The following is a 100,591-nucleotide window of genomic DNA, read 5'->3' as shown; positions in this document are numbered from 1 at the left end:
CCTCCCGCTCCACCCGCCGCGATGGCTGCCGCCCCGGCACCTGCCGCCGATACTTCCATCCCCTTCGCAGCGGATCCGCACGAAGGTTATTCGGCGCACGCTGCCGATGCCTACGCTCCCGCCGCCAGCGCGGGCGCAGCCGCCGCAAAACCGCAGGCCGAGGCGATGGCCGAGGCAAAAGCGGCACGTGCCGCTGCTTCGGCACGCCAGAAGGAAAGCGCCACGCTGGATCGCATCGAAGTAACCGGCTCGCGCATGAAGCGCACCGACCTGCAGGTGCCGGTTTCCGACGATGCCCAGTTGCCGGTCAACGAATGGCTGGAACGGGTGCGCACCCGCTACGGCCTGGGCGACGCCGGCGCAGCCAAGCAAAGCCTCCTGCTATTCGTCAAGGACCACCCCAAGGAACCCGTGCCGGGCGACCTGGAACCCTTGCTGGAAGAATGACCGACACCCTCGCCAAAGCGGCGACGCATCTGCTCGAGGTCAAGCACAGCCGGTTCATCGCCCACGCCGCACCGGCGACTTCCCCGCAAGCCGCGTTGGCATTCCTTGCCCAGGTGGCCGACCCCGACGCCACGCACAATTGCTGGGCCTACCGCATAGGTTCGGAGTACCGCTCCAGCGACGACGGCGAACCGGCCGGCACCGCGGGCCGCCCCATCCTGGCAGCTATCGAGGGCCAGGGCTGCGACCAGGTCATGGTGGTGGTCACCCGCTGGTATGGCGGGATCAAACTGGGTGCGGGCGGCCTGGTTCGCGCCTACGGCGGCGCGGCTGCCGAATGCCTGCGTACGGCCGAGCGCCGCCTGCTGGTGGAGATGCGCGAACTCAGGTTCGGCTGCGCCTTCGACGATCTGGGCAGCGTACATGCCGCCCTGTCGGGTTACGGCGCCGAAAAGCTGGACGAGGATTTCGACGAAACCGGCGCCGTTCTGCGCATCAGTTTGCCCGCAGACCGGGTTGACGCCTTGAAAACCCATCTGCGCGACGCCACCCGTAACCGTGTGCGTTTCGCCGAATCGGATCCCGAATGACCTCCCTCCCCGCTGCTTCCGCCGACACCGCTTCGGCAACGGCCGCTTCTGGTTCCACTTCTCCCAAGCCAAAACCGCGACTGGGCAGCCTGCGTGCCCTGTGGCCCTTCGTGCGCAGACACGGCGGGCTTTTCGGCGCATGGCTGGTCGCGCTGGCGGTGGCCTCGGCTGCGACTCTCAGCCTGCCGGTCGCGTTCCGGCAGATGATCGACAACGGATTCTCCAGCGGCAGCAATGTCGACCGCGCCTTCCTGTTCCTGTTCGTGGTCGCGGTGGTCCTGGCGCTGGCCAGCGCCGCGCGCTTCTATTTCGTCTCGCTATTGGGCGAACGCGTGGTGGCCGATCTGCGCAAGCAGCTTTACGGGCACCTGATCGGCCTGGGCGCGAGCTTCCACGACCGCACCCGCAGCGGCGAACTGGTGTCGCGCCTGTCGGCGGACAGCGAACTGTTGCGCAATGTGGTTGGCACCAGCATGTCGGTCGCCCTGCGCAGCACGGTTACCGTGATCGGCAGCCTGACCATGCTGTTCATCACCAGCCCGCGTCTGGCCGCCTTCGCACTGGTCGGCATACCGCTGGCGGTGCTGCCTATCGTGCTGGGCAGCCGTCGCCTGGAAAAAGCATCGCGCGCCAGCCAGGACCGCGTCGCCGACGCCAATACGCTGGCCAGCGAGACCCTGGGCGCGGTACGCACCGTGCAAGCCCATGCGCGCGAGCCTTATGAGCAGGGCCGCTTCGGTGCGGCGGTGGCGGTGGCGGTGGAAACCGCGCGCAAACGCATCCGCGCGCAGGCGTGGGTCACCGCTGCGGCCATCACCCTGGTGTTCGGCGCGATCGTATTGGTGCTGTGGTCGGGCGCGCACGATGTCATCGGCGGTCGCATGAGCGCCGGCACGCTGGCGCAGTTCGTGCTGTATGCGCTGGTCGGCGGAGGTTCGGTCGGCGCGCTGGCGGAGGTGTGGAACGATCTGCAACGCGCTTCCGGCGGCATGGGCCGGATTGCGGAACTGCTTCAGGAAACTTCCGAAATCATCGCCCCCGCCCATCCGCGCCGGCTGCCGACGCCGCTGCAGGGGGACATCCGCTTCGACAACGTGGTCTTCCACTACCCCTCGCGTCCTGACCTGCCTGCCCTGGACGGTTTCGACCTGGAGGTGCGTCCGGGTGAAACCGTGGCGCTGGTCGGACCCTCCGGCGCCGGCAAGAGCACCGTGTTCTCCATGCTGTTGCGCTTCCACGATGCGCAGTCGGGCGGTATCCGCATCGACGGCGTGGATCTGCGCGAACTGGACCCCTCCGATCTTCGCGAACACATCGCGCTGGTGCCGCAGCAGCCCACCATTTTCGCCGCCAGCGCCGCCGAGAACATCCGCTACGGCAAGCTCGATGCCACCGATGCGCAACTGCAGGCGGCCGCCGAATCGGCCGAGGCCGACGATTTCATCCGCGAGCTTCCGGAAGGTTTCGCCAGCGAACTGGGCGAGCGCGGCGCCCGCCTGTCGGGCGGCCAGCAACAGCGCATCGCCATCGCCCGCGCGCTGCTGAAGGACGCGCCCATCCTATTGCTCGACGAAGCCACCAGCGCGCTGGATGCGCAGAGCGAGCGCGCCGTACAAAGCGCGTTGGAGCGCCTGATGGAAGGCCGCACCACCCTGGTCATCGCGCACCGGCTGGCCACCGTGCTCAAGGCCGACCGCATCGTGGTCATGGACCGCGGCCGCATCGTCGCCCAGGGCACGCATGCCGAGCTCATCGCACAAGATGGCCTTTACGCCGAACTGGCGCGTCTGCAGTTCATCGACTGAGCAAGAGCTCGCGCCGGGACGGCGCTCCCACCGGTGGTTGTCTGTCGTGGGAGCGCCGTCCCGGCGCGAGCTCTTCATCGCAACCTCCAATACCTTTACTGCGTCCAACTCAGACTTCCCAGCAACACCACCAATAGGGATAATCGCGAAAATCCCTGACGAGCCCGCTGCGTACCGGATTCAATAGGCAGTACTCCACCTGCGCCCGAAGGGCCGATTCGTCGCGTATTCCACGATCATGGTAGCCGGCTTGCCAGATACCGCCGTCGGTCGTCGCAGCCTTTGCAATGGCGTGAGAGGTATAACTCTTGAACCGATGCATGATCTGAGACAGCGAAAAACTCTGCAGTCCAAGAACCAGATGCACGTGGTCCGGCATCACCACTACAGCCTTGAGATCGATTGCCTGGTGTTGATCCAGCCAACGTGCGCAGCTCAGAACGATCTGCGCCGAATCTGGATCGCTGAAAAAAGCGACGCGATTACGACAACAGCTGGTCAGCAGGTAGTAACCGCCTTTCTCGGAAGCACGGCCTGCTCTTAGCTTGCAGGAAGAAACAGACACCGGGGCGCTGCCTAGAACAATTCGACAGCCGAGATTCTCCCGTCATCGACTGCACTGGAGAATGGGATTATTGACTGCCTGCGGACAGGAAATCACTGACAACAGCGTAAGAGCTCGCGCCGGGACGGCGCTCCCGCCAGCTGCTGCTTTTTCGTGGGAGCGCCGTCCCGGCGCGAGCTTTTTGCCCAGATCGCTCAGCCGGTCTGGGTCTGCAACTCAGCCGATACGCGCGGCGGACGGCTGGGCCAGGCATGCCGCAGAATCCGCCAGATCACTTGCCCGAACTGCTTCGGCAGCGAACCGGTGTTGTAGTGCTGGCCGTAGCGGGCGCAGATGGCCTTCACTTCCGGCGCCATTTCCGCGTAGCGGTTGGCGGGAATGTCCGGATAGAAATGGTGCTCGATCTGGTGGCTCAGATTGCCCGACATCACATTGAGCAGTTTTCCGCCCGCCAGATTGGAGGAACCGCGCAACTGGCGCTGGTACCAGTGGCCGCGCGATTCGTTGCGGATCGATTCCTTGGGGAAGGTCTCCGCATCGGCGGTGAAGTGCCCGCAGAAGATGATAGTGAAGGTCCACAGGTTGCGCAGCAGGTTGGCGACCACATTGCCGGCCAGCACGGCCAGGAAGAACGGGCCGGCCAACAGCGGAAACACCACGTAGTCCTTCAATACCTGCCGCAACATCTTCTTGCCCACCGGCTTGAACGCCTTGCGCATCTGCGCATTGCTGGTCTTGCCGGCCCACCAACGGCCCAGCTTGAGATCCTGGATGGCCACGCCCCACTCGAACAGCAACGCGAACACCACCGCGATGAACGGCTGCAACAAATAGAACGGACGCCAGCGCTGCTCCGGAAAAATGCGCAGCAACCCGTAGCCGATATCGTCGTCCATGCCGCGCACGTTGGTGTAGGTGTGGTGCTGGAAGTTGTGCGTCTTGCGCCAGCTGGCGCTGGTGCCGGCGATGTCCCATTCGTAGGTCTTGCCGTTTAGTTGCGGATCGTTCATCCAGTCGTACTGGCCGTGGATGACGTTGTGGCCCAGCTCCATGTTCTCCAGGATCTTGGACAGCGCCAGCAGCAGTACGCCAGCGATCCACGTTGCCCAGAACAAACCGGCGAAGGCCATGGGCAACGAAGCGAACAACAGCACGCGGCCTGTGATTTCCGTGTAGCGCACCGCCTTTACGATGCCGCGGATGTAATCGGCGTCCCGCTGCCCCAGGGTGGCCACGGCGCGGGCGCGCACGGCATCCAGTTCGGCGGCGAAGCCGTCGAGTTCGGCCGCGCTCAGCGATCGGTTGCGGGAGTTCTGGTTCATGGTCTTCATCAAAGGTCGAGCACAAGGTCGGTGCTGGCGCTGCTGATGCAGAGCTTCAGCGCGGAAGCGGGTTCGTGGAAAAGTTCGCCGGTATGCAGGTGACGGGTGACGCCGGAAGACTTGCCGCAGGCGCAGGTATTGCAGATGCCCATGCGGCAGCCGGACGCCGGCTTGAAACCTTCGGCTTCCAGCGCGGTCAGCAACGACTGGCCGCGCGGCAGAGTGAGCGTGCGACCGCTGGCGGCCAGGGTGACCTGTACGCTGCCCGAGTCTTCGATCGTTCGCGGCGGCGGGGAAAAAGCTTCCGCATGGAAAGATTTCGCAGTCGACGAGAGCACCGCACGGGCGGTATCGACGAAACCGCCCGGACCGCAGGCGAATACCTGGCGCAATGAAAGGTCGTCCACGAACGTCTGAACCATCGTCTCGCTGAGGCGGCCGGTCGCTTCATCGTCAACGGCCGTTTCGCGGGTCGGCACGAACTGCACGGAGAAGTTCGCATGTTCCGCCGCGAACTTTTTCAGCTCATCGACGAAGCAGAACTCCTCCCGCGTGCGCGCCCAGTACACCAGGGTCAGCGGCACAGGCATGCCCTGCGCCGCCAGGGCGCGGGTCATGGACATCAGGGGCGTGATGCCGCTGCCGGCGGCCAGGAACAGCCAGCTGCCCTGTGGGGAAGCCGGCAATGTCATTTCACCGAATGCCTGGCCGATTTCGAGCACATCGCCGACGCGGGCCCGCTCGCACAGATGGCGGCTCAATTTTCCGCCCTCCACGCCTTTCACGGTGATGGCCAGGCGGCCGTCTGCGGTCGAGGCGTTGGTGAGGCTGTAGCTGCGGGTCACGCGCACGCCGTCGATCTGCGCGCTGACATTGAGGTGCTGGCCCGGCTGGAAACCCGCCCAATGGCGGTTCGGCCGCAGCCACAGGGTGACGGTATCGGCCGATTCGGCCTTCCGCTCCGCTATTCGCGCCATCGGACGATCCCAGGACCAGGTCCGATTCAACCGGGAAGCCCAGAAATCAAAGACTTGCGGGGCAATCAGCGGCTGGACCAGGCGTTTGAGCCGGTTCCGGGGACGCTGGACGGGGGGATGGACCAGAGCATTCATGGCGATCACTATACAGGCGCAGATACAATTGTGTATACAGCTGTATATTAACAAGACCGATATGATGCTTGCATGACACCGCCAAGGCCGCTCCCATCGTCGTGACCACCCCTGTTCAAGTACACCCCGACAGCGACCCGAACACAGGCCGCAAGGCCTCGATTTCACGCGAAGACCTGCTGGCCGCCGCGTTGAAGCTGATCGGCCCGCACCGCAGCGTGTCCACGCTGAGCTTGCGCGAAGTGGCGCGCGAAGCCGGCATCGCGCCCAACAGCTTCTATCGCCAGTTCCGCGACATGGACGAACTGGCCGTGGCCCTGATCGACCTGGCCGGGCGCTCGCTGCGCAAGGTCATCGGCGAAGCGCGCCAGCGCATCGGTTCGGACAAGAGCATCGTGCGCGGCTCGGTCTCGGCCTTCATGGAGCAGCTGCGCGCCGACGACAAACTGCTGCACGTGCTGTTGCGCGAAGGCACGGTGGGTTCGGACGCCTTCAAGCAGGCGGTGGATCGGGAGCTGGAATTCTTCGAGGACGAACTTCGCATCGACCTGATCCGCCTGGCCGCCGCCGACGGCGCCACCCTGCATGAACCCGCATTGGTGTCCAAGGCCATCACCCGCCTGGTGTTCGCCATGGGCGCCACTGCCATGGATCTTCCGCCGGAAAAAGACGCGGAACTGATCGAACAGCTCTCGCAGATGGTGCGCATGATCCTCACAGGCTCGCGCGCCATCGCCGAAGAATCGTAGGTCGGGGCTACGTCCCCCGACCCACGCATTGCGAGATCGCACGCACGTCGGGGACGTAGCCCCGACCTACGGGTTGATGCGGATCGGCGTGCCCACCGGCACCAGCCGCCATATCTCTTCTATCTGCGCGTTGGTGACGGCGATGCAGCCGTCGGTCCAATCGCGCGTGTATCCGGGCGGCGTGCTGCCGTGGATCATGATGTCGCCGCCCGGATCTACGCCGCGCTTCCTGGCTTGCTCGCGATCGGCCCGATTGGGGTAAGACACCCGCAGCGACAGATGGAAACGGCTTTGCGGGTTGCGGTAGGTGATGCGGTAGTCGCCTTCCGGGGTACGCTCGTCGCCCTGCTGACGCTTGGGGCCCACTGGTGTGTCGCCCAACGCGATGCGATAGGCGCGCAGCACTTTGCCAGCGCGCAACAGTTCCATCCTGCGCGTGGATTTGAATACGCGGATTGCATCGGCTTGCTCGTTTTTGGGCGCAAGATCCGGCGCTGCCGATGCATCGCGGGGAAGGAGGATTGCCAGCCAGAAAATGGCGAGCAGCCACGTCCGCATCAGGGCAATGCCCGGACGATCAGTTCGGCGATGTCGCTGCTGGCCGGCAAGGTGCCGAAGGCCAGACCATGCCTGCCCTGCAGGCGACTGGCTACGAACAGGCTTGCCGCAGGGCTGCCGGATCTCAGCAATACGGCCGCCTGCAACGCCAGCGCCAGGCGTTCGACGAGCATGCGGGCGCCGAATTCGTCGGCCGATTGCGATGCGAGCTGCGTGCGCAGTTCCGCGACAGCCCGATCGAATCCGGCATCGAGGCCCTCAGCGGCTTCAAGCTCGGCCAGCAGCGCGGCGCCGGTCTCCGGTTCCCGCGACAACGCACGCAGCACGTCCAGGCACTGGATGTTGCCGCTGCCTTCCCAGATGGAATTGAGCGGCGCCTGCCGGTACAGCCGCGGCAGGATAGATTCTTCCACGTAACCGGCGCCGCCCAGACACTCCTGCGCCTCGTTGACCAGCGCCGGCGCGCGTTTGCACAGCCAGTACTTGCCGATGGCGGTGGAGATCCGGGCGAAAGCGGCTTCGGCAGCGTCCTGCGGCGCCGCATCGACCGCACGCGCCACGCGCAACGAGAACGCCAGCGCCGCTTCGGATTCCAGCGCCAGATCGGCCAGCACGTTGCGCATCAACGCATGCTGCACCAGCGGTTTCCCGAAACTGGTCCGATGGCGCGCATGGTGGACCGCCTGCGCCAGCGCCATGCGCATTTCCGCGGCGGCACCCAGCATGCAGTCTAGGCGGGTGAACATCACCATCTCGATAATGGTCGCCACGCCACGGCCTTCCCCGCCGACGCGCCGTGCCCACGCGCCGCAAAACTCGACCTCGGACGAAGCATTGGACCAGTCGCCCAGCTTGTCCTTCAAACGCATCAGCCGGAAAGCGTTCCTGTCGCCGTTGTCCAACCGGCGCGGCAACAGGAAACAGGTCAGCCCGCCGGGCGCCTGCGCCAGCACCAGGAATCCATCGGACATCGGCGCCGAGAAGAACCATTTGTGCCCCACAAGCGCATATTCGCCTTCGCCCGCCAGCGGCGTAGCGACGGTGGCGTTGCTGCGCACGTCCGAGCCGCCCTGCTTTTCGGTCATGCCCATGCCCAGGGTGACGCCGGCTTTCTGCCCGATGGGAAGCTCGCGCGGATCGTAGGAAGGCGCAGCGGCCTTGTCGGCCCATTCGCGCAACGCCGGTTCGCGGCGCAGTACCGGAACCGCCGCATGGGTCATGGTCAACGGACAACTGGTGCCGGCCTCCACCTGATGATGAAGATAGCTGAGCACGGCACGGGCGACATGCGCGCCGGGTTGCGGCTCATGCCAGGAAAGACCGGCGACGCCATGGCTTTTCGCAGCCTCCATCAACCGGTGGTAGGCCGGATGGAATTCCACCGCATCGATGCGGTGGCCGAAGCGGTCGTGGGTCTTCAAACGCGGCTTGTCGCGGTTGGCGTCGAAACCGATGCGGTAGAGCTCATCGCCCGCGAGCCGCGCGTATTCCGAGAGCCGTTGCGCGAAGGCGGCCGCGCCTTCGCGCGCCACCGCTTCGCGCAACACCGCGTCGTCCGCCCACAGGTCGCGCGGTTCGAAGGCCGGCGGCTGGTTGTCGACGCGATGGGTTTCGAAGGGCGGCAGCTTGTCCATGGGCCGATTCTAGCGGCAGGAAGCTTGCAGAAACGCGTAGGAGCGAGTGGGAGCGCGTAGGAGCGACGTAAGTCGCGAAGGCCCGGCTCTTTGTGTGTCTGGGCTTCGCGACTTACGTCGCTCCTACCCCCAATGCATCGATGAAATCCGGCTGCAGCGCGTATTTTCCCAGCCAACCCTGCTGCGTGCCGCTGAGGATGCGCAGCATATGGCCGCGGCCGCCGGGCAGTTTTCCCAGCGGCAGGAAACTGGCGTCGCGGACACGCGCCACCATGTCGTAGTCCGACTGGAACAGCGGGGTCAGCCAGTGGCTCCAGAAGTGGTAGATGGAAACGTGTTTGCGGCGCACGCGCTGGTACCGCGCCAACGCGCCGTCCAGACCGGCTTCCTCGCGCAGTGCGTCCCGCAGCGCCATCGCGTCCATCAGCGCCATGTTGACGCCCTGCCCCAGTTGCGGACTCATCGCATGCGCCGCATCGCCGGCTAATACCAGACGCCCGCGATGCCAGTCTTTCTGTATCGCATCGCGATAGCTGGCGCGGGCCAGTTGGGAAGGTTCGGTGACGCCCTGCAGGCGCGTGCCGGCATGCGGCCAGATATCGGCTACCTCCCGCAGCCACGCCGTCATTCCCCGCGACTGCCAGGCATCGAAATCCGACCTGGGCAGACTCCAGAAAAAGCTCAAGCGCGGCACGTCGTCGCCGGGCCGGGTGCCGACCGGCAGCAGACCGATCATCTTGCGCGCAGCCACGTAGCGCTGGCGCAGCTCGTCGGGCCACGGCCAATCGCCGCGTTCGACCAGGCACCACAGCGCGCCCCAGGGGTACACCCGGTCCATGCGGCTAGGCGATACCTGCCGGCGCAACTGCGAAGCCGAACCGTCCGCCGCGACGACCAGATCGAAAGGGCCATGTTTGCGGCCATGTTCGTCCAGCAGCCTGCCGGTATCGTGATCGACCTGGGTCACGCCGGTGCCGCGATGCATGCCGGCGACGCCTTCCCATGCATCGGCCAGCAGCGTGAACAAGGCGCCGCGTTGCATGCCCAGGCCGTACATGCGGGCATCGAGGCCTTCGTAGCGCATGTCCATGACTCCGCGTCCGCATGGCGTTTCGCCATACAGCCGCCTGACCGGCGCCCCATGCTCCAGCGCGGCAGCAAGCAGTCCCATCTGCCACAGCACTTGCAGCCCGGTCGGTTGCAGCAGGAAGCCGGCGCCGACCGGACCCGGTTCCGGTGCACGTTCGAACACCTCGACCTTGTGCCCGTCCCGCGAAAGCAGAATCGCCAAAGCCTGGCCCGCGGTTCCGTAGCCGACGATGGCGACGTTCAAAGGTGGGGGCATGGCACTCCTATTGCCGGTGGTGGGAATTCGATGGGTTCATTATAGAAATTGCGGCGCTGTCGTCGCCGATAGAACGCGAACCTTCTTAATCCTAACCATCGTCATCCCAGCGAAAGCTGGAAGCGCTTTTTAACAGCCGAATGGCTGGTCATCCATTTTGACTTTGCTCTGGGTTGGTCGTGCCCCCATAGGAAGATCAAGATGGATCCCAGCTTTCGCTGGGATGACGATCGAAGTTGATGAGTCCGCCTGCAGTCCATAAAAAACCCCGCCAAGGCGGGGTTCAAGAAAAACGGGAAGCAAATGGGGATCAGGCTGCCGGCTCGATGTTCGATGCCTGTGCGCCCTTCGGGCCCTGAGTCAGCTCGTAGCTGACGCGCTGGCCTTCCTGCAGGCTACGGAAGCCCTTGCTGTTGATCGCGGAGTGGTGGGCAAAGACATCGGCGCTGCCATCTTCCGGCGCGATGAATCCGAAGCCCTTGGCGTCATTGAACCATTTCACGGTACCGTACGGCATAGCTCTGGTATTTCCTTGTTGGATGCGGGTGGTGTGGTCTGTGCGCAACGCGCACCGGCGGAGTATGCAAATACCTGACCGCGTTGACAATCACCCACGGGCCAATTCGGCCACCAGTTCCGGTAAGCCGTTGGATGCGGCTTGCACGTTCGCCAGCACTTCGGCCATGGTGATCTCCTCGCCGGTACCGCATCCTGCGGCCCAGTTGGCGACGATGGCCAAGCATGCGTAGTCCAGTCCCAGCTCGCGCGCCAGCGCCGCTTCGGGCATGCCGGTCATGCCCACCAGATCGCAGCCATCGCGTTTCATGCGCGCGATTTCGGCCTTGGTTTCCAGACGCGGCCCCTGGGTCGCACCGTAGCAACCATGGCCCACCAGTGAGACGCCGGTCACACGCGCGGCTGCGATGATCTTGTGCCGCAGCAGGGTCGTGTAGGGATCGCCGAAATCGATGTGCAGCGCATCGCCGCCGTGGCCCCCATCAGCGGCTCCTTCCCAGATCGTCGAGACGCGGCCCCACGTGTAGTCGATCAGCTGGTCCGGACAGGCCAACACCCGCGGCCCGAAGTCGTTGCCGATGCCGCCGACCGTATTGAGCGCCAGCACGCGCGCGGCGCCGATCTGTTTCAACGCCGCCAGGTTGGCGCGGTAGTTGACCAGGTGCGGCGGCACCGAATGGCCTTCGCCGTGGCGCGCCAGGAACGCGACCCGCTGACCGAGCAGCATGCCGATGCGCACGGGCCCCGACGGCTTGCCGTAAACGGTGTCTATTTCACGCGTATCCACATCCTGCAGGTCGGCGAGCTTGTACACGCCGGTTCCACCGATCACTGCCAACGAAATGTCCGTCATCGCTCAATCCTTCAACGCGTAGATGCCCGGCAGGTTGCGGCCCTGCTCGTGGTAGTCCATGCCGAAACCGAACACGTAGCGGTCGGGAACTTCCAGGCCCACGTAATCGGCGCTGATGCCGGCGATCGCACGGGTATGGCGTTTGGTGGCCAGCGCGGCGATGCGCACGTCGGTCGCGCCCTGCTGCATGCACCATTCGCGGACCGCGGCCAGGGTGTAGCCCTCGTCCAGGATGTCGTCGACCAGCAGCACGCGGCGGCCGTACAGCGCAGTGGCCGGGCGGTGCTTCCATACCAGCTCGCCGCCGCTGGTCTGGCCGCGGTAGCGGGTGGCATGCAGGTAGTCGAATTCCAGGTCCAGTCCCAATGCGCCCAGTTCGAGCGACAACTGCCCGGCGAACGGCAGCGCGCCATGCATCACGGTCAGGTAGACCGGCACTTCCCCCGCATAGTCGCGCGCGATCGGTGCGGCCATCGCCGCGATGGCGGTATCCAGTGCGGCGCGATCGACGATGAGTTCCGCATTGGCCAGCGCGGCGGAGAGCGGAGGCGACGCCATCAGGCGACGTTCCCCGTGATGGCCGGAAGACGGGACTGCGCGTCGCCGTAACGGGCGTCGGCGAGCAGCCCAGCCCAGCCCAATCCGCCGCGGCCGATCAGCCCCAGCAAGGAGGCGGTGTTGGAAGTGCGCCCTTCCATCGCGCGCAGGGATTCCTCGACCAGTTTGGGCGCGCAAACCAGCACCACATCGCAACCGGCATTCAAGTGATCGTCGATGCGCGCCTTCACCCCGCCCGCGGAAAATGCGGCGGCCATGCCGATATCGTCGGAGAACACCACGCCGCGGAAGCCCATCTCTTCGCGCAGGATTCCGTTGATCCACCGCGGAGAATAGCCGGCCGCTTCCGGCGCCACGGCCGGATAGGTCACGTGCGCCAGCATCACCGCGTCGGCGCCGGCTTCGATGCCGGCCACGAACGGAACCAGATCTTCCTTGCGCAGCTCATCCAGCGAACGCGGATCGACCGCATCGTCGAAATGCGTGTCCTCCAGCACCGTGCCGTGGCCCGGGAAATGTTTGAGCGTGGCGGCCATGCCGACGCTGTGCATGCCGCGCACATAAGCCCTGGTGAAGGCGGCGACGACCTGCGGGTCCGCGCTGAAGGCGCGATCGCCGATGGCGCGGTTGCCGCGCGCCAGGTCGACCACCGGCGCGAAGCTCAGGTCGACGCCGCTGGCGCGCACTTCGCTGGCCATCAGCCAGGCGTGCTCCTCGGCAAGCTTCAAGGCGGCCTCCGGATCCCGTGCATACAGCGCGCCGAAACCTTCCAGCGACGGCAAGGCACTGTAGCCGGCACGGAAGCGCTGCACGCGTCCGCCTTCCTGATCCACGCAGATCAGCTGGGGGCGCGGTGCGGCGGCGCGGATCGCCGCACACAACTCGACCACCTGCTCACGCGAAGCGAAGTTGCGGGTGAACAGGATCACCCCGGCTACGGCATCGTTCTGCAGCCAGTCGCGCTCCTGCGCGGTGAGTTCGGTGCCGGAAATTCCTATGACGAGCATGCTTCGAATACCTCAGGACATATCATTTTTGACAGCGGGAGCGTTGACCTTGGAAGGGATGTCGCTGGCGGCGCGTTCGCCGTCCGTCCACCGCGAATACGGATACGACGCCAGGGCCAGATTGTAATAGCGCAGCGAGTCGGTCACCTGCTTGCCGGCCCATTCCGGCAGTGCGAAGGCTTCGTCGGCATGCTGCAGCTCGATTTCGGCGACCACCAGGCCGGCGTTCTCGCCCAGGAATTCGTCCACTTCCCACAGATGGCCCTCATGGCGCACGTAGTGGCGGCGCTTGTCGATCAGCCCCCCGACGCACAGCGCCAGCAACGCCCGCGCCTCGTCCACGGGGATCGCATAGTTGAATTCCTGCCGGGTGTGGCCACGTTCGCGCGATTTCAGGTTCAGGTAGGCGTCGTCGCCTTCGATACGCACGCGCACCGAGGCCTTCTGCGCGCCCCCTTCGACCATGGCCAGGTCGTTCAGGTAGCCCTGCGCCATCGGCGCGACCTTGTGCGCGGCGGCGCGCCAGGCATCGCTGGTGACCAGGAACTTGCGCTCTATCTCTATGCCCACGTTTGCCTCTCTGAGTTTTGTAGAGCCGGGCTTGCTCGGCTGCTTTCGATTCTGCGCCAGAACAGCCGAGCAAGCCCGGCTCTACAAAGCGGGATCATTTCGTCTCGAATAAAGCGATGCTTTCCACATGGCCGGTGTGGGGAAACATGTCCATCACGCCGGCCGCCTTGAGCTTGTAACCGCGCTCCTTGACCAGGAACCCGGCATCGCGCGCCAGCGAAGCCGGGTGGCAGCTGACATAGACGATGCGGTCGATATTCTTGAGCGGCAACTGTTTCAATACTTCGTCGGCGCCCGAGCGCGGCGGGTCCAGCAGCAGTTTATTGAAGCCCTGCCGCATCCAGGGCGTGCCGCGCTGGTCTTCGGTCAGGTCCGCGGCGTGGAAATGCGCATTGGCCAGGCCGTTGCGTTCGGCATTCTCGCGCGCACGGGCGACAAGCCCGGCTTCGCCTTCCACGCCCACCACTTCGCCGGCCAGCCGGGCCATGGGCAAGGTGAAATTGCCCAGTCCGCAGAACAGATCCAGGATGCGGTCCTGCGGTTGCGGATCCAGCAGTTCGAAGGTCCGCGCGATCATCTTCTGGTTGAGCGTGGCGTTGACCTGGATGAAGTCCAGCGGGCGGAAAGCCAGTTCCACGTTCCATTGCGGCAGCGCGAAGGCCAGTTTCGGCGCATCGGGCCACAGCGGCACGACCGTATCGATGCCGCCGGACTGCAGATAGAAGGCGAAATCGTGCTGCATGGCGAAGGCGACGAGTTTGGTGCGGTCGGTGTCGTTCAAGGGATTCAGGTGACGGAACACCATGGCGACAGTTTCGTCGCCAGCGATAAATTCGATCTGCGGGATGTCTTCGCGCGCATCCAGGCTTTCCACCAGCAGCGCCAGCGCTTCGATGCGTTCGCCGATCTGCGGGATGACGGTGTGGCACGTCCGCAGGTCGGCCACGAAACGCGGATCGGTCTCGCGGAAACCGACCAGTGTCTTGCCCTTCTTGTTGACCCGGCGCACCGAGAAACGCCCCTTGCGGCGATATCCCCAGCTGTCGCCGGTCAATGGCGGCAGTACGGTTTGCGGCGCGACATGGCCGATGCGTTCCAGGTTCTCAAGCAGAACCCGTTGCTTGAGCAGAATCTGCTTGTCTTCCGCCAGGTGCTGCAGCACGCAGCCACTGCACACGCCGAAATGTTCGCAGCGCGGCGCAACGCGGTCCGGCGAAGCCTGCAGCACTTCGACCGTGCGGCCTTCATCGAAGTGCCGGTTCTTGGCGGTCTGCTCGACCATCACCCGTTCGCCCGGCAGCGCGTCGGACACGAACATGGTCTTGCCGTCCCGGCGGGCCCCGCCGCGGCCGTCGTGGCGGTGGTCGACGATCTGGACTTCGAACGGGGTTTTATCGATGCGGGGGCTGCGGGGTCTTGCCACGTGGCGGGGGCTGCGTGCGATTGCGGGAGCGTATTGTCGCAGAAGCGGTGCGCAGGCCGGAAAGCAAGCGACGGCGCTTTGCCTCCCCCTTTGAAAAAGGGGGATTGAGGGGGATTTGCTTTTGCTTTTGCTTTTGCTTTTGCTTTTGCTTTTTGCTCCTGCCCAAGATCAAGAGCAAATCCCCCGTAGCCCCCTTTTCCAAAGGGGGCAAAAGCAAGGGGCCTGTCGCCCCTTGCCGTTTCTCACTTCTGCTTCCAGCTCCCGCCCGCGTCCTGGTACCACCAGCCGCCATGGGCGCTGGCGATCCATTGCTGGGCGAAGATGCCGCGGATCTGGCTTTCCCATTCGGGATGGCCGTTGGCCACCGCCACTTCGCGGTACACCGCCTTGCGGTCGCGGTTGTCGTCGGCCACGGCCTGGGTGATGGCTACCCGGTCCTTCAGGGCCAGCTTGGAGGCGTCGCGCACCTCGACCATGCCATCGCGCGTCAGTCCCAGGGCGCCGGCGTCGAAACCTGCCGCCAGCTGGGTCTGGAAACGCGTGGCCATGCGGTTCTGGATGGCCTGGATGGCCGGGGTCTTGATGCTGATGTCCGCGCTTTCCTGCGCATAGGCGGTGCCGATGCCGACCACGGCCAGCCAGTCGAACGAGCGAGGCGAGCGCAGGGAAGCGCTGCCGCCCTGCCCGCCCGGGTTTGGCGGCACGGGCTTGGCTTCGTTGGCGGGCGCGTCGTCGCCGATCACCTTGTCCACGAATTCCTTGGCCGCTTCCTTGGCTTCGGCAGCCGGGAAATAGACGTTGATGGTGACGCAGGCGGTGAGCAGCAGCGCTGCGGCGAATGAGGTTCCCAACCAACGTTGCATGTCGCTTCTCCTGGATTATTCGATGACCGGCTTGCTGTCGCCCTGCGTGACCGCCACCAGTCGTTCGACCAGCGTGGGCCAATCGACGCGATGGTTGAAACCCACCACGGTCAGGCGCGGCAGGCCCGATCCTTCCACGATAATAAAGCCGTTGCCGGCTGAACGAAGGCCGTCCATGTCGCAGACCTCTTCGGCGAGCCGGCAGCGAATGCCGATCCGGCGGTAGCCGAAGTCGTCGAACAGCTTCAACGCCTGCGCCTGCAGACTGTCGCCCAGCCCGCCCGCGCCGCCTACGCTGGAAAGGTCCTGCACCGCGCGCTGGCTGATGCGGCGCTTGCCTTTCCAGCTCGGGTCGGTGTGCAGATCGGCGTCGAACGCTTCCGCCTTCCAGTCCACCAGGCGCAGGTTGCGGATGCTGCCATCCAATGCGCCGGTGATCTCGCCGAACCCGAAAACCCCGGTCAGCGCTTGCAGGTTCATGTCGTCCATGCTGATGTCGGCCGACAAAGTGGGCGCGGTGCCGAACGGGCGCTCCATCGCCAATCCCGACACCTGCACGGTGCCGTCGAACATATGGGTGACCAGATTGCCTTCGAAATCCAGCCGGTCGTCGGCGTAGCGCGCTTTGGGGATACGCCCGTCGAGCCGCCCCTGGAAGGCGGGCCAGTCCAGCGCCTTGGCCAGCAGGCCCACATCCAGCCCTTCGACGGTCAGGCCAAAATCGAATTCCAGCCCACGTTCGCCCGCTGGCGGCCGCAGATTGATGTCTTCGAACCTCAAGCCGCCGCCCAGCATCGGCACGGTGACCTGCTGGCGCAGGCCGATGCCGCCTTCGGCGCTGTCCAGCGGCAGTTCCGCGGCGCCAAACGCCAGACCGTGGATTTCGCCGCCGCGCCAGCGAAGCGCGCTGTCGACAGGCGCACCGGCGGAAAAAACCGGATTGCCGCCGAGTCCGTCGAAACGGAAGCGCTGTTGCGCATCGACCACCGACACCTCGCGCAACTCGGCTTCGGCACGGATCAATTCGCCGCCCTGCACCTGCATCCGCGCGCTCGCGGCGCCCTGCAAATCCAACTCGCCCAATCCGAACAGTCCCAGCCAACCGGACAGATAGCGCGGACGCAGCGGCGCCATGTCCGCGCTTTCCATGCGCAGATCCGCATCGCGCAGGTTCGATTGCGCATCGAAAGCGAGCGAACCTTGTACGCGCATCGCACTGCCGTCATCCCACAGCAACTGGGGAATTTCCCAGCCGGATTCGCCCTGCTGGCGTGCGGCGATGCTGACCGCTACCGGTGTCGCGGGCAAAGCGACGTAGCCGTTGCCCACCAGCATCTCACCGCCGCGCAAGCTGCCCTCCACGGTCGCCAAGGACAAGCCGGCGGACTTGCGGTAGTCCAGATCGACCTGCGCGCCCACGCCTTCGGCAGCGATGCTGCCATCGGGCGTATCCAAGCCAAGCCCGTCGAACCCTAGCCGGCCTTCCACGCGCAACGGACGCGACTCGGGGGTATGGATATTCAGCGACCCCGACATCTGCCCGGCTTTCAGATTCGCTTCGGGCCAAGCCTGCGCCAGCAGCGCTTGCGCCCATGCCAGCGGCACACGGGTCAGCTCGAGGCGGGTGATGTCGGGCGCGGCGGCGTTGCGGTGCAGGACCAGGCTGGAACCGCCGCCCGCCAGCACCGCGTCGGTGCTGGCCGTAGCCAGATCGACCCCAAGCTTCAACGGCTTGCGGCCCGCGCTGCGGATTTGCCCTTCGCAGCGCCAGCCGTCCTGCTTGGCGCCCCGTTGCAGAGGACATTGCCAAGTGAGATCGTCGAAACGATAGCCCAGGTCCGGCGCCGTCACGCGGTTGGCGGTCAATGTGAGTCGCCCGGTTTCGGCGGCATCCGGCCAATCCAGCCGCACCGTCACGCCCTGCAGGGTCGCCACCGGCGTGACCACCCTGGCGATGCGCGCGCTCGCGGTCCTGGCTTGCCCGGCGGCGGGCACCGCCAACAACGTCAGCAAGAGCAGCGGTAAGATGCGGCAGGGCATGGAAGGCAGCATAACGATGTCGGATCGCCAGGGAATGAAGCTTCGCTTGCTGCTGGTGGAAGACGATTCCGTCAGTTGCAGTTTCATGGCCGCCGCGCTGCAGGCATTGCCGGCGGAAGTCGATACGGCCGCTTCCCTGCGTACCGCCTTGGCGCACGAGAGCGTCTACGACCTGTGGCTGCTGGACGCCAACCTTCCCGACGGCTCCGGAACCGACCTGCTGGCGGATCTGCGCGCCCGCTTTCCTGCCACGCCGGCGCTGGCGCACACCGCCGACGATTCGCCGGCCCTGCATGCGCAACTGCTGGCCGCCGGGTTCGATCTGGTGCTGGTCAAACCGCTGACCGCCGTCCAACTGCGGCAGGCGGCCGGGCAACTGCTTGGAATCGAGCCCTCGCACGAACTCCATCGCGCTGGGGAAGCGGACGACAGCTCAAGCGCTCTTCCGTTATGGGATCAGGCCGTTGCGCTGGCCGCATTGAACGGCAATCAGGAGCACGTGGCGACCCTGCGCCGGATGTTTCTCGAAGAACTCGCCAGACAATACGATGAGATCCGCGATGCGCTGCAGGCCGGCAACCTGGAAGCAGCGAAAAAAGTGCTGCATCAATTGAAGGCCAGCAGCGGCTTCGTCGGTGCGATGCGCATGAATGCGGCAGCCGCCGGGCTGGAAAAATCGCTGTCCGATGCGGGAACGCTTGCGGATTTCTCGATAGCCGTGCGCGATACGCAGTCCTCCGGCAACGAATCCGAAAGCCTGTAGGAGCGCGTCCCTACCCGGGCCGTTTCAGCCTGCCGAGCTCGCCCAGCATTTCCCAGGATTTCAATCCACGTCCGCCCAGGTGGTGGCTGAGCACGCTGCGCAATGCCAGGCGCAGGCTGGCGAGGTCGTCCGCGTCGGGCCGCCGATCGGCAGCCAGGGCCAGCAATGCGCTGCCCGTCGCCGCGTTGCTGCGTTCGTCGCGTCCGCGATCGCTCAACAAGCGGCGCGGGCCTTGTTCCGGATCGATCCGATAACGTGCGGCGGGATCGATGGCTGCGCCTTCGGCGTCTTCGCTCAGATCGAAACCCGAACCCAGCGACTCCAGCAGATCGCGCTCGAAGCGCCGCAAGGTCCAGGCCAGCGAGCCCTCCCCAAGCAAGCTCTCGCCGCCCAGCCGCGATCGGGTCCGCCCATAGATGCGGTACAGGTCGCCGTGCGGATCCTGGCGCGGCGCCAGCCGCATCACCAGCTCATTGACGTAGAAGGCCGCCAGCATCGCCTCGCCTGCCAACCGCGGTGCGGCGTCCAACGCCTCGGCCGCTACCAGCTGAGCCAGCTCGCCGCGCTGCACGGCATCCAGGCGGATGTGCTGGAGCGGTTGCAAGGCGGCGCGCAATACCTGCTTCTTCGGCCCCTGAACTCCGCGCGCCACCAACCCGAGCCGCCCGTGATTTTCGGCGAGCACTTCCACCAGCAAGCTGGTCTCGCGCCAGGGGCGGGCGTGCAGAACGTAGGCGGGTTCGGCGGTGATACGCATCAATGCGGATTGTAGGAGCTGCGCCGTGGTGTGGGAGCGCCGTCCCGGCGCGAGCTTTTGCTTTTTGTCCGAATAAAGCAGGGTTAGCCTGCTATCTGGTCTTTTCGTGGGGGCTGACTAAGCTTGGCTCCATAAAAGCAAGAGCTCGCGCCGGGACGGCGCTCCCACAACAGCGGTCCCACCGAAGCTATTCGTTGTATCCGAATGCCTTCAAGGCGGCGGCATCACCCGACCAACCCTCGCGCACGCGCACCCAGGTTTCCAGGAAGACTTTCGAGTCGAACATGCGCTCCATCTGCAGGCGCGCCTTGCTGCCGATTTCCTTGAGCCGCGCGCCGCCCTTGCCGATGACGATGGATTTCTGGCTTTCGCGCTCGACCCAGATCACCGCGCCGATGCGCAGCAGCCCTTCTTCCTCCGCGAAACGTTCGATTTCCACGGTGGTGGCGTAAGGCAGCTCGTTGCCGAGCTGCCGCATCAGCTGTTCGCGCACCAGCTCGCCGGCCATGAACCGCTGGCTGCGGTCGGTGATTTCGTCTTCGCCGAACATCGGCGGCGCCACCGGCAACAGAGCGAGCATGTCGCGCACCAGCTGCTCCAGGCCATTGCGTTTCAACGCGGAGATCAGATGCACGCTGGCGAACGTGCGGCCCTCGGCGACCTTGCCCAGGAAGGGCAGCAGCTCGGATTTGACCTTGATCTGGTCGACCTTGTTGACCACCAGCATCACCGGGATGCCGGTGTCGCTGAGCACGTTGTAGGCCAGGGTGTCGGCTTCGTCCCAGCGCCCGGCTTCGATGACCAGTACGGCGGCATCGACATCCTCCAGCGCCCCGCGCGCGGCGCGGTTCATCACCTTGCTCATCGCCGATGCCGAGAACTTGCCTTCCTGCTTGTGCAGGCCGGGCGTATCCACCAGCGCGATCTGGCCTTCCGGGAAAGTGGCGATGCCCAGCAGGCGGTGGCGCGTGGTCTGCGGCCGGTTGGAAACGATGCTGACCTTGGAACCGACCAGCGCATTGGTGAGCGTGGACTTGCCCACGTTGGGCCGGCCGATGACGGCGATGCTGCCGCTGCGATGGCCGTCTTTGCCTGGGGTCGGTGCGTTCACGTGGAGATGTCCAGTTTTTCCAGCAATGCCGCGGCGGCGGCCTGCTCGGCGTTGCGGCGCGAGCTGCCCTCGCCCTCGGCGGTCAGGTCGGGATCGATGATGGTGCAGCTGACGTTGAACGTCTTGGCGTGATCGTCGCCGCTTTCGGAAACCAGTTCGTAGGACGGCAGCGGCCGCTGACGGGCCTGCAGCCATTCCTGCAGACGCGTTTTCGCGTCCTTGCCCGGCTTGCCTACCGGCAACGCGGCCAGGGATTCCTCGAACCACGGCAGCACGGCAACGCGGCAGGCTTCGAATCCGGAATCGAGGTAGATCGCCGCCACTACCGCCTCCAGCGCATCGGCCAGGATCGAATCGCGCCGATGGCCGCCGGATTTCATTTCGCCCGGCCCCATGGTCAGACGGGCACCCAGTTCCAGGCGTCGCGCGATGGTGGCCAGCGAGGCCTCGCGCACCAGTTCGGCACGGGCACGGGTCAAGGCGCCTTCGTCGGCCTTGGGCCAGCGCTGGAACAGCACTTCGGCGACCAGCAGGTTGACTATGCCATCACCCAGGAACTCCAGGCGCTCGTTGTGCGGAGCGCCGGCGCTGCGATGGGTCAGGGCCTGCTGCAGCAGGCCCGGGTCCGCGAAACGGTAGCCGTCCAGCTCACCGTGGCGGAATTTCAGATCAATCGGTGCCACCGTGGCGGGTCAGGTCTTGTGAAACGTCGAACACGCCCACCACGTCCAGATTGCCGACCAGCGGACGGCGCACTTCGTAGTTCACCTTCATGTTCCAGCCGTTGTCGATGCGCTCGATCTTCACGTTCTCCGGCTTCACGTTTTCGGAATAGTTGATGTACAGGCGGCGGAAGAACAGGTCCTGGATCTTGGAGGGATCCATGTCGCCCACGCCCGGTTCCGAGGCCAACCCCTTGGCCGCGGTACGCACCGAGTAGTACTCCTGATACATCGGAAACAGCTTCATGCCGATGTACGCGGCGAAACCGACCACCGCCAGCACGACGAGGAAACTCATCAGCGTTATGCCGCTCTGCTTGCGATTCATCTGCGGATTGCCGATTTTCAGCTTGCGATTCATATGCCTTATCCCCGGGTCAGACAACTTGGTTATTGGATCTTGGTTCCGATCCTGGACGCATCGAAACTCCCCTTGCAGAACCAGCCTTCGCAATTCAGCCAGATCAGGAACGCCTTGCCGCGCAGGTCCTTCTCAGGCAGGAAGTTGTGATTCGGGATCGGCGAACCGTCCTTCGGGCTGACCTCCGGCCACAGACGGCCGTCCTCGCTATTATCACGATTGTCGCCCATCACGAAATAGTACCCGGCCGGCACTTCCCACTCTCCGGCGCCCACCAGGTTGTCCAGCCCCTCCAGCACCTTGTGGGGACGGCCCGGCAGATCCTCCTCCAGCAACGCCGCGCTGTCGGTGCCCTGGGCCACGCCGCGCCCGGTATAGGTGCCCAGCATCTTGTAGGTCATGGCCTGGCCGTTCACCGTCAAGGTGTTGCCCTGGAACGAGATGCGGTCGCCCGGCAGCCCGATCACGCGCTTGATCCAGTTGTTCTCCGGGTCGTGCGGCGGCTTGAACACCACCACGTCGCCGCGCTTGGGTTCGCCGATGGAAACGAACTTCTTGTTGTTGATCGGCAGGCGCAGGCCGTAGGCGAACTTGTTGACCAGGATGAAATCGCCGATCAGCAGGTTGGGCATCATCGAGGCCGACGGAATCTTGTAGGGCTCGGCGATGAAGCTGCGCAGGATCAGCACGATGGCCAGCACCGGGAAGAACGCGCGCGAATAATCGACCAGCACCGGCTCGTCGTCCAGCAGGCCGCTGCGCGCGGCGCGGCGCTTGGCCAGGAACAGCTTGTCCAGCAGCCAGACGAAGCCGGTCAGCAGGGTGAGCACTACCAGGATTGTTTCGAACCAGACCATACGTTTTCCTAAGAACGGGAATCGGGAATGGAGAATGGGGAATCGAAAAGACAGGAACCAAAGCCAAGCGGATTCGCTTCACCTACTCCCCATTCTCGAGTCTCCATTCCCAGCTTCACTTGTTGTCCATCTGCAATACGGCCAGGAACGCTTCCTGCGGAATCTCCACGCTGCCCACCTGCTTCATGCGCTTCTTGCCTTCCTTCTGCTTTTCCAGAAGCTTCTTCTTGCGGCTGATATCGCCACCATAGCATTTGGCCAGCACGTTCTTGCGCATCGCCTTGACCGTGCTGCGGGCGATCACCTGGGCGCCGACGGCGGCCTGGATGGCCACGTCGAACATCTGCCGGGGGATCAGTTCGCGCATCTTCTCGGTCAGTTCGCGGCCGCGGCGGTCGGCGTACTGGCGGTGCACGATCAGCGACAGCGCGTCGACCTTGTCGCCGTTGATCAGCGTGTCCACGCGCACGAACGGGCCTGCCTCGAAACGCAGGAAGTGGTAGTCCAGCGATGCGTAGCCGCGCGACACCGATTTGAGCCGGTCGAAGAAGTCCAGCACCACTTCGGCCATCGGCAGTTCGTAGCTGATCTGCACCTGCGAACCCATATAGCTGATGCTGATCTGGCGGCCGCGCTTTTCCTCGCACAGGGTGATGACATTGCCCACGTAGTCGGGCGGGGTCAGCACGTTGGCGCGGATGATCGGCTCGCGGATTTCGTCGATCAGGTTGGTCTGCGGAAGCTTGGACGGGTTGTCCAGGCTGATCACGCTGCCGTCGGTCTTCAGCACTTCATAGACCACGGTGGGTGCGGTGCTGATCAGGTTGAGGTCGTATTCGCGTTCCAGGCGCTCCTGCACGATCTCCATGTGCAGCATGCCCAGGAAGCCGCAGCGGAAACCGAAGCCCATGGCTTCGGAGCTTTCCGGCTCGAAGCGCAGCGCGGCATCGTTGAGGCGCAGCTTTTCCAGCGCTTCGCGCAGGTCCGGGTAGTCGTCGGCGTCCACCGGGAACAGGCCGGCGAACACGCGCGGCTGCATTTCCTGGAAACCAGGCAGCGGTTTGGCGGCCGGATCGCTGGCCAGGGTCAGGGTGTCGCCGACCGGCGCGCCGTGCACGTCCTTGATCGAGGCGTTGATCCAGCCCACTTCGCCGGCGCCGAGCTTCTTCAGCTCTTTGCGCTTGGGAGTGAACACGCCGACTTTGTCGACCAGATGGGTGCGGCCGGTGGACATGACCAGCATCTTGGTGCCGGGCACGATCTCGCCCTGCATGACCCGCACCAGCGAAACCACGCCCAGGTAGTTGTCGAACCAGGAGTCGATGATCAGCGCCTGCAGCTTGTCGGTGTCGCGCGGTTTCGGCGGCGGGATGCGTTCGACGATGGCTTCCAGCACATCGACGACGTTGAGGCCGGTCTTGGCGCTGATGGCCACCGCATCCTCGGCGTCGATGCCTATCACCGCCTCGATTTCGGCCTTCACCTTTTCGATGTCGGCGGTGGGCAGGTCGATCTTGTTGATCACCGGCACCACTTCCAGGCCCTGCTCCACCGCGGTGTAGCAGTTGGCCACGGATTGGGCTTCCACGCCCTGGGCGGCGTCCACCACCAGCAGCGCGCCCTCGCAGGCGGCCAGCGAGCGCGAGACTTCGTAGCTGAAGTCCACGTGGCCGGGGGTGTCGATGAAGTTCAGCTGGTAGGTCACCCCGTCCCTGGCCGTGTACGGCAGGGATACGGACTGGGCCTTGATGGTGATGCCGCGCTCGCGCTCGATCGGGTTGGAGTCGAGTACCTGCGCTTCCATCTCGCGGGCCTCGAGGCCGCCGCAAAGCTGGATGATGCGGTCGGCCAGGGTGGATTTGCCGTGGTCGACGTGCGCGATGATTGAAAAGTTGCGGATATTCCGCATGGAATCAGGCTGCATGGGCGCGGCCACGAAGGCCGTGTCAGGAAGAATAACGGCGCATTATCGCACGGCAGCCGCCCCGCCCGCCGGCTGCGAACCGGGGGGCGGGGCGCGTGGATCGGGCTCAGTCTTCTCCGCCCACGGTGATGGCGAGGAACTGGCTGCCACCGCCCGGCGAGGGGTCGCGCGCCAACAGCATGACCACATCGCCCTTTTTGGCTTCGGCGGTGGCGCGGGCGAATTCGGCCGCACTCCCCACCGGGGTCCGGCCCACCTGAAGGATGATCAGGCCCGGACGCAGGCGTGGATCGTCCATCGCCAGTTGACGGCTGACGCCGGTGATGCGCACGCCCTCGCCCGCTTTGAGGCCCAGCCGTTGCCGGGTCGCGGCGTCGATGTTCGCCACCTGCACTCCAAGCTGATCGGACGCAGGCGCTTCGGGCGCCTCCGCATTGTCGGTATCGTCGTCGCCGCGGGCCGCCAAAGCGCCGGTATCGAGTTCCGACAGGGTCACTGTGAAGTCGCGGGGCTTGCCGTTGCGGATGACGGTGATCGTAGCCTTGCTGCCGGCGGGCAGCGGCCCCACCAACGGCGGCAGTTCTTCGCGGCTGTTGATCTTGTGCCCGTTGAAGGCGGTGATGACGTCGCCCGGCTCGATACCGGCCTTGGCCGCGCCGCTTCCATCCTGCACGCCAGCCACCAGCGCGCCACGGGTATCGGGCAGGTTCAAACCCTTGGCTTCCGCATCGGTGATTTCAGCCTGCATGCTCACGCCCAGCATCGAACGGCTCACCTTGCCGGTCTTCTTCAGCTGTTCGGCGGCGCTGACCGCAAGATCGATCGGTATGGCGAAACTGATGCCCATGTATCCGCCGGACGCGGAGAAAATCTGCGAATTGATGCCCACCACTTCGCCGCGCGTATTCAAAAGCGGACCACCGGAATTGCCCTGATTGATGGCCACGTCGGTCTGGATGAACTGCACGTACTGCTGGTTGGCGAAAGGATTCATGCGGCTGGTCGCACTGACCACGCCTGCCGTCACGGAGTGATCCAGGCCGAAGGGCGACCCGATCGCCACGACCCACTGGCCCGGCTTGAGCGTATTGGAATCGCCCAGCCGCAGGGACGGCAGGCTGGTCGCATTGATCTTCAGAAGCGCCACATCGTAGGCCTCATCGCTACCCACGACCTTGGCCTTGAACGAGCGGCGGTCGGAAAGCTTCACCGTCACCTCGTCCGCACCTTCCACCACATGATGGTTGGTCAACACATAACCATCCGGCGAAATGATGAAGCCGCTGCCCATCGAGGTGCCGCGGCGCTGCGGCTGTTGCGGTCCTTGCGGCCCACCGGGCATGCCCGGGCCGAAGAAGCGGCGGAAAATTTCCGGTATGTCTTCTTCGTCGGGCATCTGCTGCTGTTCGCGCGATACCTGGCGAGCGCCGACCTTGGCCTCGATATTCACCACGCCAGGACCCACCTGCTCCACCAGCTGGGTGAAATCCGGAAGTCCGGTGACGATTTGCGGGGCGCTGCTCTGCGCAATGGAGCTGACCGCAGCCGGAGCTGCGCCTTGCGCCGTGGCGGCCGGCTGCTGGGCGCAGGCAGCCAGCGGAGTAGTGAGGACCAACAGGCCGAACAAGCTCTTACGGACACTGGAATTCATCGAACGCATGCCTCGATAGGTATGGGTTGGGTTGAGTGGAAAACTTGCGGCCGACGTTGCATTGATTCGCAGCTGTCGTCGACTCGCGGCCGAGGTGCCGGCAACCTTGCTTCAGCGATCGCGCGGTGCGGTTTCTTCGGGCGGAGCGACCGGCGGAGTGACCGGCAAGCGGGGCTCGAAGGGGTAGAACGTCTGCGCGGCGCGGTCGGTCGAATAGTCGGCATTGAACGCGCCGCTGCCGGAGGAATACTGCGGCAGCACCGCGCGCGGCCACGGTCGGGCCGCCGGTGCGTTGATCTGCAGGTTCGAGAACGGATCGTGTGCAGCGCCGGCATTGGCGCCAGTGCCGGCCGGTGCCCTGGCCAGGGTATTGATCACAGGCAGCGCAGCCGCAGCCACCGCCCGGTCCGGCTGGGCATTACGCACAGCCGCGGCGTTGCGGGCAGTCTGCTGGTTGCGGGTCGCGCTGCGCCGCGCGTCGTTCTGGCGGCGGGGAATGCTGGCGACAGCGACACTGGCCGCGGTAACGGTAGCCGCCGTCTGCGGCGCAGGCGCGGGCGAAGCCGTGGACGGCGCGGCGGCCGGCGACTGATCGGCTACCGTAGGCGCCGCCTGCGAAGGAGCTTCATCGGGAACCTGCTGGCGCACCATGAACAGCGCGATGGCTGCCACGGAAGCCGCCAACGCGCCCCCGCCCCACTTGGCCAGGTTGCTGCGGACTCGCGGCGAAGCCGTGTTCGCGGCCGAGCGCGGAAGTTCGGCCGCTATGGCCGCAGAAATACGGTCGGCGAAACCGGCGGGGGCCGGGGCCTGCGCCTGTCCGCGCAAGGCATCGCCGCACAGCTGCCAGCGTTCCCAGCAACCGGTGAGTTCGGTGTCGTGTTCCATCCGGCGCAGCAGGAAGCGCGCCTGGTCGGGTGGCAGGTCGCCGTCCATCAGGGCGGAGAGCTGCTGGAAATAATGGTTGTCCATCTTGTCGGTAGTCATGAGCGTGCACGCTCCCGGGTAGCGCTTTCGGAATCGACCAAAGGCCGAAGTTCGGCATCGATGGCCTCACGGGCACGGAAGATGCGCGAGCGCACCGTGCCGATGGGGCAATCCATCTTCTGCGCGATTTCCTCGTAGCTCATTCCTTCCACTTCGCGCAGGGTGATGGCGGTACGCAGTTCCTCAGGCAAGGCATCCACCGCCTTCATCACCGTGCGCTCCAGCTCCTGGCGCATGAGTTCGCGTTCCGGCGTATCGGTGTCGCGCAAGCGGCTGCCGGTGTCGTACTGCTCGGCATCGCTGGCGTCGACGTCGTCGGTCGGCGGGCGGCGGTTATGGGCGACGAGATGGTTCTTGGCTGTATTCACTGCGATCCGGTGTAACCACGTATAGAACTGCGCATCGCCGCGGAAATTCCCCATCGCGCGATAAGCGCGCATGAAGGTGTCCTGGGCGACGTCCTGGCACTCGCTCCAGTCATGGATGTAGCGTCCGATCAGGGCGACTATCCGGTGCTGGTACTTGCGTACCAGCAGATCGAACGCCGCGCTGTCGCCACGCTGGACACGCCTGACCAGCTCGAGGTCCAACTCCTGTGGTGGAGCACTGTCCTTTGGGGTTTGTGTATCCACATCGGCCATGCCGGGCCGCACTCCTGTCGGCTCGGCTGATGACCGAGCACTGTGACCGCTATTGCGGAAAAAAGTTCAGAAGGCCACTTAAACGGCTTCCTTATCAAGGATTTAACCTTAAACGCCAAGTTCATGCCCATGCCGCCGGTCATGTCCCTTTCTATCAGTGGGGATTTGACGTGGGTTAAACAACCTCGGGATGATAGTCGTCTTACCCATACGCGAACGGATGGTTTGATCATGGCAGCAAGCTTCGATGGGCTCCGATTCAGTCATTGGCGGACGGAGTCGCGCGAGGACGGCATCGTTGTGCTCAGCCTCGATCGCCAGGGCGCGCCGGTCAATGCGCTGTCGCAGGACGTGCTGATCGAGCTGGGCGACCTGATCGAACGCATCGCCATCGACCCGCCCAAGGGCGTGGTGATCCGTTCGCTCAAACCGGCAGGCTTCATCGCCGGCGCGGATCTGAAGGAGTTCCAGGAGTTCGACCGCAAGGGCACAGTCAACGATGCGATCCGTCGCGGCCAGGCCGTGTTCCAGAAGCTGGCGGAACTGCCCTGCCCTACGGTTTCGGCCATCCATGGCCACTGCATGGGCGGCGGCACCGAAATTTCGCTGGCGTGCCGCTACCGGGTAGCTTCGAGCGATGCCTCCACGCGCATCGGCCTGCCGGAAGTGATGCTGGGCATCTTTCCGGGCTGGGGCGGCAGCGCGCGGCTGCCGCGCTTGGTCGGTGCGCCAGCAGCGATGGACCTGATGCTGACCGGACGCACGGTGTCCGCGCCGGCGGCACGCGCAATGGGGCTGATCGACAAGGTGGTGGAACCGGCTCTGTTGCTGGATGCGGCAGTCGCCATGGCGCAGAAAGGGACCGTCCGCCCGTTCAAACAGCGCTTCCTGGGGTGGATCAGCAACACTTGGCTGGCGCGGCAGATCCTGGCGCCGCAGATGGCCAAGCAGGTCGCCCGCAAGGCGCGCAAGGAACACTACCCCGCTCCGTACGCATTGATCGATACCTGGAAGCGCAGTGGCGGCGGCAGCATCCAGGCCCGCCTGGACGCGGAACGGCGCAGCGTGGTCAAGCTGGCCAGCACGCCGACCGCGCGCAATCTGGTGCGGATCTTCTTCCTGCAGGAGCGCCTGAAAAGCCAGGGGGGCAAGGATCATGGGATCAAGCACGTGCACGTGGTCGGTGCGGGGGTGATGGGCGGCGACATCGCCGCGTGGTCGGCCTACAAGGGCTTCGAGGTCACCCTGCAGGACCGAGAGCAGCGCTTCATCGACACCGCACTGACCCGGGCCACCGATCTGTTCAACAAGAGAGTGAAGGACGATGCGAAGCGTCCTGCGGTGGCGGCGCGGCTGAAAAGCGACCTGGCCGGCACGGGAGTGGCGGACGCGGACCTGGTGATCGAAGCGATCATCGAGAACCCGGAGGCCAAACGCGATCTGTACCAGAGCATCGAACCGCGCCTCAAAGCCGACGCGCTGCTGACCACCAACACTTCCTCCATTCCGCTGACCGAGCTGCGCGAACATATCCAGCGCCCTGCGCAATTCGCCGGCCTGCACTACTTCAATCCGGTCGCGCAGATGCCTTTGGTGGAGATCATCCGCCACGACGGCATGGCTCCGGAAACCGAAAAACGCCTGGCCGCTTTCTGCAAGGCGATCGACAAGCTGGCCGTGCCGGTAGCGGGCACACCGGGCTTCCTGGTCAACCGCGTGCTGTTCCCGTACATGCTGGAGGCGGTGACTGCCTATTCCGAAGGCGTCCCGGGCCCTGCAATCGACAAGGCCGCGGTGAAGTTCGGCATGCCGATGGGACCGATCGAACTGATCGACACGGTGGGATTGGATGTGGCTTCCGGCGTGGGCAAGGAACTGGCCCCGTTCCTGGGCCTGCCGATTCCCGCCGCGCTGTCCGCGCCGCCTGAGCCGGGCAAGCGCGGCAAGAAGGACGGTCAGGGACTCTACAAATGGGAAAACGGCAAGGCGGTGAAGCCTGAAGTGGCCAAGGACTATCAGGCGCCTTCCGATCTGGAAGACCGTCTGGTGCTGCCGCTGCTCAATGAGGCGGTCGCCTGCCTGCACGACGGCGTGGTCAGCGACTCCGACCTGCTGGATGCGGGCGTGATTTTCGGCACCGGCTTCGCGCCGTTCCGCGGCGGCCCCATCGAATACATCAAGGCCACCGGGGCCGACGCACTGGTCGAGAAGCTCAAGGTGCTGCAGGGCCGCTACGGCGACCGTTTCGCGCCGCGGCCGGGCTGGGATTCTCCGGTGCTGCGCGGTCCCGTCGTCTGATTGTGCGAGCGCCGATTGCCGCGCTTCGCTTTTATAATTCCAATCCCACTAGACGGATCTTCCGCATGTTCAATCTCAGCGCCCCGACCACGGGCATGTTCTTCCTTTCCCTGCTGTTCGGCGGTATCGGTGTGGCCGCAAGGCTCGGCTATATTCCGGCTTTGGCCGGGTATGCGTTCTGGATTCTGTGCGCGGGCCTGGTGACGTTATTGCTCGGGAATCTGTTCAAAGGACTCTAGCGCGCTGTCAAATGCGCCAAGCTCTGAAAACGGGGGCCTGCACCGCGATTCGCTCTGTACAGCCTGGTCGGCCCCCGTATCAAGTGCGGGACAGGCTCTACGCTGCCGACGCGATTGGATTCAATTCCCGCGCGTCGGGGACATAGCCCCGACCTACCGCCTACAAAAAAGCCCGGCGATGCCGGGCCTTTTTCATCGAAGCAAACAAGGCCCTACATCGTATGGGTGGGCTTGTCCGCGTTGAGCGTACCGGCCAGCAAGGTTTCGATCTTGCTCTTTATCGCTTCGCCTTCGCTGGTATCGGCGAACTGCACGCCGATGCCTGCCGTGCGGGCGCCCTGCGCGCCTACCGGAGTCACCCAGATGACCTTGCCGGCGACCGGCAGGCGTTCGCTGGAATCGGGAAGCGTAAGCAACAGGAATACTTCATCGCCGAGGAAGTAACGCTTCGGCGTAGGCACGAAGATGCCGCCGTTCTTCACGTACGGAATATAGGCGTTGTACAGCGCCGCCTTGTCCTTGACCGCCAAAGACAGGATGCCCTGCCGTCCACCGCCTGCCACTGCATTCATCCGCGTTCTCCTTTGGCTGCCCTGGCGCGGTCCGAACCACGCCAAGCCAAGAGCAAATCAATCATCGCAAGATCGCCGCGCACCGTGGTCCGCAACAGGTCGCGCGTACGGTTGGCGGCATCGAACCACGTCGCCAGCTTGTGCAATCGCGCCGGATCGGTCAAGCCGGCCTGCCCGGCCTGCGCCAGCACCAGGTCCGCGGCGTGGCTCAAGCGCAGCTCCGCCTGTTCGTCGGAAGACCAGCGCTGGGCGGTTTCGATGACCCCTATCTCGCCGCGCTCGAGCTTTTCCAGATCGCTGGCCACCGCCTTGCGCAGGGCCAGCCCGCCTTCACGCAGCCATTGATCGGCCAGCCCGGGGTGGCCGCGTGCCGCCTCCAGGGCCTCCTCCGCATGCTTGCCCGAATGCCCCTGGGCGATCAGCCAGGCCAGCGCCTCGTCGCCCGGCGGCAATTTGAATTCCAATCGTTGGCAGCGGCTGCGGATGGTCGCCGGCAAGCGCGCGGGCTGCGCGCTGATCAGCCACAGGTAGCGGCCCTCGGCGGGTTCTTCCAGGGTCTTCAACAACGCGTTGCAAGCGGCGCGGTTGATCGCATCGGCCGGGTCGACGATGGCCACCTGCGCCACGCCGTACTGCGGCGTCAGCGAAAGTTTCTGCGACAGTTCGCGCATCTGATCGATCACGATTTCCGTGCGCAGCTTGCTGCCGTCCTTGGTCGGGCCGAAAGACACCACATGCAGGTCCGGATGGGTGCCCGCGGAAATCAGCTGCGCGCTGCGCGCCTGCGTCGCGGCCTCGCCGCCGCCCAGCACATGCAGCGCCAGACGGTCGGCCACCGCGCGCTTGCCCAGGCCTTCGGGCCCGCAGATCAGCAATCCGTGGCCAAGACGGCCAGCTTCCAGCGCAGTCACCGCGTGGTCGTAGGCCCGCTGTTGCCAGGGAGAAAAAAGATCGCTCATGCCTGATTTTCGAGCCATCGCGCGACCGCCGCGGAAACCGCCGCGCCCACTTCAACGGGCGAGCGGCTGGCATCGATCACCCGGAACCTTTCGGGTTCGGCCGAGGCGCGCCTGCGGAAGCCTTCGCGCACGCGCTCGAAGAAATCGTCCTGCTCGCTTTCGATACGGTCGGGCCACAGGTCGCGCCCATTGGCGCGCGCCCGGCCTTCGCGCACGTCCAGATCCAGCAGCAGGGTCAGGCCGGGTTTCAGGCCCACCACTTTGCGCTCGAGCTCTTCCACCAACGCACGGTCCAGGCCGCGGCCATCGGCCTGGTAGGCATAGCTGGAATCGGTGAAACGGTCGCTGACCACGAATGCGCCGCGCTGCAGCGCCGGGCGTATCACTTCGCGCACGTGTTGCGCGCGCGCGGCGAACATCAGCAGCAGCTCCGTTTCCGGCGCCAGCGCTTCTTCGTGCGGGCTCAGCAGCAACTCGCGGATGCGCTCGGCCAATGGCGTGCCGCCCGGCTCGCGGGTCAGCACCGCTTCATGGCCGTGCGACTGCAGCAGGTCGCGGATCGCGATCAGGGCGCTGGTCTTGCCCGCACCCTCGCCGCCTTCCAGGCTGATCAGACGCGGATGTTTCAGCAGGGCTTCGGTCATTGCAGGGGTTCTTCTTCGGGCAGCGGCGGACGGCGCAGCTGCTGCAGGTATCGGGCGACGGCGGCGTTGTGCTCGCCCAGCGAGGCGGTGAAGACGTGGCTGCCGCTGCCATCGCCCAGGGCGACGAAGAACAGCGCGTCGCCGGGCGCCGGATTGACCGCGGCGCGCAACGCATCCATGCCCGGCATGGCGATCGGCGTGGGGGTCAGCCCCGTGCGGGTATAGGTGTTGTACGGCGTATCGGTGAGCAGATCGCGGCGCCGGATGTTGCCGTCGTAGCTGCTGCCTATGCCGTAGATGACGGTGGGGTCGGTCTGCAGCTTCATGCCCAGCTTCAACCGGCGCGCGAACACGCCGGCGATCTGCGGACGCTCGGAGGCAAGCCCGGTTTCCTTCTCGATGATCGAAGCCAGGATCAGCGCCTCTTCGGGCGACTTCAGCGGCAGATCGTCGGCGCGCGTCTTCCAGACTTCGGCCAGCGCCTTGTCCATGGCGTCGTAAGCGCGCTTGAGCACGTCCGCATCGCTGTCGCCGCGCGAGTACACGTAGGTTTCCGGCAGGAAGCGGCCTTCGGGGTGCTGGCCAGGGTGGCCCAGCAGTTTCATCAGCGCCGCGTCGTCGAGCTGGTTGGTTTCATGCAACAGTGGCGTGGCGGCGTTGATCGCCGCGCGCAACTGGCGGATGTTCCAGCCCTCCACAATCGTGATGCGGTAGTTGATGACCTTGCCGTCGCGCATGTTGAGCAACAGCGTGCTCGGGGTCATGCCGGGATCCAGCGCGTATTCGCCGACCTTCAGGCTGCCGGCCACATCCAGATGCCGCGCCAGCGCGCGCCATTCCAGGTCGTTGCCTTGTTCCACGCCTGCAGCGCGCAGCTTGCGCAGGACGCTGGGGAACGAATCGCCGGAAACGACCGTAACGCTGTCGCCGGCCTGCAATCCGGCGATGGGCTGGTCGCTGAAGCCGGTGTAGCGCTGCCACAGCCAGGCGCCGCACCCCGCAGCGACAGCCAGCAACAGGAATAAAGCGATGAGAACGACGCGGCAGCCGCGTTTGGATCCTGGGGACACGATTTCCTCGACTCTGGCGTGCGCGGGATTGGTTCTGGAGTATGTGGGGGCAGGATACCTTGCCTGCCATTCCCGTAGGAGCTGCGCAAGCTGCGACCGGAGCAACGGCCCGATGGGGTAGTTGCTACATGCGGCAAGATTTACGGTAGCAGCTTGCGCAGCTCCTACAAGGGGCCCAGGGCTTTCAGCACGCCGCGGGCTTTGGCGCGGGTTTCGTCCAGCTCGCGCTCGGGAATGGAATCGGCCACGATCCCCGCCCCGGTGCGGAATACGACATCGGTGCCACCCCCGGCGGAGGGGAACATCTCCGCGCTGCGGATCAGGATATTCAGATCCAGGTCGCCATCGCGATTGAGCCAGCCGAAGGCGCCGGTATAGGCGCCGCGCGCCTGGCCTTCCAGCTCGGCGATGATCTGCATGCAGCGCACCTTGGGGCAACCGGTGATGGTGCCGCCCGGGAAGACGGCGCGGATCACCTCGCCCGGCGTGGTGTCGCGGCGCAGGCGTCCGCGCACGTTGCTGACGATGTGATGCACGTGGGCGTAGCTTTCCACGCTCATCAGTTCATCCACCTGCACGCTACCCGGTTCGCAGACGCGGCCCAGATCGTTGCGTTCCAGATCGATCAGCATCACGTGCTCGGCGCGTTCTTTCGGGTGTCCGACCAGCTCGCGGATGCGTTCGGCATCATCGTCGCCTTCGAAGCGCGGCCGGGTGCCGGCGATGGGGCGCGTTTCGACCACGTCGCCGCGGATCGAGACCAGGCGTTCCGGCGATGAGCTGGCCACGGCCCAGTCGCCTGCCGCGAACAATCCGGCGAAGGGAGCGGGATTGGCGGTGCGCAGGCGCGCATAGAGCGCCGCCGGATCGAGCGGTCGATCGAAGCGCGCGCACCAGGCCCGCGACAGGTTGACCTGGAAGATGTCGCCGGCGGCGAGGTATCGGAGGATTCGTTGCACTCCTTCCAGGAACCGCTGCGGCTCGTCTTCGGCGATACCGCTGGGGCCTCGCCATGCGGGCATCGCGGCCTCGTCTCGCGAAGCGGAGACATCGGCGGCAATGAGGTCCAGCAACTCGGTGGCGCCGATTTCGGCCAGAGCCACGCATTCGCCGCTGGCGCGATCGCGAAGGATCGCGGCCGGGCAACGCAGCGCCAATGCGACCGGAATAGCGTCATCGCCTTTTGGCAGCGAAAGAACCGGCTCTATCTGGCCGGCGAGTTCGTAATTCAGCAATAGCGCCCAGCCGCCGCGGAACGGCCAGCGCGGTTCTTCGCGCGGAATCCGATTGGCACGCCAGTCGCCGTCAAGCGCAGCGAGGAAATCGCCCTCCATCGGCCGCCCATCGAGCGTGCTGGTCCGGCCCTGCGCGTCCAGCCGCAGACCGCTGCCATTGGCGACCAGCAGCAGATCCCAGCGCCCCTGCGCGGTGCCAGAGGCGACCGATTCCAACAGCATCGGATAACGTGCGGGCGCCAGCCGATGCAGGGCAAGCAGATCGGTGTCGGGAGGTAGTGCGCGGGATTCGATCACATTTCGCTCGTCATTCCCGCGAAGGCGGGAACCCAGTGACTTTCGCTCTCAAAGCATGACAGCAACAGCCAAGTCGCTGGGTTCCCGCCTTCGCGGGAATGACGAGCAATAATCAAATCCGCTTGAAAACCAGCGTGCCGTTAGTGCCGCCGAAACCGAACCCATTCGACATCGCCACATCGATCCTCTTTTCGCGCGCCACATTGGGCACGTAATCCAGATCGCAACCTTCGCCCGGATTTTCCAGGTTGATGGTCGGCGGAATCACGCCGCGGTCGATCGCCAGCACCGAGAAGATCGCTTCCACGCCGCCAGCGGCGCCGAGCAGGTGGCCGGTCATCGACTTGGTGGAGCTGACCATGGTCTTGTAGGCGTGGTCGCCGAATGCGCGCTTCATCGCCAGCGTCTCGGCCAAGTCGCCCAACGGCGTGGAGGTGCCGTGCGCGTTGAGGTATTCGACCTGGTCGGGATTGATCCTGGCGTCCTTCATCGCCATCGCCATGCAACGCGCCGGGCCTTCGCCGTTTTCGCTGGGGGCGGTCATGTGGAAGGCATCGGAACTGGCGCCGAAGCCGGCCAGTTCGCAGTAAATGCGCGCGCCGCGCGCCTTGGCGTGTTCGTACTCTTCGATGACCAGGATGCCGGCGCCGTCGCCCAGCACGAAGCCGTCGCGGTCGCGGTCCCACGGACGCGAGGCGGCGGCGGGGTCGTCGTTGCGGGTGGACATGGCCTTCATGGAACAGAACCCACCCACCGAGGTCGGCGAAGAACCGCGCTCGGCGCCGCCGGCGACCATCACGTCGGCATCGCCGTACTGGATCATGCGCATGGCCATGCCGATGGAATGGTTGGAAGTGGCGCAGGCCGAAACCGCCGAGAAGCTCGGACCCTTGATGCCCTTCATGATGCTCAACTGGCCCGGCAGCATGTTGATGATGGTGCTGGGGATGTAGAACGGGGAAATCTTGCGCGGGCCGCCCTCGATGTACTTGGCGGTCTGCTCTTCGATGCCGAGAATGCCGCCGATTCCTGCGCCGATGATCGCCCCGATGCGTTCGGCGTTTTCCTCGGTGACTTCCAGGCCCGAATCCTCCATCGCCATCAGCGAAGCGGCGATGCCGTAATGGATGAACGCATCCATCTTCTTCACGTCCTTGGGAGACATGTAGAGGGTCGGATCGAAATTGCGGATCTCGCCGGCGATGCGGGTGGTGAACAGAGAAGCATCGAAGGAAGTGATCGGGCCCAGGCCCGACCTGCTGTTGACGATGGCGTCCCAGCTGCTGGCCAGATCGTTGCCCAAGGGCGAAATCATGCCCATACCCGTGACTACTACGCGACGCTGGCTCATACGGTTCCTCTGATCTTTTTCCTGCACCCTACGCTGGCGCACTGAAACGCCACAAATGCGCGGGGCCGCATGCGCGGCCCCGGCACGACTCATCGATACTTCGAACTCACGCCTTGACGTGAGCCTTGACGTAGTCGATGGCTTGCTGCACCGAGGTGATCTTCTCGGCGTCTTCATCCGGGATTTCGCACTCGAACTCTTCTTCCAGCGCCATCACCAGCTCGACCGTGTCGAGCGAATCGGCGCCGAGGTCATCGACGAACGATGCGCTGGTGGTGACTTCTTCTTCTTTGACGCCAAGCTGTTCTACTACGATCTTCTTGACGCGTTCTTCGATGCTGCTCATTGGTTTTGGCTCCAGACGGAGTTGAGTGAACGGGGAGTAGTTTAGTGGAAACCGGCGATCCGGTGCAGACCCCCGTAATCGCCATTTAATCAAATACTTACACGGCAAATGTGCTACGGCATGTACATGCCGCCATTCACATGCAGGGTTTCGCCGGTGATGTAGCTGGCCGACGGTCCGGCGAGGAAGGCCACCGCACGTGCGATGTCGGCCGGTTCGCCCAGGCGGCCGAGCGCGATCTGCTCGACCAGTCCCTGCTTGGCTTCATCGGGCATGGCGCGGGTCATGTCGGTGTCGATGAACCCCGGCGCGACCACGTTGACAGTGACGCCGCGGCTGCCGATTTCCTTGGCCAGCGATTTGGAGAAGGCGATGATGCCGGCCTTGGCCGCCGCATAATTGGCCTGCCCTGCGTTGCCGGTCACGCCGATCACCGAGGCGATGTTGATGATGCGGCCCTTGCGCGCCTTCATCATGCCGCGCATGACGGCTTTGGAAGTGCGGTAGACGCTGGAAAGATTGGTATCCAGGATCGCCTGCCAGTCTTCTTCCTTCATCCGCATCAGCAGGTTGTCGCGGGTGATGCCGGCGTTGTTGACCAGGATGGAGACCGCGCCGAATTCCTTGCCGATTGATTCGATCAGCGCCTCCACCGCGGCGGCGTCGGTGACATCCAGCTCCCGGCCATGTCCGCCCTTTGCGGCGAGACGTCCGGCGATCGCTTGCGCGCCCGGTCCGGAAGTCGCCGTACCGATAACGGTCGCGCCCTGCGCGGCGAGTTCGTCGGCGATGGCTGCGCCGATGCCGCGGCTGGCGCCGGTGACCAGGACGATTTCGCCCTTCAATGTTTGTGCGTCGCTCATGCCTGCTTCCATTCTTCCAATGCGGACTGGAAATCGCCGGGCGTGGCCAGCGATCTTGCTTCGAGTGATTTGTCTATGCGTTTGACCAGACCGGTCAGCACCTTGCCCGGTCCGCATTCGGCGATGCGGGTGACGCCCTTTGCGGCCAATGCCAAGGTGCAGTCGGTCCAGCGCACCGGCAGATACAGCTGACGCACCAGGGCGTCGCGCATGTCGTCGATATTCTCGTGCACCTGCGCGTCCACGTTCTGCACGACAGGCAACGCCGGCGCCCGCCAGGACATGCCGCGCATGGCTTCGGCGAGGCGGTTGGCGGCTTCGCGCATCAGCGGCGTATGCGAAGGCACGCTGACCGCCAGTTTGACCACCTTGCGCACACCGCGTTCGTTCAGCAGCGCGATCGCGCGATCCACCGCATCGGTATCGCCGCCGATGACGATCTGCCCGGGAGAGTTGTAGTTGGCGGGCACCACGACCTGGCTTGCCGAAGCCTGCGCGCAGACTTCGGCGACAAGATCGTCGTCGGCGCCCAGCACCGCGGCCATGGCGCCTACGCCGGCGGGCGCGGCATCCTGCATCAGTTGTCCACGCAAGCGCACCAGATGCGCGCCATCGTGCAGCGAAAGCGCATCGGCGGCGACGAACGCGGTGTACTCGCCAAGGCTGTGCCCCGCCAACAGCGCCGGCATGGCGCCGGCCTGCTGCCGCCAAGCGCGCCAGACCGCGATGCCGGCGGCGAGCAAAGCCGGCTGGGTGTACTCGGTGCGGTTGAGCATTTCCTCAGGGCCGCCCTGGGACAGGGCCCACAGGTCTACGCCGGCGCCATCGGAGGCTTCGGCGAAAGTCTCGCGCACCACCGGATGCATTTCCGCCAGCTCGGCCAGCATGGCCAGCGATTGGGAACCCTGCCCCGGAAAAACGAAGGCAAGCGATGCATTGGCAGTTTGGGATGGGGTCACTCGCGCAATCCGTTATGGCTCGGCGCGCATCATACGGGCGAACCGGCCGCAGCGTCTGTACTCGCCCGTATCGTGGAGTGATCGCAGCGCGAAAAAACGCGCAGATCCATCACTGCGCCATTACCTGCCCGTTGTTCAGATAGCTGCAATCGGAAGCAACGGGAGCAAACGGCATGATCCGCAAACTGGCGTCAGGCGAGTTCCGCCTGTATTCGCGCAAACAAGATCCGGCCACCGGCAAGCGACGCAACCTGGGCACGTTCAAGACCCGTGCCGCTGCCGAAAAACACGAGCGCGAGGTGCAGTATTTCAAGCGCCACGCCTGAGCGTGGCGCGGGTGGGCATCAGTAGCGCAGCAGCGCCGAGCCCCAGGTGAAACCGCCGCCGAAGGCCTCCAGCAGCAGCAATTGCCCGCGCTGCACGCGGCCCGAACGCACCGCTTCGTCCAGCGCCAGCGGCACCGAACCCGAAGAAGTGTTGCCATGCCTGTCGACAGTAACCACCACGCGGTCCATCGGCATTTCCAACCGCTTGGCGGTGGCTTCGATGATGCGCAGATTGGCCTGGTGCGGGATCAGCCAGTCCAGGTCGTGCTTGTTCAGGCCGTTGGCCTCGAGGGTTTCGTCTACCACGCCATCCAGCGCCTTGACCGCGTATTTGAAGACGTCGTTGCCCTTCATGTTGATGCGGGCGCCGCAGTTGGGCTGGTCGGCCTCGAAGCCGACCGAAACGCCGACCGGATTCCACAGCAATTCTTTCTTGGCCCCGTCGGCATGCAGATGGGTGCTGAGGATGCCGGTCTCGCTGTCGGCCTTGAGCACAACCGCGCCGGCACCGTCGCCGAACAGCACGCAGGTGGTGCGCTCGGTCCAGTCGACGATGCGGCTGAGGGTTTCGGTGCCGATGACCAGCGCGGTCTTGACGTCGCCGGAGCGGATGAACTTGTCGGCCACGCTGAGCGCGTAGACGAATCCGGAACAGGCTGCGTTGACGTCCATCGCCGCGCAGCCGCTCGCGCCCAGACGGGCCTGGATCAGGCAGGCGGTGGACGGAAAAATGAGGTCGGGAGTGGTGGTGCCGACCACGATCATGTCGATCTCGGAGGCATCCACGCCCGCCGCTTCCAGCGCGCGAACGGCGGCGTAATAGCCCAGATCGCCCGAGGTTTCGCCTTCGGCGGCGATGTGGCGCTCGCGGATGCCGGTGCGGCTGCGGATCCACTCGTCGCTGGTATCGACCTGTTTGGCCAGATCGTTGTTGGTCAGCAGTTTTTCGGGCAGGTAGCTGCCTGTTCCGGCGATACGGGCATATACGCGCCCGTTCGAATCACGCTCGCTCATGCCCGCTCCTGCTGGTGGCCCATGCCGGGCCGGGAACTCTTCCGCACCGATTTCAACCGACGCGCGCCGGAATGGCGCGCGAACGGATCAATCTTCGTCGGAAACGACGTCGGCCTTGGTCGCGATGACCTTCTTGCCGCGGTAGTAGCCGTCGGCGGTGACGTGGTGGCGGACGTGGGTCTCGCCGCTGGTCGGATCGGTGGCCAGCTGCTTGGCGGTCAGGCTGTCGTGCGAACGACGCTGGCCACGACGGGACGGGGTGACGCGGGATTTCTGCACTGCCATGGTATTGCTCCGAACTGATTCGCTGTATTGCGTGTTTGTTGATGTTGCCGACCGCCCCGCGGGAGGTCAGTTTTTCTTCAGCGAACCCAGCGCCGCGAACGGGCTGGCTTTCGCCAATTCTTGTTCCGGAATGGGCCATTCGCGATCCACCGCGTCCGACTCCGGATCCACCGGCACTGCGGGAACCGCCAGCACCAACTCGTCCTCCACCAGATCCAGCGGCCGCAGCATGCCGTCTTCGGGCACCAGCAGCGCTTCGTAATCCGGCGGCAATGCCGCTTCGTCCGCTTCGTCCCGTATCAATCCCAGGCGTTGCACCACATGCACCGGAAGCAGGAACCGCTGCAGGCTGCGCTGGCACGCCAGCGGCAACGCCCCATCGATCCGCAACTCCGCGTAGGCCACCTTGAGCAAGGGATCGCTGTCGAACTGCAGGGCGAAATCGACTTCGCCTTCGGTATCGAACAGCAGGTCCTGCACGCGCGTCAACGAAGACAGCGGCACCCGACCTTCGAAACTCCGCCTGGCCGCGACCATGCGCCAAACATCCACTATCTCGGGCACGTTCACGGACATAAGCCGCTGAATATTAAGGATGCCGGGCCGAGCTGTCAAACCCGGGAACGCCGTCACCATCGGGTTTGCCGGTCCTGGCGGACGCCGGCAGAATGCCCGCCCCGCTGTGAATGCCCGTGAATGCACCCATGCCGCTGATCCTGGCCTCGACCTCCCGCTATCGCCGCGAACTGCTGGAACGGCTGCGCCTGCCCTTCCACATCGCCCGGCCCGATGTGGACGAAGCCCCGCTGCCCGGGGAAACCCCGCCGGCGCTGGCCCGGCGATTGGCGTGGGCCAAGGCCAAGGCCATTGCCGCCCAGCACCCCGATACCTGGATCATCGGCTCCGACCAGGTGGCCGCATTGGACGCGCAGCCATTGGGAAAACCGGGAACCCGTGAAAACGCCCTGACCCAGCTCGGCGCGATGTCCGGGCGGGAAATCGCCTTCCATACCGCGGTCTGCCTGCTGCGGGGCGATGACCCGGTGCTGGAGGCGATGGACGTCACCCGGGTACGCTTCCGCGACTTGCAGGCCGACGAGATCGAGCGCTATGTCGATACCGAACAGCCGCTCGATTGCGCCGGCAGCTTCAAAAGCGAAGGCCTGGGCATCGCGTTGTTCGAGCATATCGAGTCCAAGGACCCCACGGCTTTGGTCGGCCTGCCCCTGATCGCGCTTTCCAGAATGCTGCGCGAGGCCGGGTTCACGCTTCCCTGAGATCCAGGCAGCCTATTCCTTCAGGTCCAAGGGCTGCTCCGGCCAATCCTCCACACTGCCGTCCCGTCCCTGCAACCGCAATCCCAGCCAGTGCCGGCCATGCTTGGCCGAGGTGAGGTCGAGATCGGCGCTGAAACCGACTGCCGGATGGTTGGGGTCGGTGGAGATTTTCCAGTAAGCCGCGGTTCCTGGACTGGGAAGCCCATAGCGCGCCTTGGCCACAGGCTTGCCGTCCAACAGGATCTCCACCCCCTTCAATCCCACGCCGTCCTTGAAGGCCCAGCCTGCGACCTGGAACTTCCTGCCGGTCGTGGCCTTGCTCTCGGGCGTGTCGATCCAGGCGAATGCGGGAAGCGTGCAAGCGCCCTTGCTTCTTTCCGCAGGCAGGGCGAACAGCAGGAAACGCTGGTGGCCGTGATCCACGTTGACCACGCGCGGCGGCGGCAGCGGGCCCACTTTTTTGCACAGCTGGTGGTAGTACTCCAGCAACGACTTGTATTGCACGTCGCCGGTTCCCACCACCAGCAAGGCGGGCGCGTTGCGGCTGCCGTCGCTTTCCAGCTTCCACAACCTCAACTGCGGCGCACGCCCATGCTTCTGGTTGAGCGGATGGTCGAGCACGGGAATGCGCGGATTATCGAGCGCGAATCCCAGTTCGGCGCCCGATTTGAAGTTGTCTGCGAGCAGCGTTGTGCCAGGCGGCAACCTGGCCTGCTCTTCGCGCACGGCGGCCGTCAGTTCTTCCCAACCGGCGAAGTTGGCCGGATAGAACTTTTCCGCCGCGAAGCGCTCGCGCCATTGCGGCGTGGACAGCACCAGGTAGTACCCCAGCACCACTGCCAATCCCGCGCCGCTCAATATCCAGGTCGCAATGCGCAAGCCGCGCGGCCATTCGCGCAGCAACGCCGGCACCGCGATCAGCAACGGCAGGTAGCCCGGCAGGGGCCAATGGAAACTCACCCTTTCCACGTCGGCGAAGAAACCCAGCAGGAAAAAGCCGAGCGTGGAAACGCCGCCCAGCAGACCGAAGTAGCGCCACTGCGCCGGCATTCCCTCGCCTGTGCGGAACGAGCGCACGAACACCTGGATCAAGGCGAAGAACAGCAACGGCGTGACCAGCCCCGCCTGCACCACCAGGAACCACCAGCCCGTGGACTGGAACGCCCACGGATGCCGGTCGACGAGCTGGAAGCGCAGGCCGGCATCGGCGTTTTCCAGGTTCCAGGCCACCAGCGGCGTCCACGCGGCCACGCCCACCGCCAGCGCCACCCAAACGCGCGGATCGCGCAACACGCGCCTGCCCTGCGGCAACAGCGCCAACGCGATCATTCCCACACCGATCACGCCGATGAAACGGTAATGGCTCAAGGCGCCGATGGTCAGGCCCAGCGCAAGTTCGAAAGCCGAGGCGGCGTCGATCTCGCGCAGCAGGCGCGCGCCCGCATCCAGGCACAGCACGGTAGCGAAAGCCATCGGCACGTCCGGCAACGCCAGAATGCCCAGGCTGCCTGCCAGCGGCATCAGCACCGCCAGACTTCCCGCACGCCAGCCGGCGGCTTCGCCGAACCAGCGGCTGGCGATGTGGGTGATCAGCCACGGCAGCAATGCCGCCAGCAACAGGAACGGCGCGCGCAAGGCGAGCGCATGCTGGCCGCCGATCTCGGTCCCCAGCCGGGTCATCCACGCGGTCAGTCCCGGAAGGTCGGAGTAGGCGGCGGCGAAATGCCGGCCCTCCTGCCAGTAGAACGCCTCGTCCACGAACAACGGCAGGCGCGCCGCGATCAAAAGCTTGATGGCGGTCACCACTGTCCACAGCAACAGGAAGATACGTTGCGCGTGCTTTACATCCTGCATGTCGTGTCCTGCATGCTTTCGTCCTGCATATCCCGTTAGACTTCCTTGAAAAGAATCCGGAAAAACGATGCTCGCCCAGCCGCCTGCGCATGAAATGCTAACCGATGCGTTGCATGCGGCCCTGAAGTCCGCGCAACAGCAGGTCAATTCGCTGGTGCTGGGCAAGCCCCAGGAAGTGCGTCTGGCGTTCGTGGCGCTGCTTTCCGGGGGCCATATCCTGATCGAGGATCTCCCCGGCCTGGGCAAGACCACCTTGGCCCACGCATTGGCCGCGACGCTCGGACTCGGCTTCCAGCGCGTGCAGTTCACTTCGGATCTGTTGCCGGCCGATGTCCTGGGCGTGTCTGTGTACGACGCGCAATCGCGGCAATTCCAGTTCCATCCCGGCCCGGTCTTCACCCACGTGCTGCTGGCGGACGAAATCAACCGCGCGCCGCCACGGACCCAAAGCGCGCTGCTGGAAGCCATGGCCGAGCACCAGGTCACCCTGGACGGCATGACCCGGCCCTTGCCGGATCCTTTCTTCGTCATCGCCACCCAGAACCCGGTGGACCTGTCGGGCACTTATCCGCTGCCGGATTCGCAACTGGACCGCTTCCTGCTGAGGCTCACCCTGGGTTATCCGAATGCGGAATCCGAGCGCGCGCTGCTGGCGGGAGACGATCGCCGCGAGTTGATCGCCCGCGCCGAACCATTGCTGTCCAGCGACGATGTGCTGGCATTGCGCGCTGCGGTGAACCAAGTGCACGCCAGCGCGGCGCTGGTGGACTACGTGCAGGCGTTGATGGCCCGCAGCCGCCAGCATCCGGGCGTGCGCGTGGGCCTGTCGCCGCGCGCCGGCATCGCATTGCTGCGCGCGGCGCGCGCCTACGCCCTACTGCTGGGGCGGCGCCATGTGCTGCCGGAAGACGTGCAGGCGTTGTTTTCGGCAGTGGCCGCCCATCGCCTGGTCGCCGAAGCGGAGGCCTCGTCCACCGCGGCGCTGGCCAAATCCATTCTGCACGCGGTGGCCGTGGACTAGAACGGGATGCAGGCCACTCCACGCGAACGCCTGGCTACGCGCTTCGCGCTGCTCGCGCGCCCGCGCACGGCCGAAGCGCTGCCGGTGAAGCTGGACCGGCGCCGGGTTTACGTGTTGCCTTCGCGTTTCGGATTCTTCTTCGGCGCGCTGCTGCTGGCCATGCTGCTGGGTGCGCTCAACTACAACAACAATCCCGCCTTGCTGCTCGCGTTGCTGCTGGGCGCTACCGCGTTGGCGAGCCTCATCGCAGCGCATTTGCAACTGTCGGGTCTGCGCATCGATGCGATCTCCGCCGAGCCCGTCGCCGCAGGCAATACGCTGCAAATGCACGTCGCGCTTTCGGCAAAGGACGCGCGCAACCGGCGCGGTCTGCAATTGCGATACGGGGAAAACCGGATCGGCGCGACGCTGCTGGCCGGCGAGCCCGCAGCGGTCACACTGCCGGTGGATACACGACGGCGCGGCTGGCTGGAATTGGACCGCATCCGTATTTCCACCACCCAGCCGCTCGGTTTGGCCCTGGCATGGGCATGGGTCTGGCCCGAGCAACCGCTGCTGGTTTATCCCGTGCCGGAGACGCAAGGTCCGCCGTTGCCGTTGGGCGACGGCAGCGCCAGTCATGCCCGTTTGAATCCCGCCGGCGATGACGTGCATCACCTGCGCAGCTACCGCGCAGGCGACCCGCGCCGCGCCATCGCCTGGAAACCCTCGGCCCGTCGCGATTCGCTGATGGTGCGCGAATACGAGCAGCCGCTTGCGGTCGAAGTCAATCTGGATTGGCAGGCGCTTGCACCGCTTGCCGCCGAGCAGCGCATCAGCCGGCTCGCCCACTGGGTGGATCTGGCCGAACGCGAAGGCCGCCGCTACCGCTTGTGTCTGTCCGGACAACCGGTGCTGGGGCCTGGGCAGGGACCTGCGCATCGGCATCTCTGCCTGCGTGCGTTGTCGTTGTTGCCGCATGCCGATGGCCACTGATATCTCCCGCGAGCGGATAGACGGCCGCAGCCGCCTGTGGACGCTCGCCACCGCGGCGCTGTCGCTGTTGCCGCTATTGCTGCAGATCCCCGGCGGATTGGCGTCGGCGATCGCGCTGGCGGCGGTTCTGGTTTCGGCCCTTTCCTGGCGCAAACCGATGCCGGCGATGCTGCGTCTGCTGTTGGCGCTGCTGGTGCTGGCCGCGGTGTTCTCGCAGATGGGGTTCCGCTTCGGGCGCGACACCGGCTGCGCGCTGCTGGCGGCCATGATCGCCATCAAGCCCTCGGAAACTTCGACGCTGCGCGATGCGCGCAGCCTTATCGGCTTCGCCTTGTTCGCTCCTTTCTCGGCCTTCCTGCTCGATCAAGGCCCGCTCACGATGCTGCTGGGATTGCTGTCGGTCCTTTGCGCTCTGCTGACTCTGCAGCGGCTGGCCGATGTGGAATCGCAATCGCTTGCCGGCACCGCGACGCCGCTACGCGCGCTGGCGGCGGTGGGCAAGCTGATGGCGATCGGGTTGCCGCTGGTGCTGAGCGTCTTCTGGCTGTTTCCGCGCCTGGGCTCCCCGCTGTGGGGCGTACCCGAACGCGCCATGAGCCGCCCGGGACTTTCGGACAGCATGACGCCGGGCGGGTGGCTGGATCTGATGGCCGACGACAACCCCGCGCTACGGGCGGAATTCTTCGGCCCGCGGCCCGCGTTGCAGGACATGTATTGGCGCGGCCCGGTGCTTTGGGATTTCGATGGCCGCAGTTGGACCCAGGCCTACGCAATGCGGCAACTCCCGGCCGCACCGCCCCCCCGCAGCAACGTCGTCTGGGACTACCAGATCGAATTCGAACCCACCGACCGCCGCCAGCTGGTCGCGCTGGACCTGCCGCACGCCGCTCCTGCCGGCGCCTTCCTTTCGCAGGACTACAGTCTGTACTCCACCACGCCGCTCAACGCATTGAGCCGCTGGCGATTGCGGTCGTCGCCGCCGGCGAACTTCCAGCCGCAACTCGACGCCGGCGCGCGCCGCCGCGCACTGGAACTGCCGGCCGGTTACAACCCGCGCACTTTGGCCCTTGCCCGACAGTGGCGGCACGAGGCCGGAACCGACGACGGCGCCATCGTGCGGCGCGCATTGGACTGGGTGAAACGCGAATTCGCCTACACCCTGGATACGCCGCTGCCGGGCCGCAACAGCGTGGACGAATTCCTGTTCGACCAGAAGCAAGGTTATTGCGAGCATTTCAGCTCTTCCTTCGTGGTCTTGATGCGCGCATCGGGCATTCCCGCGCGCGTGGTCACCGGTTTCGTCGGCGGCGTGCGGAATCCGATCGGCGGCTATTGGGTGGTGCGGAACATGGATGCCCATGCCTGGGCCGAAGTGTGGTTGGCCGGACGCGGCTGGGTGCGCGTGGACCCCACCGCCGCGGTGGCGCCCGAGCGCGTCTACGACACCCTGGAGGAGCGGCTGGGCGCTGGTGCCGGTGGAAACGACCCGCTGCCCACCTTGGGCGATTTCAGCGACTGGATGCGGCGCGGCTGGAACGACCTGGTGCTCGGCTTCAACGCCGACCGGCAACAGCGCCTGCTGCAACCCTTCGGCATGGACCGGCTGGACGGCGGGCGCTTGGGCGCGTTGTTCGCGGTCTTCGCACTGGCGGCGCTGGGATGGATGGGCTGGCTGTTGGCGCGCGGAGAACGGGAACGCGACCCGTTGCTGCGCGCCTGGCATCGCCTGACCCGGCGTTATGCGCGGCTGGGCCTGGCACGGCGGCCGCACGAGCCGGCTCTGGATTGGGCCGAACGCGTCGCTGCGGCCAGACCGCAATCGGCCGACACCCTGATTCCGCTCAGCCGCCGTTTCGCTCAAACGCGCTACGCTGCCGCCGTTGGGGACGCTGCACTACTCAACGACCTGCGTCGGCACCGTCCTTGAATCCTGGAGATTCACCATGAACGCCAAAATCCGCCTCATCGCGCTGGCCGCAAGCAGTTTGCTGCTTGGCGCCTGCGCCACTGCGCCCAAACCGTTGCAGGGCGCTTTCACTCCGGTCACGCCCCGGGAAGCCGTCGCCGGCAGCCAGGTCGGTACCTCCGTGCGCTGGGGTGGCCGTATCGTGGAGACCGTACCGGGCCAGGACAGCACCTGCTTCCAGTTGATCTCGCGTCCGCTGGGCGGCACCGGCCGTCCCCTCAGCAGCGCGCCGGACGCCACCGACGGCCGCTTCATCGCCTGCCGCGCCGGTTTCTACGACCCGGCGGTATTCACTGAAGGCCGCGAAGTGACTTTCATCGGCCGCGTCGATGGCGTGGAGTCCACGCGCATCGGCCAATACGATTACCGGCTGCCGCGCATGACCGCCGACGTGGTCTACCTGTGGCCGGAAGTGCGCGAAGTCGAGATCCGCCCTTCCCCGTTTTATTACGACCCCTTCTGGGGTCCGCGCTGGGGCCGCTGGGGCTGGTGGTGAGCTGCAGTGATATGAAATTGAAAACGCCGCTCGATGAGCGGCGTTTTCTTTTGCCATCCGTCTCTTTGTAGAGCCGGGCTTGCTCGGCTGCTGTTCGCCAAGATCAAGAGCAGCCGAGCAAGCTCGGCTCTACAAGACGGACGGAATCCAGGCGCGGAGCCCGCCAAGTTCCGGATAGCCCGCCTTCTCAGCGCGCACCGAAATGTCCGAGCCGCGCGCCCGCCAGCAGATGCAGATGCAGGTGGAATACGGTCTGCCCGGCATCCTCGCGGCAATTCATGACCACGCGATAGCCGTTCTGCGCGAAACCTTCGCGGCGCGCATATTCGGCGGCGGCGAGCACCAGCTTTCCGACCAGTTCGGCATGGCCGGGCTGCAGGTCGTCCAGGGTGGGAATCGCTTCGTTCTTCGGAATGAACAATACGTGCACCGGCGCCTGCGGGGCGATATCGCGGAAGCCGAGCACTTCATCGTCTTCGTAGACGATATCGGCGGGGATTTCGCGGCGGATGATCTTGCCGAAGAGAGTGTCGTTCATGAGCGGGTCCTGGATGGTCTCGTGATTGTAGGAACTGCGTAAGCTGCGATTGCTCTCCTCCGTTCGCAGGAGGTTTCCGTCAGGTCCGACGATGCTGCCGTCGCAGCTTACGCAGCTCCTACAACGGCATTTCGCTTCTGGTGCCGAATGCATGCGAGAGCGTGCCGCGATCGACGTATTCCAGCTCTCCGCCCAGCGGCACGCCATGGGTTAGACGGCTGGGATGCACTTTGTGCTGGCGCGCCAGTTGGGCCAGGTAATGCGCGGTGGCTTCGCCTTCCACGGTGGGGTTGGTGGCGATGATCAGCTCGGAGACCTCGCCCCGCGCCAGCCGTTCCGACAGCGCGTCCAGCCCGAGTTCGCGCGGGCCGATGCCGTCCAGCGGCGACAGCCGTCCCTGCAGGATGAAATACAGGCCGCGGTAGCCGGTGGCCTGCTCGATGGCCAGACGATCGGCCGGCGATTCCACTGCGCACAGCAGGTGCTGGTCGCGGCTGGAGCTGGCGCAGATGGCGCAGACCTCGGTTTCGGTGAAGTCGCGGCAATGCTTGCAGTGCCCGATATGCTCCAGCGCCAGCGCCAGCACTTCGGCCAGGCGCTGGCCGCCCTCGCGTTCGCGTTCCAGCAACTGGTAGGCCATGCGCTGCGCGGTCTTCTGGCCGACGCCGGGCAGGACGCGCAAAGCTTCGATGAGTTGTTCGAGTAGAGGCGCGCTCATTTTTTTAGCCCCTCCCCCTGCGAAGGCAGGGGAAGGTTGGGAGGGGGTCGAGTGAGGGGCAGTGTTGCATGGATGCCAAACAACTCCTCCCCCACCTGCGCGGGGGAGGGCGCGGGAATCAGAACGGCATCTTCATGCCCGGCGGCAATTGCATGCCGGCGGTGGCCGCGCCCATCTTGCTCTTGGACTCGGCGTCGATCTTGTTGGAGGCGTCGTTGAAGGCCGCGGCGATCAAATCCTCGGCCATCTCCGGGTCGGCCAGAACGCTGGGATCGATACGCACCTTGCGGCATTCCTTGGCGCCGGTCAGGGTCACGCTGACCATGCCGCCGCCGGCGCTGCCGGTGACTTCCAGCTTGGCCAGCTCTTCCTGGGCGCGCTGCATGTTTTCCTGCATCTTCTGCGCTTGCTGCATCAGTTGGGCGATATTTCCACGCATCTTTTGTTACCTGTTCATTCGTCGAAGGAGCGGATGGAGTCCGGAACCAGCTTGGCGCCATGCTGCTGAATGAGGCGCTGCACGTCCGGGTTGTTCATGAAATTCTCTTCGTCCGCACTCTGGCGCTGGCTGCGCTCGCGGTGGCTGCGCTGCTGCAGCGTTTCCGATTCGCCGAGCGCATGGTCGAAGACGATGCGCGGAGCGGCGCCAAGTTTGCTGGCAAGCGTATTGGAAAGTTCGGCGAGCGATTTTTCCGAGCGCAGATAGTCGAAGCCGGCGTCCAGCGACAGGCGCAGGACGCCCTCGCCATAGCCGACGAAGGCTGCATTTTCCGCCAACTGGCGCGCGGCGCCTTTCATGCCGCTATTGGCGGCGAACTGCAGCCACTCTTCGGCGGTGGCGATCGCGGCGGCGGAGGTTCCGGCAACGGGTGCCACTGCGGTCGACGCGGGTTGCGGCGGCGTTTTCACCACCGGTGCCGGTGGCGTTTCCGCAACCGGTTTGGCAACGGGCGCGGGAATTTCCTGCCGGGCGGCTACCGAAGCGGTCTGCGCGGGCTTCGCCGCTTCGCTCGCGCTGGCTGGCTCCGCATTGATCTGCCCTGCCCCGGCCGGCCGGAAGGCGAGCATTCGCAACACGCTCATCTCGAAACCGGCGCGCGTGCTGGGCGCAAGGTACAGATCGCGGCGTCCGTTCACCGCCATCTGGTACCACAGCTGCACCACTTCCGGCCGCAAGCGCTGGGCGAAATCCTCGACGTCGATGCCATCGGCTTCCACCGACACGCCCGGCACCAGCTGGCGCACCTGGATGCGATGCAACGCTTCGGCCAGGGCCTCCAGCACGCCATTCCAATCCGGCGAGAATTCGGCCAGCGTGGCGACGATTTGCAGCAGGCGTGCGCCGTCGCCATCGGCCAACGCAGCCAGCATGGCGCCGACCTGGGTACGGTCCACCGTGCCCAACATGGTGCGTACGCCCTCCTCCCGCAGCGCGCCGCCATTGTTGCTGCCGGTGTAGGCGATGGCCTGATCCAACAGCGACAAGCCGTCGCGCAGGCTGCCGTCGGCGGCCTTGGCGATCTGGCGGATGGCGCTGTCGTCGGCCTGTATTTCCTCGGCGGCCAGGATGCGGGAGATCTGGCCGGAGATCTGGCCTTCATCCAGGCGCTTCAGATTGAACTGCAGGCAGCGCGACAGCACCGTGACCGGCAGTTTCTGCGGGTCGGTGGTGGCCAGCAGGAACTTCACATGCCCGGGTGGTTCTTCCAGGGTCTTCAGCAGCGCGTTGAACGCCGCCTTCGAGAGCATGTGCACTTCGTCGATCAGATAGACCTTGAACTTGCCGCGCGAGGGCATGTACTGCGCGTTCTCGATCACCTCGCGCACGTCGTCCACGCCGGTGTTGGAGGCGGCGTCGATCTCCAGCAGGTCCAGGTAGCGGCCCGAATCGATGTCCAGGCAGGTCGAACACTTGCCGCAGGGCTCGGCGCTGGTGCCTTCCTCGCAGTTCAGCGATTTGGCGAAGATGCGCGCGATGGTGGTCTTGCCCACGCCACGGGTGCCGGTGAACAGGAAGGCGTGATGCACGCGGCCGCTTTCCAGCGCGTTGCTGAGCGCGCGCACCACGTGTTCCTGCCCGACGAGCTCGGCAAAACGCTTGGGACGCCACTTTCTGGCGAGGACGAGGTAGGACATCAGGCAGCCGTTTTCATCTGAACGGCCATTGTGCCGCGCCGAGTGGATCTGTCCAAGGAAAGAATTTCCCGGCCCGTCGCCACGGGCCCGGATAATGAATGGCCAGCGGAATTCCACTCCCGGGCAGGCGGGACTCGCAATAAATCGCCGCGCCAGCTAGAATTCGCGGCCCTGGAAAGCGGCTTTACCCGCCTTCAGGTCCCGGAGAGGTGTCCGAGCGGTTGAAGGAGCACGCCTGGAAAGTGTGTAAGCGTCTAAACCGCGCTTCGGGGGTTCGAATCCCCCTCTCTCCGCCAGTTTCAAGATGCGGCGCAACGCGCATCAGTCCTATGGTGGCCCTGTCGGCCCCTCGCGACGCTAGGTTGAAAACTCCGCCAGGGCCGGAAGGCAGCAACGGTATTGACTGATGCGGGTGCCGAGGCCAGCCGGCTGGGCCGCCACCTTTAGGCGGCACTCTTCCGCTTGCTCCGCCCAGATCTCGTCGTGAACGGGCATCGCGAACGGATTACCGATCCGACCGACCCGTCACCAGCCCCAGCGCGTCCGGTTCCCGGCCGGCGGGCCAATGATCTATGACTTTCCACTCACGGGTGTCGATCACCGCGACCCGGTCGCCTCCGCTGATCGCCACGTAGGCGCGCTGCCGGACGGGATCGACCACGGTGCCGATCGGCATCGCCGTGCCGCCCAGCATGCTCTGGTTGTAGACGACGCCAGGTTCGGTCAGGTCGAGGGTGGCGACCCGCAATTTGCTGCGGGCATCGAACACCGCCACATTGGCCGCGGTCGCATTGGTCACCAGCGCGTGGCGGCCGTCGGCGGTGAATACCACGCGAATCGGAAAACCCCTGCTGCTCATCCTGCGCTTGATCGCCAATGTGGCCGGATCGTGCACGGTGACGGAGCCTTCCTGCCGGTTGGTGACCCACACCTCCTTGCCGTCCGGACTCACCGCCACCCCTTCGGCGCCCTTGCCCGCCGCGCGCTCCTGGACCTTGAGCCCGGAGGCCAGGTCGATGCGGCTCAGCGTGCCCGCGTTGATCTTGGTGACGTAGGCGATCCTGGCGTCGGGCGACAGCGCGACCATATGTCCAGTGCCGGCGCCCACGTCGATCACCCGTTCCACCACGCCACGGCCGACATTCACGATCAGCAGGCTGGCCGAGCCTTCGGTGGTCGCCAATGCACGCTCGTCGCCCGGCAACAGGCGCAGGCCATGCGGCGCGCCGTGTTCGCCCAGATCGATGCTGCGGGTGGGCTTGCCGCCCACCAGATCCAGCACCGACAGCGTATTGCCCGAGGTCTCGCGGCCATAGTTGCTGACCAGCGCGAAGCGGCCGTTGCCGGCAACCGCTATCTCGTGCGGCGCCTTGCCGGTGCGGAATTCGCCGGTCTTGCGGCCATCGCGCACGGATAGGCGCCACACGCTATCGGCGGACTTGTTGCCGACCAGCAACTCGTCGGCATGGGCCCGGCCGGCCACGAGCGCCAGGAAACACACTAGAAAAAAGCAAACGACGGGACGGGCTGCGCCGATCATGCGGTTGGTTTCCGGATCATTCTTTTGCGGTATCGGGCTCGGGATGCAGCCAGCCCGGGGCTCCTTCCCGGTAGCGTTCGTGCTTCCAGATCGGAACCCGCGATTTCACTTCATCGATGATATAGCGGCAAGCATCGAATGCCGCGCCACGGTGCGCCGCGCTGACGCCGACCCATACCGCCAGATCGCCGATGGCCAGATCGCCGACGCGATGCACGCATCGCGCGTCGACGATGGCGAATTTGCCCATCGCCTCCTGCAGCACCCGTTCGCCTTCCTTCTCGGCCAGTGCGAGGTAGGCCTCGTAGCGCAACCCTTCCACCGCGCGGCCGTCGTTGTGGTCGCGCACCCAGCCTTCGAAACTGGCGAAGGCGCCGGCAGTCGGGTGCGAAAGCTGGTCGCGCGGGGACGCTATCGCGATCGGCACTTCGGAGAGGTGGAAACGTCTCATGCGCTTGGAGAGCGTGGGCAAACAGAAATCGTCATTCCAGCGAAAGCTGGAGGCGCTTCATTAACAGCCGAATGGCTGGTCATCCAAATTGATCTTGCTTCTTCATTTACGCTAGGAGAAGGAGCAAAGTCAAAATGGATTCCAGCTTTCGCTGGAATGACGACGGACAGGGTATCGGCATGACTTGGCATTGTTACCCCCCCGACACCGGCGGAATGAAGGCGATCTCGCAACCATCGCGCAAGGCATCGCTCCAGCTGGCGAATTCGCCGTCGGCCGCCACCCGCAGGCGATTGGCCGGCAAGGCGAATCCGTGGCGCGACTGCAGTTCGGCATACAGGGTCTGCAGATCCGCGGCGGTCGATTCGATCCGCTCCGAGGCGACGCCGCTCGCATCGCGCAAACTGGCGAAATAAAGGACGGTCACCATCGCCATCAAGCTTCTCCGAAATCGCTTTTGCCGCCGCGTTTGCCCAACAGCTTGGCCGGACCGATCACGATGCGGTGCGAAAGCGCCTTGCACATGTCGTAGACGGTCAACGCGGCGACCGTGGCGCCGGTCAGCGCTTCCATTTCCACGCCGGTGCGGTGCGTGGTCCTGACCACGCATTCGATCTTCAATGCGCTATCGCCGTCCCAGACGATGACGATGCGGCATCCGTCGATCGGCAAAGGATGGCAAAAGGGAATCAGCTCGTGGGTGCGCTTGACCGCCATGGTGCCGGCGATGATGGCGGTATCCACGATGCCGCCCTTGGCGCTGCGCAGCCCGTTGGCGTGCAGCTGCGCCGCTACTTCTTTGGGAAACCGCACCCGGCACTCGGCCGTGGCCGCGCGCGCGGTCGCCGGCTTGCCGGAGACATCCACCATGGACGGCAGGCCTGCCGCATCGAGGTGGGTCAGGACTTTCTTGCGCGCGGCCATTCAACCGCCGATCAGGAACATTTCGACATGCCGGCCCTTGCCGGCCTCGCGTTCGCCGCGCAACTCGCTGTAGCGGTCCTCGCGCCGCGACCAGAGCCCCGCCAGATGATCGGCGAAGGCCGCTTCGCCTTGCGCAAGCGCACCGCGAAGATCGGCTCCCTCGGATGCGAACAGGCAGGTATACAGCTGTCCGTCCGCCGAAACGCGTGCGCGATGGCAATCGCCGCAGAAGGTTTCGCTGACCGAGCTGACGAATCCGATTTCGCCCGCCCCATCCTGGAAACGGTAGCGCTTGGCCACTTCGCCTCGATAGTTGGCATCCAGCGGAACAATCGGCCAGCGCGCGGCGATGCGGTCGCGCAGTTCGGCCGAAGCCACCACCTGCGCGCGCCGCCAGCCGTTGCAGGTGCCCACGTCCATATACTCGATGAAGCGCAGTACGTGGCCGCTGCCGCGGAAGTGTTCCGCCAGCGGCAGCACCTGGTTTTCATTGACGCCGCGCTGGACCACGCAATTGATCTTCAGCGAAGCGAATCCCGCCCGCGTGGCGGCGTCTATGCCTGCCATCACCGCGGACAGTTCGCCGCGACCGCCGGACATCTGGCGGAACAGGTCCGCATCCAAGGCATCCAGGCTGACCGTCAACCGGCGCAGGCCGGCGCGGTGCAGCGCACGCGCTTGCGCAGCCAGCAGCGAACCGTTGGTCGTCAGTGCCAGATCCTCGATTCCGGGAACGGCGGAAAGGCGCGCGATCAATTCCGGCAGGCGCTTGCGCAGGAGCGGTTCTCCGCCGGTCAAGCGCAGCTTGCTGACGCCGATGCGCACGAATCCGCGCACCAGGGTTTCGATTTCGTCGAACGACAGGCGCGACGCCGAATCCAGACCATAGTCGTCCGGCACCTGATCGGCGGGCATGCAGTAACCGCAGCGGAAATTGCAGGCCTCGATCACCGACAGGCGCAGGTCGCGCAACGGCCGGCCGCGCCGATCCAGTGGCACGCCCAACGGAGTGCCCGGCGGCCATGCCTGGGTTTGCGGAACTGCACTCATGATCAGGGGACACTCATGATCAAGCGATGGGGGCGACGGTGGTCTCGTGCAAGGCTACCACCTCGCCCTTCCGGGCCACCCGATAACCGCGCGCCTCCAGGGCGCGCCCGTCCTCGGCGCTGGCGTAGTGGTAAAGCAGGCAGCGCTGCAGCAGCTCGGGCGGATATTCGCGCTCCAGGTCGTCGATGCCGCTGTGCGAGGGGTTGCCGTGCAGGCTGCAGTCATGGGCAACGCGTTCGCCGGCATCGGCGAACTTGGCCAGCGTTTCGGGAATCGGCCTGGTATCGCCGGTCCAGACCAGGCTGCCGCGCAGGCGCAGACCGTAGGCGGTTTCGGGCCAGTGATGGCGCGCGGGGAATACCTCCAGCTGCACGCCGTCGTGCCAGAACGAGGCGCCGACCGGCACCACCTGGAACGCATCCCAGAAATTGACCCCACCCTCGGCCAACGCATTGGGGTAGCTGCCCACGCGTTGATGCAGCAGCGGCACGACCGGGGCCGGAACGTAGACCTTCACCTTGCCGCGCCGCGCCGGGTCGAACCAGGTGGCCACGAACAGCCGTTCGAAACCGCCCACATGGTCCAGATGCGTATGGGTGACGAACAAGGCCTGCGGCATGGCGCCGTAATGCGCCAGATAAGCCGACAGGCCCTCCGCTCCGCAATCGATGGTCAGCCACGGCAATCCGTCGCGCTCGATGGTCGCGTTGGCCGAACCCAGCTCCACCGCCGCCGCGTTGCCCACGCCCAGGAATCGCAAAGCCCAGCCCATCAGAAACCCCGCTGCCAGGCGATGTCGTAGGCGCGGCGCAGGCGGGCGAAGTCCTGCTGCACCTCGTCGCGGCTGCGCGTATCGCGAAGTTTCAACAGCGAACGCTGCAATCGCATCAGATTGTTCTCACGCCAACGGGTAGCCGGAATACGCAGTGCGCCGCGGTCGAAATCGATCATCCAACCCTTCCCCTGCGGATTGAACAACAGGTTGTGCGCGTTGAGGTCGGCGTGGTCGAGCCCGGCCCGGTGGAAGCGTGCGACCAGGCGGCCCGCCTCTTCCCAAGGCGCATCCTTGCCGGCGACCTGGGCGCGGTCCGCGAGGGTACGCACATCGGGCAGCCGTTCGATCAGGATCGCGGCGCGATAGGTCATGCCGTTGCGCACGTAACTGGCGGCGATGGGGCGCGGCACCGGCAAGCCCTTGGCCAGCAGGGCGCGGGTCAGGCGGAATTCTTCGAAACTGCGGGTGCGGTTGGCGCCGTGCCACAGGTACTGGTCGCGGCTGACGCGCGCTGCCCATCCCCCGCGCAGGTACAGGCGCAACAGGCTGGGGCCGAACGGCGCGTCGATGAACCAGGCGCCGCCGCGACCGCCGCTATCGACCGGCCGGGCCCGCTCTGCCCACTTCGCGGGCAGGAACCATTCCGGATCCGCTTGCCGTAGCTGTTTGCTGTCGAACAGAATCGCTCCCAATCCGCTACCTTCGCGGAACGGGGTCATGGATTCCGTTGCATCAAAATCGACCATTCCTCCGAGTCTAACAATACTTGTCTACCAATCCCTTATCGCTGTGCCTGCTGCGCCTGTCGGCGCTGGGCGATGTGACCCACGTCGTACCCCTGGTCCGCACGCTGCAGCGCGCATGGCCGCAGTCGCGGCTGCACTGGATCATCGACAAGGGCGGCCAGAAGCTGCTGGAAGGCCTGGACGGGGTGACCTTCCATGCCTACGACAAGCGCTCCGGACTGGCGGGCATGCGCGATTTGCGCAAGCGGTTGCCGGCTGAGGGTTTCGATGCGCTGCTGCAGATGCAGGTGGCCTTGCGCGCCAACGTGCTGTCGGCCTTCGTTCCCGCCAAGCGCCGCATCGGCTACGACCGTGCCCGCGCCAAGGACCTGCATGGCCTCTTCATCAACGAACGCATCCCCGACCGTCCCGGCATCCATGTGCTGGACGCCATCGGCAGTTTCTGCGAGCCGCTGGGCCTGAAACAGACCGAAGTCGTGTGGAACCTGCCGGTGCCCGAGGACGCGCGCGGATGGGCCAGGGCGCAGTGGGCCGACGACCGGACGCCGACGTTGATGATCTCGCCCTGCTCCAGCCATGCGCGCCGCAACTGGTACCCGGACCGCTATGCCGCCGTCGCCGACCATGCCGCGGCCCAGGGCTGGCGCATCGTGCTGTGCGGCGGCCGCAGCGAGCTGGAGCGCAGCACCACCGACGCGATCGTCGCGGCGATGAAGGCCACCGCGCTGGATCTTGTCGGCAAGGACACCCTGAAGCAGTTGCCCGCCCTGCTGGAGCGCGCCGACCTGGTGATGACGCCGGACTCCGGCCCGATGCACATCGCCAATGCCATGGGCGCAAAGGTGCTGGGCCTGCACGCCGCCAGCAATCCGCTGCGCAGCGGGCCGTACTCGGACGTGCGCTATTGCGTGGACAAGTACGATGCGGCCGCGCGCAGGTTCCTGGGCAAGCCGGCGTCGGAACTCAAATGGGGAACCAAGATCGAGTTCGACGAGGTGATGGCATTGATCGGCGTGGACGACGCGATTGCCGCATTCGAGCGGTATCGGGCCGACCGGCTTCCCGCCTAGGGCGGGAAGGGATCGGCACAACGATCAGGGATTGGAAGCGGCCCGGTAGTCCTGATAGGACTTCTCTTCCACATAACTGGAACCCAGCGCCAGGTTGATGTCCTTCTTGATCCGCGCGCGGTCGTCGTTCTCGAAATACACCGCGCGCGCCAGGCGGATGAATTCGGCGTCGAATTCCTGCGCTTTTTCCTTGATGCGGATGTCGTCTTCGATCACCCACAGGCGTTCGTTGACCGCCTTCAGCTGCGCACGCAGATCGACGATGTTCTGGCCGGCGGCCGGATGCGCCATCCAGGTGTTCTCCAGCGCGGAGAGCTCGTTGCGCACGTTGGCCAGTTTGGTTTCGTCGCTCATCCGCTCGGATTTGATCTGCAGGATGGCGATCTTGTCGAGCAGTTCGCCGAAGGAAACGGGGACTTGGATCTCTGACATGGCATCGGCTCTGTTTGCGGGATAGTGAAGTGTAAGGGAACGGACGTTGGCGATCCGTTGCCGCCACATGCAAAACCCTCTTCCGGGGGCCTTGCGCATCTGGCGGAGAGGGAGGGATGCATTCGGCACATTCATGTGCCTCACCCCTTCGGGCGGCTGCGCCGTGCAGAACGGCAATCCTGCCGTTCTGTCGAACAGGCCTCTCCTCAAACTGCTCCCTCTCCGCCAGATACGCAAAAGCCCCCTTGCGGGGGCCTTTGGTATGCCTGGCGGAGAGGGAGGGATGCATTCGGCACATCCATGTGCCTCACCCCTTCGGGGCGGCTGCGCCGTGCAGAACGGCAATCCTGCCGTTCTGTCGAACGGGCTTCTCCTCAAACTGCTCCCTCTCCGCCAGATATGCAAAAGCCCCCTTGCGGGGGCCTTTGCATATCTGGCGGAGAGGGAGGGATTCGAACCCTCGGTACGCTTACACGTACGCCTGATTTCGAGTCAGGTACATTCGACCACTCTGCCACCTCTCCGGTCGCCCCGCCCATACCGGCCGGGGTCGTGCATGATACGGGCCGCGCCATCCCGGGACAAGCACGGAGGCGGCACCGAGACGCTGTCGCTGAACCCTCGCAGCCCCGCGGTCCGCAAAACCTTGCCGCTTGTCCGTTTCCCCGCGATCATGCCGTTCAAGCCGATAGGGATAATCGGATTCAGACCAACAGGGCGCCATGATCGAATTCGGACACCTTACCCACGTTGGGCTCCGCCGCGACTTGAACGAAGACACCTATTACGGCGACAGCGAACTGGGGCTGTGGCTGGTGGCCGACGGCATGGGCGGGCACGCCTGCGGCGAAGTGGCCAGCGCCCTGGCCCGCGAAACCATCGTGCGCGAGATCCGCGACGGCACCCCGCTGGCCCAGGCGATCCGCATCGCCGACGAAGAGATCATCCGCACCTCCAAGCGCCGCAACGACACCCTGCCGATGGGCACCACGGTGGTGGCGGTGCGCGTGCACGGAAACCGCTTCGAAGTGGCCTGGGTGGGCGACAGCCGGGCCTACCTGTGGCGCGATGGCAACCTGGCCCAGCTCAGCCAGGACCACAGCTACGTGCAGGAACTGATCGTGCAAGGCTCCCTGACCAGCGAGCAGGCCCGCTCCCATCCGCACCGCAACGTGGTCACCCAGGCGCTGGGGGTGACCGACCCCAATCACCTGAACGTGGAAACCATGACCGGGGAACTGAAGCCCGGCATGCAGCTGCTGCTCTGCAGCGACGGCCTGACCGAGGAAGTGGACGACAAGGGCATCGCCAATACCCTGCGCCACAACGATTGCAGCGCGCAGGAATGCGTGGATACGCTGATCGCCGCGGCGCTGGACGGCGGCGGGTCCGACAACGTCACCGCGATCCTGGTCCGCTGCCACTGACGATCCCTTGTAGGAGCGGGCCCTGCCCGCGACAGCTTTTCAATCAAGCAGAAATATCGTGTGAGAAGCCGTCGCGGGCAGGGCCCGCTCCTACAAGGGGACGGCGTCCCACAGGCATTTATCGCCCGATTTCTTGCGCAGCACGGCCAGACGCGATTCGTGGGCGGCCAGCTCGATCTCGCTGACCAGCACGCGCGGCCGTGTTCCTTCGGCCGGCAAGGCGAACACCGGCGCGGCGGTGGCCTGCTGCGAAGGCTCGTCGCCGCCAAATCCGATCTCGCTCTGCCCCGCGGTCAGATGCAGGTACACCTCGCACAACAGCTGCGCGTCCAGTAGCGCGCCGTGCAGCTGGCGGTGGGTGTTGTCCACGCCCAGGCGCTTGCACAGCGCATCCAGCGAATTGCGCTGGCCGGGGAAGCGCTGCCGCGCCATCAGCAGCGAATCCTCCACACGCACGCGGTCGCTCATGCGTCCGTAGCGCTCGCCCAGCAGCGACAGCTCGTTGTCCAGAAAGCCGATGTCGAAGGCGGCGTTGTGGATGATCAGCTCGGCGCCGTCGATGAACTGCAGGAAACCGTCGGCGATGTCGGCGAACACGGGCTTGTCGGCCAGGAATTCCAGGCTCAGCCCGGTGACTTCCGCCGCACCCTGCTCGAATTCGCGCTGGGGGTTGATGTACTGATGGTAGGTATTGCCGGTAGGCCGGCGCTCCATCAGCTCCACGCAGCCGATCTCCACCACGCGGTTGCCTTTCTTCCATTCGAGGCCGGTGGTTTCGGTATCCAGGATGATTTGGCGCATGCGGGCAGCTTACCTCGGGGGCCCGGATGCGAACAGCTTGAGCGTGACGTCATCCGGTGTTAGCTGCACCATTTTCTCGAACCGGAAATCGAGCTTTTCAAGCACGCGGATCGAACCGGCGTTGCGCGGATCGACGATGGCGACGATGCGTTCCAACCCCAGCCGTTCGCGTGCGTCGGCCAGAACCGCCGCGCCTGCTTCCACCGCGTATCCGTGCCCGCAGAATTCCGGCAGCAAGGCGTACCCCAGGTCCATGTCCTCCAAGGCGGGGCGATTGACCAGACCGCACATGCCCACGGTCTGCCCCCCTTGCCTGGTCTGCATGCGGTACAGCCCGAAGCCGTTGGCGCGGTAGCTGATCATCGGCCCTTTCAGGATATAGGCCCGCGCATCCTCCAGGTCGCGCACGCCGCGGTCGCCGATGTTTTCGAGAAAACTGGGCTCGTTGAGCAAGCGGCGGACGAAGGCGATGTCTTCCTGCGATTGGTCGGAGAGTTCGTACAGTTGCAGACGTTCGGTCTGGATGATCGCTTCGCTCATCTCAGCCCACCGAAGCGATGTCGCGGAATCTGATCGCCTCGTTGCGCGCCAGCAGGTCCACGCGCTCGTTGTCCGGGTCGCCGGAGTGGCCTTTCACCCAGCGCCATTCGATGGAGTGGCGCTGGGTGGCGGCGTGCAGGCGTTCCCAGAGGTCGCGGTTCTTGACCGGATCTCCGCCGGCGGTTTTCCAGTTGCGCCGCACCCAGTTGGCCATCCATTCTGTGATGCCTTGGCGCACGTATTGCGAATCTGTCTGCAGCACGATCCGGCAAGGCTCGCTCAGCGCTTCCAGGGCCATGATGGCGGCCATCAGTTCCATGCGGTTATTGGTGGTCAGGGCTTCGCCGCCGGCGAGCTCCCGTTCGCGCCCCTGGTAACGCAAAACGGCGCCCCAACCGCCGGGACCGGGATTGCCCAGGCAGGAGCCGTCGGTATGTGCTTCCACTTCTTTCATTGCTGACCTTTTCGACAGAGAGATGCCCGCGTTCATGCGGGTGCGGCGCCGGCCCGCCACTGGCGGGCGGCAGGTGCGGGGGGAATCAGGGAGGCGGTGCGCTTTTCCGCTTCCAGCAGACAGACCGCGCGCAGCCGGCCGGCAGCCCGCATCTGCGGCCCGGTCGCCATGCGCCAGAGCGGGCCCAAATAGCTCACTTCGGCGCCGCAGGGCTGCAGGCCGAGCTGGCGCAATCGGCGGCGCCAGTCCTGCACGTCGTGCGCTTGCAGGCCGCTGCTGCGCCAGCGGGTGCGATAGGGGCTCCACGGGTTGAGGACGAACAGCCACAATCGCCCGCCCGGCGCCAGAACCCGCGCGCCTTCTTCCAGCAGCCCTTCTCTGCCGTCGTCCAGCGCGTGCTGCAGGATCAGGTTGCCGATCGACTCGTTGGGCAAAGGCAGCGGCAGCCCGCATTGCAGGGTGCCGGCATAGCGCTCGCCCCGGGGATGCAGCAGCAGGCTGCGGGGCGGCAACCCGGTCTCATCGGGCGCTGTGTCGGGCGCCAGGGGGGGCACCCAGAGCCAGGGCTGCTGGGCAGGCCGCGAAATCAGGGCGCCGCGGATCGTCTTCTGTTCCGCCGCCAGCAAGGGCCGACCCCTTACCGTGTCGAACCAGGCCAGGGCATCGGGTTGACGGCTGATCTGCAGGACAGGCATGTTCGGAATTGTAGAGGACCGCTCAACCGGCCGTCCTTTCGAAGTTGGATCCGCCTCCTCTACCGCTGGTGACGAATGCGTCTGACCGCTCTGCCCGCTTTCGAAGACAACTACATCTGGGCCCTGGTGGACGACGACGGCAATGCCGTGATCGTGGACCCCGGCGACGCGGCTCCCGTGCTGGCCGCCAGCGAACTGGGCATGTGGCCCGCCGGCGTGCTGGTCACCCATCACCACCCCGACCATGCCGGCGGCCTGGCCGCTCTGCGCGAGCGCTGGCCTACCCTGCCGGTGTTCGCGCCCGAAGACGCGCGGATTCCACACGCCAGCGAACGTGTCGGCGAAGGTTCCGGGTTCCGCCTTAACGGCTGGGAATTCAATGTGCTGGCCGTGCCGGGCCACACCCTGAGCCATATCGCTTTCCACGGCGGCAATGGCCACCTGTTCTGCGGGGACACCCTGTTCAGCATGGGCTGCGGGCGCCTGTTCGAGGGCACTCCGTCGCAAATGCTGGCCTCACTGGATCGCCTGGCAAGCTTGCCCGGCGACACAGCCGTGTGCTGCGGCCACGAGTACACTCTGGCCAACGCAGCCTTCGCCCGGGCCGTGGACCCCGCCAACGACGCTTTGCGCCGCCGTACCGAGGAAGCCCAAGCCATGCGCCACGCCGGACGCCCCACCCTGCCCTCGACCCTGGATGTGGAACTGGCCACCAATCCGTTCCTGCGCGTGGATGCGCCGGCGGTCCACGATGCGGTCGCGCGCCGGTTGGGACGCGCGCCTGCCGACCGGGTGGAAGCCTTCGCCGAACTGCGGCGCTGGAAGGACGGTTTCCGCGCATGAGGCGGCGCAGGCATCGCGCATGGTCTTTACTGTGCGCGCTGGGAATTTCCGCCGCGCTGCAAGCGGCCGAACCGGCGGGTGGACAGGCAGGTAAAAACGACGGCGCCGGCCCCGACAACGACGGCCAACTCGTGGCCGCGGGCGCCGGGGCCGGCGGGCCCCCGCTCGAACTCGAATCGTTGCCCGTCTCCAGCCAACGCAACGGCCGCGAGATCTACGAAAGCTTCCGCGCCGGCCTGGCCGACCCCACTTGCGACGCCGCCGCCACCAGCGCGCGCTGGAAGAAGCACTTCGGCCACGCTCCCGGGCAACTGGCGCGAGCCAACGACGATCTGCTGCCGCTGTTCGGCTACGTGGTCGATTCGCTGCGCCAAGCCGGCCTGCCTACCGAATTCGCCCTGATTCCCTTCGTCGAAAGCGGCTACAAGCCCGGTGCGCGCAGCGCCAGCGGCCCGGCCGGGCTGTGGCAGTTCATCGGCATTACCGCCCGCAACCACGGCGTGGCCATGCGCAGCGGCTACGACGGGCGCCTGTCGCCGGTGGATTCCACCCAGGCGGCCGTGCGTTATCTCAAGACCCTGCATGGGATGTTCGGCGGCGACTGGCGGCTGGCGGTGATGGGCTACAACGCCGGCGAGTACCGCATCCTGCAATCGATGCGCCGCGCCGGCATGAACGCGCAGAACGCCAAACCGGCGCAGCTGCCCGGGCTGTCGGGCATCACCTACGCGTATGTGGAAAAACTCCATGCCCTGGCTTGCATCTTCCAGCAGGCCGACGACCGCGAGGAATGGTTGCGGACCCTGGACCGCGAGGTCCCGCGCCTGGCTTCGCAAGCCCTGCCCGGCGATGTCGGCAGCCTGGACGAGTGGGCCAAGCGGCAGGGCTACGACAGCGGCCTGTTGCGGCGGCTCAACCCCGCGCTGGCCGCTGGTATTTCGCGCGGCGGCAAACCTTTGCGCGTGCTCGCGCCGTCCAGCGCGGGTTCGGCGATCGCCGCCCCGGTCGCGCAGCTCCCGGCACTACCGGCCCCGGCACAATCGGGATCCTCTTCCCGAACCACGGCCTCCAGCCAATCCACGCCTGCCGGTTCGCACACCGTGCGGCGCGGCGAATCGGTCTGGAGCATCGCGCACCGCTACGGCCTGCCGCCGCAGCAATTGCTGGCCCGCAACGGCCTGGCCAGCTCCGCGGTGCTGCAACCCGGCATGGTCCTGAAGCTGGAAGGCGACGACGGCGTGAAATGAGCCTCTGGCCGGCGCGGAAAAGTCCGCCGGCAAAAAGTGGCAAAATAGAGCGATTGCTCAACCGACGAGAGAATCCATGGGTTTCCTGCAAGGCAAGCGCGCACTCATCACCGGCATCGCCAGCGAACGCTCCATCGCTTCGGGTATCGCCGAAGCCATGCATCGGGAAGGCGCGGAACTGGCCTTCACCTACCAGAACGACCGGCTGAAATCGCGGGTCGAAAAAGCCGCCGCCGAATACGGCAGCGACATCGTGCTGCCCCTGGACGTCACCGACGATGCGCAGATCGCCTCGTGCTTCGAACAGCTGGCAAAGCGCTGGGATGGTTTCGACATCCTGGTGCACGCCATCGCCTTCGCCCCGCGCGAAGCCATTACCGGCGGTTTCCTGGACGGCCTGACCCGCGAGAACTTCGCCCTGGCCCACGACATCTCGGCCTATTCGCTGGCCGCACTGGCCAAGGCCGCGCGCCCCGCCATGCAGGGGCGCAACGGCGCCGTGCTGACCCTGAGCTACCTGGGCGCGGAGCGCGCTCTGCAGAACTACAACGTCATGGGCGTGGCCAAGGCCAGCCTGGAGGCGACGGTGCGCTATCTGGCGCTCAACCTGGGGCCGGAAGGCATCCGCGTCAATGCGATCTCCGCCGGTCCCATCAAGACCCTGGCAGCGGCCGGCATCGGCGGATTCCGCAACATCCTGGGGCACGTGGAAGCCTATTCGCCGCTGCGCCGCACGGTCACCATCGAAGACGTCGGCAATGTGGGCGCCTTCCTGTGTTCGGATCTGGCCGCAGGCGTCACCGGCGAAGTGACCTATGTCGATGCCGGTTACAACATCCTGGGCATGACCGGAATCGGCGAAGAGTAGTCAGGTAGGTCGGGGCTACGCCCCCGACGCACGCAATGTTCCATTCGGGCGATGCCTTACGTCGGCCACGTAGAACTTGCCCGTACTTGATAAGCGACGCGAAATGAAAAAGCCCGGCAATGCCGGGCTTTTTCACGGCCGATGCGAGAACTTCAGAGCTTGTCTTCGCGACGGATGATCTTGTACTGCTTGCGCAGCGCGCCTACATAAGAGGCCACATCGCCGGCAGCGCCCATCTGCGCCACCTGCTGCTGCAGCTGCATGCGCTGTTCCGGGGTGATCTTGGTCAGATCGCCTTCGGTGACCTTGTTGACCACGAAAACCACATAGTTCCCGTCCTCCATCCGCGCCTTTCCAGCCGACACCTTGCCAGCAGCCGGCTTCTGCGCCGCGAAAATGGCCGCATTGATTTCCGGCGACGGCATCGGCGCGCCGCGCGGAATACCGGGCAACTCGCCGGTCTGCAGCTTGTCGGCCGCAGCGATGGCCTGCAGGGTTTCGCCCTTGGCGATGCGGGCCAGAACCGCGTCCGCGGCTTTTTCCGCAGCCTTGGCGGCGCGGTCGGCACGGATCGCGGCGATGACGGCATCGCGAACCTGCGCGATCGGCTGGGCCTGCTCCGGCGTGTGCTGCAGTACCCGGATGAAGACCGCATGCTTCGGGCCGATCTCGATCGGATCGCTCACCGTGCCGTCCTGCACCAGCGAATCGGAGAACGCCGCACGCAACACCGCCGGATTGGCGGCGATGCCCGAGGCGGTCGCACGCGAGAACGGACCGATCCGCTGCACCGGCAACCCCACCGCCTTGGCCGCTGGCGCCAGCGAAGTGGGATTCTTCAATACTTCGTTGACCACGCGTCCTGCCAGATCGTTATAGGCGCGCTCGCCTTCCGAATCGGCCTGCTCGCGGGCCAGCACATCGCGCACTTCCTCGAACGATTTGCCCTGGCCGGGCTTGATCTCGCGCAATTGCAGGACGTGGTATCCGAACTCGGTCTTGATCGGGCCGGAGATTTCGCCGGGCTGCATGCTGAACATCGCATCTTCGAACGGCTTGGTCATGGTGCCGTCGCGAGCCACCCACGGCAATTCTCCGCCGTTGTTCTTGGAGCCGTCGTCTTGCGAATTGGCTTTGGCCAGCGCCGCGAAATCCGCGCCGGGCTGCTTCGCCTGTGCCGCCAGTGCGGCGGCTTTCTGTTCCGCGGCCTTCTGCGCGGCGGCATCCGCGTCCGCCGGCACCATGATCAGGATGTGCGAAGCCAGGCGCTGTTCGGCGCTCATGAAACGCGACTTTTCCTGCTCATAGCGCTTGCGCAGCGCCGCTTCGTCCACCGGCGCTGCAGTGGGCGACAGCGTCGCCGCATCCACATCCACGTATTCCAGGGTTACCGATTCGCCTTGCTTGTAGTCGGCCGGGTGCGCGTCGTACCAGGCCTTGATCTGCGCATCGCTGACCGCGGCGGTGTCGGCGCTTGCCTCGGGCGCTTTCAACGCGGCGATGGTCACGTCGCGGGTCTCGCCGAGCAGCTTGATCAGTCGGTCCATTTCCTTGCCGGTGACGAATCCGGATTCGCCGATCCCCTGCGGAATCAGCGCCATCTGCAAACGGTCGCGCTCCTGCTGCTCGAACGCCACCGGAGTGAGCGCCGGCACCTGCGCAGCAAGCAGAGTCGTGTAGCGGGCCGCGTCGAACTTGCCGTCGACCTGGAAAGCCGGCTCTTTGGCGATCGACTGCCGCACCGCTTCATTGCTCACCGCAATACCGGAGCGCTTGGCGTTGAGCTGCATGACCTTCTGGTCGATCAGCTGGTCCAATACCAGCAACTTGTTTTCCTGGGTCTCGAATTCGCGCGGGTCGAAGTTTTCGCCCAGCGCCTGCCGCTGCTGCTGCCGCGCCTGCTCGAAACGCGTGCGGAATTCTTCCTGGGTCACTTCTTCGTGCTGCCAGAACATGGAAACCGGCCACCAGGTAGGAGCGGACTTCCACCAGGTGGGCGGCGCTTCGACCTTGGCGACCGCATTGTCGGTGCCGCCGGTCATGTATTCGTTGACGCCCACGAAGGCGAACGGAATGATCAACAGGCCGAGGACGATAGTGGCTATCCAACCGGAAGTCTTGTCGCGAAGTGTCTGCAGCATCGTGGCGTTCGGCCTGATTTCTCGTAAGCCGCGCAGTTTAGCGCGCTTGGAAGGGCCTGTTAACGCCGGGCTGGCCTAATCGCACTGCCCGAGGGCATGGATTCAGGCCGGAACATTCGGGCCGAAAACAGAAAAGGCGCCTTTCGGCGCCTTCCTGTTTCAAATATGGCGGAGTGGACGGGACTCGAACCCGCGACCTCCGGCGTGACAGGCCAGCATTCTAACCAACTGAACTACCACTCCGCTTTGAAGAACTCTTGCAGCAACCGGGCGAGCCCGGCGACCGCGGTACACCCGAAGGTGGTGGGTGCTGAGGGTTTCGAACCCCCGACCCTCTCCGTGTAAGGGAGACGCTCTACCGCTGAGCTAAGCACCCTAGTGCTAAACCGACACCGAAGCGTCGGCGGCGAGCAGATTAGTTTACGGCATCCTTCAGGGCCTTACCAGCCTTGAACGCAGGATTTTTCGACGCAGCGATGTTGATGGTGTCGCCGGTCTTCGGATTGCGGCCGGTGCGGGCAGCGCGTTCGCGGACCTGGAAGGTGCCGAAACCGACGACGGTAACGCTGTCGCCCTTCTTCAGCGCCTTGGTCACCGAGGAGATGACCGCATCCACCGCACGCGCGGCATCGGCCTTGCTCAGGTCAGCGGACTCAGCGACGTGGTCGATCAATTCTGTTTTGTTCATGTAGTAACTCCCTGTGCGGAATGACCGCGGATTGAGTAATCGGACTTGCCCGGACCGATAGTCTGGGGATCATCCGATCAAGGGTGCCGTGAAGCGCGTCATGAAATCAGGCGCCTCCGGGTCTTCCATTTATACCAGCGGCCGCATACCCACGCAAGGCGAAAAGCCAATAATGGCGCGGGTTTCGCGGGTTTTACCGGTTGTTATTGTCACCGGATTAATGCTTGACATCGGGCTGCGCGGGGGTCTTTCCGGACTCCCGCACGGGCAGCTTCTCGCCGCCGCCAGAGGCCGCCGCCGGGGTCAGCGGACGCTCGAGCGCCAGATCCAGCACCTCGTCGATCCAGCGCACCGGCACGATCTTCATGCCCTGGGTGACGTTGGCCGGGATGTCGGCCAGATCCTTGCGGTTCTCTTCCGGAATGATCACGGTGGTGATGCCGCCGCGGATCGCCGCCAGCAGCTTCTCCTTCAGCCCGCCGATCGCCGACACGCGTCCGCGCAGGGTGATCTCGCCGGTCATCGCCACATTGGCGCGCACCGGGTTCTTGGTCAGCGTGGAAATCAGCGCGGTGGCCATGGCGATACCCGCGCTGGGGCCGTCCTTGGGCGTGGCGCCGTCGGGCACATGCAGGTGCACGTCCTGCTTCTGCAGGAAATCGGTGTCGATGCCCAGGCTTTCGGCGCGCGAACGCACCACCGACAAGGCGGCCGAAGCGGACTCCTTCATCACATCGCCCAGTTGGCCGGTCAGGGTCATGCCGCCCTTGCCGGGAACCAGGCTGACTTCGATCTGCAGCAGATCGCCGCCGACTTCGGTCCAGGCCAGGCCGGTGACCAGGCCGATCTCGTTCTGTTCCTCCGCGCGGCCGTAATCGAAGCGGCGCACGCCTTGGTATTTCTCCAGGTTCTTGGAAGTGACGCTGATCGCGGCGGCTTTCTTCTTGGCGGGTTTCGGGCCGGCCAGAGCGATCTCCTTGACCACCTTGCGGCAGATCTTGGCGATCTCCCGCTCAAGGTTGCGCACGCCGGATTCGCGCGTGTAGTAGCGCACGATGTCGCGGATGGCGCTCTCGGCGATCTTCAGTTCCTCCGGCTTCAGGCCGTTGGCCTTCAGTTGCTTGGGAATCAGATAACGCTCGGCGATGTTGAGTTTTTCTTCCTCGGTATAGCCGGGGATGCGGATCACTTCCATGCGGTCCAGCAGCGGACCCGGAATATTGAGCGAATTGGCCGTGGCCACGAACATCACTTCGGACAGATCCAGATCCACTTCCAGGTAGTGGTCGTTGAAGGCGTTGTTCTGCTCCGGATCCAGCACCTCGAGCAGGGCCGAGGACGGATCGCCACGGAAGTCCATCGACATCTTGTCGATCTCGTCCAGCACGAACAGCGGGTTCTTGGTCCCGGTCTTGTTGAGGTTCTGCACGATGCGGCCGGGCATGGAACCCACGTAGGTGCGGCGATGGCCGCGGATCTCGGCCTCGTCGCGCACGCCGCCCAGCGACATGCGCACGAACTTGCGGTTGGTGGCCTTGGCGATGCTCTGCCCCAGCGAGGTCTTGCCCACGCCCGGCGGGCCGACCAGGCACAGGATCGGGCCGCGCATCTGCTTCACGCGGGTCTGCACCGCCAGATATTCCAGGATGCGCTCCTTCACTTTCTCAAGGCCGTAGTGGTCGGTGTCCAGCGTGTCCTGCGCCACCTTGAGATCCTTGCGCACCTTGCTGCGCTTCTTCCACGGCACGCCTAGCAGCCAGTCCAGGTAGTTGCGCACCACCGCGGCCTCGGCCGACATCGGCGACATCTGCTTGAGTTTGTTGAGCTCGTTCTTGGCCTTGGTCTCGACCACCTTGGGCATGCCGGCATCGGCGACCTTGCGGGCCAGGTCTTCCAGTTCGTTGGGCGCATCGTCCAGTTCGCCCAATTCCTTCTGGATGGCCTTCATCTGTTCGTTGAGGTAGTACTCGCGCTGGCTCTTCTCCATCTGCGACTTGACCCGGCCGCGGATGCGCTTTTCCAGCTGCTGCACGTCGATCTCGCCGTCGACGAAACCCACCAGCAGTTCCAAGCGGTCGCCGACTTCTATAGTCTCCAGCAGACGCTGCTTGTCGCTCAGGCGCACGCCCAGGTGCGCGGCGATGGTGTCGGCCAGGCGGCTGGGCTCGTCGATGCCGGCCAGCGTCTGCAGCAGTTCCGGCGGCAGCTTGCGGTTGGTTTTGACGTATTGCTCGAACAGGCTCATCAGCGAACGCGCCACCGCTTCCACTTCGCGCCCTTCGCGCAGATCGCTGGATTCGATTTCCTCGCCGCGGCCGTACAGCGAGCCGTCGCGTTCGCCGACATCGGTGACGTTCACGCGGGCCGTACCTTCCACCAGCACCTTGATGGTGCCGTCGGGAAGCTTCAGCAGTTGCAGCACCTGGGCGAGCGTGCCGATCGAATACAGATCGGCGGCAGCCGGATCGTCGGTCTCGGCGGATTTTTGCGCCAGCAGCAATATGCGCTTGTCGGCTTCCATCGCCTGCTCCAGCGCGCGCATGGATTTGTCGCGGCCGACGAACAACGGAATGACCATGTGCGGGAAGACCACGACATCGCGCAGCGGCAGCACCGGCAGGTCGAGGATGTGGGAATCGGAACGGGCCATGGGGGCTCCAGCAGAGTGCGGACAAGGCGGTGCAAGGCACCATGGCCCCGTTATGGGGCCATCCGCGAAGGGATGCAAGTGGAAAGCTGAAAGCCGTTGGGGTTCAACGGCTTGGGCGGCTTATTCGGCCGAGGCGACCTTGGGCTGCGCGGGCGCGTTCTGGTAGATCAGGTACGGCTCGGACTTGTGTTCGATGACCGATTCGTCCACCACCACCTTGCCCACGTTTTCCAGCGAGGGCAGGTCGTACATGGTGTCCAGCAGCACCGATTCGACGATGGTGCGCAGGCCGCGCGCGCCGGTCTTGCGCTTGAGCGCCTTGCGGGCGATCGCCGACAGCGCGTCGGGACGGAACTCCAGCTCCACGCCTTCCATGTCGAACAGCTTCTTGAACTGCTTGGTGATGGCGTTCTTGGGTTCGGTCAGGATCTTGATCAGGGCCGGCTCGTCCAATTCCTCCAGGGTCGCGACCACCGGCAGGCGGCCGACGAACTCGGGGATCAGGCCGAACTTGATCAGGTCTTCCGGCTCCACTTCCGACAGCACCTTGCCCATCTCGGCCTTGCGCTCGGAACTCTTGATCTTGGAGCCGAAACCGATGCCGCTGGCCTCGGTGGAGCGCTGCTGGATGATCTTGTCCAGACCGGCGAACGCGCCGCCGCAGATGAACAGGATGTTCTTGGTGTCCACCTGCAGGAATTCCTGCTGCGGATGCTTGCGCCCGCCCTGCGGCGGCACGCTGGCCACGGTGCCTTCGATCAGCTTCAGCAGCGCCTGCTGCACGCCTTCGCCGGACACGTCGCGGGTGATCGACGGGTTCTCGCTCTTGCGCGAGATCTTGTCGATTTCGTCGATGTAGACGATGCCCTGCTGCGCCTTGTCGACGTCGTAGTCGCACTTCTGCAGCAGCTTCTGGATGATGTTCTCCACGTCCTCGCCCACGTAACCGGCTTCGGTCAGCGTGGTGGCATCGGCAATGGTGAACGGCACGTTGAGCAGGCGGGCCAGCGTTTCAGCCAATAGGGTCTTGCCCGAACCGGTGGGGCCGGCCAGCAGGATGTTGGACTTGGCCAGCTCGACCTCGTCGTTCTTGCTGCGGCTCTCGATGCGCTTGTAATGGTTGTACACGGCCACGGCCAAGGTGCGCTTGGCGCGCTGCTGACCGATCACGTACTGGTCCAGGACCTCCAGGATCTCGCGCGGCTTGGGCAGGCTGCTGCGTGCGGACTGGGCTTTTTCCTCGAGTTCCTCGCGGATGATGTCGTTGCACAGCTCCACGCATTCATCGCAGATGAACACGCTCGGGCCCGCGATCAGCTTGCGGACTTCGTGCTGGCTTTTGCCGCAGAACGAACAGTAGAGGATCTTGTTGCTGTCGCCGGAACGGCTTTGCCGGTCTTCGCTCATGCTTCGGTTGTCCAGTCACCCGACCCGTCGAGCGGGTGTTCGGTTTGAGAATAGCAGTTCCGGCCGCGCGATGGGCATGCGGGCCGGAAACGGGTGGAAACGTTATATCCCGTGGCTTTCGGCAGCTCTGTCAATCTGTTCAGCCAGCCTGAATGGAGTCTTCCGGGCGGCGTTCCAGGACCTGGTCGACCAGTCCGTAGGCCACGGCGTCGGCGGCGCTCTTGAAATTGTCGCGCTCGGTGTCGCGGGCGATGGTTTCCAGCGACTGGCCGGTGTGCTTGGCCATGATCTCGTTCAGGCGGGCGCGCATGGCGAGGATCTCGCGGGCCTGGATGTCGATATCGGTGGCCTGGCCCTGGGAGCCGCCGGAGGGCTGGTGGATCATCACGCGGGAATTGGGCAGCGCGTAGCGCTTGCCCGCGGCGCCCGCCGAAAGCAGCAAAGCGCCCATGCTGCAGGCCTGGCCGACGCAGATGGTGCTCACATCGGGCTTGATGTACTGCATGGTGTCGTAGATGGCCATGCCGGCGGTGACCACGCCGCCCGGGGAGTTGATGTAGAAGCTGATGTCCTTTTCCGGGTTCTCGGCTTCCAGGAACAGCATCTGCGCGACGATGACATTGGAGACATGGTCGTCCACGCCGCCGACCAGGAAGATCACGCGTTCCTTGAGCAGGCGGGAGTAGATGTCATAGGCCCGCTCGCCGCGGCTGGTCTGTTCGACCACCATCGGGACCAGGTTCAGGGCTTGGGGCTGGATGAGGCTCATGTGTGTTTTCAACCTGGCTGAGGGTGGGAACGCCCGGATGCGGACATCCGGGCACTGGCTGCGCGCTGCTTACTTGCGTGCCGCTTACTGGCGGATGGCTTCCTGGAAAGACAGCGCCTGTTCGGTGTGCTGGGCGCGCTCGGCGATCCAGTCGATCACCTGCTCTTCCATCACACGGTTCTGCAGTCCACTCATCAACTGGGGGTCGTTGCGGTACAACTCAATGACCTGCTCCGGCTCTTCGTAGGTCGAGGCGATCAGGCGCAGCGTCTCGTTCAGACGCTTGGGGTCCAGGCGCAGCTGGTTGCTGCGGGCGACTTCGCCCACCAGCAGGCCGACCAGCACGCGTTTGCGGGCGGCGTCCTTGAACCCTTCATGGGCGTCGGCCGGCACCTGCACCTGCTGGCCGTTGCGCTGGGCCTGTTCCACGGTCTGCTGGAGCATGGCGCGGGCTTCGTTCTCGACCAGGCGGGGCGGCATTTCCACGTGCGAGTAGGCGGCGATCAGCTGCTCGCCCACTTCGCGGCGCAGACGGGTCATCAGCGCGCCCTTGAGCTCGCGCTCCAGATTGGTGCGGATATCGGAGCGGAACTGCTCCACATCGCCGCCCTTCACGCCGAAACTCTTGACGAACTCCTTGTCCACTTCCGGCATCACCGATTCGGAAACCTCGGTGACCTTGAGGTAGACCTGGACCTGGCGGCCGGCCAGCTGCGGCACCCGCCAGTCGGCCGGGAAATTGACCGCGATGTCCTTTTCCTCGCCCTTGGCCATGCCCACCAGCGCATTCTCGATGTCGCTGTACATCACGCCCGAGCCGATCAGGGTGGCGCCCTTCTCGATGCCTTCCGCCGGCAGACGCTCTTCGCCGGCCTGCGACCAGGTTTCCAGGGCCACGCGATCACCCTGCTGGGCGGCGCGCTGCACTGGCTGGAAGGTGCGGCGCTGCAGGCGCAGGTTTTCGATCATCTGGTCGATGTCGGCGTCGACGACCTCGGCGGTATGCCGGGTCACGTTGAGCTTGGCGACGTCGATATCGCCGAAATCGGGCACCACTTCGAAGGTGGCGACCCACTCCAGCTCACCGGCGCCGGCCGGCTCCAGGCGCGGATTGCCGGCCAGCCGCAGCGACTGTTCGCGCACGGCCGAATCGAAGGTTTCGCGCAGCAGGCCGTTCAGCGCCTCACTGCGGACCTGCTGGCCGTAGCGCTGCTCGATCACTTTCTGCGGCACCTTGCCGGGGCGGAAGCCCTTGATCCGCGCGGTGCGGGCCAGCTCGCGCAGGCGGCCGCCGATATGGGTGTCCAGGCGCTCGGCCGGAAGGGTGAAACTCATGCGGCGCTCGAGGTTGCCGAGCGATTCGACCGAAACTTGCATATCCACTGACTCCTGGGCCACGGAAACGTCCGCGGCACGATGTTGATGATCTGGTCGGCCGGTAGCGCAGTCGTGGGACTGGCGCGAAACCGGCGCAACGCAATAGTTTCGCCGATTACGGCTTTGGCTGCCAGCAAAAGGCCGCGGAGGGGGCTCGCAAGGGCGGCGATGCGGGTTTTTGACCGGACATCGCCGGATGATTCTCAGGCGGGCCCCCGAAAAAGCAGGAACTCTGGGGACCTGATCAAGGGGAACAGCCCGTTACCCAGCATGACTACGCGCTGCGGCGCGCTCTGTTATTGCTGCCCTGTGGGTTGTCCCGGGCGCGGTGCGAAAGGGGGGACTCGAACCCCCACGGGGGTTACCCGCTGGAACCTAAATCCAGTGCGTCTACCAATTCCGCCACTTTCGCTGGTCCGTCGCCATTGTATCCGCCGGCCGGGCCGGCCACAAAAAAAGCCCGGCAGGACCGGGCGCTTCGGATAATGCCCCCACGGTCCACCAACCAGTGAGCCCCGCCCTAGCGAGGCTTGAAGACGTGTACTGCCGGGGCTAGAGTGCGGATGAATCCAACGGACGGTGATCTCATGCGCGCAGCAATCTTTTGCTTTTTCCTCCTACTGTCGGCTCCTGCCCTGGCGGACACGTATGCCTTTGGCAACCGCCTTGTCGTATCGGGCGACGGCGCCGGCAAAGTGATGGAAGTCGCCGGGAAGCCCGATCGCATCGTGAATCTGGAAAACGAGCAGGGCGCCGTCTACGGCGAACGGTGGGACTACTACCTCGGCGGCAAGACGGTCTCCATCTTCATGGTCGACGGTATCGTCAAGAAAATCACTGAAGCCCGTTGACCCGCAAGCACGGCAGTCGGAGCAGTTGCGCCTGGCTGTCGTCCCAATTCTTGAGGATCGGCTCGCCGGCGGCGTCCCTTCGTCCGCCGAGACCGGCCGCGCAATGGATCCAGCGTAACCAGCTCTTCCTTGCCCGTTACGACCATAAACCCCGGCCCATGGAATCCAGGCCTGCCGACTTTTCGGGAAGCAACAAAAAAGGCACCCTTTCGGATGCCTAAGTTGTTGTTTTATTTGGTGGGCTGTGAAGGATTCGAACCTTCGACCTATTGATTAAGAGTCAACTGCTCTACCAACTGAGCTAACAGCCCTGAAACTGTGGATATTGTAACAAGTCGCAGCGGCGTCAGGAACCCGCTGCGGACTTTTTCGATATGGGGTGGAAGACGGGATTTGAACCCGCGACCCCCGGAATCACAATCCGGTGCTCTAACCAGCTGAGCTACATCCACCATAACAACGAACTACCAGTACAACCTACCGCCGCAGTGGCGCGCCCGACAGGACTCGAACCTGTAACCGCCGGCTTAGAAGGCCGGTGCTCTATCCGGTTGAGCTACGGGCGCTCGGTCCGGGATTGTCGCATCCAGCCGGTGGACATCCTATCCATTCGACAGCACCTGAGTGGTCGGGGTAGAGGGATTCGAACCCCCGACCCTCTGGTCCCAAACCAGATGCGCTACCAGACTGCGCTATACCCCGACTCGGGTCCCGCATCGCCGTGCAGGCCAACAAGGCCGCGTATTGTCGGAAGCTGCGCCCCCGCTGTCAAACCGCAGGGCGGGCGAACTCCCCTGATTCCGTAACGGTCATGCGATATCCTCCCAAGCTTGGGGACGCAGGTCCGAAACGAAGGAGCAGGCAAAGATGATACGCAGCGGCAATCCGGCACTGAAAGAATCCACCTTCCTCGACCTGGGCAGCGGCGCGGTGGTTTCGCGCGACGCCGGCGCGATGACCCTGAACGGCACCGTCAACAAGACCGGCATCCTGCTGTTGCTGGCCGTGCTGACCGCGGCTTTCGCCTGGAGCCAGTCCGTCACCGTGGGGGCCGATGGCTTGCCGGCGGTGGCCCCCGGCGTCATGGGCTATGTGCTCGGCGGCGCGATCGGCGGCTTCATCCTCGCCCTGGCCACGATCTTCAAGAAAAACTGGGCGCCGGTGACCGCGCCGCTGTACGCACTGGTTGAGGGACTCTTCCTGGGCTCGATTTCGGCGATGTACGAACTGCGCTTCGACGGCATCGTGTTCCAGGCGGTGTTGCTGACCTTCGGCACGCTGTTCGCTTTGTTGATGGCCTACCGCAGCGGTCTGATCAAAGCTACCGAGAACTTCAAGCTGGGCGTGGTCGCCGCCACCGGCGGCATCGCGCTGGTCTATCTGGCCACGATCGTGCTGGGCTTGTTCAACATCAACATCCCGCTGATCCATGAGTCCGGAATCGTCGGCATCGGCTTCAGCTTGTTCGTGATCGTGATCGCGGCGCTGAACCTGGTGCTGGACTTCGACTTCATCGAGAACGGCGTGGAACAGGGCGCTCCCAAATACATGGAGTGGTACGGCGCATTCGGCCTGATGGTCACGCTGGTGTGGCTGTATCTGGAATTCCTGCGCCTGCTGTCCAAGCTCAACTCGCGCTGAGGCTTACGGTCATCCGATCCGGAAAAGGGGCGCGATGCGCCCCTTTTTCTTTCACGCGCCCGCAGCGACGGACGCCTTGCGGCGATGCGGCCACAGCATGAAGGCAATGGTCACCGCGACCAGGAACCAGCAGTAGTGCGCCTTGCCCACCAGCGCCAGCGGCGACAGGCCGGCCAGCGATGCAGCGAGCAGTATCTGAGCGCCGTAGGGCAACAGGCTCTGCACGCTGCAGACGAAGATATCCAGCAGGCTCGCCGCGCGCGCAGGCGGTACGTCGTGGCGTTCGGCGATGTCGCGCGCTACGCTTCCACTGATGAGAATGGCCACCGTGTTGTTGGCGGTGAACACGTCGGTGACCGAAGCCAGCGCGGCGATGCTCCACTCGCCCGTCCTGCGGCCATCGCTGCCGCGCGCGATGCGCGAAATAGTCCTGGCCAGCCAGGCCAAGCCGCCGCTGGCCTTGATCAGCGCGCCCAGGCCGCCGATGAACAACGCCAGCAGGGTGATTTCCACCACGCTTTCGAAACCGGCGTAGATGTCGGTGGAGAACGCTGCTATTCCGTAGTCGGAACTTGTGGCGTAGCCGAATACTCCGGCAACCACCAAGCCAATGCTCAGCACCAGCAGCACGTCCAATCCAATCACCGCCAAAACCAGCACCAGCACATAGGGCAGCACCAGCCAGGGCGAGGCTGTTTGCTCAGCCTGCGCCGGCGAGGCTTCTCCGGCGAAGGCAAGCACCAGCACGGTCAGCAACGCCGCCGGCAATGCGATCTTGAGATTCTCGCGGAATTTTTCGCGCACGCTGCAGCCCTGGGTGCGCGCGGCGGCGATGGCGGTGTCCGAAATCACCGAGAGGTTGTCGCCGAAGGTGGCGCCGCCGATGACCGCGCCGATCACCAGCGCGCGGTCCAGCCCCGACGCGTCGGAAATGCCCAAGGCGATGGGCGCCACCGCGGCGATGGTGCCCATCGAGGTGCCGATCGCCAGCGACAGGAACCCGGCGATCAGGAACATCCCCGGCAGGATCAACGCCGGCGGCAACGCGCCCACCCCCAGCGCGACCACCGCATCCACCGCGCCGATCTGCTTGGTGACCATGGCGAAGGCGCCCGCCAACAGAAAGATCAGGCACATCAGGATGATGTTGGAGTCGCCGATGCCTTCCAGCAGCGTGTCCACCGCCTTCACTCCCTGGCGATGCGCGATCCACAGGCCCAGCGCCAGGGCCGGCAGGATCGCTACCGGCGCGTGCAGCTGGTAGAAACCCATCGCATCGCCCTGCGAGGTGAAGTACAGGCCCGCGCCGAAGAACAACGCCAGGAACGCCAGCAATGGCGTGAGCGCCACGGCGCGGGGACGGACTTCCATAAAGCCACTCGGTTCGAAAGGAGTTGCGATTGTGCGTGCGCGGCCCCGCACCAGAAAGTCCATGCCTGGGACATGGGGAAACAAAAACGGGACGCTGAGCGTCCCGTTCCGATCCTGCCCATCGATGCGCTCAAACCCGGCTGGCGATCGCCTTGGCGAAAGACATGGTGGTGCCCTCGCCGCCCAGGTCCGGGGTCAGCGAATCCCTGGCTTCCAGGGTCGCCACGATCGCATTGCGCAGGCGTTCGGCATTCTGCGGCTGGCCGATATGGTCGAGCATCTGCGCGGCGCCAAGCAGCAGTGCGCAGGGGTTGGCGATGCCTTTGCCGGCGATGTCGGGCGCCGAGCCGTGAACGGCCTCGAAGATCGCCGCCTCGGTACCGATGTTTGCGCCCGGCGCCAGGCCCAGGCCGCCGACCAGACCGGCGCACAAGTCGGAGATGATGTCGCCGAACAGGTTGGTGGTGACGATGATGTCGAACTGTTCCGGGCGCATCACCAGCTGCATGCAGGTGTTGTCCACGATCATCTCGTTGCACTGGATCTCGGGATATTGCGCCGCGACTTCGCGCGCCACTTTCAGGAACAGGCCCGAGGTGGATTTGAGGATGTTGGCCTTGTGCACCACCGTGACTTTCTTGCGCCCGGTCTTGCGGGCCAGGTCGAAGGCGTAGCGGACGATGCGCTCGGAGCCGGTGCGCGTGATCTTCTGGGTCAGCAGCGCGGTTTCGCCGTCTTCCGACACGCTCTGGCCTTCGCCGATATACGCGCCCTCGGTGTTTTCGCGCACCGTGATCAGGTCCACGCCGCTCGGGAACCGCGATTTGGTGTTCGGAAACGATTTGGCCGGGCGCACATTGGCGTACAGGTCGAAGCGTTTGCGCAATTCGACGTTGATCGAGCTGAAGCCCTCGCCTACCGGCGTGGTCAGCGGGCTCTTCAGAGCGATGCGGTTCCTGCGGATGGAATCCATGGTGGCTTGCGGCAGCAGTTCGCCATGCTTTTCCAGGGCGGCCAGGCCGGCATCGGCGTTCTCGTAGGCCAGACCGACGTTCATGCTGTCGAGCACGTACAGGGCGGCGTCCATGATTTCCGGGCCGATGCCATCGCCGCGGATGACGGTGATCGTCTGGGTCATTGCGTTGGGGTTCCGAACAAGGGCGAGGGCGCTGCAGGTTGCCCAGCGCAGTCGCGGGAAGAAGGGATGCGCCAATTATGCCCGATCGGGGCTTTGGACCCCAAATCTACGATGGTCTTAGTTAGACTGTTCCTTCTCCCGGTGGGAGAAGGAACGGCGTTTACCCGTGATCGTGGGCCGAAGGCGCGGATGTCCCCGCTTCCAGCTGATCCAGAAAATCCACCGCCCGACGCAGATGCGGAATGACGATGGAACCGCCCACCACCAGCCCGACCGAGAAAGTCTCGAAAAACTCCTCGCGGCTGACTCCGGCGTCCTTGCACTGGGCCACGTGGTAGCTGATGCAGTCGTCGCAACGCAGCACCAGCGAGGCGACCAGGCCCAGCAGCTCCTTGGTCTTCACGTCCAGCGCGCCGGCCTGGTAGGTCTGCGTGTCCAGCGCGAAGAAGCGGCGTACGACCTGATTGGGTTCGGCCAGGATGCGTTCGTTCATGCGCTGGCGGAACTGGGTGAATTCGGCCAGACGGTCGCCGCCCTGATCCTGCTTGCCGCCGCTCATGCCGGTTCTCCCGCCTGGCCGGCCAGCAGCGGCTCGAGCTTGCCGGCGCGATGCAGGGCGATCATGTCGTCGTAGCCGCCCACGTGGGTCTGGCCGATGAAGATCTGCGGCACGCTGGTACGGTTGGTCTTGGCGATCATTTCCTGGCGCTGGCTGAAGTCCAGGTCGATGCGCACTTCGGTCCAGACCTGGCCCTTGCTCTTGAGGAAGTTCTTGGCGGCCACGCAGTACGGACAGATGGCGCTGGTATACAGGATGATTTGCGGCGCGCCGGTCACGACGGGATCAGTCACGGGAATTCTCGACAACAATCATGGTCAGAACACTATGGTGGCATGGCGGGACGTTACCAGCCTGCAAACTGGAACGCTGCGGGCTGCAACGCAGCGAGTTAACCGCCTATTCACCCGGCCATGGATTCTGCAAGTCATCCTGCGTCACGATTCCAATGGTTTCCTTCTGGAGTAAAGCTTGCGCCCTTCCCTGCTCGCCCTCGCTCTGACGCTGGCAATTGCGGCCCCACTGGTCCGGGCGCAAGACAGCAAGCTCCCGGATATCGGTTCGTCGGCCGGCGAACTGCTGACTCCGGCGCGCCAGGCCGAATACGGCGGCATGATGCTGCGCGAGCTGCGCAATTACGGATACCTGCTGGAAGACCCGTTGCTCGACGAATGGCTGCAGGACATGGGGGGACGACTGGGCGCCGATAGCGACCAACCGCGCCAATCCTTCACTTTCTTCCTGCTCAAGGACCGGCAGATCAACGCCTTCGCAACCCTTGGCGGGTATATCGGCGTCAATGCCGGCCTGATCCTGACCGCCGAGCGCGAGGACGAAGTGGCAGCCGTGATTTCCCACGAAGTCGCCCACGTGACCCAGCAGCATGTCCTGCGCGGAGTGGAACGCGCCCAACGCGACCAGATCCCCATCCTGCTAGGCATGCTGGGAGCCATCGTGCTGGCCCAGTCGGCGGGCGGCAATTCCAGCAGCGACGCTTCGCAGGCGGCCATCGCCAGCGCCATGGGGCTGATGGCGCAGCGGCAGATCGACTACACCCGCTCCAACGAAGCCGAGGCCGACCGCGTAGGCATCCGCACCCTGTCGCGCGCCGGTTACGACGTCGGCGCCATGGCCGGTTTCTTCGAGCGCATGTCGCAGGCCATGCGCGGCAACCGCGGCGGCGACCGCGAGCGCACCCCCGATTACCTGCAGACCCATCCGGTCACCACCACCCGCATCAGCGAAGCCCGCGAACGCGCCGAGCAGATCCTGCGGGAAACCACCATCCCGGTCACCACCACCACTCCGGGTGGTACCCAGTCCGAGCGGATTCCGCGCAATCCCTCCTATGCTGCGCCCGGCACTTCCAACCCGCTGCTGCCCAGTTCGCTGCTGATGTCGATGGGGACGCTCTCCAAGGGCGCCAGCGGGCAGTTCGACTGGGCCCGGGAACGGTTGCGGGTGCTCAGCGCGGACACGCCGACCCAGGCCATCGGCGAGTACGAGCGCATCCGCCAGAGCAGCGGCAAGGGCCTCAGCGATGCCCAGAAGTACGGCCTGGCCTTGGCGCGCCTGCGCGCCAACAGCCCGGCCGTCGCCGCCGGCGAGCTGCAGCCTTTGCTGGAAAAACACCCCGGCAATCTGTGGCTGACGCTGGCGCTGGGCCAGGCCGAGTCGCGCAGCGGCAAGGCCGAGGCGGCCAACCAGCGTTTTTCCGCCTTGCTGCGGCAATCGCCGGATAACCGTGCCGTCGCGCTGAGCTATGCCCAGGTTTTGAACGAGCAGGGCACCCGCGAGTCGGGCCTGCGCGCGCAGGCCGTGCTGCGCCCGTTGCAAAGCAGTTCGGCCGACGACCCCGTGTTCCAGCAGAGTCTGGCCCGCGCCAACGAATTGGCCGGCGACCTGTCCCGCGCCGGCGAAGCCTACGCCGAGGCGGCCTTCCTGAATGGCCGGCCCGAGCAGGCGCTGGTCCAGCTCCAGAACCTGAAAAAGCGCGACGACCTGGATTACTACGCGCGTGCGCGCATCGACGCCCGCATCGCCTCGATCACCCCGCAAGTGCTGGAACTCAGACGCCAAGGCATCCGCGACCCGGACGTGGACCGGCGCTAGGCCTGCCGACATTCCGGAAATACGCCTGCGCTGACACCGTCTTGTCACATGACGCAGCCCCGGCACAGGCCCGGCTGACCGTGCTGTCACCTGATAGTCATAAAAACGTCGTCTACTTGCATGCCATGGCACACAATGCCACGGCAACCGCAGGCAGGACACGACATGCAAAAGCACATCCTCATCGTCGACGACGAACCCGCGATCCGCGACATGGTGGCTTTCGCCCTGCGCAAGGGCGATTTCGAACCCGTGCACGCCGGCGATGCGCGCGAAGCGCAGACGGCCATCGCCGACCGGGTTCCCGACCTGATCCTGCTGGACTGGATGCTGCCCGGCACCAGCGGCCTGGAACTGGCCCGGCGCTGGCGCAAGGACGCCCTGACCCGCGATGTGCCCATCATCATGCTGACTGCGCGCGGCGAGGAAAACGACCGCGTCGGCGGGCTGGAAGCCGGCGTGGACGACTACGTGGTCAAGCCTTTCTCCGCCCGCGAACTGCTGGCCCGCATCCGCGCGGTCATGCGCCGGTCCCGCGAGGACGACGAGGACGGCAGCATCGCCGTGGGCAGCCTGCGCATCGACGGCGCCGCCCACCGCGTGTTCGCCGGCGACTCGCCGGTGCCGATCGGCCCGACCGAATACCGCCTGCTGCACTTCTTCATGACCCACCCCGAACGCGTCTACAGCCGTACCCAGTTGCTGGACCACGTGTGGGGCGGCAGCGTGTACGTGGAGGAGCGCACCGTGGACGTGCATATCCGCCGCTTGCGCAAAACCCTGGAGCCGCACGGGGTGGAAAACATGGTGCAGACGGTGCGCGGGTCGGGGTACCGGTTCTCGGCGTCGATCTGATGCAGCCGCTTCGCCCCCTTTGTAAAAGGGGGCTACGGGGGATTTGCTCTTGATCTTGTTTGACCGGTAGCAAAGTCAAAAGCAAATCCCCCTCGATCCCCCTTTTCCAAAGGGGGAGGTCGAAAGCCTCGCCGCTCCTCGATTTTCCGCCTGTCTGTCACAAGCCTCTGACACAATCCCCTCAATGCCTCAACACATCCGCTCCGCCTGGTTCAAGACGCTCGGCCAACTGGTCGCAGTGCTGGCGGCGGCCGCGCTGGTGGGCTGGCTGCTGGGCCATGTCTGGCCGGTAGTCACGTCCGCAGCGCTGGGCGTGGTGGCCTGGCACTACTGGCGGCTGCGCAAGGTGCTGTTGCGGCTGACGGCGCGGCAACGGATGGAACCGGTGCGAGGCCAGGGCGTGTGGAACGAACTGGACCGCCTGCTCTACCGCGGCCAGTCGGAAATGCGCACCCGCAAGCGCAGACTGCTGGATATGCTGCGCGCCTATCGCGCCGCCGCGGCCGCATTGCCCGATGCGGTGGTGGTGGTGGAGCGCAACACCCAGCGCGTGCAGTGGTTCAACAAAGCGGCGACCACCCTGCTCGGCCTGCAGCACACCGACATGGGCACGCCCATCGGCGATCGCCTGCAACCGATGTCGCTATCGCACTGGCTGGCGGCCGGCCGCAACGCCGAACCCATGTTGGACGCGGCATCGCCGGTCGACCCGGAGCTCCGCCTCAACCTGCGCCTGATTCCTTATTCCGACCAGTACTGGCTGCTGGTCGCGCGGGATGTCAGCAAGATGCTGCGGCTGGAACAGGTTCGCCAGGATTTCGTGGCCAACGTTTCGCACGAGCTGCGCACGCCGTTGACCGTCATCCACGGCTATCTGGACATGCTGGACCCGACCGATTTCCCGGAATGGACGCCGATCCTGGCGGAGATGCAGCGGCAGTCGCAACGCATGACCCAGCTGGTGGAGGACCTGCTGACCCTGTCGCGGCTGGAAGCGCAGGACAGCCTGCCCGACGAAAGCGTGGCGATGGCGCCTATGCTGGCCACCCTGAAGCGCGAAGCCGAAGCATTGAGCCACCACCGGCATACGCTGGTGGTGGTGGATGAGGCCGGGTGCGATCTGTGGGGATCCAACAAGGAACTGCACAGCGCTTTCTCCAATCTGGTCAGCAACGCGGTGCGCTACACCCCGGTCGGCGGCACCATCACCTTGCGCTTCGCGCGCGAAGCCGAGGGCGCGGTACTGAGCGTGCGCGATACCGGCTACGGCATTCCGCAATCGCACCTGCCGCGCATCACCGAGCGCTTCTACCGCGTTTCGACCAGCCGCTCGCGCGAAAGCGGCGGCACCGGCCTGGGCCTGTCCATCGTCAAGCATGTGCTCAACCTGCATCAGGCCAGGCTGGAGATAGCGAGCGAAGTCGGCCAGGGCAGCACTTTCTCCATCCATTTCGGCGCCGAACGCGTGCACCCGCGCGATCCAGCCGCGGCCTCTCTCCCTTCCCAGAGCCAGATCGCATGACTGCCGCCTACCCCAGCCTGCCCGCCATCGACGCTCCCACCGAGGGCGATCCGCTGCGCGATCCGTCGCTGTACCTGAACCGGGAATTGTCGCAGCTGGATTTCAACTTCCGGGTGCTGGCGCAGGCGCTGGACCCGCAGGTGCCGCTGCTGGAGCGGCTGCGTTTCCTGTGCATTTCCTGCACCAACCTGGACGAATTCTTCGAGATCCGCGCCGCCACCGTGCGCCACGCCATGGATTTCGGAGTGCCCGCCGCCGCCGACGGCATGAGCCCGGCGAGCATCCTCAACAAGATCCACGACCGCGCCGCGCAACTGGTCGATGCGCAGTACAAATGCTGGAACGAGGTGATCCGCCCTTCGCTCAACGAAGCCGGCGTGCGCGTGCTGGGGCGCGATTCATGGAACGCGCGGCAGACGCGCTGGCTGCGCGCCTATTTCCGCGACGAAATCATGCCGGTGCTGTCGCCGCTGGGCCTGGACCCGTCGCATCCGTTCCCGAAAATCCTCAACAAATCCCTGAACATCGTGGTGGTGCTGAAGGGCAAGGATGCGTTCGGACGCGCCGGCCACTTGGCCATCGTGCGCGCGCCGCGTTCGCTGCCCCGCATCATCCATCTGCCGCAGCGCGTGTCCGGCGGCGAGCACGACTTCGTGCTGTTGTCCTCGGTGCTGTCGGCCTTCGCCGACGAGATGTTCCCGGGCATGGAAGTCAAGGGTGCCTACCAGTTCCGGGTGACCCGAAATTCCGAACTGGTGGTGGACGAAGCCGAAGTCGAGAACCTGGCGCTGGCCTTGCGCGACGAACTGGTCGGCCGCGGCTACAACCCGGCGGTGCGGCTGGAAATCGCCAAGGACTGCCCCAAGCCGATCATGCGCACGTTGCTGCAGAACTTCGAGCTGCCGGAGAACGCGGTCTACCTGATCGATGGGCCGGTCAACCTCAACCGCGTCACCCAGGTCTACGACCTGGTGGCCAGGCCGGAGCTGAAGTACCCCAGCTTCAATCCGCGCACGCTGCGCGGTCAGGATGCGATGTTCGAGACCGTCGACGACGGCGATGTGCTGATGCATCACCCCTTCGACGCCTTCACCCCCGTGCTTGAGCTGATACGCCAGGCGGCCATCGATCCGCAGGTGCTGGCGATCAAGCAGACGCTGTACCGCACCGGCAAGGATTCGGCCATCGTCGACGCGCTGGTCCTGGCCGCGCGCAACGGCAAGGACGTCACCGTGGTGGTGGAACTGCGCGCGCGCTTCGACGAAGACGCCAACCTGGGCGTGGCCGACCGTCTGCAGGAGGCCGGCGTGCAGGTCGTCTACGGCGTGGTCGGCTTCAAGACCCACGGCAAGATGCTGCTGATCGTGCGCCGCGAAGGCCGCAAACTGCGCCGCTACGTGCACCTGGGCACCGGCAACTACCACAGCGGCACCGCGCGCGCGTACACCGACCTGGGCCTGATCACCGCCGATCCGGACATCGGCAACGACGTGCACCTGCTGTTCCAGCAGTTGTCCGGGCTGGCGCCCTCCACCAAGCTCAAGCGCCTGCTGCAATCGCCCTTCACCCTGCATGCGGGCCTGCTCAAGAAGATCGAACGCGAAGCCAAGCTCGCGCGCGCCGGCAAAACCGGACGCATCATCATCAAGATCAACGCCATCAACGAGCCGCGCATCATCCGCGCGCTGTACGCCGCCTCGCAGGCCGGGGTCGGCATCGACCTGATCGTGCGCGGCGCCTGCGCGCTGCGGCCGGGAGTGCCGGGAGTATCGGAGAACATCCGCGTGCGCTCCATCGTCGGCCGCTTCCTCGAGCACAGCCGCATCTACTGGTTCGGCAACGACGGCGATCCGGAACTCTATTGCGCCAGTGCCGACTGGCTGGAGCGCAACCTGCTGCACCGGGTGGAAACCTGCTTCCCTATCCTGGACGAGGATCTGGCCGAGCGCGTGTTCAAGGAAGCCTTGCAGAACTACCTGGACGACAACGCCAACGCCTGGGAGCTGGATGCCGACGGCGAATACCGCAAGTTGACGCCCGCCGAAGGCGAGACGCCGCATTCGGCGCAGGCTGCGTTGCTGGCCAAGGTCTGACGTCCCCTCATGCAGAGCCGAGCTTGCTCGGCTTTTTTTGATCCTCAAGCAAGAGCAGCCGAGCAAGCTCGGCTCTACAAAACCTTCCGGGCCCGGTTACCGTTAAACTTGCACCATGCCCTTCCCCGCCTCCGCCGTCTCCCCACCTCTCCAAGACGGCGACCAGCTGGCCGCGGTCGACATCGGTTCCAACAGTTTCCACATGGTCGTGGCCCGCTACACGCTGGGCCAGCTGCGGGTAGTGGACCGTCTGCGCGAAACCGTGCGCATGGCCGACGGACTGGACGGCAAGGGAGGCCTGTCTTCCGCTGCGCGCCAGCGCGGCCTAGAGTGCCTGGCGCGTTTCGGCCAGCGCATCCGCGATATTCCCTCGCTGCGCGTGCGCGCGCTCGCCACCAACACGGTGCGCCAGCTGTCCTCGCCGCAGAGTTTCCTGATGCCTGCGGAAACCGCGCTGGGCCATGCCATCGAAGTGGTTTCCGGCCGCGAGGAAGCGCGCCTGATCTATCTGGGCGTGGCCCATGCGCAGCCGCCCAAGAGCGGGCAGCTGCGGCTGGTGATCGACATCGGCGGCGGCTCCACCGAATTCATCATCGGCCGCGGCTTCGAACAGATCGAACGCGAAAGCCTGCAGGTCGGCTGCATCGCCAGCACCCGCCGTTTTTTCCCCGGCGGAAAACTGTCCAGGAAGCGCTGGAAGGAAGCCTTGACCGAAATCGGCGCCGAATTCCAGCAGTTCGCCGGGTTGTACCGGGCGCTGGGCTGGCAGGAGGCGCTGGGTTCCTCCGGCACCCACAAGGCCATCGGCGAAATCTGCGCGGCGATGAAGCTGACCAAGGGTGCGATCACCGCCGAAGCCCTGCCGCAAGTGCGCGATCGCCTGCTGCAGGCCACCCATATCGACGCCATAGAACTGCCGGGCCTGTCCAACGACCGCCGCCCCATCATCGCAGGCGGCGTGCTGGTGCTCGAGGCCGCTTTCGAGGCCCTGGGACTGCAGCGCCTGATGGTCAGCAAAGCCGCGATGCGAGAAGGCATTCTCTACGACATGCTGGGCCGCGGCAGCGACAACGATCCGCGCGACGCCTCGGTTTCCTCGCTGACCCAACGCTACGGCATAGACGAGACGCAGGCCGCGCGTGTGGAAGGCACTGCGATGCGCCTGTTCGAGCAGGTCGCCGATAACTGGGCGCTGGACGACGACGACGCCAGGCAGCTCGGCTGGGCCGCGCGCCTGCACGAGATCGGCCTGGCCGTGGCCCACAGCCAGTACCACGTGCATGGCGCCTACCTGATCGAGAATTCGGACATCTCCGGTTTTTCGCGCCAGGAACAGCAGGTGCTCGCCGCGCTGGTGCGCACCCACCGGCGCGGCGTGCCCAAGACGGCCTTCGACGCGCTGCCCGACCGCCTGCTGCTCAGCGCCAAGCGCAAGGCCGCCTTGCTGCGTCTGTCGGTGCTGCTGCACCGGTCGCACGATTCCGAACCCATTCCCAAACTGGAACTCGCCGGCAGCGGGGAGTCTTTGCGGCTGGTCATTTCGAAGAAATGGATCGAAGCACGCCCCTTGCTGCGCGCCGATCTGGTCAGCGAACCGGAAGACATGGCCGGCCTGGGCGTGGCGTTCCGTCCTTTCGTCGACTGAGGCATGCACACCTACCGCATCCCGCATTCGGATCTCGAGGTTTCCCGCATCGCCTACGGCTGCATGCATCTGAGCCGCGCCTGGGACGATACGGCGATCACGGCCGGCGAGATATCGGCCGCGCTCAGGACGATCGCCACTGCGGTCGATCTGGGCATCACTCTGTTCGACCACGCCGACATCTACGCGCGGGGGAAATCGGAGCAGCTGTTCGGCGAAGCGTTGCGGCGGACTCCGGGCCTGCGCGACCGCATCGTGCTGCAGTCCAAGTGCGGCATCCGCTTCGGCGGCGATCCGGATGCAAACACTCCGGGGCGCTACGATTTCAGCCGCGAGCATCTGTTGCGCTCGGTCGAGGGCTCGCTCAGCCGCCTAGGCACCGGGCATCTGGATCTGCTGCTGTTGCACCGGCCCGACCCGCTGGCCGAACCTGAGGAAGTGGCCAGTGCGTTCGACCAATTGCAACGCAGCGGAAAGGTGCGTCATTTCGGCGTCAGCAATCACAGTGCGTCGCAGATATCGCTGCTGCAAAAGTACGTGGACCAACCGCTGGTGGCCAACCAGATCGAGTTGAGCCTGCTCCACCACTATCCGGTTTCCGAAGGCGTTCTTTTCAACCGGCTCGACTGCATTCATGCGGATGCCGCCGGCACTCTGGATTACTGCCGCGAGCACGGCATTCTGGTGCAGGCCTGGGCGCCGCTGGCGAGCGGCAAGTTTTCGCCCCCCCTCGCCGGCATGGACGAGCCTATGCGTTCGGCGGCCGTCCTGGTCCAGAAGATGGCTCGGGAAAAGAATGTTTCCGCAGAGGCGATCCTGACAGCCTGGCTGCTGCGCCACCCTGCCGGCATCCAGCCCATCGTCGGTACCACCGACCCCGCACGATTGACGGCCGTCTGCGCCGCGGACGAACTGCGACTTACGCGCGAGGAGTGGTACGCCCTGTTGACCGCCATGCGCGGACAATCCGTGCCGTAGCCCGGAAGCAGCGGACGGGACATATCGTCCTGCTGCGGCAAGGCCATGTCATCGTGACGTCATCTTCTTGAAACAACGGCTTCATGGCCGACGCCCAGCATGCGCAAAACGTGGAGTCACGCATGCGCTACGCCATCGTCACCGAAACGTATCCGCCCGAGATCAACGGTGTCGCTCTCACCGTCCAGGGTCTGGAGCAGGGTTTGCGTGCCCGTGGCCATGAAGTGCTGCTGGTCCGTCCGCGGCAACAGGACGAGCTCCGCGCCGATTCGGACACCTTGCTGGTGCGCGGCGCCGGTTTGCCGCGCTACCCCGGGTTGAAGTTCGGTTTTCCCGCTACCAAGAGCCTGCTCGGGCTCTGGACCGCCAATCCGCCGGATGCGATCTATGCGGCCACGGAAGGCCCCCTGGGCTGGTCGGCATTGCGAGCGGCACGGAAACTCGGCATTCCCGCGGCGACCGGCTTCCACACCCGCTTCGACCAGTACATGCGCGACTACGGCATGCCGTTCCTGGAAAGCACCGCCCTGCGCTGGATGCGCCGCTTCCACAACGGAGGCGACGCCACCCTGGTGCCTACCCGCGAACTGGCGGAGTTTCTGCAGTCGCAGAACTTCAAGCGCGCGGTCCGGCTGGCGCGCGCGGTGGACGCCGATCAGTTCTCCCCGGACAGGCGCGACGACTCGCTGCGCCAGTCGTGGGGCGTGGACGATTCCGGACTGGCCGTGATCTACCTGGGAAGGATCGCGCCGGAGAAGAATCTGGAGTTGGCGGTGCGCGCGTTCCGCGAACTGCAGCGCAGCCGGCCCGACGCCCGTTTCGTATGGGTAGGCGATGGACCCGCGCGGCAAAAACTGGCGCAGGAACACCCCGACTTCATCTTCTGCGGCATTCAGCGCGGCGTCGAGGTAGCGCGCCACTTCGCCAGCGCCGACCTGTTCCTGTTCCCCAGCCACAGCGAGACCTTCGGCAACACCACGCTCGAAGCGATGGCCAGCGGTGTTGCGGTAGTGGCGTTCGACTACGGCGCTGCACGCGAGCACCTGCGCCACGGCATCGATGGAATGGCCGTGGGCAACGATGCGGACTTCATCTCCGCCGCGACCAGACTGGCCACCGACGACGCCCTGCGCCAAGCCATGGGCGAGCGCGCGCGGGACGCGATGCAGCGCCTGCATCCGGAGCAGGTGGCCGCCGACTTCGACGCCCTGCTCGCCGGCCTTGCGATGGAAAGGAGGCGACATGCGTCCGCTGCCGTTGCGTAAACCCATGCGCTTGCACGACGCGGGCTGGTGCCTGCGCGCCAACCGCCTGGGCGAGGGAACGGGCGTACGTCGCTTCTTCGCCTCGATCAGCCGGTTGGGAGACGGCGTGTTCTGGTATGTGTTGATGGCCGCGCTGATCGCCTTCGACGGAATGGCGGGACTGGCCGCTTCGGCTCACCTGGCCGTGACCGGCGTCATCGCACTTGTCCTTTACAAACTGCTGAAGCAATGGACCCGGCGCCCACGGCCTTTCGCTTCGGATGTGCGCATCCGCGCCTGGGTGGCGCCGCTGGACGAATTCAGTTTTCCGTCCGGGCATACGCTGCATGCGGTGGCTTTCAGCATCGTGGCGATTTCTCACTATCCGGCACTGGCGTTCCTGTTGCTTCCTTTCACAATATGCGTGGCGATTTCACGCGTTGTGCTGGGCCTGCATTACCCCAGCGATGTGTTGGCGGCGTTCGGAATAGGTTCCCTGCTGGCTGCGGTTTCGCTATGGACGACGCGGGCCATGGGCGACCTGGTTCTCCTGTAGGAGCTGCGTAAGCTGCGACCGATATTTTCGGCGTTCATACGCAGGTTCGGCCTTATGCAGTCGCAGCTTACGCAGCTCCTACACCGCCTTGGACAGCGTTGCGCGCGCGATGCCGGGCGCCAATTGGCCGGTCCAGTCGCTGTCGTTGGCGACTTGCGCGTGAGTGCGACTGGCTTCCAACGCTGCGAAATCCAATTCCGCCATCGCCCAGACCCGATCGGCCCGGGTCTGCGCCACGATGCCGTTTGCAGGCAGGCCGACATCCATCGGCGCGTAGATCGCGGCCTCTCCGGTATTGGTGTCCAGCGCAGGACTCCATGAAGCCGCGCCCGCGGTCACCGATTGGGCCACGAACATCCGGTTCTCCAGCGCCCGCGCCAGGCAACCGATGCGCACGCGGCTGGCGCCGGCCTCGGTGTCCGTGCAACTGGGCACCAGCAGCAGACGCGCGCCGCCTTCGTACTGCGCGCGCACCGGCAGCGGGAACTCGGCGTCGTAGCAGACCGAAATGCCCGCACGCAGGCCTTTAGCCTCAAAGACCTTCAAGGCGTCCCCGGCTTCGATCACACCCATGGATTTCTCGAATCCGGTCAATTGCAGTTTGTCCTGCCAGCCGTGCGCGCCGTTGGGCGTGAACCAGTCGCTGCGATTGCGGTAGCGACCCTCGCCGTGCGCCAGCAGGAAACTGCCGGCGACCAGATGCAGGCCATGCTCGCGCGCCAATCGCGAGTACAGCTCTAGCCACTGCTGACGGTATTGCTGGATCGCCGACAGCGATGCGATCAGGTCGCCGCTGATCGCAGCGTCGAAGCTGGCGGCCAGTTCCAGCGACAGGTATTCGGGCAACACCGCCACTTCGGCGCCGGCCTGCGCCGCCCCGGCCAGCAACTGCGCCTGCTTGCCGGCGAATTCCGTGAAGTCGCGTGGCGCGCCGACCGGATATCTGGCGACAGCGACTTTCATGCGGCCTGCTCCAGTTCGCGCAGCCAGAAGGTAAGCGAATGGTCCACTTCGCCGCGGCCCGCTTCCTGCCATGGCAGGCGCATGGCCATGCCTGGCCGACTCTGATAGCCGCGATTGCTCCAGAACGCATCGTTGGGCCGATAGCCATCGGGGCGCCGTGTATCCGCGGCGTCCCGATCCACGGAGCAGAACGCCGTCCATCGGAACCGTCCCAGCGCGCGCGCATGCGCCTCGCGGCTGTCGAAGAAAGCATGGCCGATGCCGCGCCCGCGATAAGCGGAAAGCAGCACGGATTCGCCGAAATAGAAAACCGATCCGACCGGCATGCCCTGCTCCACGAACGGTTGGCGGAACGCAGGCTCGCTGTCGGCCAGCGGCATCCCCGTAGACGCACCGACTACTTCGTCGCCGTCCAGGGCCAGAACGAGCAGGCTTTCCTTCGACTGCGCGTAGGCCGCCAGATAGTCCCGCTCGTATTCGAAATTGCCGTCGTAGAGGTACGGCCATTCGCGGAACACGCTTATGCGCAGGCGTGCCGCGTCCTCAAGCCAGGGCAGGATTTCTGGCCCGCGAAAAAGGCCGATGGTGTGCGGAGAGTCCATCCTGAGACTCTACCGCACGCCACCGGCCGGGGCGAGCGGGGTTTGGCCGGTAGGAGCGACGCAAGTCGCGAAGTTTCGTAGCTATGAGCTTCGCGACTTGCGTCGCTCCTACAGTTCCATCCCCGGCCAATCAGTCGCGCCAGACATAAGCCACCATGCGTTTGTCCGGAATCACCACCAACAACGCCTTGCCATCGGTCTTGGTCGTGAAGCACGCCTGCACCGACCCGCTGATGGAACGCGGCGACTCTTCGGCATGCTCGAGCGATATCGTCGATACCCAGCCTGCCGGTATCCATGCCCTCCGCCACTGCCTGTAAACGAAAGGAGCGTCCCAGCGGCCAAGGCCTTCCCTGGCCCGCGTCGCTTCCTTGAGGTAGACCAGTGGTTCGTTTCCCATCGCTTCGGCCATTTCCGCGGAAATCCGGAACAACACCGCACCGCTCGATCTGCGCCGCAAAGGGAACAGCATCGCGGCAAGCTCGTTCTGCTCCGCCGTTTCCAGGAGTACGCCGGAGGTCTTGATGACCTCCGGCAGCACCCGGACGGCGCGACGGTGCAATGTCCGCGCATTGGCCATGTCGACCTCAGCGCAGCGAGGAGCCGAGTTCGTACCAGTCCACCTTGCGCGTGATCCACATGATCGCGGCCAGGATGCCGAACAGCAGCAGCGAACCCATCAGCAAGGCGTTGTCTTCGGAGATCAGCAGGCTGTAGAGAACGCCATAGAGCGTGGTGAGCATCACCGCGAACCCACCGGCGCGCAGCCAGCTTTTCAGCACTCCCGACAGGTAGACGAACTGCAGCCCGATGCAAGCGACCGCCGATATCAGATAAGCCTTCACGAACTCGATGTGCTCGGACAGACTGAGCAGCAGCAGGAAGAAGATCGCCAGCGCAAGGCCTACCAGCAGATACTGCAGAGGATGGATAGGCAGGCGCTTGATCAGCTCGAACAGGCCGAAGGCCACGAAGGTGAGCACTACGAACAGGATGCCGTATTTGCTGGCGCGGTCGACCTGGGTATAGACATCGGTGGGATCGACCAGGCTGATGTCCACGCTGTCGATCTCTGTGTCGACGCCGGACGGCGAAGGCGCCGCGGCCGGCGAGAGCTCTTTGCTGTCCCCGCGGTAGCTGCGCAGACTGCGGCGGGTCAACGAGCCTTCCCCTTCGCTCAGTTGCTCGCCCAGCTGCGATTGCGCCGAGCTGGCCAGCGACGAGATTTCCCAGTCGCCGGAAAATCCATCGGCACGGATCTGTTTGCGATTGGGCAGGAAACTGCCACCGAATAGCGGGTGCGGCCAGGTCGAGCCGATGGTGATCCGGTTGCTGTCGGCGATCGGACTGATGCCTAGCGCCTGGGTGCCATTGAGCCGGAAATTGGCGATCACCTGGCTGGCCGGCAGCGCGATACCGGCCGCCTGCGGCAGGCCCGCGTGCATGCCGCTCATGCGTCCGGCGAGACTGGCGGTACCCGACTCCATCGCCACCGGGCGACCGTCCACCTTGAAGTCCGGCGAACCGACCACGCCGCGCACGTCCGCCAGGCCTATCACCAGCGTGGGCTCGCCATAGACCCGGCCTTCCACCGCAGGCAGCTCGAGTGGTTCGAAACCGGCCTGCACGCCAGCCTGCCACTCGAACACGCGCACGTCGTAGATGCCGATGCGACGGGTATCGGGTTTGAGGCTGCCTTGTACGAGCAACGTTTTCGGCGTCTGGTAGAGGTAGCCTTCCACGACCTCGGTCTTACGCTCGGGCTTGCCGGCCGCGTTGAGGGTGTCGGCGACGCGGGTTTCCTTGTACGGCACCACCCGCAGCGGTCCGATGAACTGCTGCGGCCCGGCCATGCTTTGGGAAACGCGTTCGGTGGCTTGCTGTTGGTATTGTTCTCGGTCGCTGATGGTCCCGCGAATCATCAGCAGCGGGATCAGCAGCAACAGCACCAGGCCGCCGACGGTGAGGAAACGCAACAACAGTTTGAACGACTTCATGGATTTTGCCCCGGATTGAACACGGGCATAGCCTGAAGTGGGCTTGTGTGGAAGGTTTGAGGCGAATTTGAAGTCTGTGTGAAGTCGGGAATAGTTCGAGGTTTCCCCAGTCGTCTTCCCAAGACCGTCGTCATCCCAGCGAAAGCTGGGATCCATTTTGACTTTGGCTTTTGCACTGGAATATCTAGAGCAAGATCAAGATGGATCCCAGCTTTCGCTGGGATGACGTCTTACTTGGATGACATCCAAGTGGGACGATGCCCTATTGGGTCAGACCTTGGGCAACCGCAGCGTAGCCAGCGCGCCGCCGGCTTCCAGCGAGGCGAGTTCCGCCTCGCCTCCGTGCAATCGGGCCACTTCACGAACGAACGGCAGCCCCAGACCCGAGCTGCGCAGGCCAGTCGACGGACGCGCCAGCGAATAGAAGCGCTCAAAAACGCGGTCCCGTGCATAGTCCGGGACGCCAGGACCTTGATCGGCGACCCTGATCTCGATGTACCGGTCGACCGTGCTGCTGGACAGGGAGATAGTGCCGCCCGAAGGCGAGAACGCGATCGCGTTGTCCAGCAGATTGGAGACCGCCTGCCGCAGCAGATAGGGATCCCCCTGCACCGTCGCCTGCTGATCGTGGACGTCCACCGACAGGACAAGCCCGGATGCCGCCAGTTTCGCCGACACGTCCTCGCCCGACTCGGTCAGCAACGAAGCGACATTCACCGGCTCCAGCTTCTGCAGCCAGCCGTGCTGTTCCACTTCCGCCAGCGCCAGCAGCTTGTCGATGGTTTCGGTAAGGCGCTGCTCCTGGGTCCGGATGTTGTGCGCGAAACGCTTGCGGTCTTCCTCCGGCAAGGATTCCTGCAACAGCTCGGCCGCGCCGCGGATCGCCGCCAGCGGGCTCTTCATCTCGTGGGTCAGCGACTGCACGTATTGCTCGACGTAGGCCTTGCCTTCCAGTTTCCTGCGCATGGTTTCGACCGCGCGCCCCAGGTCGCCTATTTCATCGCGCCGCGATGGCAGAGGCGGCACGCGTTCGCCGGCGCTGACCGCCTGCGCATAGCGGTTGAGGCGGTTGATGCCGCGCATCAGCCACCAGGTCATCAGCAGGCCGATCAGCGCGGAAAGGCCGATCAGCCAGCCGCCGCGCCGCATGATGTTGCGCTGGCTGGCGGCGATGAAGGGCTCGAAGGTTTCGTTGGGCTGCGAAAGCGTCAGCACGCCGATGAGTTCGTCGCCGTCGCGGATGGGCGCGGCCACATGCATGACGGTGTGCTCTTCGTCGCCCGGAGTCGCCGGACTGGAACGCGCGCCGTATTCGCCGCGCAAGGTGCGATAGACGTCGTTCCATCTGGAGTTGTCGCGGCCCACGTCGCGCCCCGTCGAATCGTAGACCACGATGCCGCGCGCATCGGTGATGCTGATGCGGTAGTCGATGCTGCGCTTGGGGAACTGCCAGACCGTGGCGTTCAATTCGCGGCGCTGGGCCAGCGCCAGGTCGCGCACGAACTGGCCGTCGGCGATATGGCCGGACTTCAGATCGTCGGCCGCCATCACCGCCAGCACGTTGGCCGCGTCGACCAGCGTGGACTCCATGGCCTGGCGCACGCCCGGCTTCACCTCGTTGACGAACACGCGCATCACGAAGAACGCCGCCAGCCCGACGATCAGGAAGAACCCGAGGAACAAGCGCAGGCCCAGACGCATCAGATCTCCAGCGCGTAGCCGAGGCCGCGATGGGTGCGGATCGGATCGTTCTCGGCGCCGGCCGCGCGCAGCTTCGCGCGCAGGGTCTTGATATGGGTGTCCACGGTGCGGTCCGCGCTGTCGGCATCGCTGTCCCAGCCGCGGTCCATCAGTTGCGCGCGGCTGAGGATGGCGCCGGGGCGGTGCAGCAAGGCCGCCAGCAGCATGTATTCGTAACGGGTCAGTTCCAGCGTGGTGCCGCGGAAACGGATGCGGTGGCCTTCGCGGTCCAGCTCGAAGTCGCCTTGCGCCGGCTCCTTCGCATCCGCCGGTCCGGCCTGGCTTCTGCGCAGGCGCGCGCGCACCCGCGCCACCAGTTCGCGCGGAGAGAACGGCTTGGCCATGTAGTCGTCGGCCCCCAGTTCCAATCCCAGCACGCGGTCGATCTCGTCGTTGCGCGCGGTCAGGAAGATCACCGGCACTTCGCTGACCCATGCTTCCTTAGAGCTGCGCAACTCGCGACAGACATCGAAACCGCTGCGGTCCGGCAGCCCCACGTCCAGCACCACCACATCGACCCCACCCTGGCGCACGCGCGGTGCGATTTCGCGGCCCAGCAGGCAGTGTTCGGCATCCAGGCCCTCGCTGCGCAGCGCGTACAGGACGGCATCTGCGATGGCGGGTTCGTCTTCGGCGATCAGGATCAAGGGCATGGGCCGCAGGATACCGGCTATCCTGTCGCCCATGAACTATCGCCACGCCTTCCATGCCGGCAACCATGCCGACGTGCTAAAGCACATCGTGCTGCTGGCCTTGCTGGACGCGCTTAAACGCAAGGACGCGCCGTTCTTCGTGCTCGATACCCACGCCGGACGCGGGCGCTACCTGCTGGCCGCTCCGGAAAGCCGCAAGACCGGCGAAGCCGACGCCGGCATCCTCAGGCTGATGGGCGAAGCGAAGATGCCCGAAGTGGTGGAACGCTACCTGCGCGCGGTGGAAGCCAACAATCCGGTCGGCGCGCTGATCGCCTACCCCGGTTCGCCGCTGCTGGTCGCGCAAGCCCTGCGCGAACAGGACCGGCTGGCCGCCTGCGAGCTGCAGCCGGAGGAAGCGGCGGCGCTCAAGGAATTGTTCGCCCACGACCCGCGCGTGGCCGTGCATGCGCGCGACGGTTATGCGGCGATCAAGGCGATGTTGCCACCCAAACAAGGCGCAACCAAGTTCGCGCGCGGGCTGGTGCTGATAGACCCGCCGTACGAAGTGCAGGACGACGAATACCCGCAGATCATCTCCACCGTGCGCGAAGCGCTCGAGCGCTGGCCGCAGGCGACCTACGCGATCTGGTATCCCATCAAGCAGCGCCGCACATTGCAGCCGTTCTTCCGCAAGGCCGCCGCGTTGCCGGCCAAATCGGTGCTATTGGCCGAATTGCAGATCCGCGCCGACGATTCGCCGTTGCGCTTGAACGGCAGCGGCCTGCTGGTGCTGAACCCACCCTGGCAGTTCGACAAGCACATCGCCCCTGCGCTGCCGCTGCTGAAGAAGGCGCTGGGCGAAGCCGGTGCGGCCACCCGCCTGGAATGGCTGCGCGCCGAGGGCTGATGCATGGGTCCTGTGCGAGAATCGCGGCTCCTTCGTTCGCAGCACTGACGCCCCCATGGCCGGATCCAGCCTGTTCGCCCTGATCGACGACATCGCCACCTTGCTGGACGACGTGTCGCTGATGACCAAAGTCGCTGCCAAGAAGACTGCGGGCGTACTGGGCGACGATCTGGCGCTGAACGCGCAGCAAGTCACCGGCGTCAACGCCGATCGCGAGCTGCCGGTGGTGTGGGCGGTGGCCAAGGGTTCGCTGGTCAACAAGGCCATCCTGGTGCCGGCCGCGCTGGCGATCAGTGCGCTGGAAGGCTGGCTGCACGGCAAGGGCTACAACATCCCGCTGGTGACGCCGCTGATGATGCTGGGCGGCGCTTTCCTGTGCTTCGAGGGCGTGGAGAAGCTGGCGCACAAGTTCCTGCACGGCAAGGAAGAAGAGGACAAACACCATAAGGAGCTGGTGCAGGCGGTGAAGGACGAGACCGTGGACATGGTCGCGTTCGAGAAGGACAAGATCGGCGGCGCCATCCGTACCGACTTCATCCTGTCGGCGGAGATCATCGTGATCTCGCTGGGCACCCTGGCCGGGCGGACCCTGACCGAACAACTGCTCACCCTGGTGGCCATCGCACTGGTCATGACCATTGGCGTGTACGGGCTGGTGGCGGGCATCGTGAAGCTAGACGATGCCGGCCTGGCGCTGAACCGGGATGCGGGCGACGGCGGCTGGGCCCGCTTCAAGCGCGCCTTCGGCACCGGCATCCTGCGCAGCGCGCCCTACCTGATGAAGTTCCTGTCCGTCGCCGGCACCGCGGCCATGTTCCTGGTCGGCGGCAGCATCCTGGTGCACGGCCTGCCCCCGCTGCATCATTTCATCGAGCCCTATGCCCAGGGCCCGCTGGGCACGCTGGTTTCCATGCTGTTCGATGCCGCCGTCGGCATCGTGGCCGGTAGCGTGGTAGTGGCGGTGGTGACGCTGTTTTCGCGCCTGCGCGGCAAGAAGCAGGCCACGTGAACTCCGGCGGGCGCCGGCCGTGCGGTCCGCTAGAGCAACCGTTCACTGCAAATCTGGGAACATATGCCTGTCATGAATGGCCATAAACGTCTCCCGCCCTGGCACGAGCACTTCCGCATGCCCAATGGGCGCGAACTGCTCATCCGCCCCATCCGTCCCGAGGACGCCGAGCCCATCCAGGGCGCGTTCGTGCTGCTGGGTCCCGAGGAAGTGCGCCAGCGCTTCCTGTATGCGCTGAAGGAACTGACCCCGGAAATGGCGCACCGCCTGTGCCATCCCGATCCGCGCAACGAGTTCGCGCTGGTCGCCGCCGAAAACCTGCCTCCTGGCGAGGCGCTGGTAGGCGCGGTCGCACGCGCCTCCATCACCCCGCGTACCCGCGAGGCGGAGTTCGCCATCCTGGTCAGCCATTTCATCGCCGGCCAGGGCCTGGGCCGCCAGCTCATGCGCAAGCTGGTGAAATGGGCCAAGACCAAGAAGCTGGACCGCCTGTACGGCGACGTGCTGGACCACAACCATCCCATGCTGCAGTTGGCCCAGTCGCTGGGTTTCAAGCGCATGCGCGAGGACGACACCCCCGGCCTGGTGCGGGTGGTGCTGGATCTCAACGAGTAACCGGATCGGCGCTCGGCAAGACGGAAGCAGGAACGATTCCGTCGTCGCGCCACCCCCAGTGCCGAACGCGGGCGATTTCCGGTCGCCAGCCTGTCCGACTGTTTCCCGCAAATGCGTTGCGCCTGATGGGGGGCCTGCGGCAGGCACCGCCGCGCCACTATCGGGAAGAGCCGCGCATGAACATAGACCAAGCAAAACTCAACGATTTTCTGGGCAAAGCGGTCGGCGACCTGGGCGCGGCGATCAGCGCCAGCCTGATGCTGGTAGGCGACCGGCTGGGCCTGTACCGGGCACTGGCCGAAGAACCCGCCACTCCCGCCGAACTCGCCGCACGCACAGGCACCCATGAGCGCTACATCCGCGAATGGCTGGGCAACCAGGCCGCCGGCGGCTACGTGAGCTACGACGCCGATAGCGGCCGATACGCGCTGAGCGACGAGCAGGCCCTGTGCCTGGCCGATCCGGACGGCCCGGTCGACCTGCCCGGCGCCTACAACATCGTCGAAGACACCTTCCATACCCTGGACCGCACCCTGGAGAATTTCCGCAGCGGCGCCGGTATGGAATGGGGCGAGCACCACCCCTGCCTGTTCCATGGCACCGAACGCTTCTTCAGGGCCGGCTACCACGCTCACCTGCTGGACGAATGGCTGCCCACGCTGGACGGACTGGTGGACAAGCTCGCCGGCAACGCCAAGGTCGCCGATGTGGGCTGCGGCCACGGCGCCAGCACCGTGTTGATGGCGCAGGCTTACCCGAATTCGCAATTCATCGGCTACGACTACCACCCCGAATCGATCCGCATAGCCAACGAGCGCGCGGCAGCGGCCGGCGTGGCCAACGCACGCTTCGAAGTCGCGGACGCCGTCGGCTACGTCGACCGCAACTTCGATCTGATCGCCTTCTTCGATTGCCTGCACGACATGGGCGATCCCGTCGGCGCCGCGCGGCACGCACGCCAGGCGCTGAAAGCCGACGGCCATTGCCTGCTGGTGGAGCCTTTCGCCGGCGACAAGGTCGAGGAGAACCTCAATCCGGTCGGACGGGTCTACTACGGCGCTTCTTCGCAGATCTGCGTACCGGTATCGCTGGCGCGCCACGGGCCAGCATTGGGCGCGCAGGCCGGAGAAGCCAGATTGCGCGCCATCATGGTCGACAAGGGCGGCTTCCGCCGCTTCCGGCGCGCCACCGAGACTCCTTTCAACCTGGTGCTCGAAGCAAGGCCATAACACGCCCTGCACTTTGTAGATCCGGGCTTGCTCGGATGCTCTTGCTTCAATGCAAACGACAAAAGCATCCGAGCAAGCTCGGATCCACAAGGACATTGGCACGGATCGTCCCGCTGCCGATGCCTGTCAACAGGCCCTGACGCCGGGCACGCTAAACTGCGCGTCCTTCCTTGCGCTGGACGCGACCGCGTCCGGCGCTGCTGCTGTTTTGTGTGCCGATGCCTACCGACCCCAACTCCCCGCGCGCCCTGCGTTCCCCCCTCC

At 65.2% G+C, this 100,591-nt stretch carries 99 protein-coding genes, 9 tRNA genes, 1 other RNA gene and 1 pseudogene; 34 read left to right on the top strand and 76 right to left on the bottom strand.

Going from position 1 to position 100,591, the window contains the following annotated elements; all coding sequences use genetic code 11:
* The 3 genes and pseudogenes from CSC73_RS13380 to CSC73_RS13370 all read left to right on the top strand — a co-directional run.
* Positions 1 to 447 (top strand): annotated as a pseudogene (locus CSC73_RS13380) (hypothetical protein); the annotation flags it as partial.
* Entirely contained in the window at positions 444 to 1,037 is a 594-nt protein-coding gene (locus CSC73_RS13375; protein ID WP_163841001.1) for an IMPACT family protein, read from the top strand. The pseudogene CSC73_RS13380 and the gene CSC73_RS13375, both read left to right, overlap by 4 nt.
* Complete coding sequence (locus CSC73_RS13370) at positions 1,034 to 2,842, top strand: ABC transporter transmembrane domain-containing protein (RefSeq protein WP_163840999.1); 1,809 nt, start codon at positions 1,034 to 1,036, stop codon at positions 2,840 to 2,842. Before CSC73_RS13375 ends, CSC73_RS13370 begins: the two co-directional genes overlap by 4 nt.
* A 109-nt stretch (positions 2,843 to 2,951) precedes the next feature.
* On the opposite strand, the gene CSC73_RS13365 is transcribed toward CSC73_RS13370, so the two are convergent.
* From CSC73_RS13365 to CSC73_RS13355, 3 genes are all read right to left on the bottom strand, one after another.
* Positions 2,952 to 3,407 (bottom strand): REP-associated tyrosine transposase, encoded by a 456-nt coding sequence (locus CSC73_RS13365; protein WP_163840998.1) that lies wholly within the window; start codon positions 3,405 to 3,407, stop codon positions 2,952 to 2,954.
* 194 nt (positions 3,408 to 3,601) lie between these two features.
* Positions 3,602 to 4,729, bottom strand: coding sequence for a fatty acid desaturase family protein (locus tag CSC73_RS13360; RefSeq protein ID WP_246197521.1), 1,128 nt, complete (start codon positions 4,727 to 4,729; stop codon positions 3,602 to 3,604).
* Between the two features lie 8 nt (positions 4,730 to 4,737).
* Entirely contained in the window at positions 4,738 to 5,841 is a 1,104-nt protein-coding gene (locus CSC73_RS13355; protein ID WP_163840993.1) for a ferredoxin reductase, read from the bottom strand.
* A 101-nt stretch (positions 5,842 to 5,942) separates the two neighbouring features.
* Here CSC73_RS13355 and fabR point away from each other — a divergent pair, with 101 nt between their 5' ends.
* On the top strand, positions 5,943 to 6,590 hold the full coding sequence (gene fabR / locus CSC73_RS13350) for an HTH-type transcriptional repressor FabR (RefSeq protein WP_163841023.1): 648 nt from the start codon (positions 5,943 to 5,945) through the stop codon (positions 6,588 to 6,590).
* 66 nt (positions 6,591 to 6,656) lie between these two features.
* Here fabR and CSC73_RS13345 read toward each other — a convergent pair whose 3' ends face one another.
* The 11 genes from CSC73_RS13345 to CSC73_RS13295 form a co-directional block, all read right to left on the bottom strand.
* Complete coding sequence (locus CSC73_RS13345; RefSeq protein WP_163840991.1) at positions 6,657 to 7,148, bottom strand: L,D-transpeptidase family protein; 492 nt, start codon at positions 7,146 to 7,148, stop codon at positions 6,657 to 6,659.
* The gene (locus tag CSC73_RS13340) at positions 7,148 to 8,782 is read right to left on the bottom strand and encodes an acyl-CoA dehydrogenase family protein (RefSeq protein ID WP_163840988.1); all 1,635 of its coding nucleotides are present in this window, start codon (positions 8,780 to 8,782) and stop codon (positions 7,148 to 7,150) included. Before CSC73_RS13340 ends, CSC73_RS13345 begins: the two co-directional genes overlap by 1 nt.
* A 112-nt stretch (positions 8,783 to 8,894) precedes the next feature.
* Positions 8,895 to 10,127 carry an FAD-dependent oxidoreductase gene (locus tag CSC73_RS13335; RefSeq protein WP_163840986.1) on the bottom strand — a complete coding sequence of 411 codons (1,233 nt, stop codon included), beginning with the start codon at positions 10,125 to 10,127 and terminating at the stop codon, positions 8,895 to 8,897.
* Between the two features lie 310 nt (positions 10,128 to 10,437).
* A complete protein-coding gene (locus CSC73_RS13330) occupies positions 10,438 to 10,644 on the bottom strand; it encodes a cold-shock protein (RefSeq protein ID WP_093279745.1) in 207 nt (68 codons plus the stop codon).
* A 90-nt stretch (positions 10,645 to 10,734) separates the two neighbouring features.
* Positions 10,735 to 11,496 (bottom strand): S-methyl-5'-thioinosine phosphorylase, encoded by a 762-nt coding sequence (locus CSC73_RS13325; protein ID WP_163840984.1) that lies wholly within the window; start codon positions 11,494 to 11,496, stop codon positions 10,735 to 10,737.
* 3 nt (positions 11,497 to 11,499) lie between these two features.
* Positions 11,500 to 12,054 (bottom strand): hypoxanthine-guanine phosphoribosyltransferase, encoded by a 555-nt coding sequence (locus CSC73_RS13320; protein WP_163840982.1) that lies wholly within the window; start codon positions 12,052 to 12,054, stop codon positions 11,500 to 11,502.
* Complete coding sequence (nagZ, locus tag CSC73_RS13315; RefSeq protein ID WP_163840980.1) at positions 12,054 to 13,061, bottom strand: beta-N-acetylhexosaminidase; 1,008 nt, start codon at positions 13,059 to 13,061, stop codon at positions 12,054 to 12,056. The genes CSC73_RS13320 and nagZ overlap by 1 nt, the downstream gene beginning before the upstream one ends.
* 12 nt (positions 13,062 to 13,073) lie before the next feature.
* Positions 13,074 to 13,631, bottom strand: a complete 558-nt coding sequence (locus CSC73_RS13310) for a CYTH domain-containing protein (protein ID WP_163840979.1) — start codon at positions 13,629 to 13,631, stop codon at positions 13,074 to 13,076.
* A 94-nt stretch (positions 13,632 to 13,725) separates the two neighbouring features.
* Positions 13,726 to 15,054, bottom strand: a complete 1,329-nt coding sequence (gene rlmD, locus CSC73_RS13305) for a 23S rRNA (uracil(1939)-C(5))-methyltransferase RlmD (RefSeq protein WP_163840977.1) — start codon at positions 15,052 to 15,054, stop codon at positions 13,726 to 13,728.
* Positions 15,055 to 15,296: 242 nt separating this feature from the next.
* Positions 15,297 to 15,917, bottom strand: coding sequence for a YdbL family probable chaperone protein (locus CSC73_RS13300; RefSeq protein ID WP_163840975.1), 621 nt, complete (start codon positions 15,915 to 15,917; stop codon positions 15,297 to 15,299).
* Between the two features lie 15 nt (positions 15,918 to 15,932).
* Positions 15,933 to 17,957 carry a translocation/assembly module TamB domain-containing protein gene (locus tag CSC73_RS13295; protein WP_163840973.1) on the bottom strand — a complete coding sequence of 675 codons (2,025 nt, stop codon included), beginning with the start codon at positions 17,955 to 17,957 and terminating at the stop codon, positions 15,933 to 15,935.
* A 34-nt stretch (positions 17,958 to 17,991) separates the two neighbouring features.
* Between CSC73_RS13295 and CSC73_RS13290 the strand changes: the two genes are divergently transcribed.
* The gene (locus CSC73_RS13290; RefSeq protein ID WP_163840971.1) at positions 17,992 to 18,720 is read left to right on the top strand and encodes a response regulator; all 729 of its coding nucleotides are present in this window, start codon (positions 17,992 to 17,994) and stop codon (positions 18,718 to 18,720) included.
* Between the two features lie 10 nt (positions 18,721 to 18,730).
* On the opposite strand, the gene recO is transcribed toward CSC73_RS13290, so the two are convergent.
* The 9 genes from recO to rpoE form a co-directional block, all read right to left on the bottom strand.
* The gene (gene recO / locus CSC73_RS13285) at positions 18,731 to 19,477 is read right to left on the bottom strand and encodes a DNA repair protein RecO (protein ID WP_163840969.1); all 747 of its coding nucleotides are present in this window, start codon (positions 19,475 to 19,477) and stop codon (positions 18,731 to 18,733) included.
* 187 nt (positions 19,478 to 19,664) lie between these two features.
* Positions 19,665 to 20,588, bottom strand: a complete 924-nt coding sequence (era, locus tag CSC73_RS13280) for a GTPase Era (RefSeq protein WP_163840967.1) — start codon at positions 20,586 to 20,588, stop codon at positions 19,665 to 19,667.
* Positions 20,585 to 21,262 (bottom strand): ribonuclease III, encoded by a 678-nt coding sequence (gene rnc, locus CSC73_RS13275; RefSeq protein WP_163841021.1) that lies wholly within the window; start codon positions 21,260 to 21,262, stop codon positions 20,585 to 20,587. Before rnc ends, era begins: the two co-directional genes overlap by 4 nt.
* Positions 21,258 to 21,638 (bottom strand): DUF4845 domain-containing protein, encoded by a 381-nt coding sequence (locus tag CSC73_RS13270; protein ID WP_163841019.1) that lies wholly within the window; start codon positions 21,636 to 21,638, stop codon positions 21,258 to 21,260. The genes rnc and CSC73_RS13270 overlap by 5 nt, the downstream gene beginning before the upstream one ends.
* Before the next feature lie 62 nt (positions 21,639 to 21,700).
* Positions 21,701 to 22,528, bottom strand: a complete 828-nt coding sequence (lepB, locus tag CSC73_RS13265) for a signal peptidase I (protein ID WP_163840965.1) — start codon at positions 22,526 to 22,528, stop codon at positions 21,701 to 21,703.
* Between the two features lie 115 nt (positions 22,529 to 22,643).
* Positions 22,644 to 24,437, bottom strand: coding sequence for a translation elongation factor 4 (gene lepA, locus CSC73_RS13260; protein ID WP_163840963.1), 1,794 nt, complete (start codon positions 24,435 to 24,437; stop codon positions 22,644 to 22,646).
* 121 nt (positions 24,438 to 24,558) lie between these two features.
* Positions 24,559 to 26,103 carry a Do family serine endopeptidase gene (locus CSC73_RS13255; protein WP_163840961.1) on the bottom strand — a complete coding sequence of 515 codons (1,545 nt, stop codon included), beginning with the start codon at positions 26,101 to 26,103 and terminating at the stop codon, positions 24,559 to 24,561.
* Between the two features lie 111 nt (positions 26,104 to 26,214).
* Entirely contained in the window at positions 26,215 to 27,090 is an 876-nt protein-coding gene (locus tag CSC73_RS13250) for a sigma-E factor negative regulatory protein (protein WP_163840959.1), read from the bottom strand.
* A complete protein-coding gene (rpoE, locus tag CSC73_RS13245; protein ID WP_093279731.1) occupies positions 27,087 to 27,731 on the bottom strand; it encodes an RNA polymerase sigma factor RpoE in 645 nt (214 codons plus the stop codon). Before rpoE ends, CSC73_RS13250 begins: the two co-directional genes overlap by 4 nt.
* Positions 27,732 to 27,962: 231 nt before the next feature.
* Between rpoE and CSC73_RS13240 the strand changes: the two genes are divergently transcribed.
* A complete protein-coding gene (locus CSC73_RS13240; protein ID WP_163840957.1) occupies positions 27,963 to 30,029 on the top strand; it encodes a 3-hydroxyacyl-CoA dehydrogenase NAD-binding domain-containing protein in 2,067 nt (688 codons plus the stop codon).
* A gap of 65 nt (positions 30,030 to 30,094) precedes the next feature.
* Positions 30,095 to 30,268, top strand: a complete 174-nt coding sequence (locus CSC73_RS13235; protein ID WP_163840956.1) for a hypothetical protein — start codon at positions 30,095 to 30,097, stop codon at positions 30,266 to 30,268.
* Positions 30,269 to 30,480: 212 nt separating this feature from the next.
* Here the strand turns inward: CSC73_RS13235 and CSC73_RS13230 are convergent, their stop codons facing one another.
* From CSC73_RS13230 to fabD, 9 genes are all read right to left on the bottom strand, one after another.
* Positions 30,481 to 30,840 carry a PilZ domain-containing protein gene (locus CSC73_RS13230; RefSeq protein WP_163840954.1) on the bottom strand — a complete coding sequence of 120 codons (360 nt, stop codon included), beginning with the start codon at positions 30,838 to 30,840 and terminating at the stop codon, positions 30,481 to 30,483.
* Positions 30,837 to 31,799, bottom strand: a complete 963-nt coding sequence (locus CSC73_RS13225; RefSeq protein ID WP_163840952.1) for a DNA polymerase III subunit delta' — start codon at positions 31,797 to 31,799, stop codon at positions 30,837 to 30,839. The genes CSC73_RS13230 and CSC73_RS13225 overlap by 4 nt, the downstream gene beginning before the upstream one ends.
* Entirely contained in the window at positions 31,796 to 32,443 is a 648-nt protein-coding gene (tmk, locus tag CSC73_RS13220) for a dTMP kinase (protein WP_163840950.1), read from the bottom strand. The genes CSC73_RS13225 and tmk overlap by 4 nt, the downstream gene beginning before the upstream one ends.
* Positions 32,440 to 33,516 carry an endolytic transglycosylase MltG gene (mltG, locus tag CSC73_RS13215; protein ID WP_425502316.1) on the bottom strand — a complete coding sequence of 359 codons (1,077 nt, stop codon included), beginning with the start codon at positions 33,514 to 33,516 and terminating at the stop codon, positions 32,440 to 32,442. The genes tmk and mltG overlap by 4 nt, the downstream gene beginning before the upstream one ends.
* 161 nt (positions 33,517 to 33,677) lie before the next feature.
* Positions 33,678 to 35,045 (bottom strand): aminodeoxychorismate synthase component I, encoded by a 1,368-nt coding sequence (locus tag CSC73_RS13210; protein WP_163840946.1) that lies wholly within the window; start codon positions 35,043 to 35,045, stop codon positions 33,678 to 33,680.
* A 112-nt stretch (positions 35,046 to 35,157) separates the two neighbouring features.
* A complete protein-coding gene (gene fabF, locus CSC73_RS13205) occupies positions 35,158 to 36,396 on the bottom strand; it encodes a beta-ketoacyl-ACP synthase II (RefSeq protein ID WP_163840944.1) in 1,239 nt (412 codons plus the stop codon).
* A 106-nt stretch (positions 36,397 to 36,502) separates the two neighbouring features.
* Positions 36,503 to 36,742, bottom strand: coding sequence for an acyl carrier protein (gene acpP / locus CSC73_RS13200; RefSeq protein WP_093279723.1), 240 nt, complete (start codon positions 36,740 to 36,742; stop codon positions 36,503 to 36,505).
* A gap of 113 nt (positions 36,743 to 36,855) precedes the next feature.
* A complete protein-coding gene (gene fabG, locus CSC73_RS13195; protein ID WP_163840942.1) occupies positions 36,856 to 37,605 on the bottom strand; it encodes a 3-oxoacyl-ACP reductase FabG in 750 nt (249 codons plus the stop codon).
* Entirely contained in the window at positions 37,602 to 38,564 is a 963-nt protein-coding gene (gene fabD, locus CSC73_RS13190; protein WP_281352907.1) for an ACP S-malonyltransferase, read from the bottom strand. The genes fabG and fabD overlap by 4 nt, the downstream gene beginning before the upstream one ends.
* A 173-nt stretch (positions 38,565 to 38,737) precedes the next feature.
* On the opposite strand from fabD, the gene CSC73_RS18380 reads away from it, so the two are divergent.
* Positions 38,738 to 38,890, top strand: coding sequence for a hypothetical protein (locus tag CSC73_RS18380; protein ID WP_170299068.1), 153 nt, complete (start codon positions 38,738 to 38,740; stop codon positions 38,888 to 38,890).
* 18 nt (positions 38,891 to 38,908) lie between these two features.
* Here the strand turns inward: CSC73_RS18380 and CSC73_RS13185 are convergent, their stop codons facing one another.
* The 3 genes from CSC73_RS13185 to CSC73_RS13175 all read right to left on the bottom strand — a co-directional run bounded on the left by CSC73_RS13185 (position 38,909) and on the right by CSC73_RS13175 (position 40,765).
* Entirely contained in the window at positions 38,909 to 39,904 is a 996-nt protein-coding gene (locus tag CSC73_RS13185) for a beta-ketoacyl-ACP synthase III (protein ID WP_163840940.1), read from the bottom strand.
* Positions 39,905 to 39,991: 87 nt separating this feature from the next.
* Positions 39,992 to 40,189 (bottom strand): 50S ribosomal protein L32, encoded by a 198-nt coding sequence (gene rpmF / locus CSC73_RS13180; RefSeq protein ID WP_093279719.1) that lies wholly within the window; start codon positions 40,187 to 40,189, stop codon positions 39,992 to 39,994.
* A 66-nt stretch (positions 40,190 to 40,255) separates the two neighbouring features.
* A complete protein-coding gene (locus CSC73_RS13175) occupies positions 40,256 to 40,765 on the bottom strand; it encodes a YceD family protein (protein ID WP_163840938.1) in 510 nt (169 codons plus the stop codon).
* A 128-nt stretch (positions 40,766 to 40,893) separates the two neighbouring features.
* On the opposite strand from CSC73_RS13175, the gene CSC73_RS13170 reads away from it, so the two are divergent.
* Positions 40,894 to 41,466 (top strand): Maf family protein, encoded by a 573-nt coding sequence (locus tag CSC73_RS13170; protein WP_163841015.1) that lies wholly within the window; start codon positions 40,894 to 40,896, stop codon positions 41,464 to 41,466.
* Between the two features lie 12 nt (positions 41,467 to 41,478).
* Here the strand turns inward: CSC73_RS13170 and CSC73_RS13165 are convergent, their stop codons facing one another.
* Entirely contained in the window at positions 41,479 to 43,320 is a 1,842-nt protein-coding gene (locus tag CSC73_RS13165) for an ArnT family glycosyltransferase (protein WP_163840936.1), read from the bottom strand.
* Between the two features lie 67 nt (positions 43,321 to 43,387).
* Here CSC73_RS13165 and CSC73_RS13160 point away from each other — a divergent pair, with 67 nt between their 5' ends.
* From CSC73_RS13160 to CSC73_RS13145, 4 genes are read left to right on the top strand one after another with little or no spacing between them, the layout of a single operon-like run.
* Complete coding sequence (locus CSC73_RS13160; protein WP_246197519.1) at positions 43,388 to 44,341, top strand: AAA family ATPase; 954 nt, start codon at positions 43,388 to 43,390, stop codon at positions 44,339 to 44,341.
* 6 nt (positions 44,342 to 44,347) lie between these two features.
* Positions 44,348 to 45,316 (top strand): DUF58 domain-containing protein, encoded by a 969-nt coding sequence (locus tag CSC73_RS13155; protein ID WP_163840934.1) that lies wholly within the window; start codon positions 44,348 to 44,350, stop codon positions 45,314 to 45,316.
* A complete protein-coding gene (locus CSC73_RS13150) occupies positions 45,306 to 47,243 on the top strand; it encodes a transglutaminase TgpA family protein (protein WP_163840932.1) in 1,938 nt (645 codons plus the stop codon). Before CSC73_RS13155 ends, CSC73_RS13150 begins: the two co-directional genes overlap by 11 nt.
* Before the next feature lie 16 nt (positions 47,244 to 47,259).
* A complete protein-coding gene (locus CSC73_RS13145) occupies positions 47,260 to 47,778 on the top strand; it encodes a Slp family lipoprotein (protein ID WP_163840930.1) in 519 nt (172 codons plus the stop codon).
* A gap of 187 nt (positions 47,779 to 47,965) precedes the next feature.
* On the opposite strand, the gene CSC73_RS13140 is transcribed toward CSC73_RS13145, so the two are convergent.
* The 4 genes from CSC73_RS13140 to dnaX all read right to left on the bottom strand — a co-directional run bounded on the left by CSC73_RS13140 (position 47,966) and on the right by dnaX (position 51,170).
* Positions 47,966 to 48,316, bottom strand: coding sequence for a histidine triad nucleotide-binding protein (locus tag CSC73_RS13140; protein WP_163840927.1), 351 nt, complete (start codon positions 48,314 to 48,316; stop codon positions 47,966 to 47,968).
* Between the two features lie 118 nt (positions 48,317 to 48,434).
* A complete protein-coding gene (gene recR / locus CSC73_RS13135) occupies positions 48,435 to 49,034 on the bottom strand; it encodes a recombination mediator RecR (protein WP_163840926.1) in 600 nt (199 codons plus the stop codon).
* 118 nt (positions 49,035 to 49,152) lie between these two features.
* Positions 49,153 to 49,473, bottom strand: coding sequence for a YbaB/EbfC family nucleoid-associated protein (locus tag CSC73_RS13130; protein WP_093279711.1), 321 nt, complete (start codon positions 49,471 to 49,473; stop codon positions 49,153 to 49,155).
* Positions 49,474 to 49,487: 14 nt separating this feature from the next.
* Positions 49,488 to 51,170 carry a DNA polymerase III subunit gamma/tau gene (gene dnaX, locus CSC73_RS13125; protein ID WP_163840923.1) on the bottom strand — a complete coding sequence of 561 codons (1,683 nt, stop codon included), beginning with the start codon at positions 51,168 to 51,170 and terminating at the stop codon, positions 49,488 to 49,490.
* Between the two features lie 203 nt (positions 51,171 to 51,373).
* Here dnaX and CSC73_RS13120 point away from each other — a divergent pair.
* A tRNA-Ser gene (locus CSC73_RS13120) sits at positions 51,374 to 51,466 on the top strand.
* A gap of 42 nt (positions 51,467 to 51,508) precedes the next feature.
* An RNA gene (gene ffs / locus CSC73_RS13115) (signal recognition particle sRNA small type) lies at positions 51,509 to 51,605 on the top strand.
* Positions 51,606 to 51,675: 70 nt separating this feature from the next.
* Here ffs and CSC73_RS13110 read toward each other — a convergent pair.
* The 7 genes from CSC73_RS13110 to CSC73_RS13080 form a co-directional block, all read right to left on the bottom strand.
* On the bottom strand, positions 51,676 to 52,710 hold the full coding sequence (locus CSC73_RS13110) for a YncE family protein (protein WP_163840920.1): 1,035 nt from the start codon (positions 52,708 to 52,710) through the stop codon (positions 51,676 to 51,678).
* A 16-nt stretch (positions 52,711 to 52,726) separates the two neighbouring features.
* Positions 52,727 to 53,161: a molybdenum cofactor biosynthesis protein MoaE gene (locus CSC73_RS13105; RefSeq protein WP_163840918.1), complete on the bottom strand. Its 435-nt coding sequence runs from the start codon at positions 53,159 to 53,161 to the stop codon at positions 52,727 to 52,729.
* Positions 53,162 to 53,354: 193 nt separating this feature from the next.
* The gene (gene moaD, locus CSC73_RS13100) at positions 53,355 to 53,600 is read right to left on the bottom strand and encodes a molybdopterin converting factor subunit 1 (protein WP_163840917.1); all 246 of its coding nucleotides are present in this window, start codon (positions 53,598 to 53,600) and stop codon (positions 53,355 to 53,357) included.
* The gene (moaC, locus tag CSC73_RS13095; protein WP_163840915.1) at positions 53,597 to 54,085 is read right to left on the bottom strand and encodes a cyclic pyranopterin monophosphate synthase MoaC; all 489 of its coding nucleotides are present in this window, start codon (positions 54,083 to 54,085) and stop codon (positions 53,597 to 53,599) included. The genes moaD and moaC overlap by 4 nt, the downstream gene beginning before the upstream one ends.
* Positions 54,086 to 55,135 (bottom strand): GTP 3',8-cyclase MoaA, encoded by a 1,050-nt coding sequence (gene moaA / locus CSC73_RS13090; RefSeq protein ID WP_163840913.1) that lies wholly within the window; start codon positions 55,133 to 55,135, stop codon positions 54,086 to 54,088.
* Positions 55,136 to 55,154: 19 nt separating this feature from the next.
* On the bottom strand, positions 55,155 to 55,907 hold the full coding sequence (locus CSC73_RS13085; RefSeq protein ID WP_163840911.1) for an MBL fold metallo-hydrolase: 753 nt from the start codon (positions 55,905 to 55,907) through the stop codon (positions 55,155 to 55,157).
* Positions 55,907 to 56,656: a 3-deoxy-D-manno-octulosonic acid kinase gene (locus tag CSC73_RS13080; RefSeq protein WP_163840909.1), complete on the bottom strand. Its 750-nt coding sequence runs from the start codon at positions 56,654 to 56,656 to the stop codon at positions 55,907 to 55,909. Before CSC73_RS13080 ends, CSC73_RS13085 begins: the two co-directional genes overlap by 1 nt.
* Positions 56,657 to 56,676: 20 nt before the next feature.
* On the opposite strand from CSC73_RS13080, the gene CSC73_RS13075 reads away from it, so the two are divergent.
* Positions 56,677 to 57,726, top strand: coding sequence for a glycosyltransferase family 9 protein (locus CSC73_RS13075; protein ID WP_163840907.1), 1,050 nt, complete (start codon positions 56,677 to 56,679; stop codon positions 57,724 to 57,726).
* Between the two features lie 24 nt (positions 57,727 to 57,750).
* On the opposite strand, the gene CSC73_RS13070 is transcribed toward CSC73_RS13075, so the two are convergent.
* Complete coding sequence (locus tag CSC73_RS13070; protein ID WP_093279701.1) at positions 57,751 to 58,158, bottom strand: DUF6165 family protein; 408 nt, start codon at positions 58,156 to 58,158, stop codon at positions 57,751 to 57,753.
* Between the two features lie 434 nt (positions 58,159 to 58,592).
* Positions 58,593 to 58,682: transfer RNA gene (locus CSC73_RS13065), tRNA-Ser, on the bottom strand.
* A gap of 198 nt (positions 58,683 to 58,880) precedes the next feature.
* Between CSC73_RS13065 and CSC73_RS13060 the strand changes: the two genes are divergently transcribed.
* Entirely contained in the window at positions 58,881 to 59,585 is a 705-nt protein-coding gene (locus CSC73_RS13060; protein WP_093279700.1) for a PP2C family protein-serine/threonine phosphatase, read from the top strand.
* 90 nt (positions 59,586 to 59,675) lie between these two features.
* On the opposite strand, the gene dnaQ is transcribed toward CSC73_RS13060, so the two are convergent.
* From dnaQ to CSC73_RS13040, 4 genes are read right to left on the bottom strand one after another with little or no spacing between them, the layout of a single operon-like run.
* A complete protein-coding gene (dnaQ, locus tag CSC73_RS13055; RefSeq protein WP_163840905.1) occupies positions 59,676 to 60,386 on the bottom strand; it encodes a DNA polymerase III subunit epsilon in 711 nt (236 codons plus the stop codon).
* 9 nt (positions 60,387 to 60,395) lie between these two features.
* Positions 60,396 to 60,926, bottom strand: coding sequence for a GNAT family N-acetyltransferase (locus CSC73_RS13050; protein ID WP_163840903.1), 531 nt, complete (start codon positions 60,924 to 60,926; stop codon positions 60,396 to 60,398).
* Between the two features lies 1 nt (position 60,927).
* Positions 60,928 to 61,380, bottom strand: coding sequence for a ribonuclease HI (gene rnhA / locus CSC73_RS13045; RefSeq protein ID WP_163840901.1), 453 nt, complete (start codon positions 61,378 to 61,380; stop codon positions 60,928 to 60,930).
* Between the two features lie 32 nt (positions 61,381 to 61,412).
* A complete protein-coding gene (locus CSC73_RS13040; protein WP_246197518.1) occupies positions 61,413 to 62,075 on the bottom strand; it encodes a class I SAM-dependent methyltransferase in 663 nt (220 codons plus the stop codon).
* A gap of 75 nt (positions 62,076 to 62,150) precedes the next feature.
* Here CSC73_RS13040 and gloB point away from each other — a divergent pair, with 75 nt between their 5' ends.
* The 3 genes from gloB (at position 62,151) to CSC73_RS13025 (ending at position 65,033) form a co-directional block, all read left to right on the top strand.
* Positions 62,151 to 62,918, top strand: coding sequence for a hydroxyacylglutathione hydrolase (gene gloB / locus CSC73_RS13035; RefSeq protein WP_163840899.1), 768 nt, complete (start codon positions 62,151 to 62,153; stop codon positions 62,916 to 62,918).
* Complete coding sequence (locus tag CSC73_RS13030) at positions 62,915 to 64,165, top strand: lytic transglycosylase domain-containing protein (protein ID WP_163840897.1); 1,251 nt, start codon at positions 62,915 to 62,917, stop codon at positions 64,163 to 64,165. The genes gloB and CSC73_RS13030 overlap by 4 nt, the downstream gene beginning before the upstream one ends.
* Before the next feature lie 76 nt (positions 64,166 to 64,241).
* Positions 64,242 to 65,033 (top strand): enoyl-ACP reductase FabI, encoded by a 792-nt coding sequence (locus CSC73_RS13025; protein WP_163840896.1) that lies wholly within the window; start codon positions 64,242 to 64,244, stop codon positions 65,031 to 65,033.
* Positions 65,034 to 65,185: 152 nt separating this feature from the next.
* Here the strand turns inward: CSC73_RS13025 and CSC73_RS13020 are convergent, their stop codons facing one another.
* The 9 genes from CSC73_RS13020 to CSC73_RS12980 form a co-directional block, all read right to left on the bottom strand.
* Positions 65,186 to 67,174, bottom strand: a complete 1,989-nt coding sequence (locus tag CSC73_RS13020; protein ID WP_163840894.1) for a peptidyl-prolyl cis-trans isomerase — start codon at positions 67,172 to 67,174, stop codon at positions 65,186 to 65,188.
* Between the two features lie 166 nt (positions 67,175 to 67,340).
* Positions 67,341 to 67,417, bottom strand: a tRNA-Asp gene (locus CSC73_RS13015).
* A 58-nt stretch (positions 67,418 to 67,475) separates the two neighbouring features.
* Positions 67,476 to 67,550, bottom strand: a tRNA-Val gene (locus CSC73_RS13010).
* Between the two features lie 39 nt (positions 67,551 to 67,589).
* On the bottom strand, positions 67,590 to 67,862 hold the full coding sequence (locus CSC73_RS13005; RefSeq protein ID WP_093279692.1) for an HU family DNA-binding protein: 273 nt from the start codon (positions 67,860 to 67,862) through the stop codon (positions 67,590 to 67,592).
* Positions 67,863 to 68,079: 217 nt separating this feature from the next.
* On the bottom strand, positions 68,080 to 70,512 hold the full coding sequence (lon, locus tag CSC73_RS13000; protein ID WP_163840892.1) for an endopeptidase La: 2,433 nt from the start codon (positions 70,510 to 70,512) through the stop codon (positions 68,080 to 68,082).
* Positions 70,513 to 70,632: 120 nt separating this feature from the next.
* Positions 70,633 to 71,919 carry an ATP-dependent Clp protease ATP-binding subunit ClpX gene (clpX, locus tag CSC73_RS12995; RefSeq protein WP_163840890.1) on the bottom strand — a complete coding sequence of 429 codons (1,287 nt, stop codon included), beginning with the start codon at positions 71,917 to 71,919 and terminating at the stop codon, positions 70,633 to 70,635.
* Positions 71,920 to 72,058: 139 nt separating this feature from the next.
* Positions 72,059 to 72,688 carry an ATP-dependent Clp endopeptidase proteolytic subunit ClpP gene (gene clpP / locus CSC73_RS12990; protein ID WP_093279689.1) on the bottom strand — a complete coding sequence of 210 codons (630 nt, stop codon included), beginning with the start codon at positions 72,686 to 72,688 and terminating at the stop codon, positions 72,059 to 72,061.
* An 84-nt stretch (positions 72,689 to 72,772) separates the two neighbouring features.
* Positions 72,773 to 74,065 (bottom strand): trigger factor, encoded by a 1,293-nt coding sequence (gene tig, locus CSC73_RS12985; protein WP_163840888.1) that lies wholly within the window; start codon positions 74,063 to 74,065, stop codon positions 72,773 to 72,775.
* Between the two features lie 329 nt (positions 74,066 to 74,394).
* Positions 74,395 to 74,477: transfer RNA gene (locus tag CSC73_RS12980), tRNA-Leu, on the bottom strand.
* Between the two features lie 175 nt (positions 74,478 to 74,652).
* Here CSC73_RS12980 and CSC73_RS12975 point away from each other — a divergent pair.
* On the top strand, positions 74,653 to 74,916 hold the full coding sequence (locus tag CSC73_RS12975) for a DUF2845 domain-containing protein (RefSeq protein ID WP_163840886.1): 264 nt from the start codon (positions 74,653 to 74,655) through the stop codon (positions 74,914 to 74,916).
* Between the two features lie 235 nt (positions 74,917 to 75,151).
* Here CSC73_RS12975 and CSC73_RS12970 read toward each other — a convergent pair.
* The 4 genes from CSC73_RS12970 to CSC73_RS12955 all read right to left on the bottom strand — a co-directional run bounded on the left by CSC73_RS12970 (position 75,152) and on the right by CSC73_RS12955 (position 75,618).
* Positions 75,152 to 75,227 (bottom strand) — tRNA-Lys (locus tag CSC73_RS12970).
* Positions 75,228 to 75,291: 64 nt separating this feature from the next.
* Positions 75,292 to 75,368: transfer RNA gene (locus CSC73_RS12965), tRNA-His, on the bottom strand.
* Positions 75,369 to 75,405: 37 nt separating this feature from the next.
* A tRNA-Arg gene (locus CSC73_RS12960) sits at positions 75,406 to 75,482 on the bottom strand.
* A gap of 59 nt (positions 75,483 to 75,541) precedes the next feature.
* Positions 75,542 to 75,618 (bottom strand) — tRNA-Pro (locus tag CSC73_RS12955).
* A gap of 168 nt (positions 75,619 to 75,786) precedes the next feature.
* On the opposite strand from CSC73_RS12955, the gene CSC73_RS12950 reads away from it, so the two are divergent.
* Complete coding sequence (locus CSC73_RS12950; RefSeq protein WP_163841010.1) at positions 75,787 to 76,557, top strand: Bax inhibitor-1/YccA family protein; 771 nt, start codon at positions 75,787 to 75,789, stop codon at positions 76,555 to 76,557.
* Positions 76,558 to 76,608: 51 nt separating this feature from the next.
* On the opposite strand, the gene CSC73_RS12945 is transcribed toward CSC73_RS12950, so the two are convergent.
* From CSC73_RS12945 to grxC, 4 genes are all read right to left on the bottom strand, one after another.
* On the bottom strand, positions 76,609 to 77,928 hold the full coding sequence (locus CSC73_RS12945; protein WP_163840884.1) for a Na+/H+ antiporter NhaC family protein: 1,320 nt from the start codon (positions 77,926 to 77,928) through the stop codon (positions 76,609 to 76,611).
* A 130-nt stretch (positions 77,929 to 78,058) separates the two neighbouring features.
* On the bottom strand, positions 78,059 to 79,066 hold the full coding sequence (locus tag CSC73_RS12940; RefSeq protein ID WP_163840882.1) for an isocitrate dehydrogenase: 1,008 nt from the start codon (positions 79,064 to 79,066) through the stop codon (positions 78,059 to 78,061).
* A 160-nt stretch (positions 79,067 to 79,226) separates the two neighbouring features.
* Complete coding sequence (locus CSC73_RS12935) at positions 79,227 to 79,625, bottom strand: carboxymuconolactone decarboxylase family protein (protein ID WP_163840880.1); 399 nt, start codon at positions 79,623 to 79,625, stop codon at positions 79,227 to 79,229.
* Positions 79,622 to 79,924, bottom strand: a complete 303-nt coding sequence (gene grxC, locus CSC73_RS12930) for a glutaredoxin 3 (RefSeq protein ID WP_246197522.1) — start codon at positions 79,922 to 79,924, stop codon at positions 79,622 to 79,624. The genes CSC73_RS12935 and grxC overlap by 4 nt, the downstream gene beginning before the upstream one ends.
* Before the next feature lie 172 nt (positions 79,925 to 80,096).
* Here grxC and CSC73_RS12925 point away from each other — a divergent pair, with 172 nt between their 5' ends.
* From CSC73_RS12925 to CSC73_RS12890, 8 genes are all read left to right on the top strand, one after another.
* Complete coding sequence (locus CSC73_RS12925) at positions 80,097 to 81,737, top strand: M48 family metalloprotease (RefSeq protein WP_163840876.1); 1,641 nt, start codon at positions 80,097 to 80,099, stop codon at positions 81,735 to 81,737.
* A 165-nt stretch (positions 81,738 to 81,902) separates the two neighbouring features.
* Entirely contained in the window at positions 81,903 to 82,592 is a 690-nt protein-coding gene (gene phoB, locus CSC73_RS12920) for a phosphate regulon transcriptional regulator PhoB (protein ID WP_163840874.1), read from the top strand.
* Positions 82,593 to 82,776: 184 nt separating this feature from the next.
* Positions 82,777 to 84,114: a phosphate regulon sensor histidine kinase PhoR gene (gene phoR, locus CSC73_RS12915; RefSeq protein ID WP_163840872.1), complete on the top strand. Its 1,338-nt coding sequence runs from the start codon at positions 82,777 to 82,779 to the stop codon at positions 84,112 to 84,114.
* Complete coding sequence (gene ppk1, locus CSC73_RS12910; protein WP_163840870.1) at positions 84,111 to 86,207, top strand: polyphosphate kinase 1; 2,097 nt, start codon at positions 84,111 to 84,113, stop codon at positions 86,205 to 86,207. Before phoR ends, ppk1 begins: the two co-directional genes overlap by 4 nt.
* A 115-nt stretch (positions 86,208 to 86,322) precedes the next feature.
* Complete coding sequence (gene ppx / locus CSC73_RS12905) at positions 86,323 to 87,852, top strand: exopolyphosphatase (protein WP_163840862.1); 1,530 nt, start codon at positions 86,323 to 86,325, stop codon at positions 87,850 to 87,852.
* Between the two features lie 3 nt (positions 87,853 to 87,855).
* Positions 87,856 to 88,830, top strand: a complete 975-nt coding sequence (locus CSC73_RS12900) for an aldo/keto reductase (protein WP_163840861.1) — start codon at positions 87,856 to 87,858, stop codon at positions 88,828 to 88,830.
* Between the two features lie 122 nt (positions 88,831 to 88,952).
* Entirely contained in the window at positions 88,953 to 90,095 is a 1,143-nt protein-coding gene (locus CSC73_RS12895) for a glycosyltransferase family 4 protein (protein WP_163841005.1), read from the top strand.
* Between the two features lie 4 nt (positions 90,096 to 90,099).
* Entirely contained in the window at positions 90,100 to 90,630 is a 531-nt protein-coding gene (locus tag CSC73_RS12890; protein ID WP_163841007.1) for a phosphatase PAP2 family protein, read from the top strand.
* Positions 90,631 to 90,708: 78 nt separating this feature from the next.
* On the opposite strand, the gene CSC73_RS12885 is transcribed toward CSC73_RS12890, so the two are convergent.
* From CSC73_RS12885 to creB, 6 genes are all read right to left on the bottom strand, one after another.
* Entirely contained in the window at positions 90,709 to 91,593 is an 885-nt protein-coding gene (locus CSC73_RS12885) for a carbon-nitrogen hydrolase family protein (protein ID WP_163840859.1), read from the bottom strand.
* Positions 91,590 to 92,195, bottom strand: a complete 606-nt coding sequence (locus CSC73_RS12880; RefSeq protein ID WP_163840857.1) for a GNAT family N-acetyltransferase — start codon at positions 92,193 to 92,195, stop codon at positions 91,590 to 91,592. The genes CSC73_RS12885 and CSC73_RS12880 overlap by 4 nt, the downstream gene beginning before the upstream one ends.
* 130 nt (positions 92,196 to 92,325) lie before the next feature.
* Entirely contained in the window at positions 92,326 to 92,775 is a 450-nt protein-coding gene (locus CSC73_RS12875) for a hypothetical protein (RefSeq protein ID WP_163840855.1), read from the bottom strand.
* A 7-nt stretch (positions 92,776 to 92,782) separates the two neighbouring features.
* A complete protein-coding gene (gene creD, locus CSC73_RS12870; RefSeq protein WP_163840853.1) occupies positions 92,783 to 94,192 on the bottom strand; it encodes a cell envelope integrity protein CreD in 1,410 nt (469 codons plus the stop codon).
* A 270-nt stretch (positions 94,193 to 94,462) separates the two neighbouring features.
* Positions 94,463 to 95,893, bottom strand: coding sequence for a two-component system sensor histidine kinase CreC (gene creC, locus CSC73_RS12865; protein WP_163840851.1), 1,431 nt, complete (start codon positions 95,891 to 95,893; stop codon positions 94,463 to 94,465).
* Positions 95,893 to 96,585, bottom strand: coding sequence for a two-component system response regulator CreB (gene creB / locus CSC73_RS12860; RefSeq protein WP_170299067.1), 693 nt, complete (start codon positions 96,583 to 96,585; stop codon positions 95,893 to 95,895). Before creB ends, creC begins: the two co-directional genes overlap by 1 nt.
* A gap of 31 nt (positions 96,586 to 96,616) precedes the next feature.
* On the opposite strand from creB, the gene CSC73_RS12855 reads away from it, so the two are divergent.
* From CSC73_RS12855 to CSC73_RS12840, 4 genes are all read left to right on the top strand, one after another.
* Positions 96,617 to 97,474 (top strand): 23S rRNA (adenine(2030)-N(6))-methyltransferase RlmJ, encoded by an 858-nt coding sequence (locus tag CSC73_RS12855; RefSeq protein WP_163841003.1) that lies wholly within the window; start codon positions 96,617 to 96,619, stop codon positions 97,472 to 97,474.
* A gap of 55 nt (positions 97,475 to 97,529) precedes the next feature.
* Positions 97,530 to 98,483 carry a DUF808 domain-containing protein gene (locus CSC73_RS12850; protein ID WP_163840848.1) on the top strand — a complete coding sequence of 318 codons (954 nt, stop codon included), beginning with the start codon at positions 97,530 to 97,532 and terminating at the stop codon, positions 98,481 to 98,483.
* 72 nt (positions 98,484 to 98,555) lie between these two features.
* Positions 98,556 to 99,098 (top strand): GNAT family N-acetyltransferase, encoded by a 543-nt coding sequence (locus CSC73_RS12845; RefSeq protein WP_093279667.1) that lies wholly within the window; start codon positions 98,556 to 98,558, stop codon positions 99,096 to 99,098.
* A 176-nt stretch (positions 99,099 to 99,274) separates the two neighbouring features.
* Positions 99,275 to 100,327, top strand: a complete 1,053-nt coding sequence (locus tag CSC73_RS12840) for a class I SAM-dependent methyltransferase (RefSeq protein ID WP_163840846.1) — start codon at positions 99,275 to 99,277, stop codon at positions 100,325 to 100,327.
* Positions 100,328 to 100,591: the final 264 nt, after the last annotated feature.

Source organism: Pseudoxanthomonas sacheonensis (assembly GCF_010093305.1).
Classification (GTDB): domain Bacteria; phylum Pseudomonadota; class Gammaproteobacteria; order Xanthomonadales; family Xanthomonadaceae; genus Pseudoxanthomonas_A; species Pseudoxanthomonas_A sacheonensis.
The sequence above is the reverse complement of the archived record's forward strand: the minus strand, read 5'-3'. Positions and strand labels throughout refer to the sequence as shown.

Excerpts from the sequence above, each read along its gene's own strand:
- CSC73_RS13130 (WP_093279711.1), bottom strand. The coding sequence starts at position 49,473 with ATGCGTGGAAATATCGCCCAACTGATGCAGCAAGCGCAGAAGATGCAG.
- CSC73_RS12975 (WP_163840886.1), top strand. The coding sequence starts at position 74,653 with ATGCGCGCAGCAATCTTTTGCTTTTTCCTCCTACTGTCGGCTCCTGCC.
- CSC73_RS13300 (WP_163840975.1), bottom strand. The coding sequence starts at position 15,917 with ATGCAACGTTGGTTGGGAACCTCATTCGCCGCAGCGCTGCTGCTCACC.
- CSC73_RS13025 (WP_163840896.1), top strand. The coding sequence starts at position 64,242 with ATGGGTTTCCTGCAAGGCAAGCGCGCACTCATCACCGGCATCGCCAGC.
- CSC73_RS13020 (WP_163840894.1), bottom strand. The coding sequence starts at position 67,174 with ATGCTGCAGACACTTCGCGACAAGACTTCCGGTTGGATAGCCACTATC.
- fabF (WP_163840944.1), bottom strand. The coding sequence starts at position 36,396 with ATGAGCCAGCGTCGCGTAGTAGTCACGGGTATGGGCATGATTTCGCCC.
- gloB (WP_163840899.1), top strand. The coding sequence starts at position 62,151 with ATGCGTCTGACCGCTCTGCCCGCTTTCGAAGACAACTACATCTGGGCC.
- CSC73_RS13255 (WP_163840961.1), bottom strand. The coding sequence starts at position 26,103 with ATGAATTCCAGTGTCCGTAAGAGCTTGTTCGGCCTGTTGGTCCTCACT.
- ppk1 (WP_163840870.1), top strand. The coding sequence starts at position 84,111 with ATGACTGCCGCCTACCCCAGCCTGCCCGCCATCGACGCTCCCACCGAG.
- creD (WP_163840853.1), bottom strand. The coding sequence starts at position 94,192 with ATGAAGTCGTTCAAACTGTTGTTGCGTTTCCTCACCGTCGGCGGCCTG.
- CSC73_RS13105 (WP_163840918.1), bottom strand. The coding sequence starts at position 53,161 with ATGAGACGTTTCCACCTCTCCGAAGTGCCGATCGCGATAGCGTCCCCG.
- CSC73_RS13070 (WP_093279701.1), bottom strand. The coding sequence starts at position 58,158 with ATGTCAGAGATCCAAGTCCCCGTTTCCTTCGGCGAACTGCTCGACAAG.
- CSC73_RS13295 (WP_163840973.1), bottom strand. The coding sequence starts at position 17,957 with ATGCCCTGCCGCATCTTACCGCTGCTCTTGCTGACGTTGTTGGCGGTG.
- recR (WP_163840926.1), bottom strand. The coding sequence starts at position 49,034 with ATGAGCGCGCCTCTACTCGAACAACTCATCGAAGCTTTGCGCGTCCTG.
- tmk (WP_163840950.1), bottom strand. The coding sequence starts at position 32,443 with ATGACCGAAGCCCTGCTGAAACATCCGCGTCTGATCAGCCTGGAAGGC.
- clpX (WP_163840890.1), bottom strand. The coding sequence starts at position 71,919 with ATGAGCGAAGACCGGCAAAGCCGTTCCGGCGACAGCAACAAGATCCTC.
- CSC73_RS13080 (WP_163840909.1), bottom strand. The coding sequence starts at position 56,656 with ATGGTCGATTTTGATGCAACGGAATCCATGACCCCGTTCCGCGAAGGT.
- CSC73_RS13340 (WP_163840988.1), bottom strand. The coding sequence starts at position 8,782 with ATGGACAAGCTGCCGCCCTTCGAAACCCATCGCGTCGACAACCAGCCG.
- nagZ (WP_163840980.1), bottom strand. The coding sequence starts at position 13,061 with ATGCTCGTCATAGGAATTTCCGGCACCGAACTCACCGCGCAGGAGCGC.
- rpoE (WP_093279731.1), bottom strand. The coding sequence starts at position 27,731 with ATGGCCGATGTGGATACACAAACCCCAAAGGACAGTGCTCCACCACAG.
- CSC73_RS13110 (WP_163840920.1), bottom strand. The coding sequence starts at position 52,710 with ATGATCGGCGCAGCCCGTCCCGTCGTTTGCTTTTTTCTAGTGTGTTTC.
- CSC73_RS13175 (WP_163840938.1), bottom strand. The coding sequence starts at position 40,765 with ATGTCCGTGAACGTGCCCGAGATAGTGGATGTTTGGCGCATGGTCGCG.
- acpP (WP_093279723.1), bottom strand. The coding sequence starts at position 36,742 with ATGAGCAGCATCGAAGAACGCGTCAAGAAGATCGTAGTAGAACAGCTT.
- CSC73_RS12895 (WP_163841005.1), top strand. The coding sequence starts at position 88,953 with ATGCGCTACGCCATCGTCACCGAAACGTATCCGCCCGAGATCAACGGT.
- CSC73_RS12940 (WP_163840882.1), bottom strand. The coding sequence starts at position 79,066 with ATGACCCAGACGATCACCGTCATCCGCGGCGATGGCATCGGCCCGGAA.
- CSC73_RS13040 (WP_246197518.1), bottom strand. The coding sequence starts at position 62,075 with ATGCCTGTCCTGCAGATCAGCCGTCAACCCGATGCCCTGGCCTGGTTC.
- CSC73_RS13355 (WP_163840993.1), bottom strand. The coding sequence starts at position 5,841 with ATGAATGCTCTGGTCCATCCCCCCGTCCAGCGTCCCCGGAACCGGCTC.
- CSC73_RS12875 (WP_163840855.1), bottom strand. The coding sequence starts at position 92,775 with ATGGCCAATGCGCGGACATTGCACCGTCGCGCCGTCCGGGTGCTGCCG.
- lepA (WP_163840963.1), bottom strand. The coding sequence starts at position 24,437 with ATGCGGAATATCCGCAACTTTTCAATCATCGCGCACGTCGACCACGGC.
- CSC73_RS13250 (WP_163840959.1), bottom strand. The coding sequence starts at position 27,090 with ATGACTACCGACAAGATGGACAACCATTATTTCCAGCAGCTCTCCGCC.
- CSC73_RS13335 (WP_163840986.1), bottom strand. The coding sequence starts at position 10,127 with ATGCCCCCACCTTTGAACGTCGCCATCGTCGGCTACGGAACCGCGGGC.
- CSC73_RS12855 (WP_163841003.1), top strand. The coding sequence starts at position 96,617 with ATGAACTATCGCCACGCCTTCCATGCCGGCAACCATGCCGACGTGCTA.
- CSC73_RS13050 (WP_163840903.1), bottom strand. The coding sequence starts at position 60,926 with ATGAGCGAAGCGATCATCCAGACCGAACGTCTGCAACTGTACGAACTC.
- rpmF (WP_093279719.1), bottom strand. The coding sequence starts at position 40,189 with ATGGCAGTGCAGAAATCCCGCGTCACCCCGTCCCGTCGTGGCCAGCGT.
- CSC73_RS13330 (WP_093279745.1), bottom strand. The coding sequence starts at position 10,644 with ATGCCGTACGGTACCGTGAAATGGTTCAATGACGCCAAGGGCTTCGGA.
- CSC73_RS13325 (WP_163840984.1), bottom strand. The coding sequence starts at position 11,496 with ATGACGGACATTTCGTTGGCAGTGATCGGTGGAACCGGCGTGTACAAG.
- moaC (WP_163840915.1), bottom strand. The coding sequence starts at position 54,085 with ATGGCCGCGCGCAAGAAAGTCCTGACCCACCTCGATGCGGCAGGCCTG.
- CSC73_RS12945 (WP_163840884.1), bottom strand. The coding sequence starts at position 77,928 with ATGGAAGTCCGTCCCCGCGCCGTGGCGCTCACGCCATTGCTGGCGTTC.
- CSC73_RS13060 (WP_093279700.1), top strand. The coding sequence starts at position 58,881 with ATGATCGAATTCGGACACCTTACCCACGTTGGGCTCCGCCGCGACTTG.
- CSC73_RS13085 (WP_163840911.1), bottom strand. The coding sequence starts at position 55,907 with ATGGGCTGGGCTTTGCGATTCCTGGGCGTGGGCAACGCGGCGGCGGTG.
- CSC73_RS12935 (WP_163840880.1), bottom strand. The coding sequence starts at position 79,625 with ATGAGCGGCGGCAAGCAGGATCAGGGCGGCGACCGTCTGGCCGAATTC.
- CSC73_RS13230 (WP_163840954.1), bottom strand. The coding sequence starts at position 30,840 with ATGAATGCAGTGGCAGGCGGTGGACGGCAGGGCATCCTGTCTTTGGCG.
- CSC73_RS13165 (WP_163840936.1), bottom strand. The coding sequence starts at position 43,320 with ATGCAGGATGTAAAGCACGCGCAACGTATCTTCCTGTTGCTGTGGACA.
- phoB (WP_163840874.1), top strand. The coding sequence starts at position 81,903 with ATGCAAAAGCACATCCTCATCGTCGACGACGAACCCGCGATCCGCGAC.
- phoR (WP_163840872.1), top strand. The coding sequence starts at position 82,777 with ATGCCTCAACACATCCGCTCCGCCTGGTTCAAGACGCTCGGCCAACTG.
- CSC73_RS13145 (WP_163840930.1), top strand. The coding sequence starts at position 47,260 with ATGAACGCCAAAATCCGCCTCATCGCGCTGGCCGCAAGCAGTTTGCTG.
- CSC73_RS13320 (WP_163840982.1), bottom strand. The coding sequence starts at position 12,054 with ATGGCGTCGCCTCCGCTCTCCGCCGCGCTGGCCAATGCGGAACTCATC.
- CSC73_RS12840 (WP_163840846.1), top strand. The coding sequence starts at position 99,275 with ATGAACATAGACCAAGCAAAACTCAACGATTTTCTGGGCAAAGCGGTC.
- CSC73_RS13150 (WP_163840932.1), top strand. The coding sequence starts at position 45,306 with ATGGCCACTGATATCTCCCGCGAGCGGATAGACGGCCGCAGCCGCCTG.
- CSC73_RS12890 (WP_163841007.1), top strand. The coding sequence starts at position 90,100 with ATGCGCTTGCACGACGCGGGCTGGTGCCTGCGCGCCAACCGCCTGGGC.
- CSC73_RS12880 (WP_163840857.1), bottom strand. The coding sequence starts at position 92,195 with ATGGACTCTCCGCACACCATCGGCCTTTTTCGCGGGCCAGAAATCCTG.
- creC (WP_163840851.1), bottom strand. The coding sequence starts at position 95,893 with ATGCGTCTGGGCCTGCGCTTGTTCCTCGGGTTCTTCCTGATCGTCGGG.
- CSC73_RS13155 (WP_163840934.1), top strand. The coding sequence starts at position 44,348 with ATGCAGGCCACTCCACGCGAACGCCTGGCTACGCGCTTCGCGCTGCTC.
- tig (WP_163840888.1), bottom strand. The coding sequence starts at position 74,065 with ATGCAAGTTTCGGTCGAATCGCTCGGCAACCTCGAGCGCCGCATGAGT.
- CSC73_RS13225 (WP_163840952.1), bottom strand. The coding sequence starts at position 31,799 with ATGAGCGATCTTTTTTCTCCCTGGCAACAGCGGGCCTACGACCACGCG.
- moaA (WP_163840913.1), bottom strand. The coding sequence starts at position 55,135 with ATGAGTGCAGTTCCGCAAACCCAGGCATGGCCGCCGGGCACTCCGTTG.
- CSC73_RS18380 (WP_170299068.1), top strand. The coding sequence starts at position 38,738 with ATGATCCGCAAACTGGCGTCAGGCGAGTTCCGCCTGTATTCGCGCAAA.
- CSC73_RS13170 (WP_163841015.1), top strand. The coding sequence starts at position 40,894 with ATGCCGCTGATCCTGGCCTCGACCTCCCGCTATCGCCGCGAACTGCTG.
- CSC73_RS13270 (WP_163841019.1), bottom strand. The coding sequence starts at position 21,638 with ATGAATCGCAAGCAGAGCGGCATAACGCTGATGAGTTTCCTCGTCGTG.
- clpP (WP_093279689.1), bottom strand. The coding sequence starts at position 72,688 with ATGAGCCTCATCCAGCCCCAAGCCCTGAACCTGGTCCCGATGGTGGTC.
- CSC73_RS13185 (WP_163840940.1), bottom strand. The coding sequence starts at position 39,904 with ATGAGCGAGCGTGATTCGAACGGGCGCGTATATGCCCGTATCGCCGGA.
- CSC73_RS13005 (WP_093279692.1), bottom strand. The coding sequence starts at position 67,862 with ATGAACAAAACAGAATTGATCGACCACGTCGCTGAGTCCGCTGACCTG.
- CSC73_RS13360 (WP_246197521.1), bottom strand. The coding sequence starts at position 4,729 with ATGAACCAGAACTCCCGCAACCGATCGCTGAGCGCGGCCGAACTCGAC.
- creB (WP_170299067.1), bottom strand. The coding sequence starts at position 96,585 with ATGCCCTTGATCCTGATCGCCGAAGACGAACCCGCCATCGCAGATGCC.
- ppx (WP_163840862.1), top strand. The coding sequence starts at position 86,323 with ATGCCCTTCCCCGCCTCCGCCGTCTCCCCACCTCTCCAAGACGGCGAC.
- CSC73_RS13345 (WP_163840991.1), bottom strand. The coding sequence starts at position 7,148 with ATGCGGACGTGGCTGCTCGCCATTTTCTGGCTGGCAATCCTCCTTCCC.
- dnaX (WP_163840923.1), bottom strand. The coding sequence starts at position 51,170 with ATGTCCTACCTCGTCCTCGCCAGAAAGTGGCGTCCCAAGCGTTTTGCC.
- lepB (WP_163840965.1), bottom strand. The coding sequence starts at position 22,528 with ATGGTCTGGTTCGAAACAATCCTGGTAGTGCTCACCCTGCTGACCGGC.
- CSC73_RS12885 (WP_163840859.1), bottom strand. The coding sequence starts at position 91,593 with ATGAAAGTCGCTGTCGCCAGATATCCGGTCGGCGCGCCACGCGACTTC.
- CSC73_RS12845 (WP_093279667.1), top strand. The coding sequence starts at position 98,556 with ATGAATGGCCATAAACGTCTCCCGCCCTGGCACGAGCACTTCCGCATG.
- lon (WP_163840892.1), bottom strand. The coding sequence starts at position 70,512 with ATGGCCCGTTCCGATTCCCACATCCTCGACCTGCCGGTGCTGCCGCTG.
- CSC73_RS13240 (WP_163840957.1), top strand. The coding sequence starts at position 27,963 with ATGGCAGCAAGCTTCGATGGGCTCCGATTCAGTCATTGGCGGACGGAG.
- CSC73_RS13160 (WP_246197519.1), top strand. The coding sequence starts at position 43,388 with ATGCTCGCCCAGCCGCCTGCGCATGAAATGCTAACCGATGCGTTGCAT.
- CSC73_RS13375 (WP_163841001.1), top strand. The coding sequence starts at position 444 with ATGACCGACACCCTCGCCAAAGCGGCGACGCATCTGCTCGAGGTCAAG.
- CSC73_RS13030 (WP_163840897.1), top strand. The coding sequence starts at position 62,915 with ATGAGGCGGCGCAGGCATCGCGCATGGTCTTTACTGTGCGCGCTGGGA.
- CSC73_RS12900 (WP_163840861.1), top strand. The coding sequence starts at position 87,856 with ATGCACACCTACCGCATCCCGCATTCGGATCTCGAGGTTTCCCGCATC.
- CSC73_RS13370 (WP_163840999.1), top strand. The coding sequence starts at position 1,034 with ATGACCTCCCTCCCCGCTGCTTCCGCCGACACCGCTTCGGCAACGGCC.
- dnaQ (WP_163840905.1), bottom strand. The coding sequence starts at position 60,386 with ATGCGCCAAATCATCCTGGATACCGAAACCACCGGCCTCGAATGGAAG.
- recO (WP_163840969.1), bottom strand. The coding sequence starts at position 19,477 with ATGCGTATCACCGCCGAACCCGCCTACGTTCTGCACGCCCGCCCCTGG.
- rnhA (WP_163840901.1), bottom strand. The coding sequence starts at position 61,380 with ATGAAAGAAGTGGAAGCACATACCGACGGCTCCTGCCTGGGCAATCCC.
- fabG (WP_163840942.1), bottom strand. The coding sequence starts at position 37,605 with ATGAGCGACGCACAAACATTGAAGGGCGAAATCGTCCTGGTCACCGGC.
- CSC73_RS13235 (WP_163840956.1), top strand. The coding sequence starts at position 30,095 with ATGTTCAATCTCAGCGCCCCGACCACGGGCATGTTCTTCCTTTCCCTG.
- CSC73_RS13290 (WP_163840971.1), top strand. The coding sequence starts at position 17,992 with ATGAAGCTTCGCTTGCTGCTGGTGGAAGACGATTCCGTCAGTTGCAGT.
- CSC73_RS13140 (WP_163840927.1), bottom strand. The coding sequence starts at position 48,316 with ATGAACGACACTCTCTTCGGCAAGATCATCCGCCGCGAAATCCCCGCC.
- CSC73_RS12850 (WP_163840848.1), top strand. The coding sequence starts at position 97,530 with ATGGCCGGATCCAGCCTGTTCGCCCTGATCGACGACATCGCCACCTTG.